General features: G+C 45.4%; 95 protein-coding genes, 1 other RNA gene and 1 other annotated feature (1 of these 97 only partly in view). Of the genes, 33 read left to right on the forward strand and 63 right to left on the reverse strand.

Annotation, left to right across the window (positions count from 1 at the left end; genetic code table 11):
- Positions 1-451, forward strand: partial view of a flavodoxin FldB gene (gene fldB / locus R7E47_RS12670; RefSeq protein WP_005381790.1) — the 3' portion only. The gene continues 68 nt to the left of window position 1, outside the view; only the last 451 of its 519 coding nucleotides appear in the window; the start codon falls outside the window, past its left edge; its stop codon occupies positions 449-451.
- Between the two features lie 85 nt (positions 452-536).
- Here the strand turns inward: fldB and brnQ are convergent, their stop codons facing one another.
- The gene (gene brnQ / locus R7E47_RS12675; RefSeq protein WP_005381792.1) at positions 537-1,847 is read right to left on the reverse strand and encodes a branched-chain amino acid transport system II carrier protein; all 1,311 of its coding nucleotides are present in this window, start codon (positions 1,845-1,847) and stop codon (positions 537-539) included.
- 330 nt (positions 1,848-2,177) lie between these two features.
- On the opposite strand from brnQ, the gene R7E47_RS12680 reads away from it, so the two are divergent.
- A complete protein-coding gene (locus R7E47_RS12680) occupies positions 2,178-2,897 on the forward strand; it encodes a tRNA1(Val) (adenine(37)-N6)-methyltransferase (RefSeq protein ID WP_017635070.1) in 720 nt (239 codons plus the stop codon).
- 107 nt (positions 2,898-3,004) lie between these two features.
- Positions 3,005-4,228, forward strand: coding sequence for an ATP-dependent RNA helicase SrmB (srmB, locus tag R7E47_RS12685; protein WP_005381797.1), 1,224 nt, complete (start codon positions 3,005-3,007; stop codon positions 4,226-4,228).
- A 109-nt stretch (positions 4,229-4,337) separates the two neighbouring features.
- Here srmB and yaaA read toward each other — a convergent pair whose 3' ends face one another.
- On the reverse strand, positions 4,338-5,114 hold the full coding sequence (gene yaaA / locus R7E47_RS12690; protein ID WP_005381798.1) for a peroxide stress protein YaaA: 777 nt from the start codon (positions 5,112-5,114) through the stop codon (positions 4,338-4,340).
- Positions 5,115-5,224: 110 nt separating this feature from the next.
- Positions 5,225-6,658 (reverse strand): alanine/glycine:cation symporter family protein, encoded by a 1,434-nt coding sequence (locus R7E47_RS12695; protein ID WP_005381800.1) that lies wholly within the window; start codon positions 6,656-6,658, stop codon positions 5,225-5,227.
- 721 nt (positions 6,659-7,379) lie between these two features.
- Between R7E47_RS12695 and R7E47_RS12700 the strand changes: the two genes are divergently transcribed.
- Positions 7,380-7,565 carry a DUF3545 family protein gene (locus tag R7E47_RS12700; protein WP_005381805.1) on the forward strand — a complete coding sequence of 62 codons (186 nt, stop codon included), beginning with the start codon at positions 7,380-7,382 and terminating at the stop codon, positions 7,563-7,565.
- Positions 7,566-7,801: 236 nt separating this feature from the next.
- Here the strand turns inward: R7E47_RS12700 and R7E47_RS12705 are convergent, their stop codons facing one another.
- From R7E47_RS12705 to nfo, 3 genes are all read right to left on the reverse strand, one after another.
- Entirely contained in the window at positions 7,802-8,353 is a 552-nt protein-coding gene (locus R7E47_RS12705) for a hemerythrin domain-containing protein (protein WP_005381807.1), read from the reverse strand.
- A gap of 113 nt (positions 8,354-8,466) precedes the next feature.
- Positions 8,467-9,147, reverse strand: coding sequence for a uracil-DNA glycosylase (ung, locus tag R7E47_RS12710; protein WP_005382846.1), 681 nt, complete (start codon positions 9,145-9,147; stop codon positions 8,467-8,469).
- A gap of 289 nt (positions 9,148-9,436) precedes the next feature.
- Positions 9,437-10,321 carry a deoxyribonuclease IV gene (gene nfo / locus R7E47_RS12715; RefSeq protein WP_005382844.1) on the reverse strand — a complete coding sequence of 295 codons (885 nt, stop codon included), beginning with the start codon at positions 10,319-10,321 and terminating at the stop codon, positions 9,437-9,439.
- Between the two features lie 326 nt (positions 10,322-10,647).
- Here nfo and grcA point away from each other — a divergent pair, with 326 nt between their 5' ends.
- Entirely contained in the window at positions 10,648-11,025 is a 378-nt protein-coding gene (grcA, locus tag R7E47_RS12720; RefSeq protein ID WP_005381814.1) for an autonomous glycyl radical cofactor GrcA, read from the forward strand.
- Between the two features lie 110 nt (positions 11,026-11,135).
- On the opposite strand, the gene R7E47_RS12725 is transcribed toward grcA, so the two are convergent.
- From R7E47_RS12725 to thrL, 5 genes are all read right to left on the reverse strand, one after another.
- Positions 11,136-11,795 (reverse strand): NADPH-dependent FMN reductase, encoded by a 660-nt coding sequence (locus R7E47_RS12725; RefSeq protein WP_005382842.1) that lies wholly within the window; start codon positions 11,793-11,795, stop codon positions 11,136-11,138.
- Positions 11,796-11,934: 139 nt separating this feature from the next.
- Positions 11,935-13,215, reverse strand: a complete 1,281-nt coding sequence (thrC, locus tag R7E47_RS12730) for a threonine synthase (protein ID WP_005381818.1) — start codon at positions 13,213-13,215, stop codon at positions 11,935-11,937.
- Entirely contained in the window at positions 13,212-14,168 is a 957-nt protein-coding gene (thrB, locus tag R7E47_RS12735; protein WP_054728792.1) for a homoserine kinase, read from the reverse strand. The genes thrC and thrB overlap by 4 nt, the downstream gene beginning before the upstream one ends.
- 20 nt (positions 14,169-14,188) lie before the next feature.
- On the reverse strand, positions 14,189-16,648 hold the full coding sequence (thrA, locus tag R7E47_RS12740; protein WP_017821509.1) for a bifunctional aspartate kinase/homoserine dehydrogenase I: 2,460 nt from the start codon (positions 16,646-16,648) through the stop codon (positions 14,189-14,191).
- Between the two features lie 53 nt (positions 16,649-16,701).
- Positions 16,702-16,821, reverse strand: a sequence feature (Thr leader region).
- On the reverse strand, positions 16,757-16,834 hold the full coding sequence (thrL, locus tag R7E47_RS12745) for a thr operon leader peptide (RefSeq protein ID WP_074192076.1): 78 nt from the start codon (positions 16,832-16,834) through the stop codon (positions 16,757-16,759). Its footprint overlaps the feature before it by 65 nt.
- A gap of 423 nt (positions 16,835-17,257) precedes the next feature.
- On the opposite strand from thrL, the gene R7E47_RS12750 reads away from it, so the two are divergent.
- Positions 17,258-17,728: a hypothetical protein gene (locus R7E47_RS12750; protein ID WP_005381821.1), complete on the forward strand. Its 471-nt coding sequence runs from the start codon at positions 17,258-17,260 to the stop codon at positions 17,726-17,728.
- Here the strand turns inward: R7E47_RS12750 and R7E47_RS12755 are convergent.
- Both R7E47_RS12755 and R7E47_RS12760 read right to left on the reverse strand, forming a co-directional pair.
- Entirely contained in the window at positions 17,725-18,207 is a 483-nt protein-coding gene (locus R7E47_RS12755; RefSeq protein WP_005381822.1) for a putative 4-hydroxy-4-methyl-2-oxoglutarate aldolase, read from the reverse strand. The two genes, R7E47_RS12750 and R7E47_RS12755, sit on opposite strands and share 4 nt — an antisense overlap.
- A gap of 64 nt (positions 18,208-18,271) precedes the next feature.
- Positions 18,272-18,679, reverse strand: coding sequence for a DUF3293 domain-containing protein (locus R7E47_RS12760; protein ID WP_005381823.1), 408 nt, complete (start codon positions 18,677-18,679; stop codon positions 18,272-18,274).
- Between the two features lie 361 nt (positions 18,680-19,040).
- On the opposite strand from R7E47_RS12760, the gene arcA reads away from it, so the two are divergent.
- The gene (gene arcA / locus R7E47_RS12765) at positions 19,041-19,757 is read left to right on the forward strand and encodes a two-component system response regulator ArcA (protein ID WP_005381824.1); all 717 of its coding nucleotides are present in this window, start codon (positions 19,041-19,043) and stop codon (positions 19,755-19,757) included.
- An 85-nt stretch (positions 19,758-19,842) separates the two neighbouring features.
- Here the strand turns inward: arcA and R7E47_RS12770 are convergent, their stop codons facing one another.
- The 4 genes from R7E47_RS12770 to R7E47_RS12785 all read right to left on the reverse strand — a co-directional run bounded on the left by R7E47_RS12770 (position 19,843) and on the right by R7E47_RS12785 (position 25,626).
- A complete protein-coding gene (locus R7E47_RS12770) occupies positions 19,843-20,292 on the reverse strand; it encodes a hypothetical protein (protein WP_005381825.1) in 450 nt (149 codons plus the stop codon).
- 1 nt (position 20,293) lies between these two features.
- The gene (gene arcB, locus R7E47_RS12775) at positions 20,294-22,648 is read right to left on the reverse strand and encodes an aerobic respiration two-component sensor histidine kinase ArcB (RefSeq protein WP_005381826.1); all 2,355 of its coding nucleotides are present in this window, start codon (positions 22,646-22,648) and stop codon (positions 20,294-20,296) included.
- Between the two features lie 237 nt (positions 22,649-22,885).
- Positions 22,886-24,631, reverse strand: coding sequence for a GGDEF domain-containing protein (locus tag R7E47_RS12780; RefSeq protein ID WP_167415016.1), 1,746 nt, complete (start codon positions 24,629-24,631; stop codon positions 22,886-22,888).
- A 35-nt stretch (positions 24,632-24,666) separates the two neighbouring features.
- A complete protein-coding gene (locus R7E47_RS12785; protein ID WP_258670766.1) occupies positions 24,667-25,626 on the reverse strand; it encodes a TIGR01212 family radical SAM protein in 960 nt (319 codons plus the stop codon).
- 551 nt (positions 25,627-26,177) lie between these two features.
- On the opposite strand from R7E47_RS12785, the gene gltB (R7E47_RS12790) reads away from it, so the two are divergent.
- The 10 genes from gltB (R7E47_RS12790) (at position 26,178) to R7E47_RS12835 (ending at position 43,302) form a co-directional block, all read left to right on the forward strand.
- Positions 26,178-30,728: a glutamate synthase large subunit gene (gene gltB, locus R7E47_RS12790; protein WP_318084328.1), complete on the forward strand. Its 4,551-nt coding sequence runs from the start codon at positions 26,178-26,180 to the stop codon at positions 30,726-30,728.
- Positions 30,728-32,197, forward strand: a complete 1,470-nt coding sequence (locus tag R7E47_RS12795) for a glutamate synthase subunit beta (RefSeq protein WP_009703022.1) — start codon at positions 30,728-30,730, stop codon at positions 32,195-32,197. The genes gltB (R7E47_RS12790) and R7E47_RS12795 overlap by 1 nt, the downstream gene beginning before the upstream one ends.
- A 452-nt stretch (positions 32,198-32,649) precedes the next feature.
- Positions 32,650-37,113: a glutamate synthase large subunit gene (gene gltB, locus R7E47_RS12800; protein ID WP_318084329.1), complete on the forward strand. Its 4,464-nt coding sequence runs from the start codon at positions 32,650-32,652 to the stop codon at positions 37,111-37,113.
- 20 nt (positions 37,114-37,133) lie between these two features.
- The gene (locus tag R7E47_RS12805; protein ID WP_005381833.1) at positions 37,134-38,546 is read left to right on the forward strand and encodes an FAD-dependent oxidoreductase; all 1,413 of its coding nucleotides are present in this window, start codon (positions 37,134-37,136) and stop codon (positions 38,544-38,546) included.
- Between the two features lie 91 nt (positions 38,547-38,637).
- Positions 38,638-39,066 carry a DUF1499 domain-containing protein gene (locus tag R7E47_RS12810; protein WP_017821476.1) on the forward strand — a complete coding sequence of 143 codons (429 nt, stop codon included), beginning with the start codon at positions 38,638-38,640 and terminating at the stop codon, positions 39,064-39,066.
- A gap of 63 nt (positions 39,067-39,129) precedes the next feature.
- The gene (mtnN, locus tag R7E47_RS12815; RefSeq protein WP_005381837.1) at positions 39,130-39,825 is read left to right on the forward strand and encodes a 5'-methylthioadenosine/S-adenosylhomocysteine nucleosidase; all 696 of its coding nucleotides are present in this window, start codon (positions 39,130-39,132) and stop codon (positions 39,823-39,825) included.
- 11 nt (positions 39,826-39,836) lie between these two features.
- Positions 39,837-40,790 carry a cobalamin biosynthesis family protein gene (locus tag R7E47_RS12820; RefSeq protein ID WP_318084330.1) on the forward strand — a complete coding sequence of 318 codons (954 nt, stop codon included), beginning with the start codon at positions 39,837-39,839 and terminating at the stop codon, positions 40,788-40,790.
- Positions 40,790-41,629 carry a vitamin B12 ABC transporter substrate-binding protein BtuF gene (gene btuF, locus R7E47_RS12825; protein WP_054574277.1) on the forward strand — a complete coding sequence of 280 codons (840 nt, stop codon included), beginning with the start codon at positions 40,790-40,792 and terminating at the stop codon, positions 41,627-41,629. The genes R7E47_RS12820 and btuF overlap by 1 nt, the downstream gene beginning before the upstream one ends.
- 69 nt (positions 41,630-41,698) lie before the next feature.
- Positions 41,699-42,319, forward strand: coding sequence for a TRIC cation channel family protein (locus tag R7E47_RS12830; protein WP_005387377.1), 621 nt, complete (start codon positions 41,699-41,701; stop codon positions 42,317-42,319).
- 128 nt (positions 42,320-42,447) lie between these two features.
- Positions 42,448-43,302: a LysR family transcriptional regulator gene (locus R7E47_RS12835; RefSeq protein ID WP_017821479.1), complete on the forward strand. Its 855-nt coding sequence runs from the start codon at positions 42,448-42,450 to the stop codon at positions 43,300-43,302.
- On the opposite strand, the gene R7E47_RS12840 is transcribed toward R7E47_RS12835, so the two are convergent.
- A complete protein-coding gene (locus tag R7E47_RS12840; RefSeq protein ID WP_047102014.1) occupies positions 43,244-44,023 on the reverse strand; it encodes a TSUP family transporter in 780 nt (259 codons plus the stop codon). The genes R7E47_RS12835 and R7E47_RS12840 overlap by 59 nt on opposite strands.
- 249 nt (positions 44,024-44,272) lie before the next feature.
- Here R7E47_RS12840 and R7E47_RS12845 point away from each other — a divergent pair, with 249 nt between their 5' ends.
- Together R7E47_RS12845 and R7E47_RS12850 are read left to right on the forward strand one after the other, a co-directional pair.
- Positions 44,273-45,187 carry a hypothetical protein gene (locus R7E47_RS12845; protein ID WP_318084331.1) on the forward strand — a complete coding sequence of 305 codons (915 nt, stop codon included), beginning with the start codon at positions 44,273-44,275 and terminating at the stop codon, positions 45,185-45,187.
- The gene (locus R7E47_RS12850) at positions 45,177-45,596 is read left to right on the forward strand and encodes a hypothetical protein (protein WP_198556779.1); all 420 of its coding nucleotides are present in this window, start codon (positions 45,177-45,179) and stop codon (positions 45,594-45,596) included. Before R7E47_RS12845 ends, R7E47_RS12850 begins: the two co-directional genes overlap by 11 nt.
- Before the next feature lie 75 nt (positions 45,597-45,671).
- Here R7E47_RS12850 and carB read toward each other — a convergent pair whose 3' ends face one another.
- The 5 genes from carB to secA form a co-directional block, all read right to left on the reverse strand.
- Complete coding sequence (carB, locus tag R7E47_RS12855) at positions 45,672-48,905, reverse strand: carbamoyl-phosphate synthase large subunit (protein WP_318084332.1); 3,234 nt, start codon at positions 48,903-48,905, stop codon at positions 45,672-45,674.
- A gap of 16 nt (positions 48,906-48,921) precedes the next feature.
- Positions 48,922-50,061, reverse strand: a complete 1,140-nt coding sequence (gene carA / locus R7E47_RS12860; protein ID WP_318084333.1) for a glutamine-hydrolyzing carbamoyl-phosphate synthase small subunit — start codon at positions 50,059-50,061, stop codon at positions 48,922-48,924.
- A 481-nt stretch (positions 50,062-50,542) separates the two neighbouring features.
- Complete coding sequence (gene dapB, locus R7E47_RS12865) at positions 50,543-51,352, reverse strand: 4-hydroxy-tetrahydrodipicolinate reductase (RefSeq protein ID WP_005381860.1); 810 nt, start codon at positions 51,350-51,352, stop codon at positions 50,543-50,545.
- A gap of 110 nt (positions 51,353-51,462) precedes the next feature.
- Positions 51,463-51,861: an 8-oxo-dGTP diphosphatase MutT gene (gene mutT / locus R7E47_RS12870; protein WP_005387387.1), complete on the reverse strand. Its 399-nt coding sequence runs from the start codon at positions 51,859-51,861 to the stop codon at positions 51,463-51,465.
- A gap of 155 nt (positions 51,862-52,016) precedes the next feature.
- Positions 52,017-54,746, reverse strand: coding sequence for a preprotein translocase subunit SecA (secA, locus tag R7E47_RS12875; RefSeq protein WP_047102008.1), 2,730 nt, complete (start codon positions 54,744-54,746; stop codon positions 52,017-52,019).
- A gap of 407 nt (positions 54,747-55,153) precedes the next feature.
- Between secA and R7E47_RS12880 the strand changes: the two genes are divergently transcribed.
- Entirely contained in the window at positions 55,154-55,612 is a 459-nt protein-coding gene (locus tag R7E47_RS12880) for a DUF721 domain-containing protein (protein ID WP_033906094.1), read from the forward strand.
- 113 nt (positions 55,613-55,725) lie between these two features.
- Here the strand turns inward: R7E47_RS12880 and lpxC are convergent, their stop codons facing one another.
- From lpxC to rsmI, 16 genes are all read right to left on the reverse strand, one after another.
- Complete coding sequence (gene lpxC, locus R7E47_RS12885) at positions 55,726-56,643, reverse strand: UDP-3-O-acyl-N-acetylglucosamine deacetylase (RefSeq protein WP_005381871.1); 918 nt, start codon at positions 56,641-56,643, stop codon at positions 55,726-55,728.
- A gap of 101 nt (positions 56,644-56,744) precedes the next feature.
- Positions 56,745-57,983, reverse strand: a complete 1,239-nt coding sequence (gene ftsZ / locus R7E47_RS12890; protein WP_017633617.1) for a cell division protein FtsZ — start codon at positions 57,981-57,983, stop codon at positions 56,745-56,747.
- A gap of 30 nt (positions 57,984-58,013) precedes the next feature.
- Positions 58,014-59,276, reverse strand: a complete 1,263-nt coding sequence (gene ftsA / locus R7E47_RS12895; RefSeq protein ID WP_005372946.1) for a cell division protein FtsA — start codon at positions 59,274-59,276, stop codon at positions 58,014-58,016.
- A complete protein-coding gene (locus R7E47_RS12900) occupies positions 59,269-60,051 on the reverse strand; it encodes a cell division protein FtsQ/DivIB (protein WP_005387393.1) in 783 nt (260 codons plus the stop codon). The genes ftsA and R7E47_RS12900 overlap by 8 nt, the downstream gene beginning before the upstream one ends.
- 192 nt (positions 60,052-60,243) lie before the next feature.
- Positions 60,244-61,701, reverse strand: coding sequence for a UDP-N-acetylmuramate--L-alanine ligase (gene murC, locus R7E47_RS12905; RefSeq protein WP_005387395.1), 1,458 nt, complete (start codon positions 61,699-61,701; stop codon positions 60,244-60,246).
- Between the two features lie 23 nt (positions 61,702-61,724).
- Positions 61,725-62,792, reverse strand: coding sequence for an undecaprenyldiphospho-muramoylpentapeptide beta-N-acetylglucosaminyltransferase (murG, locus tag R7E47_RS12910; protein ID WP_318084334.1), 1,068 nt, complete (start codon positions 62,790-62,792; stop codon positions 61,725-61,727).
- On the reverse strand, positions 62,779-63,975 hold the full coding sequence (gene ftsW / locus R7E47_RS12915) for a cell division protein FtsW (RefSeq protein ID WP_005372933.1): 1,197 nt from the start codon (positions 63,973-63,975) through the stop codon (positions 62,779-62,781). Before ftsW ends, murG begins: the two co-directional genes overlap by 14 nt.
- Before the next feature lie 18 nt (positions 63,976-63,993).
- Positions 63,994-65,307 (reverse strand): UDP-N-acetylmuramoyl-L-alanine--D-glutamate ligase, encoded by a 1,314-nt coding sequence (gene murD, locus R7E47_RS12920; RefSeq protein ID WP_053306876.1) that lies wholly within the window; start codon positions 65,305-65,307, stop codon positions 63,994-63,996.
- Positions 65,308-65,346: 39 nt separating this feature from the next.
- On the reverse strand, positions 65,347-66,429 hold the full coding sequence (gene mraY / locus R7E47_RS12925) for a phospho-N-acetylmuramoyl-pentapeptide-transferase (protein ID WP_005372931.1): 1,083 nt from the start codon (positions 66,427-66,429) through the stop codon (positions 65,347-65,349).
- A complete protein-coding gene (locus R7E47_RS12930) occupies positions 66,429-67,793 on the reverse strand; it encodes a UDP-N-acetylmuramoyl-tripeptide--D-alanyl-D-alanine ligase (RefSeq protein ID WP_213889074.1) in 1,365 nt (454 codons plus the stop codon). The genes mraY and R7E47_RS12930 overlap by 1 nt, the downstream gene beginning before the upstream one ends.
- Positions 67,790-69,274, reverse strand: coding sequence for a UDP-N-acetylmuramoyl-L-alanyl-D-glutamate--2,6-diaminopimelate ligase (murE, locus tag R7E47_RS12935; protein ID WP_318084335.1), 1,485 nt, complete (start codon positions 69,272-69,274; stop codon positions 67,790-67,792). Before murE ends, R7E47_RS12930 begins: the two co-directional genes overlap by 4 nt.
- A 62-nt stretch (positions 69,275-69,336) precedes the next feature.
- Complete coding sequence (locus tag R7E47_RS12940; protein ID WP_086046525.1) at positions 69,337-71,130, reverse strand: penicillin-binding transpeptidase domain-containing protein; 1,794 nt, start codon at positions 71,128-71,130, stop codon at positions 69,337-69,339.
- A complete protein-coding gene (gene ftsL / locus R7E47_RS12945; protein WP_005387405.1) occupies positions 71,127-71,444 on the reverse strand; it encodes a cell division protein FtsL in 318 nt (105 codons plus the stop codon). The genes R7E47_RS12940 and ftsL overlap by 4 nt, the downstream gene beginning before the upstream one ends.
- Positions 71,445-71,449: 5 nt before the next feature.
- Positions 71,450-72,400 carry a 16S rRNA (cytosine(1402)-N(4))-methyltransferase RsmH gene (gene rsmH, locus R7E47_RS12950; RefSeq protein ID WP_318084336.1) on the reverse strand — a complete coding sequence of 317 codons (951 nt, stop codon included), beginning with the start codon at positions 72,398-72,400 and terminating at the stop codon, positions 71,450-71,452.
- A gap of 176 nt (positions 72,401-72,576) precedes the next feature.
- Positions 72,577-73,007: RNase P RNA component class A (gene rnpB, locus R7E47_RS12955), an RNA gene on the reverse strand.
- Between the two features lie 167 nt (positions 73,008-73,174).
- Positions 73,175-74,038 (reverse strand): 16S rRNA (cytidine(1402)-2'-O)-methyltransferase, encoded by an 864-nt coding sequence (gene rsmI / locus R7E47_RS12960; RefSeq protein ID WP_005372907.1) that lies wholly within the window; start codon positions 74,036-74,038, stop codon positions 73,175-73,177.
- A gap of 68 nt (positions 74,039-74,106) precedes the next feature.
- Between rsmI and R7E47_RS12965 the strand changes: the two genes are divergently transcribed.
- The 4 genes from R7E47_RS12965 to R7E47_RS12980 are packed head-to-tail and all read left to right on the forward strand — an operon-like array spanning position 74,107 to position 77,557.
- On the forward strand, positions 74,107-75,918 hold the full coding sequence (locus tag R7E47_RS12965; protein ID WP_258670787.1) for a penicillin-binding protein activator: 1,812 nt from the start codon (positions 74,107-74,109) through the stop codon (positions 75,916-75,918).
- The gene (locus R7E47_RS12970; RefSeq protein WP_005372903.1) at positions 75,905-76,273 is read left to right on the forward strand and encodes a YraN family protein; all 369 of its coding nucleotides are present in this window, start codon (positions 75,905-75,907) and stop codon (positions 76,271-76,273) included. Before R7E47_RS12965 ends, R7E47_RS12970 begins: the two co-directional genes overlap by 14 nt.
- A gap of 3 nt (positions 76,274-76,276) precedes the next feature.
- Positions 76,277-76,867, forward strand: a complete 591-nt coding sequence (locus R7E47_RS12975) for a phosphoheptose isomerase (RefSeq protein WP_258670789.1) — start codon at positions 76,277-76,279, stop codon at positions 76,865-76,867.
- 21 nt (positions 76,868-76,888) lie between these two features.
- Positions 76,889-77,557: a BON domain-containing protein gene (locus R7E47_RS12980; RefSeq protein ID WP_017633609.1), complete on the forward strand. Its 669-nt coding sequence runs from the start codon at positions 76,889-76,891 to the stop codon at positions 77,555-77,557.
- A 71-nt stretch (positions 77,558-77,628) separates the two neighbouring features.
- Here R7E47_RS12980 and sspB read toward each other — a convergent pair whose 3' ends face one another.
- The 8 genes from sspB to zapE form a co-directional block, all read right to left on the reverse strand.
- Entirely contained in the window at positions 77,629-78,114 is a 486-nt protein-coding gene (gene sspB / locus R7E47_RS12985; RefSeq protein ID WP_262646472.1) for a ClpXP protease specificity-enhancing factor, read from the reverse strand.
- Positions 78,115-78,131: 17 nt separating this feature from the next.
- Entirely contained in the window at positions 78,132-78,767 is a 636-nt protein-coding gene (gene sspA, locus R7E47_RS12990; RefSeq protein ID WP_005372897.1) for a stringent starvation protein SspA, read from the reverse strand.
- A 96-nt stretch (positions 78,768-78,863) separates the two neighbouring features.
- Positions 78,864-79,601 carry a cytochrome c1 gene (locus R7E47_RS12995; RefSeq protein ID WP_005372881.1) on the reverse strand — a complete coding sequence of 246 codons (738 nt, stop codon included), beginning with the start codon at positions 79,599-79,601 and terminating at the stop codon, positions 78,864-78,866.
- Complete coding sequence (locus R7E47_RS13000; RefSeq protein ID WP_005372880.1) at positions 79,598-80,863, reverse strand: cytochrome b; 1,266 nt, start codon at positions 80,861-80,863, stop codon at positions 79,598-79,600. The genes R7E47_RS12995 and R7E47_RS13000 overlap by 4 nt, the downstream gene beginning before the upstream one ends.
- Positions 80,863-81,453 carry a ubiquinol-cytochrome c reductase iron-sulfur subunit gene (gene petA / locus R7E47_RS13005; protein WP_005372877.1) on the reverse strand — a complete coding sequence of 197 codons (591 nt, stop codon included), beginning with the start codon at positions 81,451-81,453 and terminating at the stop codon, positions 80,863-80,865. The genes R7E47_RS13000 and petA overlap by 1 nt, the downstream gene beginning before the upstream one ends.
- Positions 81,454-82,147: 694 nt before the next feature.
- Positions 82,148-82,540 carry a 30S ribosomal protein S9 gene (gene rpsI, locus R7E47_RS13010; RefSeq protein ID WP_005372876.1) on the reverse strand — a complete coding sequence of 131 codons (393 nt, stop codon included), beginning with the start codon at positions 82,538-82,540 and terminating at the stop codon, positions 82,148-82,150.
- Between the two features lie 15 nt (positions 82,541-82,555).
- The gene (gene rplM, locus R7E47_RS13015; protein WP_005372872.1) at positions 82,556-82,984 is read right to left on the reverse strand and encodes a 50S ribosomal protein L13; all 429 of its coding nucleotides are present in this window, start codon (positions 82,982-82,984) and stop codon (positions 82,556-82,558) included.
- A gap of 251 nt (positions 82,985-83,235) precedes the next feature.
- On the reverse strand, positions 83,236-84,339 hold the full coding sequence (gene zapE / locus R7E47_RS13020; protein ID WP_005387411.1) for a cell division protein ZapE: 1,104 nt from the start codon (positions 84,337-84,339) through the stop codon (positions 83,236-83,238).
- Between the two features lie 195 nt (positions 84,340-84,534).
- Between zapE and zapG the strand changes: the two genes are divergently transcribed.
- From zapG to degS, 3 genes are all read left to right on the forward strand, one after another.
- A complete protein-coding gene (zapG, locus tag R7E47_RS13025; protein WP_005379861.1) occupies positions 84,535-84,978 on the forward strand; it encodes a Z-ring associated protein ZapG in 444 nt (147 codons plus the stop codon).
- A 200-nt stretch (positions 84,979-85,178) separates the two neighbouring features.
- Positions 85,179-86,546, forward strand: coding sequence for a Do family serine endopeptidase (locus R7E47_RS13030; RefSeq protein ID WP_025768400.1), 1,368 nt, complete (start codon positions 85,179-85,181; stop codon positions 86,544-86,546).
- A gap of 190 nt (positions 86,547-86,736) precedes the next feature.
- On the forward strand, positions 86,737-87,801 hold the full coding sequence (degS, locus tag R7E47_RS13035; RefSeq protein ID WP_017633606.1) for an outer membrane-stress sensor serine endopeptidase DegS: 1,065 nt from the start codon (positions 86,737-86,739) through the stop codon (positions 87,799-87,801).
- A 37-nt stretch (positions 87,802-87,838) separates the two neighbouring features.
- On the opposite strand, the gene parC is transcribed toward degS, so the two are convergent.
- The 6 genes from parC to nudF all read right to left on the reverse strand — a co-directional run bounded on the left by parC (position 87,839) and on the right by nudF (position 94,851).
- Positions 87,839-90,124 carry a DNA topoisomerase IV subunit A gene (gene parC / locus R7E47_RS13040; RefSeq protein WP_017633605.1) on the reverse strand — a complete coding sequence of 762 codons (2,286 nt, stop codon included), beginning with the start codon at positions 90,122-90,124 and terminating at the stop codon, positions 87,839-87,841.
- Positions 90,125-90,127: 3 nt separating this feature from the next.
- The gene (gene parE, locus R7E47_RS13045; RefSeq protein WP_137281702.1) at positions 90,128-92,008 is read right to left on the reverse strand and encodes a DNA topoisomerase IV subunit B; all 1,881 of its coding nucleotides are present in this window, start codon (positions 92,006-92,008) and stop codon (positions 90,128-90,130) included.
- 249 nt (positions 92,009-92,257) lie between these two features.
- Entirely contained in the window at positions 92,258-92,842 is a 585-nt protein-coding gene (gene yqiA / locus R7E47_RS13050; RefSeq protein WP_161440773.1) for an esterase YqiA, read from the reverse strand.
- A gap of 47 nt (positions 92,843-92,889) precedes the next feature.
- On the reverse strand, positions 92,890-93,696 hold the full coding sequence (cpdA, locus tag R7E47_RS13055) for a 3',5'-cyclic-AMP phosphodiesterase (protein ID WP_005387419.1): 807 nt from the start codon (positions 93,694-93,696) through the stop codon (positions 92,890-92,892).
- A gap of 61 nt (positions 93,697-93,757) precedes the next feature.
- Positions 93,758-94,201: a DUF1249 family protein gene (locus tag R7E47_RS13060; protein WP_017633603.1), complete on the reverse strand. Its 444-nt coding sequence runs from the start codon at positions 94,199-94,201 to the stop codon at positions 93,758-93,760.
- Positions 94,201-94,851 (reverse strand): ADP-ribose diphosphatase, encoded by a 651-nt coding sequence (gene nudF, locus R7E47_RS13065; RefSeq protein ID WP_017633602.1) that lies wholly within the window; start codon positions 94,849-94,851, stop codon positions 94,201-94,203. The genes R7E47_RS13060 and nudF overlap by 1 nt, the downstream gene beginning before the upstream one ends.
- 229 nt (positions 94,852-95,080) lie before the next feature.
- On the opposite strand from nudF, the gene tolC reads away from it, so the two are divergent.
- Positions 95,081-96,409 (forward strand): outer membrane channel protein TolC, encoded by a 1,329-nt coding sequence (gene tolC, locus R7E47_RS13070; protein ID WP_005379884.1) that lies wholly within the window; start codon positions 95,081-95,083, stop codon positions 96,407-96,409.
- Between the two features lie 177 nt (positions 96,410-96,586).
- On the opposite strand, the gene hldE is transcribed toward tolC, so the two are convergent.
- From hldE to R7E47_RS13085, 3 genes are all read right to left on the reverse strand, one after another.
- Positions 96,587-98,017 (reverse strand): bifunctional D-glycero-beta-D-manno-heptose-7-phosphate kinase/D-glycero-beta-D-manno-heptose 1-phosphate adenylyltransferase HldE, encoded by a 1,431-nt coding sequence (hldE, locus tag R7E47_RS13075; protein WP_017633601.1) that lies wholly within the window; start codon positions 98,015-98,017, stop codon positions 96,587-96,589.
- Positions 98,018-98,084: 67 nt separating this feature from the next.
- Positions 98,085-100,928: a bifunctional [glutamate--ammonia ligase]-adenylyl-L-tyrosine phosphorylase/[glutamate--ammonia-ligase] adenylyltransferase gene (gene glnE, locus R7E47_RS13080; RefSeq protein ID WP_258488277.1), complete on the reverse strand. Its 2,844-nt coding sequence runs from the start codon at positions 100,926-100,928 to the stop codon at positions 98,085-98,087.
- A 113-nt stretch (positions 100,929-101,041) separates the two neighbouring features.
- Positions 101,042-102,298: a methyl-accepting chemotaxis protein gene (locus R7E47_RS13085; RefSeq protein WP_005379890.1), complete on the reverse strand. Its 1,257-nt coding sequence runs from the start codon at positions 102,296-102,298 to the stop codon at positions 101,042-101,044.
- A 105-nt stretch (positions 102,299-102,403) separates the two neighbouring features.
- On the opposite strand from R7E47_RS13085, the gene R7E47_RS13090 reads away from it, so the two are divergent.
- Entirely contained in the window at positions 102,404-103,177 is a 774-nt protein-coding gene (locus tag R7E47_RS13090; RefSeq protein ID WP_005387432.1) for a potassium channel family protein, read from the forward strand.
- A 41-nt stretch (positions 103,178-103,218) separates the two neighbouring features.
- Here R7E47_RS13090 and R7E47_RS13095 read toward each other — a convergent pair whose 3' ends face one another.
- Positions 103,219-104,751, reverse strand: coding sequence for an inorganic triphosphatase (locus R7E47_RS13095; RefSeq protein ID WP_182015953.1), 1,533 nt, complete (start codon positions 104,749-104,751; stop codon positions 103,219-103,221).
- A 212-nt stretch (positions 104,752-104,963) separates the two neighbouring features.
- Between R7E47_RS13095 and R7E47_RS13100 the strand changes: the two genes are divergently transcribed.
- From R7E47_RS13100 to R7E47_RS13110, 3 genes are all read left to right on the forward strand, one after another.
- On the forward strand, positions 104,964-105,644 hold the full coding sequence (locus R7E47_RS13100; RefSeq protein WP_005379896.1) for a TIGR00153 family protein: 681 nt from the start codon (positions 104,964-104,966) through the stop codon (positions 105,642-105,644).
- Between the two features lie 131 nt (positions 105,645-105,775).
- Positions 105,776-107,035, forward strand: coding sequence for an inorganic phosphate transporter (locus R7E47_RS13105; RefSeq protein ID WP_005379898.1), 1,260 nt, complete (start codon positions 105,776-105,778; stop codon positions 107,033-107,035).
- Between the two features lie 178 nt (positions 107,036-107,213).
- On the forward strand, positions 107,214-107,825 hold the full coding sequence (locus tag R7E47_RS13110) for a TIGR04211 family SH3 domain-containing protein (protein WP_005379900.1): 612 nt from the start codon (positions 107,214-107,216) through the stop codon (positions 107,823-107,825).
- Between the two features lie 88 nt (positions 107,826-107,913).
- On the opposite strand, the gene ggt is transcribed toward R7E47_RS13110, so the two are convergent.
- The 3 genes from ggt to R7E47_RS13125 form a co-directional block, all read right to left on the reverse strand.
- Positions 107,914-109,644 carry a gamma-glutamyltransferase gene (gene ggt / locus R7E47_RS13115; RefSeq protein WP_025768393.1) on the reverse strand — a complete coding sequence of 577 codons (1,731 nt, stop codon included), beginning with the start codon at positions 109,642-109,644 and terminating at the stop codon, positions 107,914-107,916.
- 273 nt (positions 109,645-109,917) lie between these two features.
- Positions 109,918-110,604 carry a general secretion pathway protein GspB gene (locus R7E47_RS13120; protein WP_005379904.1) on the reverse strand — a complete coding sequence of 229 codons (687 nt, stop codon included), beginning with the start codon at positions 110,602-110,604 and terminating at the stop codon, positions 109,918-109,920.
- On the reverse strand, positions 110,604-112,220 hold the full coding sequence (locus R7E47_RS13125; protein ID WP_318084337.1) for an ExeA family protein: 1,617 nt from the start codon (positions 112,218-112,220) through the stop codon (positions 110,604-110,606). The genes R7E47_RS13120 and R7E47_RS13125 overlap by 1 nt, the downstream gene beginning before the upstream one ends.
- Positions 112,221-112,357: 137 nt before the next feature.
- Here R7E47_RS13125 and R7E47_RS13130 point away from each other — a divergent pair, with 137 nt between their 5' ends.
- Positions 112,358-113,578 (forward strand): multifunctional CCA addition/repair protein, encoded by a 1,221-nt coding sequence (locus R7E47_RS13130; RefSeq protein ID WP_053306866.1) that lies wholly within the window; start codon positions 112,358-112,360, stop codon positions 113,576-113,578.
- 52 nt (positions 113,579-113,630) lie between these two features.
- Here the strand turns inward: R7E47_RS13130 and R7E47_RS13135 are convergent, their stop codons facing one another.
- From R7E47_RS13135 to folB, 3 genes are read right to left on the reverse strand one after another with little or no spacing between them, the layout of a single operon-like run.
- On the reverse strand, positions 113,631-114,434 hold the full coding sequence (locus R7E47_RS13135; protein WP_033906080.1) for an undecaprenyl-diphosphate phosphatase: 804 nt from the start codon (positions 114,432-114,434) through the stop codon (positions 113,631-113,633).
- Between the two features lie 14 nt (positions 114,435-114,448).
- On the reverse strand, positions 114,449-114,931 hold the full coding sequence (gene folK / locus R7E47_RS13140; protein WP_005387457.1) for a 2-amino-4-hydroxy-6-hydroxymethyldihydropteridine diphosphokinase: 483 nt from the start codon (positions 114,929-114,931) through the stop codon (positions 114,449-114,451).
- Positions 114,928-115,287, reverse strand: coding sequence for a bifunctional dihydroneopterin aldolase/7,8-dihydroneopterin epimerase (gene folB, locus R7E47_RS13145; RefSeq protein ID WP_005379859.1), 360 nt, complete (start codon positions 115,285-115,287; stop codon positions 114,928-114,930). The genes folK and folB overlap by 4 nt, the downstream gene beginning before the upstream one ends.
- Positions 115,288-115,343 lie beyond the last annotated feature (56 nt).

Genomic DNA, 115,343 nt, shown 5'->3' on the forward strand with positions numbered 1-115,343 from the left:
CCTTATTGGTGAAGACCTTGTCGACATTCACAATGTGAAAGAGACACCGTTATCACTAATGGCGGACTACGACTTATTACTCCTTGGCATCTCAACTTGGGATTTTGGTGAAATTCAAGAAGATTGGAACGCGATTTGGCAAGACATCGCGACCACACCACTGAAAGGCAAAGTTGTAGCGCTGTTTGGTCTGGGTGACCAAGAAGGTTACGGAGAGTGGTATTTAGATGCGATGGGCTTACTTCACGATGAATTGCAAGCCACAGGCGCAACCTTTATCGGTTACTGGCCAAATGAAGGCTACGAATTTGAAGCATCGAAAGCATTGATCGAAGATGGCAGCAAGTTTGTTGGACTTGCGTTAGATGAAGACTCACAGTACGAACTGAGTGATGAACGCATCGAAAAATGGTGTGAACAAGTTCTTGTGGAATTCCACGACACGCTTTAATAGCGCAAACACGTCATCATTAAAAAGTAAAAAGCCCGATGAAGTAATTCATCGGGCTTTTTATTATCTTGATAACGCGAAGTGATTACGCGGTTTCTTGTGCTAGCTCTGGGCGAGGTTTCGCGATGAAGAACATGCACACGATAGCCGCAAATGTTGGAAGCACCCAACCCATGCCGACTTCGAATAATGGCAACATGTTAAACGCAGAAACATCAATACCCGATACTTTTGCCGCATCAACCAACGCAAACAGCAGAGATACAAGCAGTACTGCACGGTAAGCAAAGCGTGGATTCGGCAGTTTGCTGCGCACAAATGTTAGTGCAACCAACGCAATCGCCACAGGGTACAGCGCAAACAATACTGGCACTGACAGAGAAATCAGCTGCGCAAGACCAACGTTTGCAACCAATGCACAAACAGAACCATTAATCAGTACCCATTGCTTGTATGACAGTGGTGTTTTCGAGCTGAAGAAATCTGAACACGCAGAAATCAAGCCAATCGCGGTTGTCAGACACGCTAGCAATACGATGACAGACAGAACGATTTGACCGTATGGACCAAACAACGCTTGAACGTATTGGCTAAGCACTAGGCCACCATTATCAGCACCAGCAGCAACCGTTGCACTCGTCGCACCTAAGTAAAATAGTGAGATGTAAACAAACGCAAGACCAGCAGCAGCAATACAACCTGCATAGATCAGATATTTAGTAGTTGCAGAGCGCTCAGTAATGCCTTTACCGCGCAGTGCATCAACCATCAGCATGCCAAACATCAATGACGCGAACGTATCCATTGTGTTGTAGCCTTCTAAGAAGCCTTTGGTCAGAGGCTGCGTTAGGTATTCACCGTGCGCGCCAATCATATCGCCCTGAGGATCAAGGAAGACAGCGACAGCAAGAATGATCAAACCAACGAACAATGCTGGTGTCAGTACTTTACCGATGAGATCGATCAAACGGCCTTGGAACCATGAGAACATCATTGCTGCGATAAAGAAGATCACTGAGAACGCTGTCAGATGCGTTTGTGACGCCTCAAGGAAGAAAGGTTTCACCGCCATCTCGTAAGCCACTAGGCCAGTACGAGGCGCTGCAAACGCAGGACCAATGATGATGAAAATCAGTGCAGCCATAAGAACTGCCGCTTTTTTCGGAAGATCTTGCGTCAAGTGATCCCAAGAACCACCAGCAACAGCAATAGCAACGATAGTAATAAGAGGTAGACCTACCGCTGTTAGCAAGAAACCAAACATAGCTGGCATTAAGTTTTCACCCGCTAACTGACCCGCTAGAGGTGGAAAGATAATATTGCCCGCACCTAAAAAGAACGCAAATAGCATAAAGCCTACTGCGATAATATCTGTTAGTTTTAACGTCTGCTTCACAGATAACCCTTGTCTTTTAATTAATGAATGTTGTGTATGCTTAGACCACTTTTTGTATACCTAAAGTCAATAAGTACACGTGGTTCAATCTATAAAATTTTCGCCGCATAATGACGAAAGACTCATCATTTGGCAACCTTTAAGAAAAAAACACCATATTAATTTAGTTTTCAAACTTAAAAGCAGTGGATATAACCAGATCCAAATAACAGACCAGTTCTTTATCTCGATCAATTAACAATACAATTTAATAACCAACAAAACAACAATCTATACAATTAATAAACAATAGAGCAATCCACTTAATTATTGAGCAAATATAAAACAATCATGAAGAACAAAAAACTGAAAACTAAAGGCTTCAATTTTAAGCAATTTTGTATTGAGGGCGGCGAGAGTGGTATGCCAGTCAGCACAGATGGGGTAATGCTTGGTGCTTGGATTCAAAGCCCTAACGACGCTAAAATTCTCGATATTGGCACTGGCACTGGCCTGCTTGCCCTGATGTGTGCTCAACGCTTTACAGAAGCTCAAATAACCGCGGTCGATATCGAATTAACAGCCGTTGCTGCCGCGCAAAAAAATATGGCCCAGTCTCCTTGGTCAGATCGTGTAAGTGTGCATCACACCGACATACTGCACTTTACGCCGACACATCCATTCCAACGCATCATTTGTAACCCGCCCTACTTCAACAGCGGCGAGCAATCGAAACACAGTCAACGTGCAACCGCGAGGCACACTGATACGCTAGGCCATAACGCATTGCTACAGCGTTGCTATCATTTGCTTGATGACGAAGGGAGAGCTAGTTTTGTGTTGCCAATCACCGAAGGCGAGCAGTTCATTGAGCTAGCATTAAACCAAAGTTGGTATCTATCGCGGATCTGTCGTGTGCAACCATCAGAAAAGAAACCAGTACACCGACTGTTATTTGAACTGTCAAAACGACCTTGCGATTTGCAGACGTCACATTTAATTATCCGTTCAAATGACGGCTATAGTGATGATTTCATACAGTTAACTCGCGAGTTTTATCTTAAGATGTGAAATAACATGTGATCCTTATCACCAATCACTTTATAATGTGCGACCTTTTTGTATTCTATGCTGTTGTGGCGAACCATTAACCAAGCTTTGCTTGTGGAGAACTCATTGTGATCAGAACCTTTGCTGAACTTGATCTAGACCAAAACCTACTTGAAGCCATTGAAGAGATGGGTTACGAACGCCCAACAAAAATTCAGGCAGAAGCGATTCCACAAGCGTTGGACGGTCGTGACATTCTAGCGTCAGCGCCAACAGGAACTGGTAAAACGGCCGCCTTCGTCCTGCCAGCATTGCAATACTTGCAAGACTTCCCTCGTCGTAAGCCTGGGCCTGCGCGTATTTTGATCCTAACGCCTACTCGCGAACTGGCGATGCAAATTGCCGATCAAGCACGTGCTTTGGCAAAAAATACCAAACTCAACATTTTCACCATCACTGGTGGTGTTCAGTACCAAGAGCACGCCGACATCCTTGCAACAACGCAAGACATTGTGGTTGCGACACCTGGCCGTTTAAAAGAATACATTGATGCAGAACGTTTTGATTGTCGTGCAATCGAATGGTTAATCCTTGATGAAGCAGACCGTATGCTAGATATGGGTTTTGCTCCTACTGTCGATCGCCTATCTAACGAATGTCGCTGGCGTAAGCAAACCCTTCTGTTTTCAGCAACGTTAGAAGGGAAAGGCGTAGAAGGCTTTACCGCTGATCTGTTGAATGACCCTGCAGAGATCGACGCAAAATCACCGCTGCGTGAGCGTAAGAAAATTGCTCAGTGGTACCACCGTGCTGATGATGCAGAACACAAACTGGAATTACTAAAACACATTATTACTCAGCAGGCTGAGCGCACTATCGTCTTTTTAAAGACTCGTGAGCGTTTGGCTGAGCTACGAGCGCAGCTTGAAAGCGCACAGATTCCATGTTCTTGGATTCAAGGTGAAATGCCGCAAGATCGTCGTAACAATGCGATTTCTCGCTTCCGCGATGGAACTGTGAATGTGCTGCTCGCGACGGACGTTGCTGCGCGTGGTATCGATCTTCCGGATGTATCACACGTTATCAACTACGACATGCCGCGCACGGCTGATGTTTACCTTCACCGTATCGGCCGTACGGCTCGCGCAGGTAAGAAAGGTAACGCTATCTCAATCGTAGAAGCACACGACCAACCAATGATGGATCGCGTTGCACGTTACGTGAAAGAAGACATCAAAGAGCGTTTCGTGAAAGAGATGCGTCCTAAACACAAAAAGCCTGTGTTTAAGAAGAAAAAGAAAAAAGACGACAAGAAAAAAGTAGCGAAAAAGAAAACCGCTAAGAAGAAGTAATCTTGTTGGGGCCAAGTAGCTCAAGCTAGAAAATAACAAAGGGTTGGCAATGCCAACCCTTTTTCGTTTGTGCTGATAGAGATTAACGTCGATTACGTCTCAATCAGCTTTATTTTTGCTCTTCGCGTTTAAATACTAACTCTGTTGGCGTCGATTCATCTTCCACAAAGTAGTAACCCGCCGTATCAAACTTAGCCAGGTCTGCTACGCTCTCAACACGGTTTTCAATGATGTAACGCGCCATCATACCGCGCGCTTTCTTCGCGTAAAAACTGATGACCTTGTATTGACCATTCTTACAATCTTTGAATACTGGCGTGATCACTTGCGCATCTAAATTCTTTGGCTTAACCGCTTTAAAGTATTCATTTGATGCAAGGTTGATAAGGACATTATCACCTTGAGCAGAAATCGCTTCGTTAAGCTTGTCCGTAATAACGTTGCCCCAAAACTGGTACAAGTTCGTACCCTTGTCGTTTGCAAGCTTGGTACCCATTTCAAGACGGTATGGCTGCATCAAATCAAGTGGTTTTAGTAAACCATAGAGACCCGATAGCATACGCAGATGATCTTGAGCATATTCGAAGTCCGCTTCAGATAAACTTTCGGCGTCTAGCCCTGTGTAAACGTCACCTTTAAATGCAAGAATGGCTTGTCGTGAGTTTTCCGTGGTAAACGTTTCACTCCACTCTTGGAATCGGCCCACATTTAAATCGGCAATCTTGTCGCTCACTTTCATTAAAGAGGCAACATCAGCAGGAGTCAGTTTGCGGCATACATCGATAAGCTCTTTTGAGTATTCGACCAACTCAGGTTGAGTAAATTTTTCTGTCGCTAACGGAGACTCGTAATCAAGAGTCTTCGCTGGAGAAACTACGATAAGCATGACTTTCCCTTCTCTAATTTTGTTTTTAATAGGGTACAAAAAAAGCCATGCATTGTCTGCATGGCTTTTTACATCGTACTAATAGCTTTCAACTATGAGTGATAGCTCACTTAGTCTTTTTTATCGTTGTACCAAATGCCTTCTTCAAGCTGAGATTTCAGCTCTGGGAAATCATTCGCATCAAATGTTGGCACTTTGCCTTCACCAAGCTGGCGGTTGTAATCTTTGGCCAGTTTAATCACGATGCCAGATAGCAAGATGATAGCCACTAAGTTAACTATCGCCATCAGACCCATAGAGACATCAGCAAGCGACCATACGACTGGTAACGAAGCTAGTGCACCAAACATCACCATACCAAGAACAATAACGCGGAAAATGCTTAAGCCCGCTTTATGATTGTGCTCTAGGAAGATTAAGTTCGTTTCAGCATACGAGTAGTTTGCAATGATTGAAGTAAACGCAAAGAAGAAGATTGCCACAGCAACAAAGATGCCGCCCCAATCGCCAACTTGTGAGCTCAATGCACGCTGAGTTAGCTCGATACCCGTCACTTCTGTTGCTTGACCGACATACTCACCAGACATCAGGATGATAGCCACTGTTGCAGAACAGATAACGATCGTATCCATGAACACGCCTAGCATCTGTACGTAACCTTGAGACGCTGGGTGTGGTGGGTAAGGTGTTGCTGAAGCTGCCGCGTTAGGTGCAGAACCCATACCTGCTTCATTCGAGAATAGACCGCGCTTGATACCGTTAATCATTGCCTGTGCAATTGCGTAGCCAAGACCACCTGCTGCTGCTTCTTGCAGACCAAATGCACTCTTAAAGATAAGCATCAATACATCAGGTAATTTCTCTAGGTTAGAGAACATGATGAACAGCGCTAGGGCTAGATAAAGTAGTGCCATGATCGGAACGATCATCTCAGCAACTCTTGCGATACGCTTGATGCCACCGAAAATAACAATTGCAGACAGTAAAACAACGGCAATACCGACATACAGGTTATTCCAACCAAATGCGTTGCTCATTGCATTGGCAATTGAGTTAGCTTGTACGGCGTTGAATACCAAACCAAAAGCGATGATTAGGAAAACTGAGAACAACACGCCCATCCAACGCATGCCCAGGCCTTTTTCCATGTAGTAGGCAGGGCCACCACGGTAGTTGCCATCATCATCTTTGGTTTTGTATAACTGCGCCAGTGTGCTCTCAGCAAACGATGTTGCCATACCAAGCATTGCAATCAGCCACATCCAGAAGATCGCACCAGGACCACCCGCAGTCAATGCAACTGCAACGCCCGCCATGTTACCTGTACCAACACGTGCAGCAAGACTAGTACAAAGCGCTTGGAAAGAGGAAATACCAGCTTTGTCTGCTTTACGGCTGTTCTTAAGAACAGAGAACATGTGGCCGAAATGGCGGAACTGAATGAACCCTAATCGAACGGTGAAGTAAATACCAACACCAACAAGAAGATAAACCAGAATCGAGCCCCAGAGGAGATCGTTCATCAAATTGATTAAGTCTGTCATGTGTACCTCAAAGTGAGTTGCGCCAGTCTATGCGTCCTAGCCATCCACCAAATTGCCTGCTAAGTGTCAAAGTGTGCTTAGCTTTTTAAGTAATGTTTATGGGCAATCTAGAATCGTAAACGTCGCTTCATGCATCCATTTTACGTACCAGCGTATTTTTTGACGGGCGGATAATGCAACCTAGGAGCGCAAAAATCAATATGCAACAACAAGAATAACATTGTTATTTTTCACTATAAAGTCACCAAAAAATAACATAAATAGAAGACTTAACACTCAAACTGCGCAACATTTCAATTACCAAACACCAACATAAATAATTATTCTTCATTAAATGGAATGGTAAACCGTATAAACAAGAACAAGCTAGTATTCACAAGGTGTTACATAAATTTACGCTAGTGACTTACCATCTAATTGAACACTATTTCATCAAACTGATTTTATGCAACTTTAACCTTTGCGCAGTGCACCCATTCATCAAATCGAATTAACATAGAAAATCTCTCTATTTAATCGTTTTCTTGAGATCGTTTGTGCATTTTTTATCCACATCGTTGCAATAAAAAGTGTGATTTTGAGAATATTTTTGCACGAAAATGTCATGCTACCGACACAAATGCGAAATATATCATGGTTATTCTCACGGCTATTGTGGTACTAAAAAAACTCCACAAGGACTGGTTACAACAGTTTAGCTTAAGAAAGGTAAAGGTGGCTTATGGAAGGCTTTCAACTAGATGACATTTTTAATCTGGATACTACCTCAACAACCAAATCTCGTGCCAAACCAGTAAAGCGAAAGTGGCGTGAAATAGAAGAGATGAACGACAGACGCAATTTGCTTAAAGAGCTGCGCGAACTTGATGTCTGTACCGATTATAACTTGGAAGACATTAAACTCTAATTCAAACAAAAGGCACCTTACAGGTGCCTTTTGTTTTTTGTTTACAGTGACCGTAAACACCGTGAGTTTATGTACCAAGGTTTAAGTATGAATACCATTATTACTCAATGAGAATCTTCCGTACTTTTTGCCGAGAAATATGCACACTAAATTTTCGGTTGATTCCCAATAAATAAGAAATGTATCTCACAAACCCGAGAGACGGCTTTCGCTCGCTCAGGTTTCATCATTCAGTCTTAAACATATTCAGTATCACTTTGACGAACACGTTCGGCCAACTGCTTATAACGATCAGCAATCGTGTCACCAAACACAGGATCATCCTCACTGACGCTCCATAAGCTCTCGACATGCTGCCAATCTTCTGTGGTAAATAACTCTTCAATGAGAGGCAAAATTTTTCGCTCTTCTAGCTCCAAGTGGTGCCTTTGCGATTCTATGAAATCTTCTAGGTGAGCGACAAACATGTCTTGTGGCACAACAGCATCCTGAAGGATCATCTCTATCACGGATGAAAACTCTCTGGTTTTACTCGCTAACTCTAGATGTTCTTTCTCTAAATTTTCCATGGTTTGTTGCTTACCATAGTGTTCAAGAAAGTGGTGATAAAGGATATCTTCTTTCGGGTGGTGTACTTTCTCCGAATGATTAGAGAGGTAATCAACAATCTCGCTTACTAACGCATAGTTGATTACACGTTCTTTTTTTATCTCATTAAGCTTATGGCGCAGTATCGCCAACAGACGAACCATATAACCATGTTCGCGTCGAATTCTTTCGATCATCATAGCGTCTCTCCTTAACACCTACTTTTAGTAAGTGTACATGAGAAATTTACTATCAGCCTCGAGCGTGCTCAAAAAAACAGCGATCATACCATCCATGATCGCTGTCTCTTCATTTATACCGTTAATGGCAAATGCCAGTTAATTGGTGCTTTTTCTTGTGATGTAAGCAACTGGTTTGCTTGAGAGAAATGCTTACAACCGAAAAAGCCTCGATGTGCAGAAAGTGGCGATGGGTGTGGGGCAGCTAACACATGGTGCTTATTGCGATCGATAAAACGACCTTTCTTCTGTGCATGTGAACCCCACAGCAAGAACACTACACCTTCTTGATGCTGATTAATGGCTTCAATCACTCGATCAGTAAACGTTTCCCAACCTGTCTTTGAATGTGAATGCGCTTTACCTTGCTCCACCGTTAATACCGTATTGAGTAACAATACGCCTTGTTCAGCCCAGCTTTGCAAAAAACCATGCTGAGGGATTTGGAAACCTTCAATATCTTGCGCCAGCTCTTTATACATATTAACCAGTGACGGTGGCGTTTTAATGCCAGGAAGTACAGAGAAACACAGGCCATGCGCCTGATTTGGGCCGTGGTATGGGTCTTGTCCTAGAATCACGACCTTAACGTCTTTGAACTCGGTAAAACGAAACGCGTTAAAGACATCTTTTGCGGGAGGAAAAATAGCTTTGCCTGCGGCGCGTTCGGCTTCAACAAAATTCAAGGTGTCTACAAAGTAGCTCTGCTTTTTCTCTTCGCCGATCACATCGTGCCAAGTGGGTGACTGATTCATGGAAAGTTCCTGTCCTAAATTTTGCTTCTATTCTAACGAGCGAAACTCAAACAAACAAAAACTTACCACGAACTTGAGACAAGTAATAAAAGACTAATGCTTCTGTGGCGTTCGAAAATGCCCCTGTCCGGTAATGTGACGATTAGGCATCGGTAAGCGAAGCACGCGACGAGTGAAAGCATAAGGAGTAAAAGAGAGTGGTCGAGACATGTTGGCATCCTTCTTTGCTAATTCAGAGATTGATGTTCAATGACTAAGAAAGATAGGTGCCAACTTTGTGGTTACGCCATTAACTGGCAATGGCCGCTAAATGGAATTGACGCAACGTGTTGATCTCTTGCTGCCAAATATCTGGATCAATTGTTTCCAAAATCAGAGGGATACCATCAAAACGAGGGTCTTTCGCGATGTACTCAAAGCAATCCCACCCGATCTCTCCTTTACCTAGCGAATGGTGGCGATCTACTTTGCTGGCAAACTCTACTTTTGAATCATTTAGATGCATTGCTCTTAAATAGTGCATACCTACGATACGGTCGAACTCTGCAAAGGTGCGCTCGCAATCTTCTTTTGTACGTAAGTCATAACCAGCCGTAAAGGTATGGCAGGTATCAATACAAACGCCGACACGATCTTTATCTTCCACTTGCTCGATGATTTCAGCAAGGTGCTCAAACTTCCAGCCTAAGTTAGTGCCTTGACCTGCCGTATTCTCGATAACAGCGATCACATTCGGCACCGCTTTATGCGCAAGATTGATCGACTCGGCGATCGTCGCGAGGCACTCCTGTTCAGAGACTTTCTTTAGGTGACTACCCGGATGGAAGTTAAGCAAAGTCAGCCCCAACTGATTACAACGCTCCATTTCATCAATAAATGCCGCGCGGGATTTATTCAGCTTTTCTTCTTCCGGCGCACCCAAGTTAATCAGATAAGAATCATGGGGAAGAATATGTTCTGCTCCGAAACCCAGCATTTTACAGTTCGCTTTAAACGCACTGATGGTTTTTGCTTCTAAAGGCTTCGCCACCCACTGGCGTTGGTTTTTTGTAAATAGTGCGAATGCATTCGCGCCAATTTCACGAGCTCTCAACGGAGCTTGATCGACCCCACCAGCAGCAGAGACATGTGCACCAATGAGTTTATTCCCAAGCTTGTTTTTCATGTTTGTCATTTAATCACTTTAGACTTTCAGTATTGCTACCTAAATACAGATAGTTGCGTTAACCAGTTTAAACTTTAATCTCAATTTGTAGTAAATTTACAACAAAGCCAGTTATTAAATATTTTTTATATTATCAAATAAATTGTAATTGGTTTGTTTTCAAAGGTTTTATTGATTTAACTCAATAAAATCACCTTAATAAAAATAATGTTTTTGGTTGTTTTTTGACTTAAATCAATATTAAAATAGTGGATATTAGCTATATAATACTCAGCTCAACGAAAATTCGAAAATTAACACCAATAATCACCACGTAAGTGGTCTAGGAGATAGTGATGATCCAAGGTATCCAAATTACAAAAGCGGCAAACGACGACCTACTAAACTCTATCTGGCTATTAGATAGCGAAAAAAATGAAGCTCGTTGTGTTGCTGCAACTGCTGGCTACGAAGCAGACCAAGTTATCGCAATCAGCGACCTAGGTGAATACGAAAGCCGTGAAGTTGCAATCGAAACTGCTCCTCGTATCGAAGGCGGCCAACACCTAAACGTGAACGTGCTTAAACGCGAAACACTAGAAGATGCAGTTGCACACCCAGAGAAATACCCACAACTAACTATTCGTGTTTCTGGTTACGCAGTACGTTTTAACTCGCTAACTCCAGAGCAACAACGTGATGTAATCGCTCGTACTTTTACTGAGACTCTATAATCTCTCAGTAAACTAGCTCGCTAGAATTTAAAAAGCTTGGTCAGCAATGACCAAGCTTTTTTGTTTCAGAATCCTTCTAACCCCTTTCTATAATGGAAAGCAACTCGCCTCTAAGGTGCATTTCTTTGCGAAGGATCTTTCTGAAACGCTTGCGCTACAGAGGTTGGATCAAGCCTATCTCTTTGCAGTGACGCCCCTTCTGCCCACCAAATCAATTGATGCATAGTGCGATTCATATAGTTGTCCCACTGCGTCTGCTCCGACTCATCCGCAGCAACGCCCTGTTCATCAAAGACTTCTTGCGCTTTCGGAATGTGGATCATCGCAGAGACAGGTAGACATCCAAGTTCAGATAAGAAGGTACGCATCGACACTGCAGCACGAGCGCCACCCCATTGCCCTGCAGAGTAGGTCACGATAGCACTCGGCTTGTAAGAAAACAGCGAACTGCCGAAATGGTTAAGCATGTTCGCCAAGGCAGGACTCATCGAATGGTTATATTCCGGGCTAACCATCACATACCCATCCGCATGTTTGATTTTGTCTGCTAGCTCACTTAGGTGCTGCGGAACTTTAGAGCGGTGATAAGCAAACTCAGGCTTAAACACATCACCAAAGTCGTAATTCAAAGGGTCGATGATTTCGACCGTATGTTGCGAATGTTGACTCGCGATGAGTTTTTCACACGCTTTACTGACTCGCATTCCTAAACGGGCTGGTCGTGGTGGCGTGCTGTCTCTCACTGAGCCAAGAAAAATCAAAAAATGCATGCTTCTCTTTCCATCTCATTTAGTTAAGTTCGTTTCTCAATCATAAAGAGAGTCAAAACTTACCGACAATAAAAAAGGTGAATGATTACTCATTCACCTCTCGTTATTTCTGTTTTTGATACTTACTATACTTTGAAGCTTACTGCACGCGGCGCAGTACTTGTTTCAATGCGTCAAAGTCTGCGTCGAGCTCTTCCGATAGCAGCTCCATCGCAGCGTGCTTCGCTAGTGGCGCAGGAAGCTCGATATCGGATTCTAGAATATCATCCACGACTTCTTTGAACTTCGCAGGGTGAGCAGTACATAGGAACAGACCGGTTTCACCGTCTTGCAATTGTTCTTCAAGAACGCGGTAAGCAATCGCACCGTGCGGTTCGCATAGATAGCCTAGAGCATGTAAGTCTTTCACTGACTGTGCGCTTTGCTCATCAGATACTGCACCTTTACCTAACGTCTCCAAGCCCCACTCTTTCACACGGCACAGCTCTTCAATACGAGGCCAGTTGTTTGGTTGGCTCACGTCCATCGCGTTCGATGTTGTTGCGACTGTTGGTTTTGGCTCCCACTTACCTGTTTCTAGGTAGCGAGGAACCGTGTCATTGGCATTAGTTGCAGCGATAAAGCGTTTGATAGGCAAGCCCAACGCTTTTGCCAATAGACCAGCAGTTAGGTTACCGAAGTTACCGCTTGGTACTGATACCACTAGGTTTTCACGCTCTTGCTTGCTCATTTGCGCAGCTGCTTCAAAGTAGTAACAGATTTGCGCCATCAAACGGCTGATGTTGATTGAGTTTGCAGAGTTCAGACCGATCTCTTCACGCAGTGCAGAATCATCAAAAGCTTGCTTAACCAGTGCCTGACACGCATCGAAGTCTCCATCGATCGCGACAGTATGGATGTTCTTACCAAGCGTACAGAATAGCTTCTCTTGCAGTGGACTGATCTTACCTTTCGGGTAAAGAATCACAACGTTGATGTCTTCCATACCGTAGAAAGCATGCGCAACGGCTGCGCCAGTATCGCCGGAAGTTGCAGTCAGAATAGTGATCTTGCCGCCGTCCGAAACCGCAGCAAGAGATTGCGCCATAAAGCGACCACCAAAGTCTTTAAATGCAAGCGTTGGACCATGGAACAGTTCCAGAGCGTAAACACCGTCTTTGACCTGATTAATTGGCGCAGGGAATTGGAATGCAGCATCAACAAGAGCATTCACTTGCTCCTCTGTAAGTTCATCTCCAATTAACGCCGATAAAATCTTAGTGCTACGAGAGACAAAGTCTTCTGCAAGCAGCGCATCGATATCTTCAAATTTTGGTAATTCCGATGGGAAAAATAGACCTTGGTTACGGCCTAACCCTTGGCGAACGGCTTGGCCAAAGGAAACTTGTTCATCATTTTCTTTTATATTGTAAAGCTTCATAGCTCACTTCCTGTTACTTTCGAACCCTGCTTATCTAGACGACAAACGTGGACGAATCCTTCTTCGTTTTGTACGTAGTTTTGTTCTAACCAGCGAGCAACTCGCTCAGCGACATCTTTCTCTTTGCAAATACTGAACAGTGTCGGACCACTGCCAGAAATACCGGTTGCCAATGCACCCGCAGACGCTGCGTATTGACGTGCATTCGCAAAACCTGGAAGCAGTTTCTCACGATACGGTTCTGCGATCACGTCTTTGATCATTTTTGCAGCAAGTTCTGGCTGACCAGAATGACACGCATGAATAAAGCCCGCAAGGTGACGACCATGAGCAATGATATCTTGTCGGCGGTATTGAGATGGTAGGATCTCACGCGCTTCCGCCGTTGATACCTTGATACCCGGATACGCCATCACCCAGTACCAATCATCAAAACAAGGCACTTTTTGACTGATGATACCAAGCTCTTCAAGCATCAACTGGACACCACCAAGGTAACACGGCGCAACGTTGTCGTAGTGAATACCACCAGAGATCTTGCCTTCCATCTCTCCCATCAGCGCTAGTAATTCTGTCTCGTTAAGTGGCTGTCCATGGAATCGGTTCAATGCATCTAATGCAGCAACGATAGAACATGCACTTGAGCCTAAACCAGAGCCAATTGGCATGTTCTTTTCTAGCGTCATCTCAAGTGGTTTTAGCTCAACGCCTTTTTTGTCTAACTCACGAGCAAACACGAGCCAACAGTCGTAGACGATGTTCTCTTTTGGTTCAGTTGGCAATTTCTCAACAAAATCACCCGCCGTTTTAAGGCTGAACGGATCAGCCCCAGATTTCACCAATACACGGTCACCCAATAGTGTGCCATCCACTGGAGACACGGCAGCCCCCAGCACATCAAAGCCAACGCTTACATTACCAATTGATGCTGGGGCATAAACCACTACATCCATATCACTTGAACTCATTATTGTTATACCCCTAGTTTCCAACCTAAAGTACGCATCACGTCAGAAAATACACCCGCAGCCGTTACTTCGGTGCCTGCACCATAGCCACGTAACACTAGTGGGATTGGCTGATAGTAACGGCTGTAAAATGCCAGTGCATTTTCACCGTCCTTGATTTTATACATTGGATCGTTTTCATCCACCGCAGCGATGCTTACTGTGCACTTGCCCTCATTAATCTCACCAACGTAGCGCAGTACTTTGCCTTCTTCCGCTGCCTTTGCAGATAATTCTTTAAAGTAGGCGTCTGCTTCAGGTAAACGCGCCATAAATTCATCAACGCTACCAGAATCATCAAAACCTGGTGGCAGTGCTTGATCAACCACAACGTCTTCTAGTTCTAGAGACATGCCTGCTTCACGAGCTAGGATCAGAAGCTTACGCGCGACATCCATACCAGAAAGGTCATCACGAGGATCCGGTTCAGTAAAACCATTTTCTTTTGCGATATTAGTTGCTTCACTTAGGCTCATACCTTCATCTAACTTACCGAAGATGTATGACAGAGAGCCAGAAAGAATACCGCTGAAGCGCTCTAGCTCATCACCCGCTGAGATTAGGTTTTGCAGGTTTTCGATTACCGGTAGACCCGCCCCCACAGTTGTTTCGTACATCAGCTTGCGACGAGAGCTGCGCGCAACATCGCGAAGCTGATGGTAGTAAGCCATGCTTGCTGTGTTTGCTTTTTTATTTGGTGTAACGACATGGAAACCAGCAGCTAAGAAATCAGCGTATTGGTTCGCGATATCTTCACTTGATGTACAGTCAACCAATACTGGGTTGATGATGTGGTTACGTTGAACCAAAGAAATCAAACGCGCTAGGCTGAACTCTTCTGTCGCAGCCGACATACGATCACGCCAATGATCGAGTGGCAGACCTTCACTATCAAGCAGAAGACCTTTGCTGTTTGCCAAGCCACACACGCGAATAACGATGCCTTTTTCCGCAAGCTTCGCCTGTTGACGCTCGATCTGATCCACCAGCTCACCACCAACGCCACCAATACCAACCACGAATACGTCTAAGAAGTGCTTAGAGTTGAATAGGTTTTCGTGACACGCTTTGATCGCTTCAGAGATTTTATCTTCAGGAATCACGGCTGAGATAGCACGCTCAGATGAGCCCTGTGCGATGGCTACAATGTTTACGTTCACTTCAGCAAGAGATGAGAAGAAGCGAGATGCAACACCGCGCGATGTACGCATGCCGTCACCAACCAACGTTATGATTGAAACATTATCAATAAACTCGACCGGCTCTAATAAGCTATCTTTCAGTTCCAACTCAAACGCATCGGCCAGTACTTGTTGCGCTTTTGCTTTATCTTCTGCCTCAATACAGAAGCTAATGCTGTACTCAGAAGAAGACTGAGTAATAAGAACAATAGACACACCAGCGGAAGACATTGCGCCGAACACGCGGCTTGCCATGCCAACCATACCCTTCATACCTGGGCCGGAGACGTTAACCATAGTTAGGTCGTTTAGCGTCGTGATACCTTTGATCGCCAGATTGTCTTCACCAGTGTCTTGCCCAATCAGAGTTCCTGCACCTTGTGGGTTAAAGCTGTTTTTGATCAGACATGGGATGTGGAACTGCGCGATAGGAGCAATGGTCTTCGGATGCAAAACGGAAGCACCGAAGTAAGAAAGCTCCATTGCTTCTTGGTAGCTAAGAGATTTAAGTAAGCGAGCATCTTCCACTAAACGAGGGTCGCAGTTGTATACACCGTCTACGTCAGTCCAGATCTCACAACAATCTGCGCGCAGACACGCCGCAAGAACCGCCGCCGAATAATCAGAGCCATTGCGACCAAGTGTTACCAATTCACCTTTCTCGTTACCTGCGGTAAAGCCAGGCATGATGTTCACATGACCTTGAGGAAGAGGATTCTGGCGGAAGTTCTGAGTCGAAACTTCAACATCGACCATGGCTTCAAGGTGATCACCTTTTGCGTATAGGTATTCAACTGGGTCGATAAGATGTGCAGGCTGGCCTTTGGCTTCTAACACCGCTTTCATCAATTGAATCGAAACGCGTTCGCCTTTGCTAATAATACGTGCATTAACATTGTTTGGGCACATGCCAAGAAGATTGATGCCATGAACGAATTGGCGTAATTGAGAGAGAGAAGTTTTCACTTGGTTATCGAAAGCTGAACCATCGATATTGGGTAGTACTGCTTGGACTTGAGTGAAGAGCGTTTTAAACGACTCCTCCAACTCTTTGATTTGTAGTTCTGCTTCACCATTGCGCAATGCGCCTTCAATGACCGCAACCAATTTGTTTGTTGTTTTACCAGGAGCGGAAAGAACAACCGCCACTTCTTCTTGTTGAGCGTTATTGGCAATAATGTCTGCCGCTCTCAAAAAGCGATCTGCATCAGCTAGTGATGATCCGCCAAACTTCAATACTCGCATCCCTTCCTCCGGTATATCTTCTTAAATTTGTCTAAATTCTGGATAAAAAAGCATAAAAAAAGGCCTGTATCTTGTTGGATACAGGCCTTTTTTGTGAATTTCTTTCGCTCAGCAGCCTGCCCCAACATGTGTCGTGTCGGTAATAATAATGGTCGTGGTCATTACTACTAGGCTGTTAGATGGCATAAATAAATATTCAACGTTAATTGTGTTTGCTTAACTCTACGTTTACCGAGTTTCTGATACATAGTCAACAAAAAATTGTTTGTTTTTCCATCTTTCAGAGAATTCTGCTAAGCAATGTCATTGATATTTATAGTTAATTACACATTATTGATCATTTAAAAATCTACAGTTAGTTTTTGTAAAGGACTTAACCATCATCACCAGTTCGGTTTTTTATCTAATAACTAGTCTGATCTTTGCCATAAAACGTACGATCAAATAATTCGAGAGGGTTGTGACACATAACAACAACTTAACTGTGACTTATGTTCATAGGATCGAATTATTTAGAAAATAGGTGAGCTAGCTTTCATATTCTATGCTTTAATAGTGAGAAGCTTTGGGCGCATACTAATAAAAAAGTTGACACAAGGAGTGGTGAACATGAAAAGAGGGCTTTTTCTGTTGCTGTTTTTTGTGCCTGGTGTTTGTCTAGCAAACGAGCTTCCGCCGCTTCCAGGTAAAACATCCCCTTCTCCTCATAAACTATTCATTTCCAGCGACAGTTATCAGTCTGACAGTTTTGATGTTTGGAATATCGATACGGGTTACGCTTACGAACTTTTTGATTCGGTAGACGTTTATGTCGGTGCGCGAGTCAATAACTCTCCTACCAAAAATCAAAGTGGTTTTTTGAGTGGGATCAGCTATCACTTTAATGATCGTGTCACGCTGAAAAGTACAGTTCGCTCTTACAAGAACGAAACAGCGGAAGGTATTCGCCAAGACGACAGTAGCCTCGCGGCTGAAGTATCAAGTCGCGTAAAAATTACCGATAAACTGGATCTTCACGCGACTCTTGATTACCAAGATTGGCAACAAGGCTTTGAGGTTGGTTTAGGCTTTCGTTTTTAGAAGTCCAGCTTTTGCTTAGAAATCAACACACCGTTCCAGTCCGCGTAAACGTAGTGCTTAGGTTGAACGATTTGGTTTTGCATCGTTAAGGTTACGTTTACCTCTCCTATCCCGCGTTTCTCTGTTTTAAACGGGTTAGTTCCAAGAGCTTGAACGCCAATGTCCATTTGAGATATTTGTGCTACGTCGCGTATTGCACCATAGACAATGATACCTTCCCACCCATTTTCTATTCCGAGTATCGCTAATTGATCGCCGAGTAATGCTCTCTGACACGATCCATGTCCGTCAACAATCAATACTTTACCCGTTCCATCTTCGCCCAGTACTTCACGCACTTTCGAGTTATCGTGATAGCAGCGCACCGTAACGATTTCACCGTAAAAAGCGCTACGTTGACCAAAGTTCTGCAATGGTAAAGTAAGCAAGCTCACTTGGTCTTCAAATTGGTCACAAATATCGGGTGTAATGTCTCTCATATTTCCTCCGTGAATTTTCTCACCCAAGCGGTGCTTCAGTGAGCAGTATCCTTTTCTATACCTTCTATACGAGCCGAGGTTTAATGGAGCCTAACGTATGAAAAACTTTCGGCTGCGAGCACGCAATAAGATAAAGTTGGTCATTAATGACGTAATAAATCGCGTTTTGTTGAAAGTCACTCGCCAATTCAACGGCTACCTCTGGCGACAACTCGACGGCAAAGCTTTCCTCATACCATGTAAAAGCGCTATCACCTACCGTGACAGGCGCGTAATTAACGTGCTGTAGCTGTTTTTCTAACGCGTGATTGTTTATGCTGTTCTCTTCTTTGGACCTCAAGTTACTGTATGGGTTCCAAGCGGTTATCACAGCATAGTTTGAAACACGCCACTCGGCTTCGAATCTGAAAAAAGATTCTGAATAAGCATTCCATAACGATGCGTCTATGTTCTTATTACTTTTTTCTATCATAAGTCTTAAACGATTAATAACAGTTACATTTCATCAATTGATATAAATCAACAAACTGAATGGAATTAACATTTGAGCATTGTTAGCATGCTGTTAACAATATAAAATCCGCTCAATATCTTAGGGTGTTTACGTTTCAGGCCCCACTGAAAGCAGGAAATGAAAGGTAAACAAGCCCTTTAGAATAAACGTCGCCATTGGATACTGGTGAGTTGGCAAAATTCCATGGAGGGCGGATAACTGAAAGAAGTGTTTTTTTGATCAACTTGATTTATTATCAAAATCACATTACCTGTATGTTATATTTTTGCCTAGAATTTATTCTATTAGCACAATTTTGTCACAAATTTAGGTACCGCCAATGCAAACCCCGCAGATTCTTATCGTTGAAGATGAGCAAGTAACTCGTAACACTCTTAAGAGTATTTTTGAAGCAGAGGGATACGCTGTTTTTGAAGCCAGTGACGGTGAAGAGATGCACCAAGTGTTGTCTGATAACTCAGTCAACTTGGTTATTATGGACATTAATCTTCCAGGCAAGAATGGCCTTCTACTAGCGCGTGAATTACGCGAGCAAGCGAACATTGCTTTAATGTTCCTGACAGGCCGTGACAATGAAGTAGACAAGATCCTAGGTCTTGAGATTGGTGCAGATGACTACATCACTAAACCATTCAACCCACGTGAACTAACTATTCGTGCACGTAACCTACTTAGTCGCTCAATGAGCTCTAACGCGGTGCAAGAAGAGAAGCGCTCGGTAGAAAAGTATGAATTCAACGGTTGGGTACTAGACATCAACAGCCGCTCTCTAGTAAGCCCTGCTGGTGATAGCTACAAGCTACCTCGCTCTGAGTTCCGCGCATTACTGCACTTCTGTGAGAACCCGGGTAAGATTCAAACTCGTGCAGATCTTCTTAAGAAGATGACTGGTCGTGAACTTAAGCCACACGACCGTACTGTAGACGTAACGATTCGTCGTATCCGTAAGCACTTTGAGTCTGTTTCAGGTACGCCAGAAATCATCGCCACTATCCACGGCGAAGGTTACCGCTTCTGTGGCGATCTAGAAGACTAGATTTAACCGCTAATATGCAAAGGGCTTGCTCATTGAGCAAGCCCTTTTTGTTTTAGGTCTAACGACTAATGCAACATCATTGCGGTTAATAAACCTTGTTAATCTTCACGTACTTTTCGACTAACCAACGCTGTTTACCCGCATCGTCTAGAAGCACTGCGATATCAACCGATTTTTCTGTGTTCACATCAATGTGAGACGAGAACGCCACCTCCCATCGGCTTTCACTGTGCGTTCGAGTATCTAAAGACGCACTGTCCACCAACCACTCTTTTTGCCCCTGTTTAATAATAAGAGCTTCTGCCGTTAGATTTGCAGGAAGTAACTGATCTCCTTCGAGGTAAAGTGCACCTTGAATACTTTGCTCTTCCACGTCCCCAATATTCGGCATGAGGTTCACCCATAAATTACTTTTGAGCTCAACATTAACCTCATTAATCGTAATCTGACTGTTTTGTTGCCAATTCACATTTGGAACGGAACTACAGCCTGCCATCAATGCCATGGCTAATGCCAATGGTGCGATTCTTTTCATGTTATTTCCTTTGTTCCAACCAACTTTTGAGGACTTGAATATCGTTTTGGTATTCATTTTTGATCTCTTCAACCCAGTCTGAAATGTTTTCCCACCATGCTGGCATATCGGGCGATTGCGCTTTTTGCGCCACACTTTGGATACGTTTCAGGCCAATTGAACCTGCAGCACCTTTGATTTTATGCGCTTCAGAAACAATCCCATCTTGATCTTTCGCTGTCATGTTCGAATCTAAGACATCGATATAGTCTGGCATCATATCTTCAAACATTTTTATGCTGTCGTAGACAGGTTTTGCACCAACAATGTCGACGTAAGACTCTAACATATCCATATCGAGCAAATGTGTCTCAATCACAGGAGAAGGCACTGGCTCTTCCACTGTTTCGGGACCGCTCACCACTTCCTTAGGTTGTTCTAACTGGTGAGCGAAGAATTTATCAATCACTGACTGAATAGCATTCACTGCCAGCGGCTTACTGATCGCATCATCCATGCCGTTATCTAAGTATTCACGACGATCTTTCATTACATTAGCAGTTAAGGCGACCAATGGAGGAAGATTGTTATAATGCTTGCGGTAATAATTGGCGACATCAAAGCCCGTCATATCAGGCAGTTGGATATCCAACAACGCTAAGTCGTATTTTTCTGGCACAAAGTTCACTAACGCTTCTTGGCCCGTCATTGCCACGGTGACAGAGTGCCCTAGGCTCTCTAGTAACGATTTAGCCACAGTTACGTTAAGCTCGATGTCTTCGACCATAAATATGTTGAGGCGCACATTGTCGCGTTTCGCATCAATGACTGGCTCAGCTAGTTCAACAATCGGAACGTGGATCGATACAGTAAAAGTGCTACCAAAGCCTTCCTCACTGGTAACCGTAATGTCACCATCCATCATATTGATCAGTTGCTTAGATACCGCCAAACCAATACCTGTACCGACCGCATGCAGGTTGTCCTTGCCTGATTTCACTTGGTAGTACATCGCAAAGATCTTATCTAGCTCTTCGTCTGGGATACCAATACCAGTGTCTTCCACTTCCATAATAATGGTCGCAAAATCGTCTTCGACATCCGCGCTCACTGTCATCACAACGCCACCTTCTTTGGTGAACTTCATTGCGTTGCTGACCAAGTTCCAAATCACCTGACGTAGACGGGTTGCATCCACTTCAATTGCTTTTGGCAAGTCGCTTAAACGTTCTAAGTCAAAGCGTAACCCTTTTTGTTCCGCCATCAGAGCAGAGATACTCTCAATCTCTGCGACGAAGTCTTCGAAGTTAAGTGGCGCAGGTAATAGTTCTAACTTACGACGATCAAATTTATCCATATCGATAATATCGTTGAAGATGTTACCTAGCGTAATCGCACTCACATTGATGGTCTGCATGTGTTTACGCTGCTCTTCTGTCAACGGACTATCTAGAAGCATACGACTTAAGCCTACAATGCCATTCAGCGGCGTTCGCAGCTCATGACTGATGGTTGAGATGAAGGTAGTTTTGTCGCGGCTTGCTTTCTCTAACGACTCTTCATGGCGCTTACGTTCAGTGATATCACGACCGAACCCAACGAGACCAAGGTGGCGGCCATCTTTGCTGTAAAATGGCACTTTACGCAGCTCAAAGTAATGCTTGCGACCATCTGGGTATTCGAGCCATTGCTCGTAAGTAATCGCTTGATTATCGGCAAAAACCTTTTGGTCAGTATCAACGATATGCTCGGCGATTTCTTTGCTATACACATCCCAAGGGCTTAATCCGACTAACTGGTGCTCTTTCTTGCCCGTTAGCTCTTCCATCGCGCGGTTACAGCCAGAGAAAACACCATCCGCATTGCGGTAGTAAATTAAGTCTGGTGAGGCATCAATAAATGAACGCAGTAATGCGGTACGTTCTGCCAACTCTAATTGAGTACGTTCGCGTTGGAACACCTCGTTTTCGAGGTCTTGCATCGCCTCTTCACGTGCTTCTTCCGCTTTAATACGCTCTTCAATTTCTTGGTTAAGCTTTTCAATGTTTTGTTGAAGTTGGTAATTCAACTCTTGATCTCGCGAACGCATGTCCTTCAGTTTGGACACCAGCTTAGTTAAACGCTGGCGAGACTCTTCTAGTTGATCGACAACCACAGAGAGGAAGTAAACCGCCCAAGGGGTGATCAATAGACCAAAAAACACCGAACGGACAATGTCGATATCATCTACTCGCCCTTTAAGAGCTAAAGTAATCCCTACCTGCACCACAACAGCTAATGCCACCAGCGCAAGGGCTAGCAAAATAGAGAAGCGAACAATCCCCAGTTTGACTAGCAAGTCGACATAATACTGGGCGAGATTTTTCATGGGTTTCATTAACTACTCCATGGTGGTGGCTAGATAGCGCCATTCGATGATGAAAAACAGGTAAATGCACTCGACCTAACGCAATTTAGGTCTGTTTGATTAGTGAAAAACACACGGTGCGATCTGCGCTTGTGACACGAGATAGAAAGATAAACCAACGAGCGCACAGGCTTCTGTAAGTTTAACGTGTTTAATACGGTGATTTAAACAATCAGCTATCAACTTAGAGCAAGCGGTCACAAAGCGTTAGCAAGAACTGGGGTGAATACAGGTGCGATTACGTCCATCAGCTTTAGCTTGATATAACGCACTGTCAGCCATAGCGATGCCCATTTCGGGTTCATCACCATGCTGAGGAATGTAAGAGACCAGACCGATACTGACGGTAAGGCGTTCAGATGCTTCTGAACTGTCGTGTTCCATATCAAGCTGTAGAATTTTCTCATGAATACGCTGCGCTACGTTGCGCGCACCTTCCGTGGTGGTATTCGGCAATATAAAACCAAACTCCTCGCCACCATAACGCGCAACACAATCCGAAGAACGATTGATGACTTGTGTAAACACGGTAGCGACACTGACTAACGCTTCATCACCTTGTTGGTGACCGTAACAGTCGTTGTAATCTTTGAAAAAGTCGATGTCACATAACATGATGGTGAGCGGCAGCTTTTCTCGAGCGTGGTGGTACCACAATACCTGCAGTTGTTCGTCGAAACGGCGTCGGTTCGATACTTGAGTTAAGCTATCCATAAAGCTCAATTTTTCTAACTCTAGGTTGGCTTTTTCCAACTTTTGTTCTGCAAGATAACGCTCAGAAATATCACGCGCCATGATCAGCACACCATTCGTTCCTGATGCTTTATCTTTAAAAGGCGATTTCACCACATCAAACCACGTACTTTTACCATCACTACTCACGACTTTATCTATGTATCGAACTGGCTCTAACTGGCGTAATGCTTCTAAGTCACTGTCTGCTAAGCGCGCGTACATCTCTTTAGGAATCACGTCTTGGAGGCGCTTACCTATCAAATCAGAAATTTTTGAAATGCCTAACGCCTTAACAAAAGGCTGATTACACGCTTGATAGACCATGTTCTCATTGAAAATACCAATAGAGTCCGGACTGGCATCCAGAATCGTTTGTAAGATAGTATCTCTTTGCGCTAGCGCCACCTCTGTATCTTTGCGACGCTCCATTTCATCTCGCAGATTCTGTTGCATCTTGTGCCATTCAGTCACGTCATGACTAATAGACAGCGTACCGATAAGCTCACCACTCGGCGAAACAAGAGAGTTTTGATTGACTTCCAGTAAGCAACTTCGACCTTGTGGATCCGTTGTCCATTTACGTTCGCTTTTTCTGGTCATCTCACCCAAGGTCTTGGATGCGCAAGCTTCTTCCCTTCGCCCTTGCCAGAATTGATCAAATGCTCGATTGGTCGTTAACAGATTGCCTTGGCGGTCTTGGGTACAAATCAGCTCTGAAAGTGAGTCTAATGCCGAACGTGCGATGATTAATTGCGCAAGTTCTTGTTGCTGCTCTTGGTGAGTGGCTTGATATGGCTGAGCATAAAGAATCCAAACTCGATGATTGCGCAATAAACTCTTTCTGCCTGACAGCTCCACTTTAATAGATTCACTATCAGATAGTCGCCAGTCAAAAGCCTGCTGACGAAAATGACGACTAGAGAAGCGAGCGAGAAACTGCTCAAGCTCATGAATATCGAATAAAGCAGGATACAAATACCCCGTTCCCAAAGAGCGAATGCCTAATAACTGCATCGAAGCCTGGTTAGATAGCAAGAGCTGAGCATGGCTAGTGTCCACCACTATGACTGGATAGGGAGAATCCGTTACTAGTTTCTTAAGTGACGTCTGAAAGTGCAAATAGATCAGTGCTAACGCACACACGCCTGCGATTAATAACAAGACGACATAGCCATAACCGCCTTGACCACCCCAAAGCCAATTGAGTAACTGATCCATCGTTTAAACCTTCAAAGAACACTGGTTAAAATATATCAGTTATTTATTGAGCGATCTGCTATTAATTCCGGTTTAGTATAGATAAAGGTATTCCCCGTAAGACTCCCTTGAGCACCATGAGCACTGAGATCTCGACCAATTTCCGTCATCGCTAGCCAACGGTTTTCACACCACAGAGGCGATAATAACGTGGGCCTCCTGGCTGCTGATGAAACGCGATGATAAATCACATCTGGTGGTGTCATACGAATCATTTCACTGGCGATCGCAACATATTCTTCTAATTCAGGGGCTTCTAGCTTTCCAGCACGCCAAGCTTTCGCCATGGTGCTACCTTCGACAATATGCAAGCCATGTAACTTGATGCCATCCGTTCCCACGGCCAACACTTTTTGCAGCGTTTCAATATTTTCGGCGCGGGTTTCTTTGGGTAAACCCACAATTAAGTGAGTACAAACCTTGATTCCGAGTGTTCGAGCACGCTTAGTGATTTCGGCATAACACTCAAAGTCATGACCACGATTGATACGTTTGAGGGTGTCATTGTTGGCGGTTTGAAGACCTAGTTCTAGCCAAATTTCATAACCTTGCTGTACATAGCCCGACAGTAAATCCAATACCGCATCAGGGACGCAATCAGGACGCGTCCCCACACAAAGACCAACCATGTCTGCAGCCTTTAGTGCTTCCTCATACATGTTTTTGAGAACTTGTACCTCGGCATAGGTACTGGTGTAGGCCTGAAAATAAGCGAGATACCTCTTCGCTCTGTGAATTTCACCTGCGCGATCTTTTAACTGTTCGTGAATGCTTTTTATCTGGACTTCTTCATCTGCAAACGAAGCAACATTGCAAAATGTACATCCTCCCCGACCAATCGTGCCATCGCGGTTAGGGCAACTAAATCCACCGTGCAATGTTAACTTATGAACCTTTTCACCGTATCGACGCTGAAGATCTTGGCCGATTGTATTGACCAACTCATGTAACTGCATAAATTCTCACCAACAATAAATCGTAATCAATCTCACTACGATCTGTGTAAATAAATTACATCCCTGCAAGAAAAAACACACAATATTAATCAATTCAAACACCCATCATGCGGGTCAAAATCAATAAACTTGCATAATTAAAGACAAAAATCGTTCATGTTGCGTAAATGTTAAACTAAAAACGCATAATTAAACGAAAAAATTGGGTCACAACGCCGAGTTTTTCATTGCATTCTGAAGTGACAAAATTGTAGGATACTTACACAACCCCGTTATTTTTGTGACTTTTATTACAAAGCACACTGCGGGATTTGTCGGTGTTATCCCACTCCTACCTATATAAATCACTAGATAGTGATAATAAATAAAGGGATACCACCAAGGATTGTTTTTCTCGCAAAACTTTTCCTGCGAGATACGGAAAGGAATCAAGACCGGTCAACCTAGATCGGTGGCGATAATAAATATAAAGGACAAGACGTAATCAATAGTCTAGGTAGTATTTGCTGCCCGGTACTTTTGCGTCGACATTGAACTGGAAGGATGTATCTATGGTAGATAGAGAGCAAAATCCACAGGGTCTGTACACTCCGGAACTGGAGCATGACGCTTGTGGTATCGGTTTTGTTGCTCACCTTAAAAACCGTAAATCTCATGAAGTAGTGACTCAAGCATTGGATATGCTGGCTCGCATGGAACACCGTGGTGGTCAAGGTTGTGACCCATGCAGCGGTGACGGTGCGGGTATCTTGCTACAAAAACCTCATGAATTCCTATTAGAAGAAGCCGTTAAGCTAGGCATTAAACTGCCTTCGTTTGAAAAGTATGGTGTTGGTGTCGTTCTTTTCCCGAAAGACGAATACAAACGCGAGCAATGCCGTGACATTCTAGAACGTAACGCACAACGTCTAGATCTTGAAGTTATCGGCTACCGCGTATTGCCAACCGATAACTCAATGATCGGTGCAGACCCACTAAGCACAGAGCCTCAGTTTGAGCATGTGTTTATCTCTGGTGGCCCGGGCATCACACCTGAAGAGCTAGAGCGCAAACTGTACGTACTTCGTAACTATACTGTACGTGTTTGCCTAGAAAGCGTTTCGAACATTGGTGACGACTTCTACATTAACTCCATGTCTTACAAGACATTGGTGTACAAAGGTCAGTTAACGACCGAGCAAGTACCTCAGTACTTCCTTGATCTACAAAACCCGACCATGGTGACTGCACTGGCACTGGTACACTCTCGTTTCTCTACCAATACCTTCCCGAAATGGCGTCTTGCACAGCCTTTCCGTTACATTGCCCACAACGGTGAAATCAATACAGTTCGCGGTAACTTGAACTGGATGAAAGCCCGTGAAGCAATCCTAGAATCAGACCTGTTTACTCAGGCTGAAATCGACATGCTTCTTCCAATCTGTCAGGAAGGCAGCTCGGATTCATCTAACTTCGATATGGCACTTGAGCTCCTAGTTCTTTCTGGTCGCAGCCTGCCACACGCATTGATGATGATGATCCCGGAAGCATGGCAAGAAAACAAAAACATGGATCCTAAACGTCGCGCGTTCTATCAGTACCACGCGAACATCATGGAACCATGGGATGGTCCAGCTTCAGTATGTTTTACTGATGGTGTTCAAGTTGGTGCGACACTAGACCGTAACGGTCTGCGCCCTTCTCGCTACACAGTGACCAAAGATAACTTCCTAGTGATGGCATCTGAATCTGGTGTTGTAGATATTGAACCAGAAAACGTAGAGTTCCGTGGTCGTCTACAGCCAGGTCGTATCTTCGTTGCAGACCTAGAGCAAGGTCGCATCATCTCTGATGAAGAAGTGAAAGACACCATCGCAACAGCGCAGCCTTACGAGAAGTGGGTAGAAGAAAACCTACTGAGCTTGAAGAAGCTGCCAGATGCGAGCAACCAGTTCAGCCAACCTTCTCCTGAGCGTTTGCTGCATCGTCAGCAAGCTTTCGGTGTGAGCACTGAAGAAGTGAACGAAATCATCGTTCCAATGGCGAATGACGCAAAAGAGCCATTATCAGCAATGGGTGCCGACTGGCCTCTTGCGGTTCTATCTCATCAATCTCAACATCTTTCAAACTACTTCAAGCAGCTGTTTGCACAGGTAACTAACCCACCGATCGACCCGATCCGTGAGCGTATGGTTATGTCGCTGAACACTTACTTGGGTAAAGACCAAAACCTTCTGACTGAAACACCACTTCACTGTCAGAAAGTAGAATTGGAATCGCCTGTTCTGGCGAACTCTGAGCTTGAAAAGCTGCGTGCGATCGATAACGAGCACCTACAAGCGAAGACGTTGGATATCGTATTCCAAGCTAATGAAGATCAAGGCAAGCTTGAGCGTGCACTAAAACGTATCTGCCAATACGCAGAAGACGCGGTTATCGATGGTTACTCAATCATCCTACTAACTGACCGTGCAGTGAACTCAAACCACGCAGCGATCCCAGCAATGCTGGCAGTTGGCGCAGTGCACCACCACTTGATCCGTAAAGGTCTACGCGCGAAGTGTGACATCGTAGTTGAAACCGGTGACGCGCGTGAAACGCACCACTTTGCAACGCTACTTGGTTACGGTGCAAACGCGGTTAACCCATACCTAGTAATTGAAACCATCATTGAGCTTCAACGTACCAAGAAGTTGGATCCAGAAGCGAACCCGCGCGATCTGTTCAACAACTACCGTAAAGCGATTAATGGCGGTCTTCTGAAGATCTTCTCGAAGATGGGTATCTCAACGCTACAGTCGTACCATGGTGCGCAAATCTTCGAAGCCTTGGGCATCCACAAATCAGTGGTCGACAAATACTTCACAGGTACAGTTTCTCGTATCCAAGGTCTCACCCTTGATGATATCGCCAAAGAAGTACTGATCCGTCACCGCATCGGTTACCCACAACGCGAAATCCCAATTCAAATGCTGGATGTTGGTGGTGTTTACCAATGGAAACAGCGTGGTGAGAAGCACCTATTCAACCCAGAAACTATTTCTCTACTGCAAGAGTCTACGCGCAACAAGAACTACGATCAGTTCAAGCAGTACGCGACAGCAGTAGATAAACAAGGTGACAACGCGGTAACTCTGCGTAGCCAGCTAGAATTCATTAAGAACCCAGCAGGTTCTATCTCTATCGACGAAGTCGAACCAATTGAGAGCATCGTGAAACGCTTCGCGACGGGCGCTATGTCATTCGGTTCTATTTCTTACGAAGCACACTCCACACTAGCTGTTGCGATGAACCGTCTTGGCGCGAAATCGAACTCTGGTGAAGGTGGTGAAGACCCTATGCGTTTCGAGCGCAAAGAGAACGGCGATTGGGAACGCTCTGCAATCAAGCAGGTGGCTTCTGGTCGTTTCGGCGTAACCTCTTACTACCTAACTAACGCTGAAGAGCTGCAAATCAAAATGGCTCAAGGTGCGAAGCCAGGTGAAGGTGGTCAGCTACCAGGCGATAAAGTAGATGATTGGATCGGTGCAACACGTCACTCTACTCCGGGCGTTGGCCTTATCTCGCCACCGCCACACCACGATATCTACTCAATCGAAGATTTGGCTCAGCTGATCTACGACTTGAAGAACGCGAACCGCGCGGGCCGTGTAAACGTGAAGCTGGTATCGGAAGCTGGCGTAGGTACGATCGCTTCTGGTGTAGCGAAAGCGAAAGCGGACGTTGTACTTATCGCAGGTTTCGACGGCGGTACAGGTGCATCCCCAATGTCTTCAATCCGTCATACCGGTCTTCCTTGGGAACTTGGTTTGGCAGAAACGCACCAAACGCTACTGAAGAACGGTCTGCGTAACCGTATCGTGGTTCAAGCGGATGGTCAGATGAAGACACCTCGTGACCTTGCAGTGGCAACACTACTTGGTGCAGAAGAATGGGGCGTGGCAACCGCAGCATTGGTGGTTGAAGGTTGTATCATGATGCGTAAGTGTCATAAGAATACCTGTCCTGTTGGTATCGCAACTCAGAACAAGACGCTTCGCGAGCGCTTTGATGGCCGCGTAGAAGACGTCGTAACCTTCTTCCAATACATGGCACAAGGTCTACGTGAAATCATGGCTGAACTTGGCTTCCGCACTATCGATGAGATGGTCGGTCAAGGTCAGAAGCTGAAGATTCGCCAAGACGTTTCTCACTGGAAATACAAGAACCTAGATCTGTCTCCTGTTCTTCACGTTGAGCAACCACGCGAAGCTGATGGTGTATTCAACCAAGCTCAGCAGAACCACAACCTAGAAGAAGTGCTAGACCGCAAGCTGATTAAAGCAGCGATTCCTGCACTCGAGAAAGGCGAAGCGGTGAATGCCGAATTCCCTATCGTCAACACAGACCGCTCTGCAGGTACCATGTTGTCGAACGAAATCTCGAAAGTGTACAAAGATGCGGGTCTACCTCAACCAATGAACGTGAAGTTCAAAGGTTCTGCGGGTCAATCATTCGGTGCATTCCTAGCTAAGGGCGTGAAGTTCGAAGTGGAAGGCGACGCGAACGACTACTGGGGTAAAGGCTTATCTGGCGGTACCTTAGTGCTTTACCCAGATGCGAAATCAAGCATTGTCGCGGAAGACAACATCGTGGTTGGTAACGTGTGTTTCTACGGTGCAACTTCGGGTGAATCTTTCATTCGCGGTATGGCTGGTGAACGTTTCTGTGTTCGTAACTCAGGCGCGAAAGTAGTAGTAGAAGGCGTCGGTGACCACGGTTGTGAATACATGACGGGCGGTGCAGCAATTATCCTTGGTTCAACAGGTCGTAACTTTGCCGCAGGTATGAGTGGCGGCGTGGCTTACGTATGGGATAAATCAGGTGACTTTGAGTCAAAACTGAACCCAGAGCTAGTAGACCTAGATCCAATCGAGCAAGAAGACAGAGATCTATTACTCGACATGCTAACTAAGCATGTTCAATTCACAGGAAGTGAAGTCGCTCAGTCTTTCCTAGACAACTTTGAAGCAAGCCTAGCCTCTATAGTTAAGGTAATGCCGCGTGACTACAAAGCGGTTCTTCAAAAGCGTAAAGCTGAAGCACAGTCTCAAGGAAACGAAACTCAAGTGGAGGCCGTATAATGGGTAAGCCTACTGGATTTTTAGAGCATGGTCGTGAACTACCACAGAAGATCGACCCAGCTGAACGCATCAAGAACAACAAAGAGTTCGTTCTGAACGAGGAGTTTGGTGACAAGATCAATACTCAGGCTTCTCGTTGTATGGATTGTGGTGTGCCGTTTTGTCATAACGGCTGCCCTATCGGTAACATTATCCCAGAGTTTAACGATGCGGTTTATCGTGATAGCTGGGAAGAAGCTTGGAACATTCTAAGCTCAACCAATAACTTCCCAGAGTTTACTGGTCGTGTTTGCCCTGCTCCGTGTGAAAGTGCTTGTGTACTTGGCATCAACCAAGACCCAATCACTATCTGTAATATCGAGAAAACCATCGTAGAAACAGCGTATCGTGAAGGGTACGCCAAACCAAAAACACCACGTTCTCGCACTGGCAAAACCGTTGCGATCATCGGTTCAGGTCCTGCTGGTCTTGCGGCTGCTGAGCAGCTAAACAGCGCCGGTCATACTGTGACGGTATTCGAGCGAGACGAGAAAGTAGGCGGTCTGCTGCGTTTTGGTATCCCAGATTTCAAACTGGGTATGGACGTGATTGATCGTAAGATCAACCTGATGGCAGAAGCGGGTATTGAATTCAAAGTTAACCAACACGTTGGTGTTGATGTGAATGCTCAGCAGTTGCGTCAAGAATTCGATGTGGTTCTACTAACGGGTGGTTCAACCGTTCCTCGTGATTTGCCGGTTCCGGGTCGTGAACTAAAAGGCGTTCACTTCGCAATGGAATTCCTAGGTCAAAACAACCGCCGAGCCAACGACATGGATCTTAAGGGTGAAGAACTTCACGCCGCGGGTAAGCATGTTGTGGTGATCGGTGGTGGTGATACCGGCTCTGACTGTGTGGGTACATCTAACCGTCATGGCGCAGCAAGCATCACTCAGGTTGAAATCATGCCGATTCCACCAGAGAAACGTCCTGCCAATATGCCATGGCCACAGTACCCGATGATCCTACGTACTTCGACGTCTCATGAAGAAGGCGTTGATCGTCACTGGAATATCCTAACCAAAGAGTTCATCGGCAATGACAAAGGTGAAGTTACAGGCCTTCGTTTAGCTGATATCGTTTGGCAAGATGCGAAACCAGGCGAGCGTCCAAGCTTCAAAGAAGTAGAAGGCAGCGAACGTGTGATTCCATGTGATATGGCATTTCTAGCGATGGGCTTCCTGCACCCAGAACCAACAGGCGTGCTTGCTCAACTGGATATCGCGCTAGATGATCGCGGTAACGTAGCAACTCAAGGTTTTGCTACTAACCAAGAAGGTGTATTTGCTGCTGGTGATATGCGAACAGGCCAATCTTTGGTAGTTCGTTGTATCAATGAAGGCCGCGAATGTGCCCGTGCTATCGATGATTATCTAATGGGTGGCACAAACCTAGAAGCAAAAGCAGATTCACTGATGCTTTCTGCTTAAAGGGAGTGCGCTCACTTCCACTTTTCGAGGCATAAACCCAGCCATCAGTACTATCGATGGCTGGTCGTCAAGAAAGAAAACAGTTCCTTCCAATCTTTTTATTTTGACCAGCATTTTGTGCTGGTCTTTTTTATTCCCGCTAGAATCAAATGTTACTTTTTTGTAACAATCACTTTTCTATCTCACTGTTTTTCTTGAACTATTTCAGCCAATTAAATGGTAAATCGCATATTCACGCGATGATTCACTAATAACTTGACCTTTTTTACAATAAGCTATAGCTTGTGAAGTTGGTGAAAATAAAACACACAATTTTTGTTAATATATTTGACGAATTTTATTGAATAGATATACATAAAACTTAGAAAGTGACGCATAGTTAGTCATCATTATCAACTTGAGCAGTGTTGATATATCTGTCGGGATGACAGATAAGCAAAGGGAGAATTGCAATGGCTCTTTATGATCCAAGTCTTGAGAAAGACAACTGTGGATTTGGCTTGATCGCGCACATGGAAGGCGAGCAAAGTCACAAGCTGGTACGTACAGCAATTTCTGCACTTGACCGCATGACCCACCGTGGTGGTATCGCCGCCGATGGTAAAACCGGTGATGGTTGTGGTCTTCTTCTACAAAAGCCCGATTCCTATTTACGCCTTATCGCTGAAGAAAATGGCTTCAACCTTGGCAAGCAATACGCCGTAGGGATGATTTTCTTCAACCAAGATCCAGTCAAAGCTCAACTCGCTAAAGACATCGTCAACAAAGAACTGGCGCAAGAGACGCTAACTGTGGCTGGTTGGCGTGAAGTACCAACTAATTCAGAAGTACTCGGTCCAATTGCGGCCAACTCACTTCCAAATATTCAGCAAGTCTTTATCTCTGCACCGGCAGGTTGGCGCGAGCGTGACATTGAACGTCGTCTCTACATCGCACGCCGTCGCATCGAGAAACAAATCACCGAAGATCCGGATTTCTACATCTGTAGCTTGTCGACTCAAGTTTTGGTGTACAAAGGCCTATGCATGCCTGCAGACTTACCGCGCTTTTATCTTGATCTTGCCGATCTACGTATGGAATCTGCTATCTGTCTGTTCCACCAGCGTTTTTCTACCAACACTCAACCGCGTTGGCCATTAGCTCAACCGTTCCGCTACCTTGCTCATAATGGTGAGATCAATACCATTGAAGGTAACCGACAATGGGCACGCGCTCGTGCTTATAAGTTCTCGTCACCACTGCTGCCTGACCTACAAACTGCAGCACCGTTTGTGAACGAGACAGGCTCAGACTCGTCTAGCTTAGATAATATGCTAGATCTCTTCTTAGCTGGCGGCATGGATATCTTCCGTGCCATGCGTATGCTCGTACCGCCAGCATGGCAAAACCACCCGGATATGGATCCGGATTTGCGTGCGTTTTACGATTTCAACTCCAAACACATGGAACCATGGGATGGCCCAGCAGGTATCGTACTGTCCGATGGTCGTTATGCTGCTTGTAACCTAGACCGAAACGGTCTACGTCCTGCGCGTTATGTAATTACCAAAGACAAGCTGATCACTCTGGCATCTGAGGTAGGGATTTGGAATTACGCCCCCGACGAAGTTGCCGAGAAAGGTCGTGTTGGTCCGGGTGAACTGCTGGTTGTCGATACTCGTAAAGGGAAGCTTTGGCAGTCTAGCGAGATCGATAACGATCTGAAATCTCGTCACCCTTACCGCGAGTGGATGGAAAACAACGTTCGCAAACTCACACCTTTTGCTCAACTACCTGAAGATCAAGTGGGTGAGCGCAGCTTTGATGAAGACTTGCTTAAGACTTATCAAAAGCAATTCGCCATGAGTAATGAAGAAGTCGATCAAGTACTGCGTGTCCTTGGTGATATGGGACAAGAAGCGGTCGGCTCCATGGGTGATGACACCCCGATGGCGGTTCTGTCCTCGAAAGAGCGCTTGGTAACTGATTACTTCCGCCAAAAGTTCGCTCAGGTAACCAACCCGCCAATCGATCCATTGCGTGAAAAACACGTTATGTCACTGGCGACCAGTATTGGTCAGGAGATGAACGTCTTCTGTGAAACCGATGGCCACGCGCATCGTGTAACCTTTGATTCTCCAGTACTGCTCTATTCAGACATGCAGCAACTACTAGAGCTGAGTGACGATCATTACCGTAATACCATTCTCGATATCAACTACGATCCACAACAGAAAGATCTCAAACAAGCCATTGATGATCTGTGTGAGCAAGCAGAACAAGTGGTGCGTGAAGGCACGGTTCTAGTCGTGCTTTCAGATCGCGCTTTAGTCAAAGGCAAGCTGCCAATTCCTGCAGCAATGGCGGTCGGTGCGGTTCAAACTCGCTTGATCGATGCCAACTTACGTTGTGATGCCAACATTGTTGTTGAGACCGCAACAGCTCGTGACCCACACCAATTTGCTGTCTTGCTTGGCTTTGGTGCTACTGCGGTTTACCCATACCTTGCTTATGAAGCGTTAGGTAAACTGATTGATGATAAAGCACTAGAGAAAGACTACCGCGATGTGATGCAAAACTACCAATACGGCATCAACAAAGGCCTGTACAAGATCATGTCGAAAATGGGGATCTCAACCATCGCCTCTTACCGCTGCTCACAACTGTTTGAAGCAGTTGGCTTGAGCCAAGATGTGGTCGATCTGTGTTTTAAAGGCGTCACAACTCGAATTGAAGGCGCGAATTTTGACGACTTCCAGCAAGATCTTACAAACTTATCTCGTAAAGCATGGGCGAAACGCAAATCGATTGATCATGGCGGCTTGTTAAAGTACGTCCATGGAGGTGAGTATCATGCGTACAACCCGGATGTTGTCGGCACGCTGCAACAGGCCGTTAAATCTGGCGAAAGTAACGACTATCAGAGCTTTGCTAAGCAGGTAAATCAACGCCCTGTTGCCATGCTGCGTGACTTAATGTCGCTGAAAAAATCAGACTCACCGCTGCCACTTGAGCAAATAGAACCACGCACTGAACTGTTCAAACGCTTTGACTCTGCGGCAATGTCCATTGGCGCACTTAGCCCAGAAGCGCATGAAGCACTTGCAACGGCGATGAACCGTCTTGGTGGTTACTCTAACTCGGGTGAAGGCGGTGAAGATCCTCGCCGCTTCGGTACTGAGCGTAACTCACGTATCAAACAGATTGCTTCTGGCCGATTTGGTGTAACGCCTCATTACCTGACTAATGCGGATGTACTGCAAATCAAGGTGGCACAAGGTGCGAAACCGGGTGAAGGTGGACAGCTACCAGGACACAAAGTCACCGCAGAAATCGCAAAACTGCGTTATTCGGTACAAGGCGTGACTCTGATCTCCCCTCCTCCGCACCACGATATCTATTCGATTGAAGATTTGGCCCAGCTGATCTTCGACCTTAAACAAGTCAACCCAAATGCGCTGGTTTCGGTAAAACTCGTCTCCGAGCCAGGTGTCGGCACCATCGCAACGGGCGTAGCCAAGGCTTACGCTGATCTTATTACCATTTCGGGTTACGACGGTGGTACCGCAGCAAGCCCATTAACTTCGGTAAAATACGCTGGTAGCCCTTGGGAGTTGGGGTTGGCAGAGACACAACAAGCTCTGGTTGCTAATGGTCTGCGTCATAAGATCCGCTTACAGGTAGACGGTGGTCTAAAGACTGGTTTAGACGTAGTTAAAGCCGCAATTTTAGGTGCAGAAAGCTTCGGTTTTGGTACTGCGCCAATGGTCGCTATGGGTTGTAAGTTCCTACGAATTTGTCACCTCAACAACTGTGCAACTGGGGTTGCGACTCAAGACGAGACACTGCGTAAAGAATACTTCAAAGGTCTACCAGAAATGGTGATGAATTACTTCATCGGCCTGGCAGACGAAGTGCGCGGATTACTCGCAGAACTTGGCGTTGAAAAGCTGACGGACTTGATTGGTCGTACCGATTTACTTGAGGCGGTAGAGGGATTTACAGCGAAACAGACCAAGCTGGATCTATCCAATATTCTAGAAGCTCCAGTATCACCTGAGGGTCATCCGCTATTTTGGACAGAGCCAAACAAACCGTTTGATAAAGCTGAGCTCAACCAAAAGATCATTGATGATGCCATGCATGCGGTCGAAAACGGTCAATCGGCAAGTTTCTTCTACAATGTCATCAACACTGATCGTTCTGTTGGTGCACGCTTATCTGGCGAAATAGCAAAACGCTATGGCAACCAAGGATTGGCGGCTTCCCCTATCAAAATCTATCTTGACGGCACCGCAGGTCAGTCCTTTGGTGTTTGGAACGCAGGTGGTGTAGAGCTTTACCTCACGGGCGATGCGAACGACTACGTGGGCAAAGGCATGGCGGGTGGTAAAGTGGTTATCAAACCTCACCTTGGCACCGCATTTAAATGCAATGAAGCAACTATCATTGGTAACACCTGCCTGTACGGCGCGACCGGCGGTAAACTATTTGCAGCCGGTAAAGCAGGTGAGCGTTTCGGCGTACGAAACTCAGGTACGATAGCCGTCATTGAAGGTGCTGGCGATAACGCTTGTGAGTACATGACTGGCGGTATTGTTGCCATTCTTGGTGCGACAGGTGTGAACTTTGGCGCGGGTATGACTGGAGGCTTTGCCTATGTTCTGGATGAAAACCAAAGCTTTGAAGGTCGAGTCAATACTGAGTCAGTAGAAGCCATCTCATTGTCCGATCTTTACATCCACCAAGAACATTTGCGTGGCCTAATTGCGGAACACCTTGAAGAAACAGGGTCGAGTCATGCTGAAAATATTTTGGCGAACTTTGATGAATGGATTCCAAAGTTCTATTTGGTGAAACCACAAGCGGCAGATCTTCGCACGCTACTTGGTCATCAGAGCCGCAGTGCTGCAGAGCTGCGTGTTCAAGCACAGTAATCATGGAGGATGTTTGAATCATGAGCCAGAACGTTTATCAATTTATCGATGTGCAGCGTGTAGATCCTGCGAAAAAGCCTATCAAAGTTCGTAAGATCGAGTTCGTTGAAATCTATGAACCGTTCACTAAACAACAGGCGACTGCACAAGCGGATCGCTGCTTAGATTGTGGCAACCCATATTGTGAATGGAAATGCCCAGTCCACAACTACATCCCTCAATGGTTAAAACTTGCCAATGAAGGTCGTATTCTTGAAGCGGTTGAATTATCGCATCAAACCAATAGCCTACCGGAAGTATGTGGGCGCGTTTGTCCTCAAGACCGCCTATGTGAAGGTTCATGCACGCTTAATGATGACTTTGGTGCCGTCACCATCGGTAACATAGAAAAGTACATTACCGACAAAGCGTTTGAAATGGGCTGGAAGCCAGATATGTCCAAGGTGGAGTGGACCGATAAAAAGGTTGCAATCATTGGAGCTGGCCCAGCTGGCTTGGCTGCCGCGGATATCCTAGTGCGCAATGGCGTTAAGCCAGTCGTGTTTGACCGCTACCCTGAAATTGGAGGCCTTCTGACCTTCGGTATTCCTTCCTTCAAGCTTGAAAAAGGCGTGATGGAAAACCGCCGCCGTGTGTTCACTGAAATGGGCGTCGAGTTCCGCATGAACATGGAAGTAGGCAAAGATGTCCAAATGCAAGAGCTGCTTGATGAATACGATGCTGTTTTCTTGGGCGTTGGCACCTATAAATACATGCGTGCAGGTCTAGATAATGAAGATGCGCCGGGTGTGTATGACGCGCTGCCATTTTTAGTTTCGAACACCTACAAAGTCATGGATCTTGAGAGTAACCAACCCTTTATCGATATGGCAGGAAAGAAAGTCGTCGTACTGGGTGGTGGTGATACAGCAATGGACTGCGTTCGTACCTCAATTCGCCAAGGTGCCTCCAACGTAGTTTGTGCTTATCGTCGTGATGAGGCCAACATGCCAGGCTCTCGTCGCGAGGTAAAAAACGCAAAGGAAGAAGGCGTGAAGTTCATGTTCAACCTTCAGCCTTTGGGAGTGGAAGTGGATGCGTCAGGCAAAGTCTCGGGGGTCAAAGTGGTGAAAACCGCACTTGGTGAACCTGATGAAGCAGGTCGCCGACGTCCAGAGCCCGTTGAAGGCAGCGAGCACGTTCTACCAGCAGACGTTGTTATCATGGCGTTTGGTTTCCAGCCGCACAAAATGGACTGGTTAGCACCGTTTGATGTCGATTTGGATCAATGGGGTCGTATCAAAGCCCCAGCGAAGCAAGAGTTCCAGTTCCAGACCAGCAATGAAAAGATCTTCGCGGGTGGCGATGCGGTACGAGGTTCTGATCTTGTCGTAACCGCAATTGATGAAGGACGAAAAGCGGCAGAAGGCATTCTCGATTACCTCGAAGTTTAATCTCAGTTAACCTCACAAAAAGGGTCCTATTATTGGATCCTTTTTCTTTTGTATCCATATAATTAGAAGCAAAATTATAAGAGTAAATACAATGAAAAAAGCCGCTCTCCTTTCCATTACTTTGCTCGGCTTAACCGCTTGTAGCCAAGGAGTCACAACCATGACGGATCGTTCTCAATCACCTTGTGGTGACAAACCAAACTGCGTCTCCACCCAAGACTCGCGAGAAAAATACAACCTAACGCCATTTATCTTAGTTGATTCAGCGAACATCGACGCTATTGAGCAAGTTGCGCTTGAACTGCCAGGCGCGAAAACCGCGGTGAAAGAAAGCAACTACCTTCGTATCGAGTGCACATCTAAAATCATGCGCTTCGTGGATGACCTCGAACTAAAAATAGCAGGAGACCAACTGATTGTGCGCTCGGAATCTCGTGTGGGCTACTCTGACTTTGGCGTAAACAGAAAGCGCGCCGATCAATTACGAGAAAAGCTCACTCAAGCTAAGCTCATCAAATAGAAAACTGCCAACGGGGAGTGCTATACTCTCGGCCAACTAAAATATTTACCTAAAGAGAGTGTTATGAAAGTTGGTATCATCGGTGCGATGGAACAAGAAGTGACCATCCTGAAGCAAGCAATTACAAACTGCAAAACTGTAAATAAAGCAGGTTGTACGTTTTTCTCTGGTCAAATTAACGATGTCGAAGTCGTCGTACTACAATCGGGCATCGGTAAAGTTGCAGCGGCAGTGGGCACGACAATCCTTCTTGATGAATACCAACCAGACGTTGTGATTAACACAGGCTCTGCTGGCGGTTTCGATTCAAGCTTAAACCTTGGCGATGTAGTTATCTCTACAGAAGTTCGTCATCACGATGCAGACGTAACCGCTTTTGGTTATGAAATTGGCCAAATGGCCGGTCAACCAGCTGCATTCAAAGCGGATGACAAGCTAATGGACTTAGCAGAAAAAGCCCTAGCACAAATGGAAAACACTCATGCGGTTCGCGGCCTAATTTGTACTGGCGATGCGTTTGTTTGTACTGCTGAGCGTCAAGAGTTTATTCGTAAACACTTTCCGTCTGTTATCGCTGTAGAAATGGAAGCATCTGCTATCGCTCAAACTTGTCACCAATTCAACACACCGTTTGTTGTTGTGCGTGCAATCTCTGATGTCGCTGATAAAGAATCACCAATGAGCTTTGATGAGTTCCTACCTCTAGCAGCAAAAAGCTCTTCCGAAATGGTATTCAAAATGCTGGAACTCATTAAATAAACGACTCATTCATGGAAGAAGTTTTTCAGTCATTTTATGCCAACGGTGCGCTCCTTATAATGTGGGGCGCACTGATCTTGCACCTTCTAGTGCCAATCCCCCATTCAGCGCACCCCATCACTTTATGGCGAAAGCTAGCAGAACAGCTAGCCAACAAAGTGAACAATAATCACAATTACTCACAGAGTGTAATCTCAGGCAGTCTTGCACTAGGCTTGATGCTGTTTCCTTGCTTGATATTACTGATTGCAGTAAAGCCATTTGTTTGGCAAATCCCTTTATATGAACTGGTTCTATTGATCATTGCGCTAGACTGGCGCAACAGCGAAACGTTAACGAAACAGCTCGTCACAAGTATCTCTTCGGAAGACAAAGCTCAGTGTCGAGCATTACTGAGACCATATCTTAATCGCGATACTGGTAGCCTCTCGATCGTTGGCATAGGTAAAGCTGGCTCAGAAACCCTGATTATGGGATACAGCCGCAACGTGATCGGCGTGCTATTTTGGTACGCACTAACAGGTGGTATTGGTGCGTTAATGTATCGACTCACAACAGAATTAGCGCGAGTGTGGTCCCCTAGCCGACGCCAATATTTGCCCTTTGGTAAACCTGTGATTCAACTGGTTGCTACTCTGGATATTATTCCACTTCGTCTCTTTGCCATACTTTTAGCTGCCGGAAAGAATACAAGTAATGTGCTCTCTGGAATACAACAGCAAGCGAAGTCTTGGCCCTTACCAGGACCTAGCTGGGTGTTATGTACTATCGGACACAAACTACAACTGTCTTTATGCGGCCCTGCTATCTATCAAGGTGTGCGTGCAGAGCGCGCAAAAATCGGTGGGCGCATTGCGCCATCGGCTATTCACCTTTCACAAATACATACGCTGCTCGTTTGGCGCGTCCTGGCTTGGATCGCAATCCAAAGTTTGTTTTTAGGAATAATTTATCAAGGATTATGATGAATAAATTATGCTTCGCATTAACGCTGTTTGTTTCGACAGCGACCTTCGCTCAACCCGCTCAACCCGCTCAACCCGCTCAACGCATTATAAGTTTAGCTCCACATGCCACCGAAATTGCCTTTGCAGCAGGGCTAGGAGAGCAGCTTGTTGCTGTCAGCGAAATGAGCGATTATCCAGAACAGGCAAAGCAGCTAGAAAGAGTCTCAAATTATCAAGGAATTAAATTAGAGCGCATTATTGCTCTTCAGCCGGACTTAGTGATTGCTTGGCCAGCCGGAAACCCCGCTAAAGAGTTGGAGAAAATTAAACAGTTCGGTATTCCTATCTATTACTCCACTACAGGTTCATTAGAAGATATCGCCAATAATATCGAGCAACTCAGCCAATACAGCGAAACTCCACAAGTAGGAAAAAAGGCCGCTGAAGATTTTAGAACGCAACTGAGTACACTAAAAGAACAGTACAACACGAACGAGAAAGTTAGTTACTTTTATCAGTTGAGTGAAAAGCCTATCATCACTGTCGCCGGAAAGAACTGGCCAAGTGAAGTCTTTACTTTTTGCGGTGGTGAGAACATTTTCGCCGCATCTAGCGCGCCTTATCCTCAAGTTAGCATCGAGCAAGTCATTACTCGCCAGCCAGAGGTTATTTTTACTTCTCGTCACGCAATGAGTAACGATGGTATGTGGGCTGAGTGGAGTAATGAGCTTCTTGCCCTTAAAAACAAACACATCTGGTCCCTAAACTCTGATTGGATTAACCGTCCGACACCACGCACATTGAACGCGATCAAGGAAGTGTGTGAGCACTTTAAAAGCGTTCGTCAAAAACGCTAACGATTTCGTGGCAAATACCGTACAATTTCCGCCCATTTTTTCTCACACTATTTAAAGGTACTAAGTAACATGGACTCCATGCTGCTTTATATGATCGATTTGTTCGGTACCGCTGTTTTCGCTATCTCTGGCGTATTACTGGCGGGCCGTTTAAAAATGGATCCATTCGGCGTTATCGTGCTCGGCAGTGTGACTGCTATAGGTGGCGGAACAATCCGAGACATGGCGCTTGGTGCCACTCCCGTATTTTGGATAACAGATACGACTTACTTATGGGTGATATTTGTTACGTGTCTACTAACCATGCTTGTTATTCGAAGACCCAAGCGACTCTCATGGTGGGTATTACCCGTTTGTGATGCCATCGGTCTCGCTGTATTTGTAGGAATAGGAGTAGAAAAGGCACTCGCCTACAATGCTTCTGGGATGGTCGCGGTGATAATGGGGGTTATTACTGGCTGTGGCGGTGGCATTATACGAGACGTGCTGGCTCGCGAAGTTCCTATGGTATTAAGAAGTGAAGTCTATGCTACGGCATGTATTATTGGCGGCATCTTCCATACGATGGCGGTAAACATGGGTTATGACCACTCAACGGCTTTACTCGCTGGTGTAATCTCAACGCTCATTATACGTCTCGGTGCGATTCGTTGGCATCTATCCCTGCCAACTTTCGCCATTAACCGTTAAACACCAACAACATCACTCATCATGGAGTCGACCAAGTGTCGGCTCCTCTCATTTATGCTCATTTGATTCGCCAATTCTTGGGCAATTCGCTAAATTATCTCAACCATTCCTAACTTTCATTAATCATTATGTTGCTTGAAGGTATTGAAACGTTACTTGTCCTCAGTAAAGAAAAAACCATGAGCCGCACGGGCAGTCAACTCTATATTAGTCAATCTGCCGTGAGTAAACGTATTTCAAATCTAGAGAAGAAGTTAGGAAAAAAATTAATAGAGCCAAATGGTCGGCACATAAAGCTGACCTCCGATGGCCTTGCGCTCATCAACACGATCGAGCCAACGTTCAATGAGTTAAGAGGTCAGATCTATGATCAACAACAAATAGAAGATACTTCTTTGATCAAGATAGACTGCTCTGAAACCTTAGTCGCTGGATACCTCAGCATGATCATGGCAGAACACTTTGCCCATGATCAGTACATACGAATATCGACCAATCATACGCCACGCATTATTGAGAATGTGAAATCAGGCAAAGCAACATTGGGATTTTGCGCTGGCTATCTACCACCTCATCATGGATTAATGAGCCTTCACCTCGCCGATGAACCTTTCTCAATTGTCAGTCGACATTCACTTTCACAACTACCTAAAGCTATTTTGACCAATGACCTAACTAACCCTGCCAACACATATCAACAAGCTATTTTATCCAAACACGGAATCGAACCTTTGATGGAAATGGATTCGTATACTGCGGCAGCACAACTGGCTTTGGGAGGTATGGCTCCCGCTTTAATCCCTAAATCTATCCTAACGACACTTAATATCACATCTAAGTTCTGCTATGACTTTGAAGAGCTAGATCAGTTAGTTCGACCAATACATATCTGCTTACGTCACAGCACATATCGTAGCGAACGAGTTAAAGCACTGACAGAATCCATTGCTGATGTTGTTGCCAAAGAAGTTTCGTTGCCATAAGCATCGACATCACTATAACTAGAGGACGAATCCATTTTTGTCCTTTACTTACCACGACCTTCGCTCCTAACTGAGCACCAAGAAAACCGCCAACAGCCATGGTTAAGCCAAGCTTCCACACGGGCAACCCAGCGAAGATAAAAAAGAGTAGTGCCGCAATGTTTGACGTGAAATTGAGAATTTTGGTTCTAGCAGTGGCTTCGACCAAAGAAAAGTGACCTAGTGCAACAAAACAAACAGTAAAAATAGATCCAGTCCCAGGGCCAAAAAAGCCATCATAGAAACCGATCCCGCCACCAATGTATAGCGCAAACATCGCTTCAGATAACTTTGGTTCTCCATCGATTTTTCGCGTACTTGGCGCGAGTAAAAAATAGAGGGAAATGGCTATCAAAAGAACAGGGATCAAACTGGTGAGTACGCTAGCATCAATAAACTGAACAGCCTCGGCACCGATCGCTGCACCAATAAAAGTACAGAGTATCGCGAAACGCATTTCCTTTAGGCTGACAATACCGTTACGCACGAAATACCAGCTAGCAGAGAAACTGCCAAACGAACTTTGTAACTTATTGGTTGCTAGAGCTTGAGTCGGACTTAACCCCGCAGCCAAAAGCGCAGGGAGTGTAATGAGCCCTCCCCCACCAGCCATCGCATCAATAAAGCCTGCGGCAGTCGCAACCAAAAATAAGGCCAACAAAATCTCAACCGTGATTTCCACTACACTTCCTTTTTGAAGAGGTATCAAAGAGGAAGAAACGGTAGCACTTATTCACAAAACTACCAATGGAAAGTCAAGACACCAATCTATTCCTAATTTTCATCAGTTAATAAATCTAGAGAATGATACATTAAAAATATCAATTACATCCAAATATAGAGCCTCACCTCAAGAGCCTCTTAATATTTTGATAGAAAAAGAAAATGCTGTCTTAATAGGAAATATTTAATCTGATAAAAAACGAAAATAATGGAAGCCTTACTGACTCGAGCATCAATAAAAGAACAGCAATTACGCTTAAAAATCGAACAGATAGTGAATATTAATCAGCTATTCAACGTTATTGACGCTAAACCAGAGACTAGCGGTGCGGGTGTAATTTATATTGATAACAAATTCACCGTTGTACGCTTAAGAGACTTTAAATCCACATGCCATATCAATCCTACATTTATCATTCTACGAGAACCGATAAAATTACAATCATCTCAAGAATTTGCAAAAAAAATAAAACAGGAAGAATCAAAATCAAGATTCAATCAAGAGCTTCTATCAGCGAGCATTAGCTGTATTGGTGCAGCAATTGGCTGGATTGGAGTAGTTGGTTCGGGGCTAACAATACCAGTAAGTGGTCCTGTGGGCGTAACTATGTCCTATATCTCACACGCCGCTACTGTTGCTGCCACAGCTCAATGTGCTATTGGAGTAGCAAGAACCCGTATGGTATCTAAATCACCAGACAAATTATCGGATATAGACAGTAATGAGTGGTATCAAAATACAACTAAAGCTTTAGATTACATCTCCTTAGCTGGAGCGGGCGCTAGTGGATATCAAACGATAAAAATGGTTCAATCTCTTAAGCAAACCACTAAGAAAGGCGTTCCCGAAATTCTAAAAGGCTTAAACAGACAAGAAAGAACAAGATTAACTAAAGAAATCATCCGTAAAAACCTTCCGAGCATTTCGAATAAAGCTCGTAAACAGCTAATGTTGTCAGGAGAAATTCCTAAGAGGTATTCACAAGCAACAATATCCGCATCCATTTCTCATCAGCTTCTAGATGCAATTGGAGGCTCAATTAGCATAGTAGGAAGCGGTTATTCGGGAGAGTTAAGAAATCTTGCTATTGGAATCTATGAGGAATTGAAAGTTGAATACTAAATCAATTAGCATAGCAAACATCTCACTAAGTATATGTTTATACTTGGCATTGACTATTGGTCTGGCTATTAGCTTGAGCATTTGGAATGACTGGTTTTCTTTCACTCAACACATTGCTCTAGATACTTACCTTCTTACATTGGGAGCTATTACGGTTGTTGTTGTATGCATTCCAAACATTCTGACAATAAACAAAGGATTAAGTATTGCTGCAAAAATAAACTTACTTACTATCTCTTTTATCATTCTCACTTGCAGCATTAATTTTGTTGTAGCAAATGGTAGTACTATTCCTTCATCTTTGGGTACATTGCTTGCCATCATTAGCTTAATGATCTTCAAAAGCGAAGCATACCAATCGTTCCTAGCACACTTTAATGCTCTTCATTTTAGAAAAACCTCGATATAAAAAAGCCCGCTCAAATGAGCGGGCAATGAGGTTGTCATGCAAGCCCTGATTAATGAGCTTACTGATTTTTATCTGTTACGCGACTAGACTCGCTTTCACTTTAGCGTGTAACTCTTGAACCGAAGTTACTGACGCTTTTGCGTCTGCAGTATGAGACATACATGTAGCGAACGCTGCATTCAGTGTCGTTGTGTAGTTCACTTTTTCTGCCAGTGCACCGCGGCGTAGAACTTTCGAATCTTCAATCGCTTGACGACCAGAAGCCGTGTTTACGATGTAGGTGTATTCGTTGTTCTTGATGCGGTCAAGAATGTGTGGACGACCTTCGTGTACTTTGTTTACCAAACGTGGGTTAATACCCGCTTCGCCCAGAATTACAGCAGTACCGTGTGTCGCATCCAACTGGTAACCCAGTTTCACTAACTTAGAAGCTAGGTCAACAACACGCTCTTTATCACCTTCACGTACAGACAGTAGCGCACGACCACCTTCAGGATAAACCGCACCACAACCTAGCTCTGCTTTCGCGTAAGCTTCTGCGAACGTTGCACCCACACCCATTACTTCACCTGTTGAGCGCATTTCAGGGCCCAATAGAGGGTCAACACCAGGGAATTTGTTGAACGGCAGAACCACTTCTTTCACTGAGTAGTAAGGAGGGATAATCTCTTTAGTAAAGCCTTGTGACTCTAGAGATTGACCCGCCATTACACGTGCAGCGATTTTCGCTAGAGGAGCGCCTGTCGCTTTCGATACGAATGGTACCGTACGAGCAGCACGAGGGTTCACTTCAATTAGATAAACGTCGTTGTCTTTCACAGCAAACTGCGTGTTCATCAAACCGCGTACACCGAGTTCGAATGCTAACTTCTCAACTTGCTCACGCATCTTGTCTTGAATTTCCTGACTTAGCGTGTATGCAGGCAGTGAACATGCAGAGTCACCAGAGTGAACACCCGCTTGTTCGATGTGCTCCATGATACCGCCGATAACGACGCGTTCACCGTCACAGATAGCATCAATATCAACTTCGGTTGCATCATCCAAGAAACGGTCTAGCAGAACTGGAGACTCGTTCGATACGCTTACTGCTTCGTTGAAGTAGCGACGCAGGTCTTGCTCATCGTATACGATTTCCATCGCACGACCACCGAGTACATAAGATGGACGAACAACTAATGGGAAGCCAATTTCTTTCGATTTCTCAACCGCTTGCTCCATCGTTGTTACTGTCGCGTTTTCTGGCTGAAGTAGACCTAAACGGTCAACAGCGGCTTGGAAGCGTTCACGGTCTTCCGCACGGTCGATAGCATCTGGGCTAGTACCAATGATTGGCACACCAGCCGCTTCTAGAGCACGAGCCAGTTTAAGTGGCGTTTGACCACCGTACTGAACAATCACACCTTTTGGTTTTTCAACGCGAGCGATAGACAGTACATCTTCCAGAGTTACTGGTTCGAAGTACAGACGATCAGACGTATCGTAGTCAGTAGATACCGTTTCTGGGTTACAGTTAACCATAATGGTTTCGTAACCGTCTTCACGCAGCGCAAGTGATGCATGAACACAACAGTAATCGAATTCAATACCTTGGCCGATACGGTTTGGACCGCCACCAAGAACCATGATCTTATCTTTGTCTGTTGGGTTTGCTTCACATTCTTCATCGTAAGATGAGTACATGTAAGCCGTGTCAGAAGAAAACTCTGCTGCACATGTATCCACACGTTTGTAAACCGGATGAATATCAAACTGCTCACGAGCACGGCGAATTTCACTTTCAGCGACACCAAGCAATTTAGACAAGCGAGCATCAGAGAAGCCTTTGCGTTTCATCTGACGAAGCACTTCTTTGGTCAAACCTGCGTAGCCGCCCGCCTTGACTTGTTCTTCGAGTTTTACAATTTCTTCGATTTGAACCAGGAACCAGCGGTCGATTTGAGTCAAGTTGAACACACCGTCGACTGACATACCCGCTCGGAATGCATCGGCGATGTACCAGATACGCTCTGCACCTGCTTCTTTAAGTTCGTGACGAATCTTAGTCAGTGCATCTGGCGCTTCCAGATCGACCATCTCATCAAAACCAGTTGCGCCAACTTCTAGGCCACGCAGTGCTTTGTGAAGAGATTCTTGTTGGTTACGACCAATCGCCATTACCTCACCAACCGATTTCATCTGAGTTGTCAGACGATCGTTTGCACCAACAAATTTCTCGAAGTTAAAGCGAGGGATCTTAGTTACGACGTAGTCGATAGTTGGTTCAAATGACGCAGGTGTTGCACCACCTGTGATGTCGTTTTGTAGTTCGTCTAGCGTAAAGCCAACAGCCAGTTTCGCGGCAATTTTCGCGATTGGGAAGCCTGTTGCTTTTGATGCTAGCGCAGAAGAGCGAGATACACGTGGGTTCATCTCGATGATGACCATACGACCATCTTTCGGGTTGATACCAAACTGTACGTTTGAACCACCTGTTTCAACACCAATCTCACGTAGAACGGCTAGCGATGCATTACGCATAAGCTGGTATTCTTTGTCAGTCAGTGTTTGCGCTGGAGCAACCGTGATTGAGTCGCCCGTATGGATACCCATTGGGTCAAAGTTCTCGATTGAACATACGATGATACAGTTGTCCGCTTTGTCACGAACGACTTCCATTTCGTACTCTTTCCAACCGATTAGCGACTCATCGATAAGAAGTTCGTTGGTCGGAGATAAGTCCAGACCACGACGACAGATTTCTTCGAACTCTTCTTTGTTGTACGCGATACCACCACCAGTGCCACCCATGGTGAACGATGGACGGATGATACAAGGGAAGCCAACCATATCTAAAACTTTGTAAGCTTCTTCCATGCTCTTCGCTGTATCAGCGCGAGGACACTCAAGGCCGATAGACTTCATCGCTTTATCAAAACGAGAACGGTCTTCCGCTTTGTCGATTGCATCAGCCGTTGCACCAATCATCTCTACGCCAAACTCTGCGAGAACGCCGTGCTTCTCTAAATCTAACGCACAGTTAAGTGCTGTCTGACCACCCATAGTTGGCAGTACCGCGTCTGGGCGTTCTTTCTCGATGATCTTGCGTACCACTTCCCACTGAATCGGCTCGATGTAAGTCGCATCTGCCATCTCTGGGTCAGTCATAATCGTTGCTGGGTTAGAGTTAACCAGGATAACTCGGTAGCCTTCTTCGCGAAGAGCTTTACACGCTTGTGCGCCAGAGTAGTCAAACTCACATGCCTGACCGATAACAATCGGACCAGCACCAAGAATTAGAATACTTTGAATGTCAGTACGTTTTGGCATTATCTACTACTCCGAATTAAGCGCTGTGTTTTTTGATTAGTTCGATAAAGTGGTCAAATAGCGGTGCCGCGTCATGTGGACCAGGGCTCGCTTCTGGGTGACCTTGAAAGCTAAATGCTGGCTTGTCTGTGCGGTGGATACCCTGCAAAGAGCCATCAAATAGCGATACGTGAGTAGCACGTAAGTTTTCCGGTAATGTTGCTTCATCTGCCGCAAAGCCGTGGTTTTGCGAAGTGATCATCACAACGTTACGCTCTAAATCTTTTACTGGGTGGTTTGCACCGTGGTGACCAAACTTCATTTTCACCGTTTGCGCACCTGATGCTAGCGCCAGAATTTGGTGACCTAGACAAATACCAAAAATTGGTAGGCCTTTTTCTAGGAACACTTTGGTTGCTTCAATCGCGTAAGTACATGGTTCTGGGTCACCAGGGCCGTTCGATAAGAATACGCCATCTGGATTTAGTGCCAGAACTTCTTCCGCTGACGTTTCTGCAGGTACAACCGTTAAGCGGCAGCCGCGGTCAACCAACATTCGTAAGATGTTGCGTTTTGCGCCGAAGTCGTAAGCGACAACGTGGTATGGCAGCTCGCTGTCATCTTTCGCCTCTGGAAGTCCACCTTCAAGCGTCCACGAACCTTGCTTCCATTGATACGCTTCTTTTGTTGTAACTTCTTTCGCAAGGTCCATTCCTTTTAAGCCTGGGAATTCTTTTGCTTTCGCTAGTGCCAAAGCTTCGTCTAGGTTGTTGCCCGCAACAATACAGCCGTTTTGAGCACCTTTTTCACGCAGGATACGAGTGAGCTTACGAGTATCGATATCAGCGATGCCAACGATATTTTTCGACTTAAGATAATCAGAGAGGGATTGTTCGTTACGGAAGTTAGAAGCGATTAGAGGAAGATCGCGAATCACAAGGCCTTGTGCATGAATGGAAGAGGATTCTTCATCTTCGGAAGTGGTTCCGGTATTGCCAATGTGAGGATAAGTGAGAGTGACGATTTGCTGAGAATAGGAAGGATCAGTGAGGATTTCTTGATACCCCGTCATCGAGGTATTAAAAACGACTTCACCAACGGAAAGACCATCTGCCCCTATGGACACTCCGCGGAACACTGTCCCATCTTCTAGGACCAACAGTGCTAATTTACCCAAGACAACCTCCAGAATAAAAATGCAAAAAAAATAAATCAAACTGCAAACATGCCTTCCTTTACCTATAAAATCTACATAAATAGGTATTTCAGACAAATTGGCGGTATTCTAAAGTTGGACTCGAAACCTGTCAACCTACAATCAAAAATAAATGATTAATTTCTAGCGAGTAAGGTCATTTTGAATCAGTAAGGCCCAAAAAGATAACTTTTACATGCTATTACATAGAGAGGCATAGAGGTTTAATGAATTTTACAAATTTGAACTTTTTAGAGATCACAAAAAAGTATGAGTTTTTCACGCAAACGTTCACCCAACAGAAAAGACATTAGTTTTTAGACATCAAAACCCAAAACACCCACAAAACAACCAAAACAACAACAAAAGTAAGCACCAAAATACTTTCTGTTAGAATCATTTCATTTACAAATAATTCTATAGATATAAAAAAGCCGGCTACCGCCGGCGAATAATTATGTATTTAGAGTTCATTCAATCCCAAAACATCTGTCATGGTATAAAAGCCCGCTGGTTTGGCACTCAACCAAACAGCGGCCTTGACGGCGCCATTAGCAAACGTCATACGATCGGTCGCTTTGTGCGTTATCTCCACTCGTTCCCCAATATCAGCAAACATGGCTGTGTGCTCACCGACAATATCGCCAGCGCGAATTGTAGCAAAGCCGATCTCATCTTTAGTACGTTCACCTGTGATACCTTCTCGCGCATAGACAGCTACATCATTCAGCTTGTTGCCCATCGCACCAGCAATGGCTTCGCCCATCCCGATAGCGGTACCAGAAGGAGCATCAACTTTATGACGATGATGTGCTTCGACAATCTCAACATCACAGTAGTCGCCCATCACTTTGGCTGCTTTCTCAAGAAGCTTAAATACTAGGTTCACACCAACAGAGTAGTTAGGAGCCATGACAACAGGCACTTGCTTAGCGGCTTCGTCAATCAGTTCACGCTCTGCATCACTGAAACCAGTCGTCCCAATCACAATACTCTTTCCATGCTTCTTACACAGTTCAAGATTCGCCAACGTACTTACTGGGGCAGTAAAATCGATGATTACATCAAAATTATCGACGTCTTTAGCAAGATCATCCGTTAAGAACACATCGAATTTGCCTTCACCACAAAGTTCACCGATATCGACACCGACAAGTGAGGACTCAGGTCGTTCTGATCCCGCGCTCACTGTCGCCTCTGGGTTAAGGTGTGAAGCTTTAACCAAATTACGGCCCATTCGGCCTGCTGCTCCTGCGATTGCAATACGAACCATTGCGCTTTCTCTCCTTCTCTGGATAACGAGGTTTGCTCTCGTTCTCTCGTTTCGCTTAATCTGTTTAAACTAACAACATACCGTGGTTACCACAAGCAAGTTCATCAGGCTTAAGCGAACTCTTTTACGACACGCTCCAAGATAGGCACGTTCGCTTCAGGAAAGGCATAGTTACCCAATTCTCTTATCTCAACCCAGCGACCTTCTTGACCTTCTCGGCCGTAAGGCTCATTACTGAACTTAGATACCGTAATAAAATCAAACTTAAGTGATTTGTCTGGATAGTCATATTCCAAATGCTCGAAAAGGGCTTGCTCAGTAACTTCAATTCCTACTTCTTCTTCAAGTTCTCTTGCTAGAGCATGTTCAATACTTTCTCCTGACTCGACTTTCCCGCCGGGAAACTCCCAAAACCCGCCTTTATGCTTATCGTCTGGACGCTTTGTAATAAAAATTTTTGATTTGTCTTGGTTAAAAATAATAGCCGCGACTATGTGAATTCTTTTCATAGGGGTTCCTAACTCTCAAGCCGTTACACTTCAACGGTCTTTGCATCTCTAAAACTATCCGATGCTATCAAAACTTATGAAATTCGACAGCCACAGAATTTGCTTAAAAAAAGAGCCGCCTAGGCGACTCTTTAAAAAATTATCTGACTAATACGTTAGTCGATCTTGCCGTGGCACTGTTTATACTTCTTACCACTACCACAAGGGCAAGGCTCATTGCGACCTACTTTACGTTCATCACGTACCATTGGCTGACTTGAGCCTTCTTCAGATTCTTCACCTTCAGAAAGAGGGTTTTGTGCTGCTGCGTGTTGCGCTTGAGCACGACGAGCGGCCTCTTCAGCTTGCGCACGACGTTGCTCTTCCATACGTTCAACTTCTTCTTGTTGCTGGACTCGAACGCGAGATAGAACAGTAATCACATCAGTTTTCAGCGCTTCTAGTAGACCTTCAAACAGTTCAAACGATTCACGCTTGTATTCCTGTTTCGGGTTCTTCTGCGCATAGCCGCGTAAGTGAATACCCTGACGCAAGTGATCCATTGCTGCCAAGTGCTCTTTCCAAAGCGTATCCAGAGTTTGAAGCATAACCGATTTCTCGAAGTTACGAAGCACTTGCGCACCCACCACTTCCTCTTTCTCTTTATACACTTCAACGGCTAGATTGATGATCTTCTCGCGTAGCGCCTCTTCGTAAAGCTTATCGTCTTCTTCAAGCCATTGCTTCACTGGCGCATCAAGATCGAAGTCTGCTTTCAAGCGCTCTTGCAGACCTTCAACGTCCCACATATCTTCTAGTGATTGTGGCGGGATGTACTCATCAATAACCGCTGTTAGCACATCTTCACGGTTTTGCTCGATCATACCGCTGATGTCTTCAACGTTCATCAATTCGTCGCGCAGCTCGTAGACAACCTTACGCTGATCGTTCGCCACATCATCGTATTCTAGTAGCTGCTTACGGATATCAAAGTTACGACCTTCCACTTTACGCTGTGCTTTTTCAATTGAGCGAGAAAGCATTTTCGATTCAATTGCTTCACCTTCTTCCATACCACTTTGGATAAGGCTCGCCATACGATCAGAAGTGAAAATACGTAACAAAGAGTCTTCCATAGATAGGTAGAAGCGAGATGAACCCGCATCTCCTTGACGACCAGAACGACCACGTAGCTGGTTATCAATACGGCGAGATTCGTGGCGCTCAGTACCAATGATGTGTAGACCACCAGCATCTAGTACTTGATCATGTACCACTTTCCACTCTGCTTTAATCGCATCGATTTGTTCTTGAGTTGGGTTCTCCAAAGCTTCCACTTTTGATTGCCAACTACCGCCAAGCACAATGTCCGTACCACGACCGGCCATGTTGGTCGCGATAGTTACCGCACCAGGCATACCCGCTTCAGCAACAATTTCCGCTTCCTTTTCATGGAATTTCGCATTCAGTACGTTGTGTTTGATCTTCGCTTTCTTCAATGCGTTAGAAAGAAGTTCTGATTTTTCAATCGATACTGTACCAACCAATGTTGGCTGACCTTTCGCAACGCGCTCTTTGATATCTTCAATGATTGCAGCAAACTTCTCAGCTTCGGTACGGTACACCACATCCGGCATATCGTTACGAATCATTGGTTTGTTGGTTGGGATAACCACCGTTTCCAAGCCATAAATAGATTGGAACTCAAACGCTTCAGTATCCGCAGTACCTGTCATACCAGACAGTTTTTCGTATAAGCGGAAGTAGTTCTGGAAGGTAATCGAAGCCAAAGTTTGGTTTTCGTTTTGAATCTTAACGCCTTCTTTCGCTTCTACTGCTTGGTGAAGACCTTCAGACCAACGACGACCTGGCATTGTACGACCAGTATGTTCATCAACAATTACTACTTCACCTTCGTCAGTAACGATGTAATCAACGTTGCGCTCAAACAACACATGAGCACGCAAAGCGGCATTCACGTGATGTAACATGCTGATGTTAGTCGGAGAGTAAAGTGTGTCACCCTCTTCCATAAGACCATTTTTCACCAACAGTTCTTCAACGTACTCTTGGCCCGTTTCTGTGAGGTATACTTGCTTTGATTTCTCATCAACAGTGTAGTGACCATCACCACGATATTCTTCAGAGTCTTCTTTGTCTTGCTTTTTAAGATGCGGGATCAAAAGGTTGATTCGGGTGTATAGCTCAGAGCTATCTTCAGCAGGACCAGAAATGATCAAAGGAGTACGAGCTTCATCAATTAGGATTGAGTCCACCTCATCGACAACTGCAAAGAAGCGATCACGCTGTACACGGTCTTCGCTACGGAAGGCCATATTGTCACGAAGGTAGTCAAAACCAAATTCATTGTTCGTTCCGTACAAGATGTCAGCTTGGTACGCTTCTTTTTTCTCTTGAGGAGGCATGTTTGGCACGTTTACGCCAACAGTCATACCTAAAAATTCAAATAGAGGGCGGTTTGTCTCTGCATCACGTTTAGCTAGATAATCGTTCACTGTTACAATATGAACGCCTTTACCAGCTAGGGCATTTAGGTAAGCAGGAAGCGTTGCCGTCAGCGTTTTACCTTCACCCGTACGCATTTCCGCGATTTGACCCGCATTTAGAACCATACCGCCGATAAGCTGGACGTCGAAGTGGCGCATACCGTAGACACGCTTAGATGCTTCACGAACCGTAGCAAAAGCTTCTGGAAGTAGTTTATCAAGAGTTTCACCCTTCTCTAGGCGCTCACGGAATTCAACCGTCTTTGCTTTTAACTCTTCATCACTTAGAGCCTCGAATGTTGGCTCATAGTTATTAATTTCTTTTACAATTTTTCTAAGGCGGCGCAGTGTTCGGTCGTTGCGACTGCCAATCACTTTTGTCAGTAGCTTAGTTATCATTTTTCGTGAATCTCTCTTTATTCAGACCGTTCCCGATCTACTCATAATGCCTTCAGTCTCTGCCAGTTTGGAACTAAGAATACTGAGATAAATCATTTATCAAAGATATTGAGTTCAAACATCCATATTTCAAGGCTAAGTTTTGAAACAATGTGGCTTAGTGTAAGGATTTTTAATCGATACAACCATAAATAGACGTATTTGTTTGAAGCACTCTGAAGTTTTTACTTAAAGTGGTGACTGATTAGCCGATATTGCATACCGCAATATGTGTAATCCATCCAGAGCAAACTTTGCTTTTTACCTTGCTACATTGTAAAACTGAAGCTAAAGACGTTAATGTAAACTATACCTTGATAGAAAGCTGCTCTAGAATAGCTATATCTCAACAAAATTAGATTTTACCTATGCGTGATCACCGTCCAACCTCGACTGAAGATGTTATTGCTGAGTCACAGTTCAAGCAGATTCAAGAACATGCTGGAGAAATCTTACAGCTTAACCAAGCTTTGCAAGAGGTCTTACCCACGGGGACGGCCGATCATTGCCGAGTAGCGAATGTTCGTAACGGCCATCTATTGATCGATGTCTCTAGTGCCGCGATCAAAATGAAGATCGATTACGATCGCCTCATGATCCTAAATAAACTTCGTACTCAAGGCTTTGCCAAGCTGATGAGCGTTGAAGTGAGGATCAATCCTTCACTATATCGAAACCGCTTTCAACAAGACGACAGACCTAAGCGTCCACCACTAACAGAATCTGCAGCAAAGTCATTAATGACGATTGCCGACATGGCGCCACCGAAAATTCAAGAGCGTTTAAAACGATTAGCCGATATGGCAGAAAAGGAAGATCGTAAGTGAACGTTATTTCAATATGCTGAAAGCTTGAATGTTATTGATAAATCCAGGACTAAAGCCAAATAGCAAAAAACCAGGCATAAGCCTGGTTTTTTATTAATTCTAATGCCAAGTCTTTACGCAAGCACCATATTTGGTTCTGCGAATGCTACTGGTGAGCCGACTTCTTCTTCGAATGTAGTCCACTCCCACGCTTCCTGATCTGCAAGAACAGCACGTAACAGTTGGTTATTTAAACCGTGGCCAGATTTAAAGGCACGGAATTCACCAATGATTGGGTGGCCACACATGTAAAGGTCACCAATCGCATCCAACACTTTGTGAGTCACAAACTCATTTTCAAAGCGTAGACCTTCTTCATTAAGAATACGGTAATCATCCAAAACGATAGCATTGTCAAAACTACCACCCAAAACTAGGTTTTGAGATTGTAGATATTCGATATCACGCATAAAGCCAAACGTACGTGCTCGAGAAATCTCACGAACAAAGCCTTTTGACGAGAAATCAAACAGCAAACGTTGCTCGTCTGATTCAATCGCTGGGTGATTAAACTCAATTTCGAAGTCCATACGGAAGCCGTTAAATGGTACAAATTCTGCCCATTTATCACCATCTTCAAAACGAACTGGCTTTTTGATACGGATGAAGCGTTTTGGCGCATTTTGCGTTTCGATACCTGCTTGTTGTAGCAAGTATACAAATGGGCTTGCACTACCATCCATGATCGGAATTTCAGGTGCGTCTACTTCGACAACAATGTTATCGATGCCCATACCAGCAAGTGCCGCATTCAAGTGCTCAACAGTTGAAATACGCACACCTTCATCGTTTACCAATGCAGTACAAAGCATGGTGTCACGAACCGAAGCTGGATCAGCTGGAAAATCTACAGGTGGATTTACATCTGTACGACGGTAAATGATACCTGTATTTGCAGCAGCCGGGCGCAGAGTAAGTGTGACTTTACGACCAGAGTGGAGACCCACACCAGTTGTTTTCACTATTTCTTTCAGAGTACGTTGTCTGATCATCTGCTTGCCTCTCAAAAATTTGCTACAAAACACGGCCGTCTGTAACGTCGACCGTGAATGCTACCATAATTTTGAGCCATGTCAAATTTATGGGTTAAAGATTAATCAGCCTGACGACGCAAAAATGCCGGTATATCTAAATAACCACTTTCCTTTTCTTGCTTTGGAGCCGCAGAACTTTGGCTCGACGAAGCTGGAGAAGAAGGAGCAGTGTTTGTCGGCTGAGGAGTTACCTGTGGCTTCTCTTGCACTTGATTATTCTGCAAAGTCTGTGCCGGTTTTTCTTCAGCTTGCGTTGCCGCTGCTTGTTGCTGTGGTTGAGCTTGCGGCGTCGGTGCCACTTTAGCTTTACCACCCGCAACTAGCGTGATATCTGGCTTTTTCTCATTACCAATACCTGTCGCTACAACTGTTACGCGGATTTCGTCAGTCATATCAGGGTCTAGAGAAGTACCGATAACAACAGTCGCATTGTCAGAAGCGAATGCCTTCACTGTATTACCAACCGTCTCAAACTCGTCAAGACGCATATCCAGACCAGCAGTAATATTGACAAGAACACCACGAGCGCCCGCTAGATCGATGTCTTCCAGAAGTGGGCTAGAAATTGCCATTTCAGCCGCTTCTTCAGCACGGTCTTCACCTTTGGCGATGCCGCTACCCATCATTGCGTGACCCATTTCAGACATTACTGTTCTTACGTCCGCAAAGTCGACGTTGATCATGCCAGGGCGAGTAATTAGCTCAGCAATACCTTGAACGGCATTCTTAAGAACATCGTTAGCGCTTGCAAAAGCTTCTAGTAGTGTTACACCACGACCAAGTACTTTAAGTAGCTTTTCGTTTGGAATCGTGATCAAAGAGTCAACATGCTTAGAGAGCTCATCGATACCTTGCTCAGCAAATGCCAAACGCTTTTTACCTTCAAAACTAAACGGTTTAGTTACTACCGCTACTGTTAGAATGCCAAGCTCTTTAGCCACTTCAGCAATAACAGGCGCTGCACCAGTACCGGTACCGCCACCCATACCAGCTGCGATAAACACCATATCGGCGCCAGTCAGGGAATCTTTAATTCGATCTCTGTCTTCGAGAGCTGCGTCACGGCCAACCTGTGGATTAGCACCTGCACCCAGACCTTTAGTGATATCACCACCGATCTGAATAACATTGCCAACGCTTGTCTTACGAAGTGCTTGCGCATCAGTGTTGACGCTGATGAATTCCACACCTTCGATGGATTCACGCACCATGTGTTCAACGGCGTTACCACCGCCGCCACCAACCCCAACGACCTTGATTACTGCATCGTCAGACATTTCCATCATCGGTTCAAACATGTGTTGTCTCCGTTTATCCTGCAACTCAGGTTAAAACTCTTTTTGTATCCAGTTACGCAATTTATCGAAAAAGCCAGTTACAGATGAGCGTTTAGGTTCATTATAATCGCTATCGTCGCTAGACTGCATGTCTCTTGCGTAATGAAGTAATCCAACTGCCGTAGAATGGTACGGCTCTTTTACATAGTCAGTTAATCCGCTGACTTCGAGCGGTTTGCCGACCCTTACTTGATTGCGGAATACGCGTTCCGCACATTCTACCACTCCGTCCATTTGCGCAGCACCGCCGGTGAGTACAACTCCCGCAGCCAGATGGTGCTTGATACCCTCTTCGCGCAATTTTGCTTGTACAGAGTCGATAGTTTGGTTAACCAGTCCCATAAGCTCAGAGTAGCGTGGCTCAATCACTTCTGACAACGTTTGACGTTGCAGGCTACGTGATGGTCGTCCACCTACGCTTGGTACATTAACCGTGTCATCCTTACTGACCAGTTCACTCAAAGCACAGCCATATTTGACTTTTATTTCTTCAGCATCGCTCACTGGCGTACCAAAAGCAAAAGCAATATCACTGGTTACAGCATTTCCTGCGTACGAAAATACTTCTGTGTGACGTAACGCACCGCCAGTCCAGATGGCCACATCCATCGTGCCGGCGCCAATATCAACCACACAAACTCCAAGCTCTCTTTCATCCTCGGTGATTACTGCATTGCTAGCAGCAAGCCCAGAAAATACGAGTTGTTCTACTTTAAGGCCGCAGCGTTCTACCGCCTTAATAATGTTGCGTGCCATGTCATTATGGCATGAGATAAGGTGGACACTCACTTCCATTCTTACCCCAGATAAACCAAGCGGATTTTTGATTCCTTCTTGGTAATCAATGGTGAACTCTTGCGGGATCACATGAAGAATTCGCTGTTCATCACCGATTTTAATCGATTTTGCGGTATGGATAGCGCGATCCATGTCTTCTTGAGACACCTCTTCATCAGAAATCGTGCCCATACCTTTTTCAATTCGGCTTGCGATATGCTTACCAGACAACGAAATGAAGACTCGGCTGATCTGGCACTCTGCCATTAATTCAGCTTGATCAATTGCACGTTGTACTGATTTTACAACCGACTCCAAATCATTCACGCCACCTTTATCCATGCCGCGTGAGGGGCTACTACCTGCGCCAATAATATTAATTTGACCGTCTGGTAAAACCTCACCCACTAGAGCCGATACGGTTGCAGTGCCTATATCAAGACCAACAATAATGTTGTCATCAGCGGCCTTAGTCATCTGTACTCTCTTCTAACTCTTGTTCAGGAAACCAACCAACTGCGGCTCCTGTATCGTACCTAAGATCGATATAACTGATTCTTTGCGTGTCACTGCCAAGCTTGTTATAGAGCTTAAAAAAGCGCTCTATACGCTCAAGAAGAGACTCTTTACCGAGCTCTAATCGAATACCGTTATCAAGGATGATTTGCCAAGCTCGTCGCTCGTTTAATACCAGAGACGATATCGCTAAACCCAATTGCTGAAACTTAGGACTCAAATCACGGTAAGTCTGTAAGACTTCCGGTCCGCTATCTTTGGGTCCGTACAGCTTCACTTTTTCTTCTTGCAACAGAGCAACATCTCCATCAAAAACGAACCCGTTTTTATCTAACAGTTCGTTGCCATTCCAAATGGCTTCTGGTTGATGCTCCGTCAAAAAAACTTTTACTGTATCCGGCCACTGCTTTCGGATTGCGGCATGCGCTACCCATGGCAGAGCTTCGACACTTTGCTGTAATACATCAATATCCTGAGACATAAATGTACCGATGTGATCAATTCGACTAAATGCAGCCTGCACATCGTCAGCTTGGACATACTCCAGTTTCCCCTGAAGTACTATTTTGGAGAGAGGTAACCTTTGGTCATCCCACATCCAACTGATCGCCGCGTACAAAACAGAACTAATTAAAGTCACAACCACAACGAAAAATAACGCACCCAAGATTTTTTCTTGGCGACCACGGTTGTTACCCGTGTTTGGTCGCTCGTCATTCAGTGCAATATTCAACAACGTCTTCGTTTCCTGACTTTTGTCGTGTACTTTTTACCCATATAATTACGCAGAGGTAAAAGTCTTGACTTTAACCTTGGGATTATACTGAGCTCTTGTAAACTATCAAACACTGATAGCAATAAATCACAATGATATTGACGCAAAATCGAGATCTGAGTCTTTATCTGTCCTTCGCGTCAACAATATGTGTCAGCCAAGCATCTTGTTTATATTCAATTTAAGACCTGCCAGCTGTTTCGCCACTTTACCAATATCACCCGCACCTTGCGTTAAGATTAGGTCGCCGTCTTGTATAACGTTAGCTAAAACTGAAGGTAATTGCTCGATTTCTGGAACAAAAATCGGATCTACCTTGCCTCGGCTGCGAATTGTGCGACATAAAGCGCGCCCATCAGCCCCTGCAATCGGCTTTTCACCCGCTGCGTAAACATCCAGCATGATCAATACATCTACCTGTTCAAGCACATTCGCGAAATCATCGTATAAATCACGAGTACGGCTATAACGGTGCGGTTGGAAAATCATCACCAAACGCTTGTCTTGCCAACCACTGCGTGCTGCATTAATGGTTACATCCACTTCTGTGGGATGATGGCCGTAATCATCAACAAGCATTGCATGGCCGTTGCCAGTATCAAACTCGCCAAGGTGATCAAAACGTCTTCCCGTACCTTGCGTACCAGCCATTGCCTTTAGGATCGCATCGTCTTCAATGTCATCTTCAGTAGCAACCGCAATCGCAGCAGACGCATTCAATGCATTGTGACGACCTGGAATATTCAGCGTGATATCTAAGTTAGCTCGCCCTTTACGTACTACCGTAAATTTGCCTTGCTGCCCCTCTTGACGATAATCTTCAATACGTACGTCGGCATCTTCAGAAAAACCGTAAGTTATCACTTGACGACTAATACGTGGGATTAACTCTCGAACCACAGGATCGTCAATGCAAACAATTGCTTGGCCGTAAAACGGTAGATTATGAAGGAAATCGATGAAGGTTTGCTTTAAGGTTTCAAAGTCACCACCATAGGTATCCATATGATCGGCTTCGATATTGGTAACAATGCTCACCATTGGTTGCAAGTGCAGGAATGACGCGTCACTTTCATCTGCCTCTGCAATTAGAATACGACTCGAGCCTAGACGCGCATTTGTACCTGCGCTTTTCACCAAACCGCCATTCACAAACGTTGGATCAAGACCGGCTTCAGAATAGATTTGAGTAACAAGAGCGGTCGTCGTGGTTTTACCGTGTGTACCCGCAACGGCAATACCGTGACGGAATCGCATCAATTCAGCCAACATCTCTGCGCGGCGTACAATAGGGATGCGTAATTCACGTGCCGCCATCACTTCTGGGTTTTCTTCGTTGATCGCCGTTGACACAACAACCACACTGGCTTTTTCTACATTACTGGCTTGATGACCAATAAATACCGTCGCACCTTTTGATACCAAACGCTCTGTCACAGCGTTCTCTGATAGATCAGAACCTGTGATTTGGTAGCCTTCGTTCAACAGCACTTCTGCAATGCCGCTCATGCCCGCACCACCAATACCGATGAAGTGGATGGATTTCACGCGGCGCATCTCTGGCACCATTGCGCGAATCTGAGCTAAGTCTTGTGTATGTTGGATTGTCATCAATTCTATTCTCAATAATTCGGTTAACGCTTTTCGGTCAAAGCGACAATGGCTTGTGCGACAACTCGGTCAGCATTCAATTTTGCAGCGCCACGCGCTTGCTCAGCCATTGTAAGTAAAGCTTGGCGATCCAATTGTTGGATCTGCAGAGTCAGAGACTCAACGGTTAAATCTGGTTGTTCAATCATTTTCGCCGCGCCGCAATCCACCAAGTGGTCTGCATTAAGTGCTTGCTGGCGGTCTTTGTGCATGAATGGAACAAAAATAGCGCCTACACCTGCCGCCGAGACTTCAGATACGGTTAACGCTCCAGAGCGACAAACTAAAAGGTCAGCCCATGCGTAAGCTTCTGCAACGTCATCAATGAATTCCATTACTTCTGCATTTACCACACCATTAGCTTGGTATGCTGCATTCACTTCTTCGGCGGAACCTTTACCCGCTTGATGACGAATACAGTAATCTTCGCCCAATTTCGACATCACTTCTGGCAGAGTTTGGTTAAGAATACGTGCGCCTTGGCTGCCACCCATCACCAAAATGCGAATTGGACCTTGGCGCTCTTGCATGCGCTCAGTTGGCGCTGCTAATTGAGTCACGTCTTCACGAACTGGGTTCCCAACCACTTCGGCATTTGGGAAAGCGCCTGGGAAAGCCTGAAAAACCTTCTTAGCGATTTTCGATAACCATTGGTTCGTTAAACCTGCTACTGCATTTTGTTCATGCAGAACAACAGGAATACCACTCATCCAAGCGGCAATACCACCCGGGCCGCTAACATAACCGCCCATACCAAGCACTGCGTCAGGCTGCCAGCGTTTCATGTGAGCACGAGCCTGCATAATGGCATTGATAATTTGAAATGGTGCTGCAAGAAGACATTTAACGCCTTGACCTCGTAACCCTTTCACTTTGATAAAGTCGATTTCAATGCCATGTTTTGGCACCAAATCCGCTTCCATTCGATCCGCCGTACCTAACCAACGGATCTCCCAACCTTGTTCTTGAAGCTGTTTTGCTACCGCCAAACCTGGGAATACGTGACCGCCAGTACCACCAGCCATCACCATCAAACGTTTATTTTGTTTCATTAGCTTGTTGTTCTGATTGTTGTTGCTCGCGTTTCAAGCGGCATTCGTAATCGATACGCAGTAGTATGGACACTGCGACGGACATAATTATTAGACTAGAACCACCATAACTGATGAGTGGAAGTGTTAAACCTTTAGTTGGAACAATACCGGCGGCAGCTCCAACATTAACCAAGGTTTGAAACGCAAACCAAATACCAATTCCGAAAGCCAGATAACCTCCGAACATTTCGCCTTCTTCAAATGCACGCTTGCCGATGTAAACCGCTTTTAGCACCAAGCTAAAAATCAGCATTAAGACCAGCACTACGCCTACGAAACCAAGCTCTTCAGCAAGTACGGCAAACACAAAGTCGGTATGCGCTTCCGGTAGATATTCCAGTTTTTGAATTGAATTACCGAGACCTTGTCCGAACCATTCACCACGACCAAACGCCATCAAAGACTGAGTCAACTGATAGCCACTGCCAAATGGATCTTCCCACGGGTCAAGGAAGGAGGTTACTCGTCGCATACGGTATGGCTCGACGAGAATCAAACCTACTACAGCGCCGATACCTGCCACCATCAAGGCGAGAAACTGGGTTAGTTTTGCACCTGCGATAAAAAGCATGCCAAACAGCGTGACCAGCATCACGACGACCGTCCCCAAGTCTGGCTGACCAAGTAGTAATACTGCGAAGAAGGCAAACACCATGATTGGCTTCATAAAGCCACCAAAGAACGTTTGTCGTACTTCGTCTTGCTTTCGAACTAAGTAACCAGACATGAAGATAAACAGCGATAGCTTCGCGACTTCCGCTGGCTGAAGGTTAAACAGCCCAAGGGGAATCCAACGAGACGCACCATTAACCGACTTACCCGCCAAGAGCACGATGATCAACAGTGCGAAAGAAGCCCAAAGTAAGTAATGGCTCTTCTTAAACCACTCTTGCAAAGGCACTTGCAAAATAACAGCGGAGGTCCCTAACGCCAGCACGAGAAACGTCGCATGACGAAACATAAAGTGGAACGGCTGTTCCGTTAATCGAGAGCTGATTGGAAATGATGCAGAGGTTACCATGACCAAACCAGTCAACATCAAACCCAGTGCAATCCACACTAACTGACGATCAAACATCGCCTCTGGGGCTGGATGCTTGAGCCAATTGCCAATACTGCGTTTAACGTTACCTAAACCCACGAAGTGTGTAACCTTTAATTATGCATATTTCTGAGCAAGAGCAGCGAAAGCATCACCTCTTGCCATAAAGTTGTCGAATTGATCAAAGCTAGCACATGCAGGAGACAGCATCACCATATCACCTGGTTTTAACTGCGAAGATACTTGTTGAATCACATCTTCCATAGTGTCGAAACGTATTGCAGATTCATGCAGTGGCATAAATTCATCGCCATCAGCGCCAAAGCAACACAGTTGCAAGTTAAGCGTCGCGAAGATCGGTTTTAATGGCGAGAAGTCAGCACCTTTGCCAACACCACCAACGAGTAAGTAGAGCTTGCCTGTCGATTCCAAACCAGATAGCGCAGCCATAGTGCTGGCAATATTAGTTGCTTTAGAGTCATTCACCCATTTGACGCCTTGATTATCCGCAACCACCTGGCATCGGTGTGTCAGTCCTGTGTAATTTTTAAGTGCATTCAATGCTTTGTGATAGTTTACGTCCGCAGCTTTTAATAGCGCTAAAGCAACCAGAGCGTTAGATAAGTTGTGCTTACCAACCAACTTAAGCTCATCACTTGCGACAACTCGTTGACCGTGATCGAGCAGCCAAGTACGGTTGCCATCCACCTCGAGACCAAAGTCCTGATTGTCGCTGCCAAATGTCACCAATGGCATCTCTGCGTCAGGGAAGGTTTCTTGATCATCACGGTTCACGACTGCAAGAGCAGCATGGTTAAAAATACGCAACTTAGCTTGTCGATAGTCAGACATGCCTTGATAACGATCCATATGATCTTCAGAAAGATTCAGAAACGCAGCGGCTTTGAGCTTTAAGCTTGACGTCGTTTCTAACTGGAAGCTCGAGAGTTCGAGTACATATAGGTCTGCGTCTTGTTCTAACAAATCCAGTGCAGGCACACCGATGTTACCACCAACGCCAACATCCAAACCTGCAGCCTCAGCCATCACACCTGTGAGGTCGGTTACTGTGCTCTTACCGTTTGAGCCCGTAATCGCAATCACCGGTTTCTGCACCGCCCAAGCGAATAACTCGATATCACCTACTACGGCCGTACCTTTTGCTAATACGGCTTGGATCTCTGGTGTCGCTAGCGCAATACCAGGGTTGGTCACGATAAGATCCGCGTCAGAAAGCCAGTCTGTATTCCAACCACCACTATGCAGTTGAACACTTTCCGGCAAGCGCTCTGCACCTGGAGGGTTTACACGAGTATCAATGACTTTGACCACAAGTTGTGGCTGATTTTTTCTTAGGTGTTTAACGACAGAGAGCCCGGTAATACCGAGCCCTACGACGACAACACTATGTATGTTTTGCCAACGTTCCATATTTGATCACACTGTAAATCTTGTTCTTGGAAAGCGCGATTAACGCACTTTCAATGTCGCAAGACCAATCAGAACAAGAACCATAGAAATAATCCAGAAGCGCACGATTACGCGAGGTTCTGGCCAACCTTTCAATTCGTAGTGGTGGTGAATTGGTGCCATACGGAAAATGCGCTGACCACGTAATTTGTAAGAACCTACCTGCAGGATGACTGATAGCGTTTCCATTACAAATACGCCACCCATGATCACCAACACCAACTCTTGACGAACTAGAACAGCAATGGTGCCCAATGCACCGCCAAGCGCTAGTGAGCCCACATCGCCCATGAACACTTGTGCTGGGTACGTGTTAAACCACAAGAAACCAAGGCCTGCACCTACGATTGCTGTACATACGACAACTAACTCAGAAGCATGTGGTAAGTATGGTATATGAAGGTATTCAGAGAAGTTAACGTTACCGGTCGCCCATGCAATAACCGCGAAGCCTGCTGCAACAAGAACCGTTGGCATGATTGCCAAACCGTCTAGACCATCAGTCAGGTTGACCGCGTTACTTGTACCTACAATGACAAAGTAAGTCAGAATGATATACATCAAACCAAGCTGCGGCATGATGTCTTTAAAGAATGGCACCACTAGCTGAGTTGCTGCTGTGTCTTTACCGTAAGCATACAATGCGAAAGCGACGACAAACGCGATCAACGACTGCCAGAAGTACTTCCAACGCGCAATCAAGCCATCGGTATTTTTACGTACCACTTTACGATAATCATCAACAAATCCGACCGCACCGTAGCCAAGTAAGACCGTAAGTACCGCCCATACGTAAGGGTTGGATAAGTCTGTCCATAGCAAAATCGTGATTGAGATGGCCGCTAAGATCATGATACCGCCCATTGTTGGGGTACCACGCTTACTAAAGTGAGATTCAGGACCTTCGTTACGCACTACCTGACCAATTTGCAGCATTTGCAAACGCTTGATCATGATTGGTCCCATCCATAATGAAAGACCTAGAGCGGTTAATACGCTTAGGATTGCTCGAAAAGACAAGTATTCAAACAATCGGAAAAAAGACAGGTATGGCTGTAGCAGCTCGGCAAGCCAAATAATCATTAATAATACTCCTTCAAAGCAGCAGCGACTTCAAACATACGTGCACCGTTCGCTCCTTTCACCAACATCGTATGGCTTTCAGGAACGGCTTGGTCTAGATGCTGCTTGATGTATTCAATTATCTCTTGGTGCGTCTCAAAATGAATGCCTTGGCAAAGATCACTGATCACCTTGGCGTCTGCACCATATGTGAGAACATGTTCAAATTTTTGTGGGGCAGCATGTTCCCCGACTTGACGATGAAGTGCAAGACTTTCCTCGCCCAATTCCGCCATATTACCTAAAATCAGCCAGCGTTGACCTGGGAAAGCGGCCAATAAATCAACTGCCGCTTTCATGGCTGGCACGCTCGCGTTGTAGCTGTCGTCAATCAATTTTATCTTTTCGCTCAGCGCTTCAACCTCGACGCGACCTTTCACTTTGTTCAAATGTTTAAGGCCAGCGCGAACCTCTTCTAATGTGGCGCCCATTTGTAACGCAATAATAGAAGCAGCGATCGCATTCGCAACGTTGTGTTGACCTATAATACCCAGAGACAGTTCAATTTCTTGTGAGCTTGCTGCGATATGTAAGTCAAAGCTTGCTTCACCTGCGGCGTTCAATACGATGTTAGAAGCGAAGAAGTCTGCATCAGTATTACTTTGTGAAAAAGTAATGACTTTCTTATCTGCTAACACTTCATCCCACTTGGCTTCACCATTGCTGTCTAGGTTAACAATCGCAATACCACCAGCTGAAAGGCCTTGGTAGATTTCACCTTTGGCTTGTTTCACGCCATCGATAGAACCAAAGCCTTCAAGGTGAGCGGCGGCTACATTGTTCACTAACGCGATATCTGGTTTTACTAACTGAGTCGTGTAAGCAATTTCACCTATATGATTAGCACCAAGCTCAATCACGGCATAATCATCATCCTGCTGTGAGCGCAATAATGTCAACGGAACACCAATATCATTATTGAAGTTACCCGCCGTGAATAACACTTTGCCTTTCAATTGCAGGATACTCGCAACCATTTCTTTTACGGTCGTTTTACCGCAACTTCCGGTGATGGCAACGGTAGGTGTTTTGCATGCTTGATGCACCCAAGAAGCAAACTCACCCAATGCAAGTTTGGTATCCGACACCACAATTTGCGGCACATTCACATCTAAGCGTTTTTCTACGAGTAAAGCACCGGCACCTGCATCTACCGCTTGTTGGCAAAAGTTGTGCGCATCAAAGCGCTCCCCAACTAACGCGACGAATAAAGCCCCACGCTCAATCGTTCGTGTATCAGTAGAAACCGCGTCGATAAGTAGCTCGTCGCCGAATCGCTCACCACGAGTGATGTCTGCAATTTGAGATAACGTTACTTTGATCATGAGGTCAATCCTAAAAGTTGCATTGCGGACTCGCGGTCGGAGTAATGAATCGTTTCGCCATTACGAATCTGATAATCTTCATGGCCCTTTCCAGCTAACAAGATAATGTCGTTTGGCGAAGCATTTTCAATGGCATAAGACAGCGCTTTGAAGCGGTCATGCTGAACAATCGCTTCAGCAGGTTTTGACAGCCCAGCTAACATATCTTTCACAATCTGAACCGGATCTTCGCTGCGTGGGTTATCGTCAGTCAACACCACTCTATCACCTAGTCGCTCTGCAATTTCCGCCATCATCGGGCGCTTACCTGCATCGCGATCACCACCGCAGCCAAAAATAGCCCACAGCTGGCCTTCACAATGAACTCGTAAAGCTTGCAGCGCTTTTTCTAAAGCATCAGGAGTGTGGGCATAATCGACCACGACTTTGGCACGATCCTCAGTTTGGAATAACTCCATTCGGCCGAGTACAGGTTGCAGTTGACCTGCAGTTTCGAGTAACGCTTGTTTCTCTTTACCTAAGCTTAATAAGGTCGCAAAAGCGAGCATTAAGTTGGTTGCATTAAACTCACCAATCAAAGGCGCGTGCAATTCACCTGAGCCAAATTTACCATCGAACTTAATAGTAATCCCTGACTCTGCGTAACTGACTTCCGTCGCCCAAATTGCGCTTTCAAATTCAGTGTTCGGCTGCTTGAGCGAGACAGCGATCGCATTACTTAACTGCGACGCCCATTGATGACCTACTTCATCATCAACATTGATAATGGCACGTTCACATTGGTGTTGCGTGAACAACCCAAGCTTTGCATTGGCATACTCTTCCATCGTGCCATGGTAATCAAGATGGTCACGACTTAAGTTAGTAAACACGCCCGCCGCAAATGATAATGCTTTGACACGACCTTGCGTCAGGCCATGGGAAGATACTTCTAGCGCGGTGTATGTGGCTTGTTGATTTGCGAGAGAGGAGAGCGTTTTCTGAATTTCAACGGCATTCCCCGTTGTATTCGCAGCTTGTTGCAAGTTATTGAGGAAGCCATTTCCTGTTGTTCCCATTACCGCCGCTTTATGGTCAAGCAGTTCTAGCCATTGCGCTATTAACTGGGTAATGGTGGTTTTGCCGTTGGTGCCGGTGACACCAATCAAATCCATATCAGGGTAAGCATAAAGCTTTCCAGCAATTGCGGATAAACGTTGGTCCAACCTATCAATGTAAATGACGGGAACATCATCAATGATTTCCACCGTACCATGTGTTTTGACATCGCAGGCTTGCGCCAGGGCTGCATTTGCACCTTGCTCAATTGCAGAGGCAATGAATTTACGCCCATCCACAACATGGCCAATCACTGCTACAAACGTGGTTCCAGGTTGAACTCTTCGGCTGTCGAGCTCCAATTCAGAAACAAGAACGGACGATAAGCTAGGGCAATCCACCCAAGGGGAAAGCAGCACGTCCATACTGATGGCTTTAGTCATATTTGTTCTCCGAGCTTTGGCTCAGGTTTTCTTAATTTTGTTTGCTCAGTAAACCACAGGGCTTACTGTTGGAATTTGTTTTCGTCAGGTGCAACATTGAGTATTTGTAGCGCGCCTTTCATGATTTCAGAGAAGACAGGAGACGCTACCGAACCACCATAGTAGTCATCACCTTGAGGCTCGTTTACGATCACCACCAAAGCAATTCGCGGATCGCTAACCGGAGCAAGCCCAGCCGTGTAGGTGATGTACTCGTCGCTGTACCCGCCAGCAGAAGCTTTACGTGATGTACCTGTTTTCGCTCCCACTCGATAACCAGGAACTGCCGCTCTGCGAGCCGAGCCCCCTTTTTGAGTTACGGTTTCCAACATGTCTAATACTTGACGCGCATACTTCGCACTCACCACTTGACGTGACATGTCATGATCATTGCTTTCAATAATATGAATAGGCTCGTATTTGCCAAGGTTTCCAAGCGTCGCATAAGCATGGGCTAGCTGGATTGGTGTAATTGATAGACCGTAACCAAACGCAATCGTGGCGCGCTCAATTGGCGACCAACGAGTTCGTGTAGGAAAAATACCCGTCACTTCCCCAACTAGGTTTAGGCCAGAAAGCTCACCAAAACCCACTGAACTGTACAGCCCAAGAAGCGCCTCTACCGGCATTTGCATTGCTAGCTTCGTCACACCGATATTACTCGACTTTTTAAGGATCGTGGTCAAGCTCGCTTTACCTACGCGAGAGACATCTCTGACTCGACTACCACCTAAACGTAGAACACCATTACCGGTATCTACGATGGTATCTTTATCCGCTATCCCATTTTCTAAGGCGGCTAAAATAACGAAAGGCTTAATGGTCGAACCGGGCTCCATTGAGTCCGTGATCACTCGGTTACGCATTTGATAGCTTTGCCAATCGCTACGATTGTTAGGGTTGTAAGAAGGAGCATTAACCATGGCCAATACGGCGCCCGTTTTTACATCCAACATGACAACGGAACCTGAAGTGGCGCGGTGGTCCGCAACGGCTTGCTTAATCGCACGATACGCAATCGCCTGTAGGCGCTGATCGATGGTTAACTGAAGTGATTTACCTTCTTGCTTGTCTTGCCAAGCAATGTTTTCCACAACACGACCATAACGGTCTTTACGAATAGTTTTCTTACCCGCCGCGCCAGTGAGCCACTCATCGTAGCTACGCTCCACACCTTCTAGGCCATGCCCGTCAATGCCTGTTACACCGACTAAGTGAGCACTAACCTCACCTGCAGGATAATAACGACGAGATTCCGACTTAAGGCCAACACCTGGCAGCTTTAGCTCACGAATATAGTTCGCCATGGCCGGACTGACCTGGCGCTGCAAGTAGATAAAGCGGCGTTTTTCATTGCGCTTGATTTTGTCTATTAACCCTTGTCGGTCAATACCAAGAACATCCGCTAATGCATGCCAACTTTTGGTCTGGCTTAACGCGTTTTCTTTAAATATCGTGGCAGGATCTGCCCAAACCGCCTCAACCGGTACACTGACAGCAAGCGGCTCACCATTTCGATCCGAAATAATACCGCGAGCAGAAGGAATGGATTTAACACGAACCGAACGTAGGTCACCTTGTTTAATCAGGTTATCTGGCTCAATGATTTGGATGTAGGCTACGCGTGCCACCAAAAGGGCAAATGCACAAAAAACAAAAAACAGTAATAGATGGAAGCGCCAACGAATCAAGAAAGATTCTTCGACCGCCACTTTCACTGCTTTGTTATCGGTTTTCTTATCCCCCGTAGCCGCTTTCTCTTTTGCTACAGGTTTACGCTTATTGGCTTGTTTCGTGTTGGATTTTTTTCTAATCATTTGAGCGTGACAACCACTTCTTTATCGCCATCAGGTCGTTTCATTTCAAGTTCTTTTTTGGCAAGGTCTTGAACACGACTGTGTTCCGCGAGGGCAGTTTCTTCCAACATTAAGTTACGCCATTCGCTATCTAATCGTTCTCGTTCAACCAACGTATGGTCTTTCTCGGTAATCGCTTGACGCGCATGGTGGGTAGCAAATACCACTCCCATTGCCGATGCCACGATCAATAGCAACAACAGTAATGGCCAGCGACCAACGGTGAGGAGATCCGTCGCAATCAACTTAGCAAGATTAGGAGTGGGTTTCGTCATAATAATTAAAGCTTTTCCGCAATTCTTAACACAGAGCTGCGCGAGCGAGGGTTCATTTCAATTTCTTGTTTGCTTGGCTTAATCGCTTTGCTCACCGCTTTCATATTCGCACTACCAAGAGCACGAATTTGCTCTTCCGTCATTGGAATACCGTGTGGCACTTCAGGCCCTTTGCTCTCTTTACGGATAAAACGTTTGACCATACGGTCTTCCAGAGAGTGGAAGCTAATCACAGATAAACGGCCTTCAGGAGCCAGAATGCTCGCCGCGCCTTTAAGTGCCGTATCAATTTCTTCTAACTCACTGTTGATGTAAATACGAAAAGCCTGGAAAGCACGAGTCGCAGGGTGTTTTTTCTCTTTAAAACTTTTCGGTGCGGCATCTGAAATCAATTTTGCCAGCTGACCAGTGCGAACCATTGGCTCATTTTCTTCGTCTTCACGGTAGGCAACAATCGCTTTTGCAATACGGCGCGCATGTTTATCTTCCCCAAACTCGCGAATGACCCAAGTGATATCATCGAGGTCTGCTTCCATCAACCATTGAGATACTGGAACACCTGATGTCGGGTCCATACGCATATCTAGCGGACCGTCTTTCATAAAGCTAAAGCCACGCTCTGCGTCGTCTAACTGAGGAGAAGAAACGCCTAAATCCAGCAGAACACCATCCACTTTTCCAACTAGCCCATACTCTTCAGCATACTCAGCAATACCAGAAAATGGACCATGAATAATGGTGAAGCGAGGGTCATTGATTTTGCCTGCCTCAGCGATCGCTTGAGGGTCACGGTCGATACTGTACAGTCGGCCATTTTCACCGAGTTTAGATAGAATTGCCCGGCTGTGACCGCCACGGCCAAATGTTCCATCAATATAGACGCCGTCTGGTTTGATAGCTAAGCCATCAATGGATTCATTTAATAACACGGAAATATGTTGGAAGGTTTCGGTCATAGCTTTCTCGTTGAATGATCTTGAAGCGATTCTTTAGTGTACTGATTTCCTACATCATCGCCACCACAAGTCTAAAGTTAGACGTGATTTACGCCAAGTTTATTGGTAATGACATAGTTTGCGTCAATTAAATGCAAAAAACCCATCACTACTAAAAGTAATGATGGGTCTCGAATAGGTGGAGCCGACACATAAGCCGGGTTCTGTTCCGCTTGCGCGGCGGTAGCCATTCGTCTAGGCCAGCAATCACTCACTGGCTCGAGCAACCTACCCGCCTCCTTACGCGAGCAACGCAATGTGGAGGCCTATTTGGTCTTGCTTCAGGTGGAGTTTACCCTGCTACGAACTATTGCTAGTCGTCCGGTGCGCTCTTACCGCACCCTTTCACCCTTACCTGTACCCTTACGGGCCATCGGCGGTCTTCTCTCTGCTGCACTTGTCGTAGGCTTGCGCCCCCCAGGCGTTACCTGGCACCTTGCTCTATGAAGCCCGGACTTTCCTCCCCTTTGTCAGTCTCCCGAAGGACGTCAACGTCAGTCTCCCAAAGGGACTTCGACGTCAGTCTCCCGAAGGACATCAACAAAGCAGCGACTACCCAGTCAGCTCCGAGGGCGGATTGTATAGAGTTCTCACTTCAGAGTCTAGTTAGATCACAGATATGATGAAATGAATGCACTAAGTGATGACTTTTTAGTCAAAGCGCCAAAAATAGATAATAAAAAGGCCGATGCCTAAACATCAGCCCTCATCGACCATTTATCTCGCTAGCGGCACTTAGTCTAAGTTTTCTAAGCCCCATTTATATAACGCATTCTTCTTCAAGTTATGTATTTCTGCCACCAAAGCAGCTGCTTTTTTCAAAGGCAGCTCTTTGGTCAAAATCCCTAACGTGCGTAAAGCATCTTCAGGTAGTGAGTCGTCTGTTGTTTCACGATGGCCATGTACCAACAATACCATTTCACCACGCTGTTGGTTATCGTCACTTTTCACCCATTCAATCAGCTCACCTAACGGCATGCCTTGAATGGTTTCAAAGGTTTTTGTTAGCTCTCTTGCCAACACAACTTCTCTATCTGGGCCAAGAACGTCTAACATGTCTTGTAGAGAGTCTAAAATACGGTGCGGTGACTCGTAAAAAATACACGTACGCTCTACCGAAGCAATCTCTAGGAATTTATCCTTACGACCTTTGCTTTTCGGTGGTAAAAAACCTTCGAAGCTAAAGCGATCCGATGGCAAGCCAGAGGCACTTAACGCCGTAATGACCGCACAAGCACCTGGAAGAGGCACAACTCTAACGCCCGCTTGACGACATTTTGTCACCAAATGGTATCCTGGGTCGCTGATAAGTGGCGTACCAGCGTCAGAAACTAATGCGATAGACTGACCGGAAAGCAGCTTTTCTACCAAAACTTGTGCTTTTTGCTGCTCATTGTGGTCGTGTAGAGCAAAAGTTTTGGTTTGAATATTGAAGTGAGACAGTAATTTGCCCGTATGTCGAGTATCCTCAGCGGCAATGATGTCCACAGTCGACAGAATTTCGATAGCACGTTGGGTGATATCCGCTAAATTTCCGATTGGAGTCGGTACGATATAGAGAGTTGGCCCCTCATTCGGCAACTTATTTTTATCTGTCATTTGTTTACCATCACTTCAACGATTAATATAGAGACAATTTTGTACAAAATTATAGAGAACTCACGGCAATGATTAACCATAAGAGACTCAGTGTACCACGCATACTTACTCCTGTTGCACTAGCAATTACGCTCGCCGCCTGTTCTTCAGGTCCAAGACAGCCTGATGGCGTTGATGTAACACTTGAGCCTACTCAGTCTGTTCAGAACTATATGATCCAAGCTGATAGCACGGAAGGCAGTTTACAAAATGACTGGTTGATCATGGCAACCAAAGCCGCGATTCAAGCAAACCAGTTTGATCAAGCAGAAATGTTGATCAAGCGCCTGGCTCGTCAACAGTTAACCGAAGTTCAGCAAGCAGAGTGGCAACTAGCGCGTGCGACCATACAGCAAAAACAGAGTAATTACTCTCAGTTGCTGCAATTGTTGAATTTTAAACCTTGGTGGAAGTTGCCAAATGAGCAATGGAAAGACTATTACTTGAAGCGCGCCGACGCTTATCAAGGTCTTAACCAAGCGTTTGAGGCAAACCGCCAACTGGTTGCATTTGGCCAATATGCATCGTCCGCGGAGCAGAGAGAGATTTCTAGCCGTATTTGGATGAACTTTGGCAGCTACTCCGAGTACGAACTGACCTCATTAGAAACAGAGCCAAATGAAGATGTTTTGGATGGTTGGCTACAACTCGCTATTTATGCGAAAACGCTGTCGGGCAACTTATCCCAACTAAAAAATACCCTAGAACGCTGGTTAAACGAGAACCCATCGCACCCAGCCGCTATCTACACACCAGAAGAGATTCAAAACATTCTCTCTCTAGACATCGTTAAACCAAACAACACCGCTTTGTTACTGCCGCTTACTGGTAAGTTCTCGCCACAAGCGCAATTAATTCGTGATGGTTTTGTGTTTGCTATGATGAATGATCGTAACCGTGATCCAAGCGCTACCCTCACGGTAATAGACACTAATGCGTATAACGCCGACCAAATTAAACAACGTTTGATCAATGAAAACATCGACTTTGTTGTTGGTCCCCTAGAAAAAGAAAACGTTGAGCTATTGCACACAACCATGGATGGCTCAGAAAATGGTCCTACGATTCCAGCCCTTGCGCTAAATATTCCCGAAGATGTGCAACCAGATAGCAATATTTGCTACTTGGCATTATCACCAGAACAAGAAGCCGCACAGGCAGCGAAACACTTGTTCAGCGAAGGCTATAACTTCCCTCTGATTCTGGCACCAAAGGGCAGCTTTGGTGAGCGTGTAACTGAAGCGTTCAACAAAGAATGGCGCAAGTACAGCTCTAATAAAGTCGCAGCAAGTTATTTTGGTGACAAGCGCCAACTTCAAAAAGACATCAATGAAGTATTTGGTCTGCAAGAAAGCAAACAACGTATTGCTCAGATGCAATCACTAATGCGTATCAAGCTTGAAACACAGCCACGTAGCCGTCGTGATGTCGATGCGGTTTATATTGTTGCTAGAAGCACGGAACTGACTTTGATCAAGCCGTTTATTGAGGTAGCGATTAACCCAGACGCCAAAGCGCCACAAATTTTCTCTAGCTCGCGTAGCAACAGTGGCGGCGCGACTTACGAAGATCTAACAGGCATCATCTACAGCGATATTCCATTACTGATTGACCCAGACCCTAGCGTGACCGCTGAAATGAACGAGCTGTGGTCAGAGCAATCTAACATGGAAAAACGTTTGAAAGCACTGGGTATGGATGCGTATAAATTGATTGGGGAGCTGCCACAAATGAAGGTCGTTCCGGGCTACTCAGTTGGCGGCCAAACCGGTATTTTAAGTATCGACAATAATTGTGTTGTACAGCGTGAGCTAAGCTGGGCTGAGCGTGGGGCTCTTTAGCAAGCGCCAAATCGGAAATCAATATGAAGCTCTGGCGAAGCAGTATTTACAACGCCAGGGCTTAAACTTTATTGAACAAAATTTTCTGACTAAGGTCGGTGAGATTGATTTAATCTTCCAACAAGGTGAAACTATTGTGTTTGTTGAAGTCAAATACCGTAAGAACAATCACTTTGGCTCGGCAGCAGAAATGGTGACGCACGCTAAAATGCGCAAGCTAGTCAAAACCGCACAAGTTTGGCTTAGCCAACAAAAGCGCTTAAAACACAATATCGATTATCGATTTGATGTCATCGCCATTCATGATAATGGGCGAGATATCAACTGGATAGAAAACGCAATCTCTGAAGGATAAGCGATGCTAGACAGCATTAAAGACAGCTTTACAGAAAGTATTCAAATTCAAATCGCAGCAGCAGAGGTGCTGCCTGATGCCATTACTCATGCAGCTCAAGCGATGGTGTCGAGCCTGCTTAATGGCAATAAAATTTTATGTTGTGGTAATGGCGGCAGTGCTTCAAACGCTCAACAATTTGTTTCTTGTCTTTTAAACCGTTTTGAAACTGAGCGCCCTAGCTTACCAGCAATGGCCTTAACCGCCGATAATACCACCCTAACCGCAGTGGCCAACGATTACCACTACCAGGAAATCTTCTCAAAACAGGTACGAGCGTTTGGTCAACCAGGCGACATTTTGCTTGCCATGTCGACTAGCGGTAACAGTAAAAATATTATCAAAGCGATGGAAGCAGCCGTAACTCGAGACATGACGATTATCGCGCTAACAGGAAAAGATGGCGGAGAGATGGCAGGACTGCTCGGTGAGAACGACGTCGAAATTCGTATTCCATCACACCGCACTGCACGTATTCACGAAGTACATATGGTAACACTCCATTGTCTTTGTGATCTTATTGACCAGGTGCTTTTCCCTGCTCACGAAGAGTAACCAAGACTGAGAGTCAGAATTATGATACGTAGCCTTGTTATCTTATTAACAGCATTGAGTTTAAGTGGTTGCGCAGGTTTGTTTATCGCAGGTGCAGCAACCACAGCGAATATTGTCACGGACACACGCACGACAAAACAAATCTGGCAGGACAATAACATCGAATTCGAAGTTGCGGCGATCGGCAATAAAGCACCGTTTAAAGGTGAAGTTCGTGTCGTTGCCAGTTCATATAATGGGACTGTAGTCCTTATGGGACAAGCTCCGACACAAGACCTTATCCTTGCTTTAGAGCGAAGAGCTAGAGAAGTTAGTGGTGTAAAAGTCATACACAATCAAATCAAACAAAAAGAGCCACTCACTGTTACCCAGATTAGCAATGACAGCTGGATCACAACCAAAGTAAAGTCAGCTTTGCTTACTGATTCTGAGCTTAATGGTGTTAAGGTTAAAGTGATCACCGAAGATGGCGACGTTTTTCTGTTTGGTTATGTCACGCCAGAGCAAGGCGATCGAGCGACAGAAATCGCGCGTAATATCTCAGGCGTAAAACAAGTCATTAAAGGGTTCCAATACGGCGAAATGGAGCCTGTTGAAGTAGACTTACCGAGTGACGGTGTACAAACAATAGAAAGTGAGGCAAGCACAGAAAGTGAAGAGAACGTCGAAGTCTTTACGATTAGTGAGTAATTTCCAAAGTCTGGCTTGAAATCATCTTCAACAAGTTAAAAAGAAAAAAGCAGCGTAACGCTGCTTTTTTATTATTTAATCACTCTTAAGCTTGGTTTGCCTTTTGGTCGAGGAGCATCGTCCTCTTCGGCATCTGAATCAGAAACTAACTCAGAAGGCTCATCGCTAACCGTTGTGAACGATGGGGATGATTCTTCCTCGGTCATCACTTCTTCTTCGATGTGAGTGTACGCTTCTTCTGGTTCAAACATAGTACCAGCACCATTCTCACGTGCATAAATAGCTTGAACAGCATACACAGGAACGATCACTGAGTGCGGACGACCGCTAAAGCGAGCATGGAAGGTAATCGCATCATTACCTAACTCAAGATTACCCACTGCACGTGGCGCAATATTCAAAATAATTTGACCATCTTGAATAAATTCAACCGGGACACGCACCCCTGGCATTGTTGCATCCACAACCAAGTGAGGAGTCAAGTCATTGTCTACTAACCAGTCGTAAAATGCGCGAAGCATATACGGGCGGCGAGCAGTCATTTTTGCAATATCCATAACGTGTTTTAAATCGCTTAGCGAACTAGGCGCATTTCACGTTCAGCTTCAGTCAAAGAAGCAAGGAACGAATCACGTTCAAATACGCGGTTCATGTATACCTTGATTTCTTTTGAACCAGGGCCAACAAGATCGATACCAAGTTGAGGCAAACGCCACAATAGTGGAGCTAGGTAACAATCGATCAAGCTGAATTCTTCGCTCATGAAGTACTCATATTCAGCAAAAATTGGCGCTAACGTCAGAAGATCATTACGCAGCTTTGTGCGTGCTTTTTCTGATTCTTCCGCATTACCTTTCATCACTTTTTCAGCGAGTGAATACCAGTTGCGTTCGATACGGTACATCATCAAGCGGCTGTTGCCACGAGCAACAGGGTAAACCGGCATTAGAGGTGGATGAGGGAAACGCTCGTCCAAGTACTCCATGATGATTTTTGAATCGTAAAGAGCTAGCTCACGGTCAACAAGAGTTGGCACTGATTTATATGGGTTTAGCTCAACAAGCTCAGCAGGAAGGTTTGCTTCGTCAACAAGCTCAACTTCAACACTTACACCTTTTTCAGCTAGTACAATGCGAACCTGATGGCTATACAAATCTGATGCACTTGAGAAAAGAGTCATCACAGAACGTTTATTGGCAGCTACAGCCATGGAGCCCTCCAGTACACTTACAAATAAAAACAATGGAGGCTAAGCCTCCATTGTACATCAATTAAAATTGGGAATTAGCACGGTATTTTAGCACAATTAATGCACATCGCGCCAATACTCTTTCTTGAGCATCACGACAACGATGGTTAGAAGCACTAAGAAGCCCATTACCCACCAGCCTAGAGCGTGACGCTCAAGCTGCACTGGGTCACCTGAATAAACTAAGAAGTTAACGAGATCGCCAACCGCTTTGTCATATTCGCCTTCACTCAGCTCACCCGTGCCATCGGTTTCAGTACCAACAACAACTTGTACTTCTTCGCCATCTACGATTTTCGTATCGTAAATAGGCGTCGGGATGCCCTGTAGCTCTTCAAGCACATGCGGCATACCAACACTCGGGAAGACGATGTTGTTCACGCCGAATGGACGAGATGGATCAACATAGAAAGAGCGTAAGTAAGTGTATAACCAATCAGCACCACGAACTCGTGCAACCAACGTAAGATCTGGTGGTGGAGCACCAAACCAGTTTGCCGCTTGCTTCGGTGGCATAGCATTGACCATTAGATCACCGATTTTCGCTTCAGGATTGAAAATCAGGTTTTCTTTCATTAAGTCTGTTGGAATTTCCAAGTCTGTTGCTACACGCTCGTAACGCTGGTATTGCGTAGAGTGACAAGCAAAACAGTAGTTCATGAATAACTTCGCGCCGTTTTGTAGCGAAGCTTTATCCGTAAGGTCAACATTCGCTTTATCCAGCGGAACATTGGCCCCAGCTGCCATCGCTAGTGATGGCAACATAGCAAATAGAATTACAATCCACTTCTTCATTTGAATGTCACCCTCTCTGGTAATGGTTTGGTTGCTTCATTTTTGCTGTAGAAGAACAGCAACACAAAGAACATGAAGTAACACAAGCTAAAGATCTGAGATAGTAGTGTGTACGTTGGTGTCGCAGGTAACGCACCTAAAATACCCAGAGCGATAAAGGCGATGGTGAACTGTACAATATTCAATAGATGAAGTTTGCTACGGTAACGGTATGAACGAACTTTACAACGATCCAACCAAGGTAGAACAAACAGCACTGCAATTGACGCGCCCATTAGGATAACACCTAATAGTTTGTCTGGAACCGCACGTAAGATTGCGTAGAACGGCGTGAAGTACCATACCGGAGCAATATGCTCTGGTGTCTTCAGTGGGTTTGCAGCTTCAAAGTTAGGCGGCTCAAGGAAGTACCCACCCATTTCTGGGTTAAAGAACAGCACGTAACAGAAGAAGAACAAGAAACCAGCAACACCGACCAAGTCCTTAACCGTGCCGTACGGATGGAAAGGAATCGAATCAATGATGTCATATTTCTTCGTGTAGTAATCGTGGAACTTGAATTGCGTTTTGTAATCGTCGCCCATTGAGCCCTTTGGCAGCTTAGTTTCGATACCATCCGGGTTGTTTGAGCCTACTTCGTGCAGCGCCAATACGTGCAGAACAACAAGAAGAAGCAAAACGATAGGCAGTGCAATAACGTGTAGTGCAAAGAAACGGTTTAGCGTTGCACCAGAGATGATGTAGTCACCACGAATCCAAAGCGTTAGGTCATCACCGATAACAGGAATAGCACCAAACAGGGAAATGATTACCTGCGCACCCCAGTATGACATCTGACCCCATGGAAGTAGGTAACCCATGAACGCTTCAGCCATGAGAACTAAGAAGATCAACATACCGAAGATCCACAACAGTTCACGAGGTTTTTGGTATGAACCGTAGATCAAACCACGGAACATGTGAAGATACACAACAACGAAAAACGCTGACGCGCCAGTGGAATGCATGTAACGCAGAAGCCAACCGTACTCTACATCACGCATAATGTATTCGATGGACGCAAATGCACCGTCGCCTGAAGGAACATAGTTCATCGTTAGCCAAATACCCGTTAGGATTTGGTTAACAAGAACCAGCATCGCCAGAGAACCGAAAAGGTACCAAAAGTTGAAGTTCTTAGGCATTGGGTATTCAGACAAATGCTTTTTATAAGCATTCATTGCAGGAATACGCTTTTCAACCCAATCTAACATTGCTTGCATTATGCATCTCCCTCATCAACACCCACAATGAGCTTGGTATCGCTCAAATACATGTGCTTAGGAACGACAAGGTTCAACGGAGCAGGTACTCCTTGGAACACTCGACCAGCCATGTCGAACTTAGAACCATGACAAGGACAGAAGAAGCCAGATCTTACGCCCTGCACCTGCTCTGAGAAAGAGTCAGGTAGATAGGTTGGTGAACAACCTAAGTGGGTACAGAAACCAACTGCGACGAAAAACTCTTCCTTAATCGAACGAAACTCATTCTGAGCGTACTCAGGCTGCTGCTCCATTTCAGATTGTGGATCGCGAAGCTTATCACCGATCGATTTTAAGTTATCCAGAACGCTTTGAGTGCGGCGAACAATCCATACAGGTTTTCCCTGCCACTCAACACGAACCAGCTGACCTGGTTCAATTTTACTTATATCCACTTCCACCGGTGCGCCCGCCGCTTTGGCTTTAGCACTCGGATTCCATGATTTGATAAAAGGCACGGCGACGGCGACTGCCCCTAACCCACCAACAACTGCCGTTGTAGCGGTTAGAAAACGCCTGCGACCGTTATTTAAAGGCGCGTTGCTCATCCAAACATTCTCCCATTTGCTCCCTTTGGATCGTTATTATTCCGCTTATAAGAGCATGGCTAACAAATAATGAATTTAGTTCTATTTATTGGAGGGAAATGATAAAGAAAACCCTACTTTTTGACAAGATAAAGCTACCTTTTTGTAACATTTGTGAGGCAAATCGCTCGCGTCGTCACAAAAGCGGCAGAATTATAAAAAATTGATGTGATTTGTAACAAGAAAGCACCACATAGAAGCCCCGCTGAAAGTAGATAAAACCTTTTATCTTGGTAGTTTTCAGTTAATTACACAGAGAAATATTTCGTATTACGCGTTCAGCTTACTGTGTTTATATTTTCAATTTTGTAGCACGCAGAATGCTCAAAAAGGAGCGTAAGTCATTTTAAAACATGTTACAGGAAGAATAAGATACAAAGACACTCTTGCTGATGAATACATCTATGCTGCATCGCAAGAGAAAGCGTGGTGAGTCGCGATTAAATAAGGCACAGATATAAAACGGCACTGGCAACCTTTCGACGAAGAGGACGAATAAGAAGGCCTGCTCGGAGTGTGATGATAAGTGAAGGCTGTTCGTTGCTTGAAGACAAGTATGATGTCTTTAAATACAAAAAAGCCCGGCATAGAGCCGAGCTTTTGGTACACAGTTTCCAGAGTAACTCTGAAAAGCATAATTCCCGATAAGAGGAAATTAACGCTTAGAGAACTGTGGACGACGACGTGCTTTACGTAGACCAACTTTCTTACGTTCAACGCAACGAGCGTCACGAGTAACGTAGCCAGCTGCGCGTAGAGCAGGACGTAGAGACTCATCGTATTCCATAAGCGCGCGAGTGATACCGTGACGGATAGCACCAGCTTGACCAGAAATACCGCCGCCTTTAACTGTTACGTAAAGGTCTAGCTTTTCAGTTAGTTCAACTAGCTCTAGAGGTTGTTGTACAACCATACGTGCTGTTGGACGACCGAAGTATTCGTCAAGGTTACGCTTGTTTACTACAATGTTACCGCTGCCTGGTTTAATGAAAACACGTGCAGCTGAGCTTTTGCGACGGCCAGTGCCGTAGTATTGATTCTCTGCCATTTTCGAAATCCCCAATTAGATGTCTAGTACTTGTGGTTGTTGAGCAACATGGTTGTGCTCAGCGCCCGCGTAAACTTTTAGCTTACGGTACATAGCACGGCCTAGAGGACCACGTGGAAGCATGCCTTTAACTGCAAGCTCAAGAGCCATCTCAGGTTTACGATCGATCAACTTTTCAAAAGTGATAGATTTTAGACCACCTGGGAATTCAGAGTGACGGTAGTACACTTTGTTCTTAGCTTTGTTACCAGTTACAGCAACTTTCTCAGCGTTGATAACGATGATGTAATCACCAGTGTCAACGTGAGGAGTGTATTCAGCTTTATGTTTGCCACGTAGGCGAGATGCAATTTCACTTGCTAGACGGCCAAGAGTTTTACCTTCAGCGTCTACAACGTACCAGTCGCGTTTTACAGTTTCTGGTTTAGCAACGAAAGTTTTCATGCTAACAATAACCCGTTAATTAAATTTTAAACTTTAAAGGAACACCCAATAGTGCTCCCACACTGTCTAAGAGCCCAGTCATCACCCCTTCGAGTCGTTGGTACTCTCGACCTTCAATTTCGAAATAACTTCGATAATCAGGTCTGCAGTAACGGTGGGTCGCAGGATTATAGAGAAGAGCGAAGAAAAAATCACCTTTTTTTGCGCCAAATCACTAATTTTTTCTTCACTTTTTTAAGAACCCATTGGATCTAGGCCAAATGTTCACGCGCGAGATACTCATGACTTTGCATCTCAGTAAGCCGAGACAAACAGCGCTTAAATTCGAACTCTAACTGCCCATCAGTATATAAGTCGGCCATTGGCACTTCAGCAGAAATAATCAACTTAACATTGCGCTCGTAAAACTCATCGACCAGCGCGATAAAGCGTCTCGCCGCATCATCTATTTTTCGGTTCATTTGTTGAACATCTGCCAGTAATACAGTGTGGTAAATACGAGACAATTCAATGTAGTCATTTTGACTGCGAGCAGTTTGACACAACTGAGCAAACGACGCATGCAGCACCCCGTCGCTTGCTTCAATCACCGCTAGTTGACGGTGGTTAACTTCGATTTGATGAGCAACAAACTGACGCTCTCCAGTCAGCTGCTGATAATATTTGTTAAGGTTTATGCTAGCCTGCTCATCAAGCGGGTAATGGTATATTTCAGCCTGTTCTAACGTTCTTAAGCGATAATCAACGCCACTATCGACATTCAACACTTCACAACGTGCCAAAATCATATCGATCGCGGGCAAAAAGCGCGCTCTTTGCAAACCGTTACGATATAAGTTCTGCGGCTCGATGTTTGAAGTCGCGACTAGGATCATCTGCCGCTTGAACATTTCTTGAAGTAGCGTTGCAAGGATCATCGCATCAGTAATGTCGGAAACAAAAAATTCATCAAAGCAAACCACATCTGCTTCTTCTTTAAATTTATCCGCCACTTTTGATAGAGGGTTTTCGACATCACCTAACAGCTTTAACTCATCATGTACTCGATACATAAATCGATGGAAGTGGACGCGCATTTTTCTTTGGGTCGGTAAAGCATCAAAAAATGCATCCATAAGGTAGGTTTTACCGCGACCTACGCCACCCCAAAAGTAAAGGCCTTTTGGTGGTTCAGGCTTGTCGATTTTTTTCCCCATTAGCTTTTGCCATTTGGAAAGCTGAGGCACAGGCGCTGACTGAAATTCAACGATAGCATGGTAAAGCTTGTCTAATGCAACGACCGCTTGATACTGAGCTTCATCACGCTGAAACCCGTGTTCTGCTATGTCTTTTTGATATTGTTGTAGTGGTGTCATCGTATTAAGTCGTATAGAGGTATAGAGAAAAGGGTTGCCTCGGGGTCAACTTTGAGAATAGAGAGAAGTAGTTATCAGTCCCCGAAGACATACTGCTATTTTTCTTTATCGGCTGTTCAAGCCATAGTAACATGGACGAGCACCGCGTGTAACTAAGTAGTAAAAGACTTGTTAAAACAACTATAAGGAGCAGTTATGCCTTGGATTTATGCCATTGTGGGTTTGCTGGTCGGTACAATCGTAGGCGTAGTCATTAGTAGACTAACCACCCCTGAATACAAGAAACAAAAGTCTGTGCAGAAAGAACTTGAAGCGGCCAAGTTTGAATTAGAGCAACAACGTCAAGAGCTCGTCGATCATTTTGCACAAACCGCAGAAATGTTGGACACCCTAGGTAAAGATTACACCAAGCTATACCAACATATGGCCAAGACCTCTTCTGAGCTTTTGCCAAACTTACCAGAACAAGACAACCCGTTTGATAAGAAAACGGCAATGTCGTCTGAAACTATTGCAGAAGATCAACCAGAGTTTAACGAACAACCAAAAGACTACGCTAATGGCGCCACCGGTCTTTTGAAGGATCAAGAGAAAGAAATCATTAATGCTCCCGAAGCGGTAACCGCAAAAGCATCATAATCCTCTCTTACTTCTATCTAGGGCCGATACATTTGTATCGGCCCTTTTTTGAACTTTTTCACCTCACCTTCGCTCTAACTTGGATGTGCACTGCCTCCCCTTTTGATTGTCCGAACTAGACCCTATATTAGTTATTAACAAAGTGAACTAACCGTTCGGATATTTCTTTTTGGCAGACATGTTTCAAGAGGAGTTATTGGATGAAAAAACCACTGCTTGCGCTCACCGTTCTATCTCTGAGTTTGGGTTCGATTATTGCCCCAGTTCAAGCCACTGCCGCATTACCTTTGAATGTGGATGGCCAACAGTTACCTAGCTTGGCACCAATGCTTGAGAAGGTGACCCCAGCTGTTGTGAGTATTGCTGTAGAAGGTAAACAAGTACAAACCAGCCGCATTCCCGAGCAATTTCAATTTTTCTTTGGCCCAGACTTTCCTATGGAACAAAGGCGAGAGCGCCCGTTCAGAGGTTTAGGTTCTGGTGTCATTATTGATGCGAAGAAAGGCCATATTGTCACTAACTACCACGTGATCAAGGGGGCAGATGAGATTCGAGTTCGCCTCTTTGACGGGCGCGAGTATGACGCTACGCTCGTTGGCGGTGATGAAATGGCCGATGTTGCGTTACTTAAATTAGAGAAAGCGAAAAACTTAACGCAGATTAAAGTCGCGGATTCCGACAAACTGCGTGTCGGTGACTTTACGGTTGCGATTGGTAACCCATTTGGACTCGGTCAAACTGTGACTTCGGGTATTGTTTCAGCCCTTGGTCGTAGTGGCTTAAACGTTGAAAACTTCGAAAACTTCATCCAAACCGATGCCGCAATTAACAGCGGTAACTCTGGTGGTGCATTGGTCAACCTTAATGGTGAGCTGATCGGTATTAATACTGCGATTTTAGGCCCTAACGGCGGTAATGTGGGTATTGGCTTTGCGATTCCATCAAACATGATGAAAAACCTCACCGATCAAATTCTAGAGTTTGGTGAAGTCAAACGCGGCATGTTGGGTGTGCAAGGTGGCGAAGTAACCTCTGAGCTAGCTGATGCATTGGGTTACGAGTCGAGTAAAGGGGCCTTTATTGGTCAAGTCGTACCGGACAGCGCAGCCGATAAAGCAGGGTTAAAAGCCGGTGACGTAATTGTATCGGTGAACGGCAAAGCGATTAATACTTTCTCAGAGCTCCGCGCAAAAGTGGCAACACTGGGCGCAGGTAAAGAAATCACATTAGGTGTGGTTCGAGATGGTAAGAATAAAACCTTTGATGTAACGCTTGGCGAATCTACGAATATGAAAGCTAAAGCGGAGACATTACATGAGGGACTCAAAGGTGCGGAATTAAGCAATACAACACCAAGTGATGTAATCCAAGGTGTTAAAGTATCGAGCGTTGCAGATAACTCTCCGGCTGCTCAATATCAATTACAACAAGGTGACATTATTATCGGTGTGAACCGTCAACGAGTGAAAAACCTTGCCGAGCTTCGTACAATCGTAGAGAAACACAAAGGTGTACTGGCTCTTAATATTCAACGTGGTGAACGTACTATTTACCTTGTCATTCGTTAACCACTTTCAAAGTGATAGAAAATAAGGTTTTCGATGCATAGTACTGAGTGATAAGGCTCGATCACTTTTCCTTATCGCTCAATAACTAATGAAAAGGGCAGCTCGATGACGTGCTGCCCTTTTGTTATTTTTCAATGTAATGCTATTCTTCATCTTCGATGCCATTTTGGCGCTCACGCATGGAGAGGATATGCTCAGCTTTTTATTACGTTCTGTCTTTTTAGGCTTGGCTACTGCCGCAGTGGTATTACTGGCGGTTCCATCTTTGCGCAACAACGTAATTCCTGCCGCGCTTGATCCTCAACCTGTTAATATCGCATCAGTCGAGTTGACGTTTAATCAAGCGGTCCGAAGAGCAGCGCCTGCAGTGGTAAACATCTACAGCCGTAAGTATGTTGAGAATGATCGCAGTAAACTCTCGACTCAAGGTCTGGGGTCAGGTGTCATTGTTAGTGAGAAAGGCTACATCATTACTAACTATCATGTGGTTGCTCAAGCTGATCAAATTGTTGTGGCATTACAAGACGGCAGAGCCGCAGCGGCTCAGCTCGTAGGGACAGATAAACGTACTGATATAGCCGTGCTGCGTGTCGAAGGTTCGAATTTGCCCGTAATCCCTCTAAACTCTAATTACAAACCACAAGTGGGCGATGTAGTACTAGCCATCGGTAACCCATACAACCTTGGACAAACCACAACGTTCGGCATTATTTCTGCCACAGGTCGTTCATCTATTAGCGATGGTCGTCAAGCATTCATTCAAACCGATGCCGCCATCAATGAAGGTAATTCTGGTGGAGCCCTAGTGAACACACAAGGCGAGCTCGTCGGCATTAACACCGCCTCTTTTCAGCAAGCGACAGACTTAGAAACTTACGGTATTTCTTTTGCGATCCCTGCGCCGCTAGCCAGTAAGATCATGCAGAAAATCATCGCTGATGGCCGCGTGATTCGTGGTTATATTGGAATCGACGGCCAAGACATTAATGCGGTCACTGCTCGCTTACTTGGAAATGAACACATAGGTGGTATTGTCGTACTTGGTATTGATCCAAATGGCCCAGCAAATGCGGCTGGCTTTCAAAAACAAGATATCATTATCAGTATTGATGGCAATAAGGTTCAGGGGCGTCAGAGCGTTATGGATATCGTCACCGATTTACGGCCTGGCACCACCGTGGATGTCGGCATTATTCGCAAAGGAAAAGAGATGACCTTGAAAGTCACCATTGCCGAAGACAAGCAAGAAGCATAAAAAATCCCAGCCATTGGCTGGGATTTTTATTTGTGCGTTACTCGCTATCGCTCGGTGTTTCCGTCGTATCGGAATCATCTAGCTCAACTTCAATGCGAGTGACTCGCTGCAAACCTCTCGGTAATAACCCACCTCGGCGACCACGTTCGCCACGGAAGTTATCAAGGTCAGACGGTTTAAGACCCAACTTTCGCTTACCCGCGTACAGCGTTAACGATGCACCTTTTGGTAAAGACATTAAGTGAGATAGTACTTCTTCTCGCTCTTTTGCTTTAGCTGCAGGAATGTTGATGATCTTATTCCCTTTACCTTTCGCCAGTTGTGGCAAGTCTTTGATTGGGAACAGCAGCATGCGACCTTGGTTAGTGATTGCTAAGATTTCATCAGAGTCTAAATCTTCAATCTCTTTTGGCGTCATGATCTCAGAGTTGGCAGGTAAAGTGACGAGCGCTTTACCACTGCGGTTTTTAGACAGCAAGTCCGCGCCTTTACATACAAAGCCGTAACCTGCATCTGAACCCACCAGCCACAGCTGATCTTCTTCACTCATGATGACTTGGCGAATACTGCTACCAGCCGTAATATTCAAGCGACCGGTAATCGGCTCACCTTGACTACGAGCAGAAGGCAGTGAGTGCGATTCCAGAGAGTAACTTCGACCGTCACTACCTAGGAATACCGCAGGCTGATTACTCTTACCTCGAGCATGCGCTAAATACTTATCACCCGACTTATAGTTTAAGCCTTCGGCATCCACGTCATGGCCTTTCGCGTGACGAATCCAACCTTTCTCAGAAAGCACAACCGTGATTGGCTCACTTGGTACGAGGTCACGTTCAGTCAGCGCTTTTGCTTCTGCACGCTCAACCATTGGAGAGCGACGGTCATCACCGTATTTCTCTGCGTCTGCTTTGATTTCTTTTTTCAGTAGTGTGTTCAGACGACGCTCAGAACCGAGTAGCTGTTCTAGCTTCTCACGCTCTTTCTCTAGCTCGTCTTGCTCACCACGGATCTTCATCTCTTCTAGTTTTGCTAGATGACGAAGTTTGGTATCTAAAATTGCATCCGCTTGGATATCGGTAATACCAAAGCGTTCCATCAGCACCGCTTTTGGATCGTCTTCAGTACGGATGATCTCAATCACTTCATCTAGGTTGAGGTAAGCAACCAACAAACCTTCCAAGATGTGTAGACGAGCCATGACTTTGTCTAGGCGGTGTTGTAAACGACGACGCACAGTCGTACGACGGAACTCGATCCACTCAGACAGAATTTGCACCAGACCTTTAACTTGAGGACGGTTATCCAAACCAATCATGTTCAAGTTAACGCGGTAACTGCGCTCAAGATCCGTTGATGCGAACAAGTGGTTCATCAACAAATCACAATCGACGCGGTTTGACTTAGGCACGACAACAATACGCGTTGGGTTCTCGTGATCCGATTCGTCACGAAGATCGTCAACCATTGGCAGCTTCTTCGCACGCATCTGGTTAGCGATTTGCTCAAGCAGTTTGGCACCCGATACTTGGTGAGGCAAAGAAGTGATAACAATATCAGAACCTTCTTTATGCCAAACCGCGCGCATTTTTATGCTGCCACGACCGTTGCGGTAAATCTTCTCGATATCCGCTTGCGGCGAGATAATTTCTGCTTCTGTTGGGTAATCTGGACCTTTGACATACTGCATCACGTCCGGCAGTTCTGCTTTCGGGTTGTCGATCAAATGAATAGTCGCATCTGCGATTTCACGAACGTTGTGCGGTGGGATGTCTGTTGCCATACCAACGGCAATGCCGGTTACACCGTTAAGCAGGATATGAGGCAGACGTGCTGGCAACATTTGTGGCTCTTTCATTGTGCCATCAAAGTTAGGTTGCCATTCAACCGTGCCCTGACCAAGTTCGCCAAGCAATACTTCAGCAAACTTAGACAGTTTTGCTTCGGTATAACGCATTGCCGCAAATGATTTCGGATCATCTGGCGCACCCCAGTTACCTTGACCATCCACTAATGGATAGCGGTAAGAGAATGGCTGAGCCATCAATACCATCGCTTCGTAACACGCTGAATCACCGTGCGGATGGTATTTACCTAGCACATCACCAACGGTACGTGCAGATTTTTTGTATTTTGCTGATGCAGAGAGACCGAGCTCTGACATCGCATAAATGATGCGTCGTTGAACCGGCTTTAAGCCATCACCAATGTATGGCAAGGCGCGGTCCATGATTACGTACATCGAGTAGTTCAGATAAGCGTCTTCAGTGAACTTGCGCATTGGCAATTGTTCGACGCCATCGTAGGTAATTTCTGTAGACATCCGTTACACCTCTGCCAAGTCGCCGTTGTTTTGTAGCCAAGAACGACGGTCATCTGCACGCTTTTTACCTAGCAGCATGTCCATCATTTCCATGGTCGCCGTAGAGTCGTCAATGGTTAACTGCACTAAGCGACGCGTGTTCGGATCCATGGTGGTTTCACGCAACTGAAGTGGGTTCATCTCACCCAGACCTTTGAATCGTTGCACGTTGATTTTGGCTTTCTTCTTCGACAAGCGCTCTAAAATGCCATCTTTTTCATCATCATCGAGGGCGTAGAACACTTCTTTCCCGCAGTCGATTCGATACAGAGGCGGCATCGCCACATAGATATGACCCGCTTCCACTAGTGCGCGGAAGTGACGAGTAAATAGAGCACAAAGCAGCGTTGCGATGTGAAGACCATCCGAGTCCGCATCGGCAAGGATACAGATCTTACCGTAGCGAAGACTCTCGAGGTTGTCGCTATCTGGGTCAATACCCAAAGCAACAGAAATATCGTGTACTTCTTGAGACGCAAGAACTTGATCGGCAGAGACTTCCCACGTGTTCAAGATCTTACCACGCAGTGGCATCACGGCTTGGAATTCACGGTCACGTGCCTGTTTTGCCGAGCCACCCGCAGAGTCACCCTCCACAAAGAAGATTTCAGTGCGACTTAAGTCCTGTGCTGAACAGTCGGTCAACTTACCTGGCAGTGCTGGGCCGGACGCCACTTTCTTACGTACGACTTTTTTCGCTGCACGCATACGACGGTGTGCGTTAGCGATACAGACTTCTGCCAATTGCTCTGCGAGCTGAGGCTTTTCGTTCAACCAAAGACTGAACGCATCTTTTACAACGCCAGAGACAAATGCCGCGGTTTGACGAGAAGACAGACGTTCTTTGGTCTGGCCTGCAAATTGCGGGTCTTGAATCTTAACCGACAGCACGTAAGAACAGCGGTCGAAAATGTCATCACCCGTTAGCTTCACACCACGAGGTAATAGATTACGGAACTCACAGAATTCGCGCATCGCTTCCAACAAGCCTTGGCGTAAACCATTAACGTGCGTACCACCTTGAGCGGTTGGGATTAGGTTAACGTAGCTTTCGGTGATCATCTCACCGCCTTCTGGCTGCCAAATTACCGCCCAGTTTGCCGCTTCAGTATCCGCCAAGAACTCACCAGTAAATGGTTCTTCAGGAATAACTGGATAGCCTTTTACACCTTCCGCAAGATAGTCTTTCAAACCATCTTCGTAGTACCACTTATAGTCTTTGCCATTAACTTTGTCGGTTAATGTGATTTCTAAGCCCGGACACAAAACCGCTTTTGCGCGCAGGTTGTTGACTAGGCGCGTCACAGAGAAGTTAGCCGAATCGAAGTACTTCGCATCAGGCCAGAAATGTACGCTGGTACCGCGATTGCGACGACCACATGTGCCAGTTACGGTTAGATCAGACACTTTCTCGCCGTGTTCAAATGCAATTTCATACACTTGACCATCACGACGAACTGTTACTTCAACGCGTTTTGACAACGCGTTTACTACAGATATACCTACCCCGTGCAAACCACCAGAGAATTGGTAGTTTTTGTTAGAGAACTTACCACCCGCATGTAGCTTACATAGAATTAGCTCTACGCCTGATACTTTCTCTTCTGGGTGGATATCAACAGGCATGCCTCGACCATCATCGATCACTTCGAGTGATTGGTCAGCATGTAGGATGACTTGTACTTTTGAGGCATGTCCGGCTAGCGCTTCATCGACACTGTTGTCGATAACTTCTTGGCCCAAATGGTTTGGGCGCGCTGTATCCGTATACATCCCTGGTCGGCGACGTACTGGCTCTAAGCCATTCAGTACTTCAATGGCACCAGCATTATATTGTTCAGTCATAATACGGAATTATTCTCAAAGTTTACTTGTTGCCTGAGTATCACCAATGGGCGTACCCATACTCAGGAAACGAAAAAGCCACCCTGTTCACATCACTAAGAGTTTATAAACATGATGCATAACAAAGTAGCCAGGGTCCTCGACCCTTAAGATCTTTTGGCAAAACATAGTCGGAAAGCATACCGCCCATGTCAAGAAACGGTTGGATATATCAATAAAAACTATGAGCCTTTTCCAATCGCTTTCGAATTACAGTTCTAGAAATTCGATAATCTGTGCAGGATAACGCTCAAAGCCTACAAAACTGTGATCACCGCCTTGTTCTACTGTTTGCTTAGCGTCTGCAAACTTATCTACCGCTTGTCGATAGTCTAAAACCTCATCTTCTGTTTGTTGCAATAACCAAAAAGAATGTGGCGACGCGATGCTTTGTACATCAAGAGCTTTTAACTCGTCAATATGACAAGCTTCAAGTGTATAGGTTTCATGCGTATATGGGTTAGTTTGCTTACCCAAATAATCTACTAGCAACTCATAAGGCTTGACTGCGGGGTTGACCACTACCGCTTTAAACCCAAACTTGTCATTTAGCCACGTTGACATAAAACCGCCTAATGAGCTGCCCACTAGACCAATTTTATAGTCGTCTTTATATTGCTCGAGAATATCCAACAACATTTTCGCCGCTTGCTGAGGATAACAAGGTAACTGGGGAACAATCACCTTAATATCAGGCCTATGTTGCTCGCAGTAGGCTCTCATCACATTCGCTTTCATGGAGAGTGGAGAGCTATTAAAGCCATGGATATAGAGAAGAAGTGAAGGTTTACTCATAGATATCTCGCACAAAAAAGCGAGCCCGAACAGAGAGCTCGGACGCGTTAGTAGCCGTTAGAAGAGAAGTCTGGTTGGAACTGGCCATCGGGAAGCCGACCTACTTGGGTCGTAATATCGCCACAAGCGTGTAGTTGCAGCTCCCGCCAACCAGGCGAAGTGGTATCAAGGGCAAAATCATCCGAGTTAGGCTTAAACTGAACACAAGTTGAGGGTGTTGCCATCACTCGAATGCCCTTGTGAAGCACATTCATATCTTGATGAACATGACCACAGAGAATGCCTTTCACGTTATCAAAACGCTCGACAACCTGCCAAAACGCTTCGGCATCTTTTAAAGTATGTTGATCAAGCCACGCGCTTCCCACCAGTAACGGGTGATGATGCAACAAAACAAGTGTGTGTCTTTCTGGGTGTTCGGCTAGCTTTTCTTCGAGTAGCGTTAATTGCTGATCGCTCAAGCGCCCATGAGGAACGCCAACCACTTGCGAGTCTAAAAGAATTAACTGCCAATGCTCGCCAAGCAACACATGCTCTGCGGCTTTGATTTGTGGCGAAGGCAAAACACTGCCCATATTAGGCTTGTAATCATGATTACCAGGTAGCCAAAAACAGTCTTTCTCTAGCGGTTCAATGCCGTTGGCAAAGCGCTGATAAGATTCTGCACTATGGTCTTGGGAAATATCCCCCGTCGCCAAGATGTAATCAAACGCCACGTTGCGGCGTAAAACATCAGCAACAACAGCATTGAAGCTATCGACTGTTTTTACGCTTAGCAAACTTCCCTCATCGGCAGCAAACAGATGAGTATCCGTAATTTGTAAAAGTTTGATGCTGTCACTAGATGATTGCAAAATGAAAACCTGATTCGTCCACTATATCGTTATTTGTTATTTTCCTTTAGTGACGTGACGATCAATTGAAGGCAAGTGGTGTTCTACTGATACCACTTCGTAAACAAAACGTCAGCCATTCACCGAGGAATGTGTTTAATTGATGCTTTTCATCTTTCTGCATCAGTTGGTCATTGGGATAATCATACTTAGCTTTTATGCGAGAGAACTCTCCGCTTGAGCATACTTCGGCTACTCTCGCATCATGATAAAGCCTGACAGACATCGTCGGTAAAGGAAACACTGGCGTTTCATCACTCTGACATATCTCAACAACTGTGGTGTATTTTGTGATTTCATTCACGGTCAATTGGTAAACCATGTTCGCCGCTTGGTAGCAACGTACATCCCCAACTTCGGCAGAAGCAGGCAATAAGGCGTTCAACTTAGCGTAGTTGGTCTCATACGTTCTCATAAGACCAGCTAAATCAACATGATATTGTTGTTTTTCAGCCAATTGTGCCATTACTCACTCTCCACCGTTTGGGATAGTCCCCATTCTGACTTTAACTCTTGATGGTGTAATTGCAGCCATTGCAACGCAATAATCGACGCACCATTTTCAAATTTTCCGTCCTTCACCCATTGATACGCCGTTTCACGACTCATGACATGAACGCGGATATCTTCATTCTCATAGTCTAAACCATGAATGCCGTGCGCTTTAGACGCATCCACTTCACCAACAAAGACGTCTAGCTTTTCCGAGCAACCACCAGCCGAAGGATAATAGGAAGTAACAGGTACAACGCGCCCCACCTGAATCCCCGCTTCTTCGACAGCCTCTCGACGAATTACGGCTTCAGCAGATTCATCGCGGTCAATCATACCGGCGACAATTTCTAGCTGCCAAGGGTGTTCATGTTCCAACGCGCCAATACGAATCTGTTCAATGATTACGACCTGGTCCGTCTTTGGATCATAAGGAAGCATCGCTGCTGCGTGACCACGCTCGAACATTTCTCGTTCGACAACTCCACTCCAACCACCAGCAAATAGCCTATGCTGAAAGCGGTATTTCACCATTTTGAAAAAACCTTCAAATAAGGTTTCTTTCGAGATGACTTTTACATCTCGCGAAGTAAAATCTTGTTGTTGTTTGTCACGCTGTTGCATTCAACACCTCTCTGAGTGAATCCTGTAGTTTACTCATTGTTATTCGCTTGCTCAAAGGACTTGGCTCAACTTTTTGTATAATAGTTACAAATTAATTTAAGTCTTTGCTAAAAATTTATTGCACAAGTGGATAATTACGTGTAAAAAAGTGCAAACTTTAGAGTAAATATCGTGCAAATTGAGTTAAACTACTGAGAATTAACCAATCTATGGACCGCGGGAATAGAAAATGAAAAAATTGCTTCCACTATTTATCAGTGCAGCGCTAGGTAGCATGAGTACGTCTGCGTTCGCAGACTCTTTGGCTGAAATCTACGACTTGGCAAAACAAAATGATCCACAATTGCTCAGTGTAGCAGCACAACGTGACCAAGCTTTCGAAGCAATCACCTCAAGCCGTAGTGCTCTATTACCACAAATTAACCTTACTGCGGGTTACAATTTAACTCGTGGTGATACTGAATACGATTCAAATCTAATTAGCGACGTATCAAACGATGGCAACGCACTAACCGCTGGCGTTAGCTTTTCACAAGCACTTTACAACCGCGCATCTTGGATCTCTCTAGATACTGCTGAGAAAAGTGCTCGCCAAGCAGACGCAACTTACGCAGCGACGCAACAGGCACTGATTCTTCGCGTGTCACAAGCGTATTTTGAAGTTCTACGCGCACAAGATAATCTTGTTTTCGTACGTGCAGAAAAAGCCGCGGTTGGCCGTCAACTTGAGCAAACTAAACAGCGTTTTGAAGTAGGTTTGTCTGCAATCACTGACGTGCATGACGCACAAGCTCAGTACGACCAAGTGCTAGCGGACGAAGTGTTGGCAGAAAACGCGCTCACTAATAGCTACGAGTCACTGCGTGAAATTACAGGCCAAGAGCACAAAGATCTCAACATTTTGGACACTGGCCGCTTCACTGCTAGCCCATCGACCGTACCTGCTGAATCGCTCATTGATGAAGCAAAAACCAAAAACCTGACCTTGCTATCTTCACGTATTCTTCAAGACATTGCGCGTGACAATATTTCACTAGCAAGCTCTGGCCACCTACCAACGCTCTCTCTAGACGGTGGTTACAACTACGGTGATACTTCTCATAGCTCTCGTGACAACACGACAGACAACTTCAATATTGGTGTGAACCTTGCAGTACCGCTATACACAGGTGGTAACGTAACCTCTCAAACCAAACAAGCTGAATACGCATACGTGGCAGCAAGCGAAGATCTTGAAGCACAGTACCGTAGCGTAGTCAAAGATGTTCGCGCACAAAACAACAACATTAACGCCTCTATCGGCGCATTACGTGCGTATGAGCAAGCGGTTATTTCTGCACGCTCTGCACTAGAAGCAACAGAAGCTGGCTTTGATGTAGGTACTCGTACTATCGTTGATGTACTGGACGCGACTCGTCGTCTATACGATGCGAACAAAAACCTATCGAACGCTCGTTACGACTACATTTTAAGTGTTCTTCAGCTACGCCAAGCAGTTGGTACGCTAAGCGAACAAGACATCTTGGACGTTGATGCAGGTTTGAAAGCGGCAAAATAACCGCTAACTGAATACTTCAGGTCTTAATAAATAAAAACGCCAGTTGAGTTATCAGCTGGCGTTTTTTATTACTTGTAGTTCAGAGCCTAAAAGTGTCTCTGAGCATCAAGTATCAAAAAGGCCGCACTTAGCGACCTTTATGAGCAAATAGCATTTCAATGCTAACAAACAGCAGGCTTAGCCCTTACCGCCTTTGATTGCATTAATGATCTCACTGGTCGAGCAGCCATCTTCAAAGTTCAATACACGAACTTCACCACCCGCCGCAATGACTTCTTTACCACCAGCAATCTCTTCTGGTTTGTAGTCACCGCCTTTTACTAGCAAGCTTGGTAGAACTTCTGAGATCAAACGCTGCGGCGTATCTTCACTAAATGGTACAACCCAATCCACAGCGCCCAAACCTGCCAACACCGCCATGCGGCGATCGGTTGGGTTTACCGGACGACCAGGGCCTTTAAGGCGTTTTACTGACTCATCGGTATTTACCGCAACGATTAGGCGATCGCCCAGTTCAGCAGCATGGTTTAAGTAAGACACATGCCCAGCGTGCAGAATATCAAAGCAGCCATTTGTCATAACGACTTTCTCGCCACGAGCTCGTGCTTTTTTCACCGCTTCGATCAGTGCTTTTTCTGAAATCACACCGTAATCCGTGTCTTGGCTGCCATGTACCGCTTCTGCTAATTCAATCTCAGAAAGCGTTGACGTGCCTAGTTTACCAACCACAACACCTGCCGCTGCGTTTGCTAATGCACACGCTTCTTCAAATGATTTGCCTGCGGCAACAGACGCTGCCAATACAGAGATAACCGTGTCGCCCGCACCTGTCACGTCGTACACTTCTTTCGCTTGAGTTGGAAGGTGGAACGGTTCCTGGCCACGACGAATCAAGGTCATTCCGTTTTCGCTGCGTGTCACTAAAAGCGCTTCAAATTCAAACTCTTCAACCAAAGCCAGTGCTTTCTCTACTAGCTCTTGGTCAGATTTCACTTTACCTACAACGTCTTCGAACTCTTTCATGTTTGGCGTAAGAAGTGTTGCGCCACGGTAGCGTTCAAAATCAGCACCTTTCGGGTCAATGAAAACCGGAATATTTGCTGCGCGCGCTTTTTGAATGTATGCCTGAACATGCTCTAACGAACCTTTTGCGTAGTCAGACATAATCACGGCTTTAACGTTTGGCAGTGCGGCATCCATACGCGATAGCACAGGCGCAGAATCTGTGTTTTCAAACTTGTCTTCGAAGTCGAGACGAATAAGCTGTTGTCCACGGCTCATTACGCGAAGCTTCGTAATCGTTGGGTAATCAGGCAGTGCAACGAAATCGCACTTCACATTGAGTGAGCTCAGCGTCTCCGTCAGCACTTTTGCAGGCTCATCTTCCCCAGTTAGACCAACAATGTGAGCATGGCCACCTAGTGATGCGATGTTCATCGCAACGTTCGCAGCACCACCAGGACGCTCTTCATTGTTTTCTACTTTTACAACAGGAACCGGCGCTTCAGGAGAAATGCGCCCGGTTGGGCCATACCAGTAACGATCTAGCATGACATCACCGATGATGAGCACACCAGCGCTGTTGTAATCAGGTAGAATTGGTTTCATTGTTGGTCTCCAAAAATTAAATCGAAGTGAGTTTATCACAGCCCTTATCGAGGCTAAATATATGGTCTTAACTGAACCACTGATTCCAAGCCTGTTTTACCCACTCCCTTTCGGCAACAAACTTATCTTCCACCACATCAGCGTCTAAATTGAGTAGATTTCGGCGGTGTATTTCGTTGCGCATTGTCGTGTAAGCACGTATCAACTGCATTGCTTGGTCTTCGTCCATAACATCTTGCGCAATGAGCGTTTCAAAGATGCGCACATTATCACACCAACGCGTCAATTTCGGCTTATCGTGACTATAGTTGAGCACTAGGTACTGAGCGAGAAATTCGATATCGGTAATCCCACCTACATCTTGCTTGAGCATAAAGCGGCCTGGCTTTTTCCCCCCAAGATGACCGCGCATTTTTTCTCTCATTTCGACAACGTCTTTTTTCAGTTCAGCTTGATCGCGTGCTTTGCACAGCACATCATGCCGCGTATTGTGAAATGCAATTGCCAGTGGTTCATCACCATAAATCATGCGCGCGCGGACAAGTGCTTGATGCTCCCATGTCCACGCGTCTTGATGTTGATAGTCGTCGAACGCGTCCGTTGGGCTAACCAACAAACCCGATGCACCGGACGGACGCAATCGGGTATCGACCTCGTATAAAATACCGGAAGCGGTGCGAGTGGAGAAAATATGAATGATACGCTGTGCTAAACGAAGGTAGAACTGACGACCATCAATCTCTTTTTTGCCGTCAGTGTAGACATTGACTGGGCAGTCATGCATGAAGACAATATCCAAGTCGGAGTTATAGCCGAGCTCCCACCCTCCGACTTTACCATAGCCAATTACAGCAAAGCCTTTGCCTTCACGATCTTTCACATGCGTTGGCTCGCCGTACTTTTCAGACACTTGCAACCAAGCCTGACTGATCACCGCATCAACGATAGCTTCCGCTAAATAAGTTAAATGGTCACTCACTTTCATCACTGGCAATGCGCCAGCAATATCTGCCGCTGCAATACGCAAAATACAAATTTGCTTAAACTGACGCAACGCTTCCATTTGCTGTTCCATATCATCTTCAGGAATACGCGCCAAATAATCACGTAGCTCTGTACGGTAACTGTCTAATGGAATGGGATTGTACAGCTGCGCAGGGTCGATTAACTCATCAAGCAAGATAGGATAACGAGACAGCTGCTCTGAAATCATTGGGCTTGCGGTACACAAACGTACGAGCTGCACCAGAGCCGCTGGATGCTCATCCAATAATTCCAAGTAAGTTGTGCGAGTGCAGATGTTGTGTAGCAAGTGAAGTACACGAGATAAACCAAACTGTGCATCAGGATGGGCAAAGACCGCATCAAACACTTTCGGCATCAAACGATTGAGCACTTCGCGTCCACGTGGGCCTAACGTTTTTTTGGCCAGATCGGTTTTAAAGTTGATGATGGTTTTCGCGCATGAAGCAAAGTCTTCAATCTGAATATCCTGCTGCAAGATATGCTCAAGAACGTCTTGTTTGTCGGCCATATCCCATAGCTCATGAAAATGACGAGCAACAGTAGTCCCCTCGTCTTCTTCATCATCACCAATTAGTGATTCAAAAACTTGGTGAACATTTGCCATATGCTGCTGGGTTTGCTCAATTAATTGCTCCCAACAGCTCATTTTCATCGCAGTGGCGAGCTTTAAGCGTTCGGTTTCGCAATCAGGCAGCGTCTGGGTTTGCTTATCCGCCATTGCTTGCAACAAGTTTTCTAATTGACGCAAGTACTTGTATGCAGCTTCTAGATCGCTGACTTCTTTTGGAGTAAGCAATGCCAGTTCTTCAATGCCTTGCAGCGTTTCCAACAGCCCTCGATTACGCAAAGAAGGCTCTCGACCACCTCGAATCAATTGAAAAACTTGAGCGATAAATTCAATTTCTCGGATGCCACCCGCACCTAGCTTAATGTTGTTATTCAACCCTCGGCGGCGAACCTCGCTACTGATCATCGACTTCATTCGACGCAAAGATTGAATCGCACTGAAATCAATATAACGACGAAAAACAAAAGGGCGCAGCATTTGGCGTAGCTCTTGATACTGCGGGTACATCTCACATCCCATCACCCGAGCTTTGATCATCGCGTAACGTTCCCAATCTCGTCCCTGTTCTTGGTAATAATCTTCAAGTGCGGCATAGCTCATAACCAAGGGGCCACTTTCTCCAAATGGGCGAAGCCGCATGTCGACGCGGTAGCAAAAACCATCGAAGGTTTGTTGGTCGAGCGCTTTGATGATGCGTTGACCAAGACGAGTAAAGAACTGGGCATTGGCAATGCTTCGGCGTGCGCCTTGGGTTTCACCATTCTCTGGGTACGTGAAAATTAGATCAATATCGGAAGAAAAGTTTAGCTCGCCACCACCCAGTTTCCCCATGCCGATAATTAACATCGGCTGCACTTCACCGTCCTCACTTGTTGGCGTGCCCCACTCCTGACAACACACTTGATATTGCCATTGATAGGTTTCAAAAATCATCGCTTCTGCCAACTCAGATAAGTGGCTTAAAGACGTCTCTAGAGACCATGCATGCGTGAAATCCTTCCACGCAATGTACACCATTTCTCGGTTGCGAAACTGACGCAATACGCGATGACCAGACATCTCATCAGGACATTGTTCCAACAGTTCAGCAAGGCTTGAGCGGTAAGACTCCTGACGACTTGGCTGCGCTAACATACTTGGCAACTCACGGGCTAGGACTTCATCGCGATGAATGGCTTCGGTTATAAATTGGCTTAAGCCCGCCACATAACGAAATTGCTGCGCAACTTCATCGGGCCAAAGGGGAAAATAACCTGCGTCTTGGGCGTTTTGTACGGCAGATTCAGCGATAGAAATCAGTGGCGAAGGCAGCTGCATTTTTCTTCCTTGTTTGAAAAGCACGGTAACTCATTCTTTATACCAGACTGAAAGCAAATAAAAACGCCCACAAAAGGTTTGTGGGCGTTTTATCAAAAGTTCGGGATCGAATATTAAACTTGGAAAGATTTGATCTTCTTGTCTAGCTCACCTGCATTATTTTGCATCATTTCAGAGGTTTCTAGCAGCTCGGTAACGACAACAACTGAGGCTTCCACCAACTCACGTACATTGGTGAGGTTTTGGCTCATCTCTTCTGCAACACTGCTTTGCTGACCAGACGCCGTCGCGATCTGGAAGTTCATGTCATTGATTTGCGTCACTTGCCCAACAATACCATCGAGCTCAGATCCAGCATTAGAAACCAGCTCGTTTCCATCTGCCGCTTCTACAACGCTTTTTTCCATGAGTTCTACCGCAGATTCAGCACTGGTTTGCAGCTGTGCGATCATCTCTTGAATTTCTACCGTCGCTTGTTGTGTACGTTGGGCAAGGTTACGAACTTCATCTGCAACCACAGCAAAACCCCGCCCAGCCTCGCCAGCTCGCGCCGCTTCAATCGCCGCATTCAGTGCAAGCAGGTTGGTTTGTTCAGAAATGCCTTGAATCGTCCCTACAACGCTACCAATGGCTTCAACACGTTCTTCAACTTGGTTAACCGCTTGTGCCGATGAAGCGATATCCGACGAAAGTTCACTCATTTTCGCCATTGTACTTTGCAAGAACTGCTGACCAGAAATTGCTTGTGCGGAAGCTTGCTCTGTCAGAGAAGAGGCCGTCTGGGCATGTTCCGCAACCGTTTGGACCGTCGACGACATTTCACTCATCGCCGTAGCAAGTTGATCAATTTCGTTAAACTCTTCTTGCGCCGATTCCTTCGTTTCCGACATGCTCAGTGTCATGACTTCGGTGAGCGTTGATAATTCATCAGACGCATTAATTTGCATTTGAATCACATCGTGCAATTGTCGACGTGTCTTTTCTAATTCACGTGCCACGTCTCCGTATTCATCTTTACAATCCATACCAAATGGAACAGAGAGGTTCTTGCTCGCCATCAGTTTGATCGCGTCGCTCAGATACTGTGTTTGACGCAACATCACTCTAGCCGCCGCTAATAAGAGCACGACAAAAACCACAATCAATAAGGCGGTTTGCCAAGCAACTTGCGTTAAATATGCTTCATAATGCTGTTGGGCAACTTGCGCGTTTTGTGTCGCCGCTAAAAGTGAGTCGTAAAAAGTGTTTGCGTCCCACAGTTGTTTTGCCACGATCAGGACAGTACTGAAGACCATCAACATGACCATTTTAGGCACCAGTCGAATGTCGGATATGACCCTTTCCCATGGCTTAAATGCCAGCTTTTCCATTGTCAGTTCTCCACCGAGTCTTATATAGTCTTTATCTATAATCTTTATATTACTTATAGTTATGTTCGCGCTTTGCGTGGTTACGCGATTTATTTTGAGCTTCGTATGAAAAACAATGATATCAAAGACAGCACACGACCGATGGGCCTGTTGTCACTAATATTGTCTTTTATGGCACTATTTGTGATCTCTGGCTTGTTGTTTTTCCCGATCGATCACGAAACCCGTCAAGTTCTTATCGGTCTGGATTTCATAATCTGTAGTATTTTTCTACTACAGCTCACCATTGATTTGATCCGGTCCACAGATCGCTGGTTATTCCTTAAACGTCATTGGATAGATTTCGTGGCGAGTATCCCATTGATAGAGCCCCTGCGCTTTGCTCGTATTTTTCATATTATGCGAGTGGTATTAGTACTGCGTTCGTCAAAGTTCATTTTGCATCAGCTCAAAGAAAACCGCCGCGAAACCACGGTCGCCTCTATACTGCTATTGATGGTTATCCTCATAACACTCGGTTCTAGTGCAATGCTGTTTATCGAAGCGAAAAACCCAGAAGCGAATATTCGTACTGGCGCCGATGCTTTGTGGTGGGTATTTGTAACAATCTCAACGGTTGGTTACGGCGATCATTATCCAGTGACCTCCATAGGAAAGTTTTTGGCTGTCATCATCATTGTTTGCGGGGTGGGTATCTTTGGTATGATCTCGGGTCTTATCACCTCTATCCTTACTGCCCCAACGAAACAACAGACGCACAGTTCAATCAATAAAGAACGTATGCTCGAGCAGCTCCTAAGCCAACAAGCGCAAATACTAGAACGACTCGATTTCATGGAAAAAGAGCTACAACAACGTAAAACAGAGACAAAAAAATAGGACCTCATGGTCCTATTTTTTTGTCGTTACCACCAGAACGATCATTCACGCCAATAAGGCTGCACTTCCACACTGATCGCTCGGGTTTGATCCATTGCATGTAAAATTGAACGCTCTTGACGGTGCAACCAGCGTTCTAACTGCTCTTTTTCTGCGTCTTCCAGCATATCAACCAACGGGAGCAAGTGGTTCAGCATTAGCAGATCATCGATACCATGCACCAGATCCGCCCATGGTAAACGAAAGCTGTTACGCTCATCCGAGTTATACAAACTCGCGAAACCAATGCCAGTATAGAGGTTACGCAATAAGCGATAGCGCTGATCAACGTACTCTTGCGCCGTCAAATCGCGCTCTGCTGGGAAAGCTTCCATTAGCTCAGCCCAAGTGCGATCGAGCTGAGTAACTGAAAACAGCATGATGTTACTTGCCATTTTTTCACGTGCTTTTTCATCAAGAAATGGCTGCCAACCGCGCGCTAAGATCCAGCGGCTTAGATCCAGCAGTAACCCTGTGTAACGCGCGGAATTGAGTAACCCTAGCACTTCTTCACGGCTTGGCAACTCTTGTAACTGCTGAGTCAACTCAGATACTAAGAACTTACGCGCATCCAATTTACGCAGCACATTGCCTTTGTCATCTAAGAGCTCTTCAAGGTGTGCATGCTCATCCAACCAACTCAGTTCTTCTTCCAACCATTTAAGCTCTTGGCGCAGAATCGCACTTGCGCGACGAGGGACAATCCCGCCAAAAATAGTCAATGTTTGACGAATGAAACGAATGGCATTACTGATTTCACGCAGTGCTTCCACGCTGTCACGCTCAGCATAAATTTGCTCGTGATAATGCCAATGAGACAAAGCGTGCTCTAAAGAGTTGATCAAGCAAAATTCAACGGTATCCGTCGGACTACTGTCCACAAGTGCCAATGATTTTACTTCATCACCCGCATAACCACTTGCAAGTCGATAACCTTTCGCCGCTTTGCTCAAGTTACCCAAGCGCATACCGCCTTGCTCGCAAAAGCTGCGTGCCAGCGTGAATAAAGCTTCGGTTTGGCCTGACTTAAGTTCCAGTTCAACTTCGCAAATCGGCTCTTGCTTCTCTTCTTCGTCTTCACCTTTGGCTACAACTAAGCCTTGGTCAAAGGCAACTTCAATCTGACTGCCATCGGGCATGCCAATCAGCCATTGTTCACGTGTGAAGTTGGTCGAGAATAATGGCATAAGCTCGGATTGCAGCGTTTCTGCATCTTTACCTGGAGGCCAAATATCTAGAGGATGAAGCGACAGATTAGGCTCGTCGCTAGTGTGCTCAGCATTGTATTCTGGTCTTTGATGTAAGCCTGCGACGACGCGTCCTGCTGTCTTTACGGTTTGGACGAATACATCATCAAAACGGCGAATTCTTAAACCAATGTCGTGCTTTCGAAGCCATTTATCGGCAGTATCAAAATAGGTGTTACCCAAGTCACGACAACTATGCTGAAGTACTTTTGTCTCAGAAATTTTTTCTTTTAAAGTTTCTGAAAATTCAGGAGAAACAAAAAACTTCAGTTCTATTTCGGTTTCCATAGCTATACCTTTCAAAGCAGATAGAAACAGGATATTGCGTAATTTCTCACACGGCAAGAGAGAAATATCGCCGGAATGATGATCTAAAACAGTTTTAATGAGCGATTTAATGCGTTACCATGCGCGCCTTTATAGCCATCGTTCAACATTTCGCCAAGCACTCAGAAATGGTGTATGTTTTTTTAAGGTTATAGTTATTAGGTTGAATGACCATGCCAGTAAATACAATTATGGGGTTATTTGCAAAGTCCCCAATTAAGCCTTTGCAACGCCACGTTGTGTGTGTCAACGAATGTTGTTCACACTTGGTGAAATTCTTTGAAGTATCTTCAAAGGGTGATTGGGAAAAAGCAGCAGAAATCCGTGCACAAATTTCTCACCTAGAGAAAGAAGCGGATGTGCTGAAACGTGAAATCCGTCTAAAACTGCCTCGCGGTTTGTTCATGCCAGTCGACCGTACTGACATGCTTGAGCTTTTGACTCAACAGGACAAACTTGCAAACCTGGCAAAAGACATTGCTGGCCGTGTATATGGTCGTCAACTTGTCATCCCTGAGGCTCTCCAACCAAACTTCCTCGCTTACGTTCAACGTTGTCTTGATGCTGCCGATCAGGCGCAAAAGGTAATCAATGAACTTGATGAATTGCTAGAAACCGGCTTCAAAGGCCGTGAAGTGACGCTCGTCGCTGAAATGATTCATCAATTAGACGTTATCGAAGATGATACCGATGCCATGCAGATTGAACTTCGCCAACAGTTGATGGTGATTGAAGCTGACATGAACCCTATCGATGTCATGTTCCTATACAAGATTCTTGAATGGGTAGGTGGTATTGCCGACCAAGCGCAGCGCGTAGGTGCTCGTTTGGAAGTCATGCTATCTCGATCTTAAAACATAAAGTTAACGACATAACGAAGAGCATAATTAACACGTGTCATAGGGACGATGACTATTTTCATCGTCTTATGGTTTGGCGCGCGTAAAATTTTGTTCCGCTTGTTATAAAACAACTAGGTATTACGATGGATATCCTTGCGAACTACGGCACTGTCCTGATTATTGTTGCAGCGATTTTTGGTTTCATGATGGCGATTGGTATTGGCGCGAACGACGTTGCTAATGCGATGGGTACATCTGTAGGTTCAAAAGCGCTAACTGTAAAACAAGCTATCATCATTGCGATGATCTTCGAATTTGCAGGTGCTTACCTTGCAGGCGGTGAAGTAACCGACACTATCCGTAAAGGTGTAATCGAAACTTCTTTATTTGCTAGTCAACCAGATGTTCTTGTCTACGGCATGATGTCTGCGCTTTTAGCAGCAGGTACATGGCTGCTTCTTGCTTCTTACATGGGCTGGCCAGTATCAACGACTCACTCAATCATCGGTGCAATCATTGGTTTTGCATGCGTATCAGTAGGTACTGAAGCGGTTGACTGGGGCAGCGTTCAAGGCATTGTTGGTAGCTGGATTATTACGCCAGTGATTTCAGGTTTCTTTGCTTACGTTATCTTTGTCAGCGCACAGCGCCTGATTTTTGATACTGAGAACCCTCTGTTTAACGCGAAACGTTTTGTACCTGTTTACATGTTCATCACAACAATGGTGATTGCACTTGTAACCATCAAAAAAGGTCTAAAACACGTTGGTCTTCACCTGACCAATGGTGAAGCCTGGATGTGGGCAGCAGCAGTTTCAGCACTTGTGATGATTGGCGGCTACGTATACATCCAGAAAAAATTCGCTAATCGCGAAGAAGACCGCAGCTTTTCTGGCGTGGAAGGTATCTTCAGCGTTCTGATGGTTATCACCGCTTGTGCGATGGCATTTGCACACGGTTCAAACGACGTTGCAAACGCCATTGGTCCACTGTCTGCTGTCGTATCGACTGTTGAACACATGGGCGAAATCAGCACGAAAAGCACCATCGCTTGGTGGATTCTACCTCTTGGTGGTATTGGTATCGTGGTCGGTCTTGCAACACTAGGTCACAAAGTAATGGCAACCGTTGGTACAGGCATCACTGAGCTAACGCCTAGCCGCGGTTTTGCAGCACAGCTAGCAACAGCATGTACGGTAGTTCTAGCGTCTGGTACAGGCCTGCCAATTTCAACCACTCAAACATTGGTTGGTGCGGTTCTCGGTGTTGGCTTTGCTCGTGGTATCGCAGCACTGAACCTAGGCGTAGTTCGTAACATCGTGGCATCATGGATCGTTACACTACCAGCGGGTGCGTTATTGGCCGTAGTATTCTTCTACGGACTTCAAGCGATGTTCGCTTAAGACACTCGTCAATAGAATGTAAGCGCTTTGTCATTATTGACTCAAACGCACAGAAAGGGAGGCTTTGCCTCCCTTCTTTGTTGCACCGAAGTTTGAAACTGCATACTATTCGTCTATTTCCGGCTCCAATCATTCGGTGCCAACGCTGTCTCCAAGAAAAATCGTTAAGGGATTTACTGTGAAAAAACTAATCATCACGGTTTTGTTTACTTTGCTAGCAGCGCCAGCGGCCCTAGCAGCAGACCGTTATATTTCTGATGACCTCTTCACTTTTATGCACTCAGGTCCAAATAACACCTACCGTATTATTGGTAGTGTTAACGCCGGTTCTAAAGTACAACTGATTAAAACCAACCGAGATACTGGCTACACGCAAGTTCGTGATGACCGTGGTCGCACTGGTTGGGTACAAAGCAAGTTTGTGACAAACCAAGAGAGCATGGCAATTCGCCTTCCTCGCATTGAGAAAGAGCTAGCCGAAGTAAAAGAGCAGCTTGCTAATGCTCGTCAAACTTCTGATGCAGAGAAAGCAGGTCTTGTTACCTCTCTCGAAACACGTAACCAACAAATTTCAGATCTAGAAAATAAATACTCTGAGATCAGTGATCAGCTTACTTCTGTTGAAACAGAAAACCGCGAGCTACGCGCAAAGCTGGATACACAAAAAGATGACATGCTGCTTAAGTACTTCACTTATGGCGGCGGTGTTGCAGGTTTAGGTTTACTATTTGGTTTGATTCTTCCGCATGTCATGCCTCGTAGAAAGCGCTCTCCTGCGGGTTGGGCATAAACCCTTACGCTTTTATCTTTAAAAAGAACGCAAAAGCCAGTCGATATTGACTGGCTTTTTAGTTTGCTTCGTTTGATAGAAGTGAGTACTACTCCCCCATTGAACTAGAGGCTCGACGACGATCCGTTGCGCCATAAAGCTTGCCATCTTTTAGCTCAATTGCATTCAAACCGCTTACCACTGGAATAACGTGCACTGGGTAGCCAAGCTCCATAAACTCAGGCACCAACATTTCTGCGAACGTTTTCTTTTCCACCAGCAAACCAGTCGGGTCATAAGACTTGGTGCGGTCTATCTTAGTGCCATACTGGATGTTTGGTAAGTCAATAGCCTCTTGCGCTGATAAATTCCAATCCAGCACCCCAACCACGGTTTTGAGTACATACCCCGGGATTTGTGAACTACCTGGTGACCCAACCACCAAACGCAAGTTATCATCACTGTCCATCACCATTAATGGCGTAATAGCCGAACGTGGACGCTTGCCCGCTTCAATTGAGTTTTGCGTAGGCTTGCCGTTAACCGTTGGCTGAGGTGAGAAGTTAGCCATCTGCGCATTCAAGATAACGCCATCGACCATCACACCCGAGCCCATACCCGTTCCTACCGTGCTGGTCATCGCAATTGCATTTCCATCTCTATCGACGATAGAAATATGCCCTGTATCTTTGCTCTCGAAGCCTTGATATTGCGCATACTGAGTTTGCGTTATCTGTCCTGCTTTTGGATCCTCTTTTAAAGTGCCATTATCAGGGATTAAATCACGTCTCTGATCTAGATAGGCTTTAGACAACAACTGTTCAACTGGCGTTTCCACATAATCCGGATCTCCGGCATACGCAATACGATCGGCTTTTGCAATTCGCATCGCTTCAGTCATGAGACGCCAAGGTTCCACATCCGTTTTCGCCATATGGGCAATGTCATAGGGTGCGAGCAGTTCAAGACTCTGAGCGACCATCACACCGCCCGAAGCTGGGTAACCAAAAGAGACGATTTTATTCCCACGGTAGTCGCTCTCAATGATGTCACGCTGCTTCACTTGGTAATGTTTAAAATCTTCTAAAGACAACTTCTCGTGTTGGTCATCAATACGACTATTAACCGTCTCTACGATGTGCTGACCAAGCTCACCACCATAAAGGTAACGATCGCCTTGTTGCGCGATCTTCCTCAGCGTCTCAGCCATCTTAGGGTTCTTCATCAAGGTTCCCGTCGGCTTAATATCGTCCCCTTGCCAATACAAGGCTTTCACTTCCGGATCTTGCTCAAGTCGGCTTTGCTCTCTTACTACGATGTCGTAGGTGTAGCTGTTCATCGCGTACCCATTGCTCGCCAATGTAATCGCCGGCTTAATCAGCTCTGCCCATGGCAACTTGCCATATTGTTCATGAGTGGTGTAAAGCAACCGCAATGTGCCCGGAACCGCAACAGAACGAGGGCCTAATATTTCGTTGCGACTGAGTACTTCCCCATTCTCAACAAACATTTCAGGGTTCGCGCTAGAGGGCGCTTCATCTCGACCATCAAGGGCCAGAAATTTTTTCTCGTCATGTTGATAAAACAGCGCGAAAGTCCCGCCGCCAATTCCGGTCATATCTGGCTCAACGACAGACATCACCATCTGCATCGCGACCATAGCATCAACAGCATTACCGCCTTCTTTCAATATTGAGTAACCGGTACTGCTCACGTAAGGATTCGTCGCACTGACCATGAAATCTTGCCCGCGACTATCTGGTGTAACTGGGAATGGGTCTGGCTTTGCTGCATAGCTTGTCGATGCAACAATGCTTAAAGAAAAAATCAGAATACGCATGTGTCTCTGTTTAGACTCCTATTATGTGATGGGGTCTAACGTGGACCAAGTCATTACTCCGAAGTTCGTGAAGATGGTGTCTTTTTACACAACGCTGACTGGAATCGCGCTATCAATAGATGAATGATATTGGTGCTATTTAAACGACTGAGGAAAGCTATATTTTGCTTGTTTGAGTATCTAGAAATCATCACCAGAATAGATGCAAAAGATGCTCTGAAAAATAAAAAGCCAGCGATATGATTTCGCTGGCTTGATGTGTTTCTACAAGAGTTACCCTTTCCACTCATACAACGCTGGTATACGAATTTGCTCACCTTGGAACTCAACAATCACAGCTTGCGGTTGTATTTCTCTTAGAGTGACCTGATCATCAACGACATCCCCCTGATGATACTCAACATTGTTAATTTTCACCCAACGGCGATTTTCATCACTAGCGTACATATGGGTTTGCAAATTAAGCGCAGGTAGACGCCCTTGCCACTGGTGAGCGTTGCGCTCTAAATCGTTCACGCGTGCCGTTTGTGATGACGAATTGTCATCATCTCGGGATAAGGCATTTTCGACCTTCCTAGCTAAATCTGGAGATAATGAGGATAAATCCAGATCATCCAAAGACAACCCGAGGTCCTCTTCAGCAGCAGAAGTCGTTTGGGTTGATGCTGAGTCGCGTGTTTCATCTCTGCTTGGTGTATGGCTCGTGTATTCATCGGGGGTGGTAAATGTACCAAAATCACGCGATAGCTCTGCACTTGGCCACTCTCTTGGCAATTGGGCCAACTGGGTGTTCTCTGGATAGTCTAATACTTTGAAAGGTGATACCACTTCGACCTTTTCTATCGGGGACGTTGTATCTACTTCAACACTCGGTGCAAAGAGATCTAAGTACCAAGCGACTCCGATAGCAGAAGCAGTGATTGGCAGCAAGAAGAGACCTATATGTTTCACAGCTGACATTATGCGTCCTCCTTCTCTATTCTCGCCAGTTGAGGCGCATCTGGCTGAACATTTTGCTGAAGTCGGTCTAGCGTTCGCTTACCTGCAATACCATCGACACCAATTCCTTGCCAACGTTGAAATAACTCGACTCGCTCTTTCATCGCACCATCAAAAATAGACGTTTCAAGCAGTGGCTCACTCACCGCTTCTGCTAATAATCGGTCTAATACTTCAATCGCAGGGCCTTCCATGTCTAAACGTAATGTTTCATTCAGCGGAGCATGCCGCAGTTCGATAATATTGCCCTGCCACAACGGCTTTAGCCACGAAACTGGCAGACGCAGACGCTGCTTGCCATTGAGCACTTCAGCTTGGTCATTACCGACGGCATATAGAATGACATACCCAACATCACCTTGATAATTCAACTCCAAGATCACAGGGCGATTTTGTTGCATCAACAGCGGCCAAGTCGTCATTTTACGCTCACAACGCATAGTCGACTGCGGTTCTGACAAACAAAGATTATCGCGAACCGATGCTTGATACCCCCACAAACGATACAAATCATTTACAGCGAGGTTCGACTGTTTTTGTGTTAACAATAAATCACGCTGCTCATCCGTTAACTGTTGGCTTACGACGGTTGGTGTTGGCTCTACTCTTGGCTCCGTCACTTGTGTCAACACTGACGTCGCTTGAGCTGGCATATAATTCACGACCGCCCACCCCGTACTTAATGCAGCAATAAGGCCTACCGTGACAGAGCCCCAAGCAGGCCAACGGAAAGTCCGGCGCTCTTTTTTATCTTGCTGATAAATATCTGCCTGAAACTGCATCACCTCTTCACAGGCCTGCTGAACGGTTTGCTTATCCACCACCACATTACCCTGGTGATAACTAATGTTGAGGGATTTGTCACAGATAAGGTTGATGAGCCGCGGTATACCGTGACTGTATTTGGCTATAAGTTTACAAGAAGCACGATTAAACAGTTGCTGGTCGCCACCTGCTGTATGTAGTCGAAATGCGATGTAATCTTCTGTCTCTTTTTCATCCAACGGCAACAGGTGATAACGCCCGGTAATACGCTGGGCAAGTTGGCGTAGTTGTGTTGTTTGTAATAACCGCTGCAATTCAGGCTGCCCGACCAACAACACTTTGAGCAATTTTCTGGTATCGGTTTCCAAGTTGGTCAACAAGCGCAACTGCTCTAGAACGTCGGCAGCAAGGTGTTGAGCCTCATCAATGACCAGCAATGTCTGCCAGCCTGAACGATAATTACGCAGCAAATATTGATGGATAACCTGGTTTAGCTGTTTGAGGTTTGCATCTGGCGGATAGGTGATTTTGAACTCATCGCAAATGGCTTCGAGCAAGTCTCTACTCGAAAACGTGGGATTGAGAATAAGACCCGCTTTGGTGTTATCACCCAAATTCGCCAGCATCGCTTTTGCGACGGTCGTTTTGCCTGTACCTACTTCGCCAGTAAGCATAGCAAAGCCACCGCCATCGCCTAGCCCAGCTTGGAGATGTGTGATTGCCTCTTTGTGACGTTGGCTTAAATACAAATAACGTGAGTTTGGAACAATCGAAAATGGTTGTTCGACAAACCCAAAAAAGTCCTTATACATTAGGCTCTCCAGCTAAAAAACCACCTGGGAATAGTCAGACATGGTATAAACGCTCTTCTTCTATTCTTAGGAGTAAAGAAAAGTACCATTGCTTGCTACAATGTCCAACGGCATATCCATAAATTAAGAGGTAATTCGTGCAAGTTTATTTAGTAGGTGGCGCAGTTCGAGATAAATTGCTCGGAATTGATAGTTATGACAACGACTGGGTGGTCGTAGGCGCGACGCCCGAGATGATGCTGTCCCAAGGATACACCGCCGTTGGTAAAGACTTTCCTGTATTTCTGCATCCCAAAAGTAAAGAAGAATATGCCCTTGCACGAACAGAGAGAAAGTCAGGTTCTGGTTACACTGGTTTTGAATGTTTCTTCGATCAAAACGTCACCTTAGAAGAAGATTTGATACGTCGTGATTTAACCATTAACGCGATGGCAATGGAGAGTGATGGCACGATCCATGACCCATATGGTGGCCAGCAAGATCTCAACGATAAACTGCTACGCCATGTATCAGACGCCTTTATTGAAGACCCTCTACGCGTTTTACGTGTCGCTCGCTTCGCAGCGAAGCTTGCTGATCTAAACTTTACGGTTGCCGACGAAACCATGCGGTTAATGCGTCACATGGCAGAGTCCGGAGAGCTGAGCACACTGACTCCCGAGCGTGTTTGGCAAGAATGGCATAAATCTCTCTCTACTCCTCGCCCTGATATTTTCTTATCGGTTCTACGAGACTGTGGTGCATTAACCGTGGTGTTACCTGAAATTGATGCACTATTTGGCGTACCTCAACCTGAGAAGTGGCATCCAGAAATTGATACTGGCATCCATACTTTGATGGTGGCAGAGCAAGCCGCAAAATTGAGTAACTCACTCCCCGTCAGGTTTGCCGCCCAAGTGCATGACTTGGGTAAGGGCGTGACGCCAGAGAGCGAATGGCCAAGCCACAAAATGCATTGCCATACAGGATTAAAACTGATCAAAAAGCTGTGCGAACGTGTCCGGGTACCAAATGAGTTTCGTGATTTAGCCTTGATGGTGTGCGAACAGCACTCCAATATTCATCGCGCGGCTGAACTTAAACCACAAACCATAATTAAAATACTCAATAAGCTCGATGTGTGGCGTAAGTCCGAACGTCTGCAAGATATCTTGCTTTGCTGCCAAGCGGATCACGCTGGTCGTAAAGGACTGGAAACGCAACCATATCCACAGGCGGATATTTTTAGGCAAGCCTACCAAGCAGCAGCGGCAGTTGACGTTCAAATCATAATCAAAGAGGGCTTTAAAGGCCCTGCGATTCGTGACGAGCAAGAAAAACGACGTATTGAAGCAGTGAAAGCAGCACTTAAGAAGTAACGAACAAACAAAAACGCCCGCGGATTTCGCGGGCGTTTTTCGTTAACATCAATTATGAACTTAATAGAAAAGCGAACAAACCGATGCCCAAAATCAGACGGTAAATCACAAACGGTGTCATGCCCATGCGTGAAATCATCTTCAAGAAGAAGTGGATACAGATGTACGCACTGATAAACGATGTGATAATGCCAGTCATTAAGAAACCAACATGGACAGGTTCACCACTGGTCACTAACTTCATGCCTAAGTAGCTACCAGCTAATGTAATGATTGGGATCGACATTAAAAATGAAAAGCGCGCAGCCGCTTCTCGAGTAAAGCCAAGGTAAAGCGCTGCTGTGATGGTCGCCCCTGAACGTGAAGTTCCAGGAATCATCGCTAAGGCTTGAGCAATACCGATAAATACAGCTTTCTTCCAACCCGTTTGGTATTCATCGGCAACGAGTTTAGCGTTTTTGTCTACCCACCATAGCAACAGGCCAAATACGATCGTAGTAGTCGCGATAACGTAAGCGCTACGTAGATACACTTCAATGATGTCTTTCATCAATAAGCCGAACACACAAGCTGGAATCGTCGCAATCACGATCATCCAAGCCAATTTAGCTTCTTTACTGCGATCTCCTTTAAAGATCGAAGCAAATAACGCTTGAAACAAAGTGATTACTTCATGACGAAAATAGATCACGACAGCCATTAATGTACCGACGTGAACAGCAACATCAAAGGCTAGACCTTGGTCTTCCCATCCTAAAATAGCGGAAGGCAGGATCAAATGGGCAGAGCTTGAAATAGGCAAAAACTCTGTCAGCCCCTGAATCAGAGCCAAAATAAAGGCTTCAAAATAACTCATGTAAACAACTCAAATTAAAAATGAAAGGAAACGGGTTTGAGCGAATCGACTGGCTGCATAGCATGCCAAATGTCTGCGACTGTGCGTCCATCGCCTGGGATCACTAATTGCGGTTCGAGATCATACAGCGGCTTTGTGACAAAAGGATATTTGTAGATATCACTGCGAGGTAGCTCAGGTTTTTTCTTGGAGACGCGCTCACCGAACAACACTATATCGAGATCCAGTGTTCGATCCTGATACTTTTGCGCGTTTTCTTCGCGTCCCCACTTAAATTCAATCTCGCGTAGTTGATGGCTCAACTCTTCTAATGACAACTCGGTACGCATTGCAACGACAAAGTTGTAGAAATTCTTGCTGCTAAAACCAATAGGTTCGCATTCATATATCGGTGATACGAGGAGATTTTCTCCAAGCCGTTGCAGCTCCTGATACGCAGCAAGCACATGTTGCTCTCTTTCTACGTTCGTCCCAACACCGATATAGGTGGTGATCATGCTCGGCCTCGCTCAATCACCACACCAACAGCACGTGCTTGCGGCACGGCGCCAGGCTTCGCTAGGCGGATTTTCACCCAAGGCACTGAGAAACGCAGCATGATAAGCTCTGCTACTTCTTCAGCCACGCGCTCGACCAGTAAGAAACGACCATTTTCAATGTGGTTAAGTACCGCCTCACTCACCTGCGAATAATCCAGTGCATCTTGCACATCATCACTTTTGCCCGCAGGTTTATTATCGTGTGCCATTTCAATATCTAGAACCAACTTTTGTTTGATTTGTTGCTCCCAGTCGTACACGCCAATTGTGGTGATTACTTCTAACTGTTCAATAAAAACTTTATCCAGAGCCATCTTATGTCCTTCTATTACAGAGGTCGGATACCCGTGAGGGGTAATTTGATCGTAGT

This window comes from Vibrio sp. Vb1026, from assembly GCF_033338745.1.
In the GTDB taxonomy this organism is placed as follows: domain Bacteria; phylum Pseudomonadota; class Gammaproteobacteria; order Enterobacterales; family Vibrionaceae; genus Vibrio; species Vibrio alginolyticus.

What these genes read in the sequence shown, in the direction of transcription:
- R7E47_RS13135 (WP_033906080.1), bottom strand. Translation starts at nt 114,434, where the DNA reads ATGAGTTATTTTGAAGCCTTTATTTTGGCTCTGATTCAGGGGCTGACA.
- yqiA (WP_161440773.1), bottom strand. Translation starts at nt 92,842, where the DNA reads ATGAGTAAACCTTCACTTCTTCTCTATATCCATGGCTTTAATAGCTCT.
- ftsA (WP_005372946.1), bottom strand. Translation starts at nt 59,276, where the DNA reads ATGACTAAGGCCGCTGATGACAACATTATTGTTGGTCTTGATATAGGC.
- nudF (WP_017633602.1), bottom strand. Translation starts at nt 94,851, where the DNA reads ATGCAACAGCGTGACAAACAACAACAAGATTTTACTTCGCGAGATGTA.
- parC (WP_017633605.1), bottom strand. Translation starts at nt 90,124, where the DNA reads ATGTCTACAGAAATTACCTACGATGGCGTCGAACAATTGCCAATGCGC.
- arcA (WP_005381824.1), top strand. Translation starts at nt 19,041, where the DNA reads ATGCAAACCCCGCAGATTCTTATCGTTGAAGATGAGCAAGTAACTCGT.
- mraY (WP_005372931.1), bottom strand. Translation starts at nt 66,429, where the DNA reads ATGATTATTTGGCTTGCCGAGCTGCTACAGCCATACCTGTCTTTTTTC.
- gltB (WP_318084329.1), top strand. Translation starts at nt 32,650, where the DNA reads ATGGCTCTTTATGATCCAAGTCTTGAGAAAGACAACTGTGGATTTGGC.
- degS (WP_017633606.1), top strand. Translation starts at nt 86,737, where the DNA reads ATGCTCAGCTTTTTATTACGTTCTGTCTTTTTAGGCTTGGCTACTGCC.
- R7E47_RS12975 (WP_258670789.1), top strand. Translation starts at nt 76,277, where the DNA reads ATGCTAGACAGCATTAAAGACAGCTTTACAGAAAGTATTCAAATTCAA.
- folK (WP_005387457.1), bottom strand. Translation starts at nt 114,931, where the DNA reads ATGATCACCACCTATATCGGTGTTGGGACGAACGTAGAAAGAGAGCAA.
- R7E47_RS12940 (WP_086046525.1), bottom strand. Translation starts at nt 71,130, where the DNA reads ATGATTAGAAAAAAATCCAACACGAAACAAGCCAATAAGCGTAAACCT.
- R7E47_RS12810 (WP_017821476.1), top strand. Translation starts at nt 38,638, where the DNA reads ATGAAAAAAGCCGCTCTCCTTTCCATTACTTTGCTCGGCTTAACCGCT.
- R7E47_RS12965 (WP_258670787.1), top strand. Translation starts at nt 74,107, where the DNA reads ATGATTAACCATAAGAGACTCAGTGTACCACGCATACTTACTCCTGTT.
- thrB (WP_054728792.1), bottom strand. Translation starts at nt 14,168, where the DNA reads ATGGATGTAGTGGTTTATGCCCCAGCATCAATTGGTAATGTAAGCGTT.
- folB (WP_005379859.1), bottom strand. Translation starts at nt 115,287, where the DNA reads ATGGCTCTGGATAAAGTTTTTATTGAACAGTTAGAAGTAATCACCACA.
- rsmH (WP_318084336.1), bottom strand. Translation starts at nt 72,400, where the DNA reads ATGACCGAAACCTTCCAACATATTTCCGTGTTATTAAATGAATCCATT.
- yaaA (WP_005381798.1), bottom strand. Translation starts at nt 5,114, where the DNA reads ATGCTTATCGTAGTTTCTCCAGCGAAGACTCTTGATTACGAGTCTCCG.
- R7E47_RS12755 (WP_005381822.1), bottom strand. Translation starts at nt 18,207, where the DNA reads ATGAGAGACATTACACCCGATATTTGTGACCAATTTGAAGACCAAGTG.
- R7E47_RS13120 (WP_005379904.1), bottom strand. Translation starts at nt 110,604, where the DNA reads ATGTCAGCTGTGAAACATATAGGTCTCTTCTTGCTGCCAATCACTGCT.
- tolC (WP_005379884.1), top strand. Translation starts at nt 95,081, where the DNA reads ATGAAAAAATTGCTTCCACTATTTATCAGTGCAGCGCTAGGTAGCATG.
- R7E47_RS12695 (WP_005381800.1), bottom strand. Translation starts at nt 6,658, where the DNA reads ATGACAGACTTAATCAATTTGATGAACGATCTCCTCTGGGGCTCGATT.
- btuF (WP_054574277.1), top strand. Translation starts at nt 40,790, where the DNA reads ATGAATAAATTATGCTTCGCATTAACGCTGTTTGTTTCGACAGCGACC.
- thrA (WP_017821509.1), bottom strand. Translation starts at nt 16,648, where the DNA reads ATGCGAGTATTGAAGTTTGGCGGATCATCACTAGCTGATGCAGATCGC.
- R7E47_RS13090 (WP_005387432.1), top strand. Translation starts at nt 102,404, where the DNA reads ATGAAAAACAATGATATCAAAGACAGCACACGACCGATGGGCCTGTTG.
- R7E47_RS12770 (WP_005381825.1), bottom strand. Translation starts at nt 20,292, where the DNA reads ATGAAAAGAATCGCACCATTGGCATTAGCCATGGCATTGATGGCAGGC.
- sspA (WP_005372897.1), bottom strand. Translation starts at nt 78,767, where the DNA reads ATGGCTGTAGCTGCCAATAAACGTTCTGTGATGACTCTTTTCTCAAGT.
- lpxC (WP_005381871.1), bottom strand. Translation starts at nt 56,643, where the DNA reads ATGATCAGACAACGTACTCTGAAAGAAATAGTGAAAACAACTGGTGTG.
- arcB (WP_005381826.1), bottom strand. Translation starts at nt 22,648, where the DNA reads ATGAAACCCATGAAAAATCTCGCCCAGTATTATGTCGACTTGCTAGTC.
- R7E47_RS12880 (WP_033906094.1), top strand. Translation starts at nt 55,154, where the DNA reads ATGCGTGATCACCGTCCAACCTCGACTGAAGATGTTATTGCTGAGTCA.
- sspB (WP_262646472.1), bottom strand. Translation starts at nt 78,114, where the DNA reads ATGGATATTGCAAAAATGACTGCTCGCCGCCCGTATATGCTTCGCGCA.
- secA (WP_047102008.1), bottom strand. Translation starts at nt 54,746, where the DNA reads ATGATAACTAAGCTACTGACAAAAGTGATTGGCAGTCGCAACGACCGA.
- murE (WP_318084335.1), bottom strand. Translation starts at nt 69,274, where the DNA reads ATGACTAAAGCCATCAGTATGGACGTGCTGCTTTCCCCTTGGGTGGAT.
- R7E47_RS12680 (WP_017635070.1), top strand. Translation starts at nt 2,178, where the DNA reads ATGAAGAACAAAAAACTGAAAACTAAAGGCTTCAATTTTAAGCAATTT.
- R7E47_RS13060 (WP_017633603.1), bottom strand. Translation starts at nt 94,201, where the DNA reads ATGGCACAATTGGCTGAAAAACAACAATATCATGTTGATTTAGCTGGT.
- rplM (WP_005372872.1), bottom strand. Translation starts at nt 82,984, where the DNA reads ATGAAAACTTTCGTTGCTAAACCAGAAACTGTAAAACGCGACTGGTAC.
- parE (WP_137281702.1), bottom strand. Translation starts at nt 92,008, where the DNA reads ATGACTGAACAATATAATGCTGGTGCCATTGAAGTACTGAATGGCTTA.
- grcA (WP_005381814.1), top strand. Translation starts at nt 10,648, where the DNA reads ATGATCCAAGGTATCCAAATTACAAAAGCGGCAAACGACGACCTACTA.
- mutT (WP_005387387.1), bottom strand. Translation starts at nt 51,861, where the DNA reads ATGAAAAGAATTCACATAGTCGCGGCTATTATTTTTAACCAAGACAAA.
- R7E47_RS12785 (WP_258670766.1), bottom strand. Translation starts at nt 25,626, where the DNA reads ATGCAGTTACATGAGTTGGTCAATACAATCGGCCAAGATCTTCAGCGT.
- R7E47_RS13100 (WP_005379896.1), top strand. Translation starts at nt 104,964, where the DNA reads ATGCCAGTAAATACAATTATGGGGTTATTTGCAAAGTCCCCAATTAAG.
- R7E47_RS13000 (WP_005372880.1), bottom strand. Translation starts at nt 80,863, where the DNA reads ATGCAAGCAATGTTAGATTGGGTTGAAAAGCGTATTCCTGCAATGAAT.
- mtnN (WP_005381837.1), top strand. Translation starts at nt 39,130, where the DNA reads ATGAAAGTTGGTATCATCGGTGCGATGGAACAAGAAGTGACCATCCTG.
- R7E47_RS13030 (WP_025768400.1), top strand. Translation starts at nt 85,179, where the DNA reads ATGAAAAAACCACTGCTTGCGCTCACCGTTCTATCTCTGAGTTTGGGT.
- gltB (WP_318084328.1), top strand. Translation starts at nt 26,178, where the DNA reads ATGGTAGATAGAGAGCAAAATCCACAGGGTCTGTACACTCCGGAACTG.
- ggt (WP_025768393.1), bottom strand. Translation starts at nt 109,644, where the DNA reads ATGCGTATTCTGATTTTTTCTTTAAGCATTGTTGCATCGACAAGCTAT.
- R7E47_RS12795 (WP_009703022.1), top strand. Translation starts at nt 30,728, where the DNA reads ATGGGTAAGCCTACTGGATTTTTAGAGCATGGTCGTGAACTACCACAG.
- rsmI (WP_005372907.1), bottom strand. Translation starts at nt 74,038, where the DNA reads ATGACAGATAAAAATAAGTTGCCGAATGAGGGGCCAACTCTCTATATC.
- carB (WP_318084332.1), bottom strand. Translation starts at nt 48,905, where the DNA reads ATGCCAAAACGTACTGACATTCAAAGTATTCTAATTCTTGGTGCTGGT.
- rpsI (WP_005372876.1), bottom strand. Translation starts at nt 82,540, where the DNA reads ATGGCAGAGAATCAATACTACGGCACTGGCCGTCGCAAAAGCTCAGCT.
- R7E47_RS12835 (WP_017821479.1), top strand. Translation starts at nt 42,448, where the DNA reads ATGTTGCTTGAAGGTATTGAAACGTTACTTGTCCTCAGTAAAGAAAAA.
- nfo (WP_005382844.1), bottom strand. Translation starts at nt 10,321, where the DNA reads ATGACAAACATGAAAAACAAGCTTGGGAATAAACTCATTGGTGCACAT.
- R7E47_RS12700 (WP_005381805.1), top strand. Translation starts at nt 7,380, where the DNA reads ATGGAAGGCTTTCAACTAGATGACATTTTTAATCTGGATACTACCTCA.
- murD (WP_053306876.1), bottom strand. Translation starts at nt 65,307, where the DNA reads ATGGAACGTTGGCAAAACATACATAGTGTTGTCGTCGTAGGGCTCGGT.
- murG (WP_318084334.1), bottom strand. Translation starts at nt 62,792, where the DNA reads ATGAAACAAAATAAACGTTTGATGGTGATGGCTGGTGGTACTGGCGGT.
- glnE (WP_258488277.1), bottom strand. Translation starts at nt 100,928, where the DNA reads ATGCAGCTGCCTTCGCCACTGATTTCTATCGCTGAATCTGCCGTACAA.
- hldE (WP_017633601.1), bottom strand. Translation starts at nt 98,017, where the DNA reads ATGAAACCAATTCTACCTGATTACAACAGCGCTGGTGTGCTCATCATC.
- ftsZ (WP_017633617.1), bottom strand. Translation starts at nt 57,983, where the DNA reads ATGTTTGAACCGATGATGGAAATGTCTGACGATGCAGTAATCAAGGTC.
- R7E47_RS12980 (WP_017633609.1), top strand. Translation starts at nt 76,889, where the DNA reads ATGATACGTAGCCTTGTTATCTTATTAACAGCATTGAGTTTAAGTGGT.
- R7E47_RS12760 (WP_005381823.1), bottom strand. Translation starts at nt 18,679, where the DNA reads ATGATAGAAAAAAGTAATAAGAACATAGACGCATCGTTATGGAATGCT.
- murC (WP_005387395.1), bottom strand. Translation starts at nt 61,701, where the DNA reads ATGACAATCCAACATACACAAGACTTAGCTCAGATTCGCGCAATGGTG.
- R7E47_RS12830 (WP_005387377.1), top strand. Translation starts at nt 41,699, where the DNA reads ATGGACTCCATGCTGCTTTATATGATCGATTTGTTCGGTACCGCTGTT.
- R7E47_RS13125 (WP_318084337.1), bottom strand. Translation starts at nt 112,220, where the DNA reads ATGTATAAGGACTTTTTTGGGTTTGTCGAACAACCATTTTCGATTGTT.
- thrL (WP_074192076.1), bottom strand. Translation starts at nt 16,834, where the DNA reads ATGCCATCTAACAGCCTAGTAGTAATGACCACGACCATTATTATTACC.
- petA (WP_005372877.1), bottom strand. Translation starts at nt 81,453, where the DNA reads ATGAGCAACGCGCCTTTAAATAACGGTCGCAGGCGTTTTCTAACCGCT.
- R7E47_RS12725 (WP_005382842.1), bottom strand. Translation starts at nt 11,795, where the DNA reads ATGCATTTTTTGATTTTTCTTGGCTCAGTGAGAGACAGCACGCCACCA.
- R7E47_RS12995 (WP_005372881.1), bottom strand. Translation starts at nt 79,601, where the DNA reads ATGAAGAAGTGGATTGTAATTCTATTTGCTATGTTGCCATCACTAGCG.
- R7E47_RS12705 (WP_005381807.1), bottom strand. Translation starts at nt 8,353, where the DNA reads ATGATGATCGAAAGAATTCGACGCGAACATGGTTATATGGTTCGTCTG.
- zapG (WP_005379861.1), top strand. Translation starts at nt 84,535, where the DNA reads ATGCCTTGGATTTATGCCATTGTGGGTTTGCTGGTCGGTACAATCGTA.
- R7E47_RS13105 (WP_005379898.1), top strand. Translation starts at nt 105,776, where the DNA reads ATGGATATCCTTGCGAACTACGGCACTGTCCTGATTATTGTTGCAGCG.
- thrC (WP_005381818.1), bottom strand. Translation starts at nt 13,215, where the DNA reads ATGAAGCTTTACAATATAAAAGAAAATGATGAACAAGTTTCCTTTGGC.
- R7E47_RS12930 (WP_213889074.1), bottom strand. Translation starts at nt 67,793, where the DNA reads ATGATCAAAGTAACGTTATCTCAAATTGCAGACATCACTCGTGGTGAG.
- R7E47_RS13085 (WP_005379890.1), bottom strand. Translation starts at nt 102,298, where the DNA reads ATGGAAAAGCTGGCATTTAAGCCATGGGAAAGGGTCATATCCGACATT.
- R7E47_RS12780 (WP_167415016.1), bottom strand. Translation starts at nt 24,631, where the DNA reads ATGGATCAGTTACTCAATTGGCTTTGGGGTGGTCAAGGCGGTTATGGC.
- R7E47_RS12805 (WP_005381833.1), top strand. Translation starts at nt 37,134, where the DNA reads ATGAGCCAGAACGTTTATCAATTTATCGATGTGCAGCGTGTAGATCCT.
- R7E47_RS12750 (WP_005381821.1), top strand. Translation starts at nt 17,258, where the DNA reads ATGAAAAGAGGGCTTTTTCTGTTGCTGTTTTTTGTGCCTGGTGTTTGT.
- ftsL (WP_005387405.1), bottom strand. Translation starts at nt 71,444, where the DNA reads ATGACGAAACCCACTCCTAATCTTGCTAAGTTGATTGCGACGGATCTC.
- zapE (WP_005387411.1), bottom strand. Translation starts at nt 84,339, where the DNA reads ATGACACCACTACAACAATATCAAAAAGACATAGCAGAACACGGGTTT.
- R7E47_RS13095 (WP_182015953.1), bottom strand. Translation starts at nt 104,751, where the DNA reads ATGGAAACCGAAATAGAACTGAAGTTTTTTGTTTCTCCTGAATTTTCA.
- dapB (WP_005381860.1), bottom strand. Translation starts at nt 51,352, where the DNA reads ATGGTTCGTATTGCAATCGCAGGAGCAGCAGGCCGAATGGGCCGTAAT.
- ung (WP_005382846.1), bottom strand. Translation starts at nt 9,147, where the DNA reads ATGAATCAGTCACCCACTTGGCACGATGTGATCGGCGAAGAGAAAAAG.
- R7E47_RS12820 (WP_318084330.1), top strand. Translation starts at nt 39,837, where the DNA reads ATGGAAGAAGTTTTTCAGTCATTTTATGCCAACGGTGCGCTCCTTATA.
- R7E47_RS12845 (WP_318084331.1), top strand. Translation starts at nt 44,273, where the DNA reads ATGGAAGCCTTACTGACTCGAGCATCAATAAAAGAACAGCAATTACGC.